The organism is Kitasatospora sp. NPDC094019 (assembly GCF_044764505.1).
In the GTDB taxonomy this organism is placed as follows: Bacteria; Actinomycetota; Actinomycetes; order Streptomycetales; family Streptomycetaceae; genus Kitasatospora.
Genome location: NZ_JBIWIF010000011.1, coordinates 57,672 through 172,055 on the forward strand (window position 1 = coordinate 57,672; position 114,384 = coordinate 172,055).

Sequence of the window (114,384 nt, forward strand, 5' to 3'; positions counted from 1 at the left end):
TCTCTACTCCTGCCGCCCCGACGGCACCGGCCTGCGCCGGCACACCGACCACGCCTCCTACTACGCCCGCGAGGCCGCCACCGACGGCACCCGGATCGTCTACCAGCACGCCGGCGACCTGTGGCTGCTGGACGGCCTCGACGCGCCCGCCCCGCGCCGGCTGCGGGTCCCGCTCGGGGGTGCCCGGGCCGGCCGCCGCCCCTACCGGGTCACCGCCGCCTCCCACGTCAAGGACCTCGCCTGCGACCGCACCGGCCGCGCCGGGGTGATCACCGTCCGCGGCAGCCAGTACTGGCTCACCCACCGCGACGGCCCGGCCCGGGCGCTCGCCGACACCCCCGGCGTCCGCACCCGCTTGCCGGTCGTGCTCGCCGGCACCGGCGAGGCCGCCTGGATCACCGACGCCGAGGGCGAGGACGCCGTCGAGATCGTGCCGCTGCCCGGCCACGAACACGCCCCCTCGCAGCACGGCCACCGGGTGCTCGCCGCCGGGCGGCTCGGCCGCGTCCTCGAACTCACCGCCGCCCCCGACGGCGCCCTGCTCGCCGCCACCTCCTCCGACGGGCGGCTGCTGCTGCTCACCGCCGCCGACGGCACCGTCCGGGAACTCGCCGCCTCCGGCCACGGCCCGGTCACCAGCGCCCGGTTCTCCCCCGACTCGCGCTGGATCGCCTGGTCCCAGCCCGCCGCCGGCCGCTCGCTGCGCCGGATCCGGCTCACCCGCACCGACACCCCCGCGCCGGTCGTCGACATCACCGACGGCCGGTTCGAGGACGAGCAGCCGGCCTTCACCCGCGACGGCCGCTACCTCGCCTTCCTCTCCTGGCGCGGCTTCGACCCCGTGCACGACGTGCACACCGGCGACCTCTCCTTCCCGCTCGGCTGCCGCCCCTACCTCGTCCCGCTCGCCGCCGACACCCCGTCCCCGTTCGCCGCCCCCGACGAGGACCCGGCCCCGCACGGCGACGGCGGCGGCGACGGCACCGTCCGGGTCGACCCCGAGGGCATCGGCGAGCGGCTGATCCAGTTCCCCGTCCTGGCCGGCAAGTACTCGGCCACCGACGCCGTCCGGGGCGGCCTGGTCTGGCTGCGCTGGCCGATCTCCGGCACCCTCGGCCAGACCTTCACCAACCCCGACGACACCTCCGGCCGCCCCTCGCTGGAGTACTACGACCTGGCCCGGGGCAGCCGTTCCACCCTCGCCGAACGGCTCGACGGCTACGCGGTCTCCGGCGACGGCGGCTCGGTCGCCGTCTACTCGGCCGGCACCCTGCGCATCGTCCCGGTCGCCGCGCCCTCCGGCGCCACCAGCGTCGACCTGCGGCGGATCACCCACACCGTGCACCCCGCCGCCGAGTGGCGCCAGTCCTACGCGGAGGCCGCCCGGATCGTCCGGGACCAGTTCTGGGACGAGGGCATGTGCGGACTCGACTGGCCCGCCCTGGTCGCCCAGTACGAACCGCTGCTGGAACGGATCGCCGGCCCCGACGACTTCGCCGACCTGCTGCGCGAACTCCTCGGCGAACTCGGCACCTCGCACGCCTACGTCACCCCGTCCCGGCGCGGCGAGGGCCCCTCCCTCGCCCAGCAGCCGGTCGGCCTGCTCGGCGCCAACGCCCACCGCTCCCCCGACGGGCACTGGCTGCTCGACCGCATCCTGCCCGGCGAGTCCTCCGACCCGCGCGCCCGCGCCCCGCTCGCCACCCACGGCGTGCACGACGGCGACGAACTGCTCGCCGTCGCCGGCCGACCCGTCGACCCGGTGCGCGGCCCGCTGCCGCTGCTCGCCGGCACCGGCGGGACCAGCGTCGAACTCACCCTGCGCCGGGGCGGCCCCGACGGCACCGCTCGCCGGATCACCGTCACTCCGCTCACCGACGAACGGCCCGTCCGATACCAGGACTGGGTGGCCAAACGGCGCGCCCTGGTCCGGGAGTTCAGCGACGGCCGGTGCGGCTACCTGCACATCCCGGACCTCGGCGGCTCCGGCTGGGCCCAGTTCAACCGGGACGTGCGGCGCGAGATGGACAAGCCCGCGCTCGTCCTCGACGTGCGCGGCAACGCCGGCGGAAACGTCTCCGAACTCGTCCTGGAGAAGCTCACCCGCCGCGTGCTCGCCTGGGACTTCAGCCGCGGCCGGGAACCCGTCCGGTGGCCGCGCGACGCGCCGCGCGGGCCCGTGGTGGCACTCGCCGACGAGGCCACCAGCTCGGACGGGGACGTCGTCATCGCCGCGATCCGGCTGCTCGGCCTCGGCCCGGTGGTCGGCAACCGCACCTGGGGCGGCGTCGTCGGCATGACCGGACGGCACCTGCTCGGCGACGGCACGCAGATCTCGGTGCCGAAGAACGCCTCCTGGTTCACCGGCGGCCTCGGCTGGTCGATCGAGAACCGGGGCGTCGAACCGGACGTGCACGTGCTCCGGACCCCCGGGGACTGGGCCGCCGGACGCTACCCGGAACTGGTCACGGCCGTCCGGCTGGCGCTGGAACTGCTGGAGGACGCGCCCGCCGCGGTCCCGCCGCCGGCGGACACCCCGCGTCCGGACCTGCGGCGGCCGCCGCTACCGCCCCGGGAGGCGTGAGCGGCGGCCCGCGCGGTCCTGGATCTCAGCCCCAGGGGTCGCCCTCGGCGGTCATGTCCTGGCGGGCCCGCTCCTCCGCCTCCCGCTCGCCGATCGCGGCCGACTCCCGGGCCTCCCGGGCCTTCTCCGCCTCACTGCCGAAAGCGTCGGCGGCCTCGTCGTGCGCGAGCGCGGCCCGCTGGGCGGCGTCGTTCATCGAGATGCCACCCTGCTCGGGGGCCCCGCCGAGCGAGGACCTGGCCTCCTCGGCGGAGTGCTGCGCCTTGTGGCGGAACCTGTCGAAGATGCCCATGACTCCTCCTCCGGGCGAATTCCGGTTTGCCCCCACTCTCACACCGCCGTGCCGCCTCCGCACCCGCTGCGGGAGGGCGCTCCGGCGGGGGCGCTCGCGGGCGGCCCACCGCACCGCCTCCGGGCCGTTGAGCCTTTGAGCCGTTTGAGTCGTTGGTCCCTGGTCGCGGGCGCCGAAAGGCCGTAGCCGGGGCAACGGGCCGGGGAGAGGGTGGAAGGCGTCAGCCGGTCCCGTCCACCCCAGGAGCCCGCCGTGACCGTCGCCGCCCGCCCCCGCCTCCCCCGTCCGGGTGAAGAGCTGCACGGCGGACCCCGCCGGCTGGTCGGACCGCTGGCCGCGCTGGACGGTCGGCTCCCCGGGGCCCACGACCTGCTGCTGATGCAGTGCACCGGCTCGCTGCGGCCCGTCGGCGGCGGCGAACTCCCCGGCTGGGCCCGGCAGGTACTGCGCGCGCACCCCTGGGTGACGGTCGCGCGGGCCCCCTCGGTGGCGGGCTCGCCCGTGGACACCCCGCGCCCCGTGCGCTGCACCAGGGAGACCTCGGCCGCCGCGGAGACCTGGATCCCGGTCACGGTGCGCGGCCCCGAACGCGGCCAGCGGCTGGACGCCCTGGCACCCCGGGCGGCGGTCGCCCGCACCCTGCGCCCCGAGCAGTTGTCGGACCGGCTCGGTCTGCTGCCTCCCGAGCGGATCCGCGCGGTCCCGGCCCTGGCCGTACTGCCCGCCGCCGGGGAACTGGTCGCGGACCACCGGCTGGTCTGGGGTCCGATCGGCGCGATCGCCTACGAGCTGGCCACCGGCGAACCGGTCGCCGGACCGCTCAGCCCACTGCGCCTGGTGCTGCGCGCCCCGCAACCGGTCAGCCGCCGCGACGCCCTGCAGTTGCGGCGGGCGCTGAGCCGCCTGCGGGTCCCGCTCCAGGCCGAACTGGAGACGCGTCATGGAGCGGTGCTCCTGGCCGAGTACGCGGCCTCGCCGCTCACCCTGACCCTGCTCACTCCGACCGGCCCCCGGGAGGTTCACGACCCTTGGTTCCCAAGGGAGTTGTGACGCCGGGGCCGACCCGCCGGGGCCGGCGGCCGAGGACGACCAAGGCTTCCTCGAACGGCTGCCGGGCCAGGTAGGCCGCCGACCAGGCGACGCCCCACCGGGCACACCGCGGGCAGTTCCACGTCCGCCCGGAGGTGTTGGCGTCGTCGAGCAGATCGACCGCCGTGCGGCAGTCCGGTGCCGGGCAGGTCGCGGAGCCGGTCAGGAGCACGGCGGGGTCGAGCCCTCGCTCGACCCCGCCGCCCAGTGGTCCGACGTGGGCGCGCCCACCCTGGGTGCCCGCGAAGGCGGCATTTTGGTGGGACGACGAATCCTTCAACAGGGCACCGACTCAGGGTGAAGGAGGTACGGGTGGATTCTCTCTGAAGGCCGCAGCGAGCACCCCGGTCTCACTCCAGCGGGGGCACCGACCTCCGCACGACCGTTCGCGGATCATCGAGCCAGAACCCGTGCGACCCGTCAGCGGCCACGGTCAGCCCGTAACGTCCTGGCCCAGGCTCGCCGCTGGCGATCCACCAGGCATGCGCCTCGGCCACCTCGTCCCACAGTCGCCGGGGGCCGTACTGCCACACCGTGAACCCCTTCGTTCCGGCGCCCGCCCAGTCCACGGCCGCCCACGACTGCGCGTCGGTGGTGGCAAGCCAAAGCCTGCGGGCAACACCGTCCACACTCGGATCGTGGTCCCAGGCATGCCAGACGTTCCCCAGGCGAATGCCCATGCTGAAGGACAGATCCCCCCGATCCTCCGCGATCTCGAAGGCGTGCAGGTCGGTGTGGGATTCTTCGGGCACGTGCTCGTCGTCGACCACGTCCCGGTAGAGCCTCACGCCGGACCGGTGCTTCCGGTTCAGCATGAACGCACTGTGCGGGCTGAACCGCCCCGAAGCGCTGCCGTCCGCGGCAACTGCCAGCAGCAGCAAGCCCCACCCGGACCACGGGCTGTCCCACGGCAGCAGAACCAGCCCGCCGGGCACGGTCTGTTCGATCAGATCCGGTGGTACGAACCGGAACGCGCAGGTGGCGATCACGCGATCGTACGGGGCTCCCCGGGCCCATCCACGGCTACCGTCACCGCATACCACCACCGGGGACAACCCGAGGCCGTGCAGGGCGTTGCGGGCGCTCGCCGTCACGTCCGGATCGATTTCCACACTGGTCACCAGGCCCGGGCCGAGGCGGTACGACATGAGCGCCGCGTTCCACCCCGGACCGGTACCGATCTCCAGCACCCGCATGCCATTCCGCAGGTCGAGCATGTCGAGCATGCGGAAGACGATCCCCGGATCGGACAGGGAGGATGTCGGAACCGGGTCGTCATCGGTCTCCCGACCGTCGTTGATCTGCGTGACCACGGGGGCTTCCGCGTAGGCGGAAGCCCACCAGTCGGTGGGGTCACCGGTCCTGCTGATCGGCTCAAGCGTGTCCGCGTCCCGGATCAGGTCCGGCATGAATCGATGGCGGGGCACCGCGTAGGCGGCGGCCTCCCACTCGGGGGCCACATCGTGGCCGAGGTACTCCGCGACAGCCCGGAGCAGGCCGCGCACAGCAGCCCGCTCCGTCTCGTGCTCGCCGGTCAACTACTTCTCGTCCTTCTTGTGCTTGTTGTCGACCTTGCCGCTCTGGTGATCGGCAGTCGTCTTGGAGTCACCAGGGTCCTTCTTGCCCCCGTGCCTCCCCTGGCCACCGTCGTTGGCGCCCGATCCGCCTCCGCTGCTACCGCCTTTGCCGGTTCCCCAAGCCATGGTCGGTCCCTCCTGCCTATGTGATCGGTCAGCCGGCGTTCTCGGTGTACCGCTTGGTCTCCGGAGCCGTCGGGCCGGGGGGACGTTCGGTCGGGGTGCTCATGATCGCTACTCCTCACTTCGGAGAGAGCCGGGCGTCGAGCGACGCTTCCGGTTGTGCATCGGCGGGACGCATCCGTTCCGGTCGCCCCGTGAAGGGGCGACCGGCCCTGACGTCTCTGATCCCACTGCGCATGGGGACAGCCACCTGCCAGCACCTCCATTCAACGGCGCAGAGCCCTCACCGTGGACTCCGATCCGGTGACTCCAAGTTGGAGTCCGCACACACGCTGTGGGCCTACGATCGGAGCGCGCACCGTCAGGGGGAGCCGAACAATGGACCTGGGCCAGCCGCCATCACCGCGCGATGTCGTCGCGGGGCTCCTCGGAGATGAGCGGATGCTCGCCATCCTCCGAGCACGCGACATCGGCGCCCTCTTCAAACTCCTGAACGGCCGAGGCGTCAGCACACGCCGTCTCGCCGCAGCAGCGGAGATCACACAGGGGCGCCTGTACGACTACATGAACGGTCGGACCCGGGTCGAGAAGTTGTCGATGTTCGAGCAGTTGGCCGACGCATTCCACATTCCGGGTACTCTCCTCGGCCTCGCGGCACGACCGTGGGAACCAATGGCGCCGGTGCAGACGGCATCCTTGGCGGACGTACTTGCCGAGTCCGACGACCTTGCGGCATTGGACGCGTTTCGTGAGGCAGACCGACAGACCGGCGGCGGACGACTGTACGGCGCTGTTGTGCAACACCTGCGGATGAGTGTGGCTCCGAGATTGATGGACGGCACGACGGGCCCGAACGTCTTCGGCGCCGCCGCCGCACTCACCGAGATGGCTGGATGGATGGCGCACGACTCGGGCCAGGACGCCCTGGCGGCCGCGCATTTCGCCAAGGCATTGCCACTCGCGCGGATCTCGGGCGATCATCTGCTCGCGGCGCACATCGCCGCGAGCAGAAGTCACTTGTCGCTACAGTCCGGCGACAGCAAGCAGGCTGCACATTGGGCACTGGCGGGAATCGAGTTCGCCCGTGGTGGACCCCACGTGCCGAGTCTGGCCGCACGCCTTCATACGATGCACGCCCGCGCTCTGGCGGCACTGGCACAGCCGGCGTCGGCGCGGTACGCGCTCGGGCATGCTCGCACCCTCCTCGATCTCACTTCGGATGAGACCCATCCTTGGCTCAGCCCGTTCGACCGGGCGGCGCTCGCCAGTGAATCCGCTCTGGTGCTCCAGGACTTGGGGCAGTACGGCGGTGCTCTGGAGCATGCGCAGGAGGCGGTACGTCTCCGGGGTCGCGGACGGGCAAGGTCCCTGACTCTGAGCCGCATCACGCTCGCCGCCGTGTACGTGCAACGCAGGGACCTCGATGCCGCTGTCGGCGTCGGGACCGAACTCCTCCTCACCAGCCCCGCTCTCGGGTCGGTGAGGGTCGTGCACCAACTGGACGGCCTTCGGGATCTGCTCGCCAGGCATGCCGACCACTCTCCCGTCCGTGAGTATCTGGCACGATTCGACGAAGCACGCAGAACCCGGGCGTTGCTACTGGCCGACATCATGCCGCCGAGGGGAGGGAACGGCAGTGGGGACACCGACACCGGATGACCCAGTGGCATGGCACGCCTATCTTGCCGAGGGCAACGCCAGGCAGGCACGGAAACGCGTTGCCGCCGACGTGATCATCAGGGACTCGGCGGGCCGGATCCTGGTCGTGAACCCCGGCTACAAGCCTGGCTGGGACCTCCCTGGCGGGATGGCAGAGGCAAACGAAGCCCCTGAAATGGCCGCACGCCGCGAGCTCCGCGAAGAACTCGGCCTGGAGATCCGCACCTGTGGGCTTCTCGTCGTCGATTGGGTGCCCCCGCACGGACCGTGGGACGACCAACTCGCGTTCATCTTTGACGGGGGGCTGATCACCGCCGACCAGGCGGATGCCCTACTCCCCCACGACGCGGAGCTGATAGAAGCCGCGATGCTTGCGCCTGCCGACGCGCGTCAACTGCTGCGTACTCGACTTCTGCTTCGTTATGACGCCGCTCTGGCAGCCCTTCAGGACCGGCAGCCCCGCTACCTCAATGACGGACACCCGACTTCCTGAACGACGCTCGGCCGCACCAGGCGGTCTGATTCAAATGCCGGGGCCCGCCACCCGAAGCATCGGGTGGCGGGCCCTCTCCTGCACTCAGCCGGTGACGCTGTTGGTGCCGGTCTCCAGGTGGCCGGTGAAGCGCTGGGACCAGGTGGTGTCCACACTCACCGTCACGGTGAAGTCGTACCAACCGCCGTTGTAGGCGACGGCGTTGAAGTAGTCCGTCACGCTGCCGCCGGCCGGGACCTGGTACGTCCAGGGGCCGTCGGTGCGGTAGTTGGTGGACGTGATGGTGAAAGTCATCGCCGTGGTGCCGGTGTTGGTGAGCTTGAAGTACACGGCCGGCTTGCCGGTGCCGGGCTCGACCGCGTACGAGCACGTCACGGCCGCGTTCTTGCCCGCCTTGTTGGCGTCGCCCTTGAAGCGGCGCAGGAAGCGGTTGGGGCCGACCACGCTCAGGTCGTAGGGGCCGCCGCCGAAGCCGGTGCCGCAGTTGAAGAAGTCGCTCTGGTTGCCGCCGGGGTCGACGGTGTACTGCCAGGGGCCACCGCTGCGGTAGGCGTTGGCGTACGCGGAGAAGTGGGCGGACTTCGTCGCCGCCGCGCCCTCGTTGACCATCTTCAGCCAGACCTTGACGGCACCCGCCGAGCCGTACTCCAGGTGGTCCAGGTTGGCGTTCGGCTGGACCGGCACCGCGCGGGCCGGGCGGGTGCCGGACTCCTGGGTGGGCAGCTTGTTGTCGACCGGGGCCGGGTTGGGCAGCGGGCCGCAGCTGGACATGCCGACGACGGCGCCGGCCGTGTCGGGCAGCCCGGGCAGGCCGTAGACCGGGTTGGCGAAGTCGAACAGGCCGGTCAGGTCGCCGCAGACCCGGCGGCGCCAGTCGCTGATGTTGACGCAGGTGGCGGGCTTGCCGAGGGCGGCGGTCCACTTCTCCAGGAAGCGCAGCACCGAGGTGTGGTCGAACACCTCGGAGGACACCCAGCCGCCTCGGGTCCACGGGGAGATCGCGATCATCGGGACCCGGAAGCCGAGGCCGATGTTGGTGCCGCCGTAGAACTCGCCCGGCGTGCCGGCCGGGGCGGCGGGCGGCGGGACGTGGTCGAAGAAGCCGTCGTTCTCGTCGTAGTTGAGGAAGAGGACGCTGGAGTTGAAGACGTCCGCGTCGGCGTTGAGCGCGTCGATCACCCGGTGGACGAAGTGCGCGCCGTCGGCCGGGGTGGCGTAGGGGTGCTCGGAGACCTCCTGGTTGGGGACGATCCAGGAGACCTGCGGGAGGGTGCCGGCCTGCACGTCGGCCTTGATCGCGGCGACGATGTCGTCCGGGGTCTTCCCGGTGACCTTGGGCACGGAGCCCATGCCCTTGACCGCGAGCGGGCTGCCGGCGGGGGCGTTGGCGAACTGGGTGAAGTAGGCGAGGGCGTTGTCGCCGTAGTTGTCGGCGGCGTTCTGGTAGACCTTCCAGCTGACGCCCGCGTTCTCCAGCGCCTCGGCGTAGGTCTGCCAGCGCAGGCCCTTCTCGTCGCCGCCGTCGTAGGCCGGGCCGCCGGCCGCGCCGGTCGGGTCGATCTGGCCGGACCAGTGGTAGGTGCGGTTGGGGCCGGTGGCGCTCAGCGTCGAGCAGAAGTAGGCGTCGCAGACGGTCCAGTTCTCGGCCAGCGCGTAGTGGAACGGGATGTCCTGCCGGGTGAGGAAGCCGAGCGGGCGGACGTTGCCCTTGGCCGCCACCCAGGAGTCCATCCTGCCGCCGTTCCACGCCTTGTGCTGATCGCCCCAGCCGTGGCCGAGGTCGCCGTTGCACTGGGCCAGGCGCTCCGGGTCGGCGCCGCCGGCCGGCTTGGTGAGGCTGAACTGCCACGGGTACTGGCGGGCGAGCAGGCCGTTCGGCTGGTTGAAGACGGAGTAGCCGCCGGCGATCTGGATGGCGGAGCGGTCGGCGAAGCCGCGGACGCCGCGCAGCATGCCGAAGTAGTGGTCGAAGCTGCGGTTCTCCTGCATGAGGATCACGATGTGCTTCGCGTCGGCGAGGGTGCCGGTCTGCGACAGCGCCGCCGACGGGGCGGCGGCGGGCACCTCCCCCGGCGTCCCGGCGGCGGGGGAGGTACCCGCTCCGGCGCTGCCGGCCCCGGTCGCGGCGAGGCCCGCGGCGGCGGCACCGGACAGGGTCACGAACTTCCTACGACTCAACTCGGCCATCAGCCCAGTCCGTCCCTTCACTGGCGATGTTGTGCACACAACTCGGGCCACTCGATCGCGCAGCATCTTCCACCCGCCCGGAACGGCCCGACCAGAGGGCGGAAGCAGGTTTGTCGGACTGTTCTCCCGGCCGTCACCGAACGACCGGGAGCTGAACTCCGGTGCGGACCGATCCGCACTCCACCGTCATTTGAACACGTTCAAATTACATGCCACACTGGCCCGACCATCAACTGTGGGGGACTCCATGCAGATGACACGCCTGGCGGCCGGGGCCGCATCCCTCGTGCTGGCCGTCGCCGCGCTGACCGCCTGCGTCGCCCGGCCGGGCGACGGTTCGGCCCCGGCCACCGCGCCGGAACCGGCCGCCACCGGCGCGGCCGGAGAACTCGCGGCCACCGCCGAGGTGATGGGCAGGGCCGGCAACAGCCGGATCCGGTTCCACGTGGCGGCCGCGGGCCTGTCGACCACCGGGACCGGGTACGCGCGGTGGAACGGGCGCCCCGCCCTCCAGTACGTCGACGGCAAGCAGGGCGCCACCCGCATCGTCGGCGGCGACCTCTACTACGCCCCCGCCGCCGACGGGAGCGACGGGACCGAGGATTGGAGCGTCATGCGCCGGGACGAGCACAACTCGACCCCGGTGCACCTCTCCACCCTCGCACTCGAACGGGTCGCCGACCCGGTGGCGGAACTGCGCCGCGCCGCCGACCGGAGAGACGTCACCGACCAGGGCACGGAGAGCGTGGCCGGCGCCCCCGCGCGGCACTTCCGCAGCTCCTCGCCGCTCCTCCGGCGGATCGGCGGGACCGGACACGGCCTCTTCGACGGGCTCGCCGACTACCGGCCACCGCTCGGCGCGACCTGCACGGCGGACTTCTGGATCAACGAGCGGCACGAACTCGTCCGGCTCACCCTCACCCTCTCCGCCGACGCGAAGAGGCAGGACGTGGAGGCCGACTACAGCGAGCCGGGCAGCGCCCCGGAGATTGCCGCCCCGGCCTCGGCGAGCCCGATGCTCTGAACGGATCCCGGTCCGGCGCCGCTCCCGGCTCAGCCGTCCTTCACCGTGATGCCCAGGGCCTGGGCGAACCGGGGTGCCAGTTCGAGAAGCTGGGTGGAGCTGATCAGGGCGCCGCGCAGGCCCAGGTGGCCGTCGGGGAGGTCGAGCGAGACGGCCCCGCGCAGGTCGACGTCGCTCAGGGTGGCGCCGCGCAGCCGGACCTCCTCCAGGGTGGAGCCGGGGAAGGACACCCCGGTGAGGCGGGCGTCGCCGAAGTCGACGTCGCGCAGCAGGCAGTCCTCGAAGACGACGTCGCGCAGGACGGCGGCCCGCAGGTTGACCGCCTCCAGCTTGCAGCCGCGCAGGACCACCCGGCGCAGCGCGGCCCCGTGGGCGGCGATGCCGGCCAGAACGCCGCCGGTGACGGCGCTGTCCTGCCACTCGCTGTCGACGAGGTCGCACGCCACCCAGCGGCCGGCCTGCGACCAGACCTCGTTGAACCGGGCCTGGCGGAGCTTGACGCCGCTGAGCGAGACGCCGGTCAGGGCGCACTCCAGGAAGGTGGCGCCGGCGGCCGACTGGTCGGTGTACTCGCCGCCGTCGAAGTGGACGGTGTCGTAGCGGTCGTCGCCGCGCAGCGGTCCGCGGTGCGGGACCAGGTGGTCCGCGTACGGCAGGTCCTCCAGGCGGTCGGGGACGTGCTGGGGCTTGGACGGCGGCATGGCGGTGGCACCTCGTGGTCGACGGCGGACGGCTCCTGGTCCGCATGCTCGCACGGGCCACCGACAGGACCGGGGCGCACGACCGACAACAGGTCCGGGGCGCACGGCCGACACCGGGAAGTACGGCCGATCCCCGGGGTGCGGCGCGAGCGGGCGCGGCGGTGGCACGGTGGGGCGCCCACCGCCGGCCCTGCTCAGGTGCGCCTCAAGGGGCGGGAACGCACGCGGGGCGGCCCGGTCGCCGGGGTTCCGGCGACCGGGCCGTCCACTGCGGTGCGGGGGAGGATCAGCCGGCCAGGCCGTTCCGCCAGAGGGAGTTGACCCGGCTGCGCTCGGCGCTGTTCGGGTTCGGGTTGGTGCAGGAGGTGCCGGGGCCGCCGCCGGACATCAGCTCGCTGCAGGGGCCCGAGTAGTGGTCCGGCAGGCCGAGCACGTGCCCGGTCTCGTGCGCGACCACCCGCAGGGAGCTGTACTGGCGGTTCTGCGCGTAGTCGAGGAAGACGTAGCCGCTGCCGTGGCCGTCGGTGCTCGCGTACGAGCCGCGCGAGTCGTTGCCCTCGTAGTAGCGGAAGTCGGCGCCCGAGCCGGAGCGCAGCTGGACGTTGGCGACCGAGCTGTTCCAGATCTGCGCGCTCTGGGCTATCTGGTTGCGGAAGGTGGGCGCGCTGCTGGCGTCGTAGGTCACGGTGACCGCGAGCAGGTACGGGTTGGCGGCCTGCTTGGCCCGTGCGGACTTCATGACGGCCTCGTAGAACGCCTTGTTGTTGGCGTCCTCGGTGGGCGAGCCGGCGTAGGCGGAACCCGAGGCGGTGTAGCCCTGGGTCGGCGCCGCGGCGGCGGTGGTGGTCGGCAGGACGGCCAGACCGGCGGCGAGCGCCAGCCCGACGGCGGCGGAAAACGTGCGCGAGACACGGTTCATGTGGGGGCTCCCGTTCAAGGGTCGAGGGGTGGGAGGTACTTCGGGTGGGGGTACCGCGGTGGTGCGGGCGCGCCGGACCGGCCGGAGGGGCGTCCGGGCGACGCGCGTCGAGGGGCCGGCGGACCGGCGGGGTACGAGCGGCGGCTCAGCGGCTCAGCGACTCGGGGGGATCAGCGGGTCGGAGGATCGGCGGCTCGGCGGGTCAGCCGGCCAGCCCGTTGCGCCAGAGGGAGTTGACCCGGCTGCGCTCGGCGCTGTTCGGGTTGGGGTTGGTGCAGGACGGACCGGGGCCGCCGCCGGACATCAGCTCGCTGCACGGGCCCGAGTAGTGGTCCGGCAGGCCGAGCACGTGCCCGGTCTCGTGCGCGACCACCCGCACCGAGGAGTACTCCTGGTTCTGGGTGTAGTCGAGGAAGATGTAGCCCCGGCCGTGGCCGTCGGTGCTCGCGTACGAGCCGTTGTCCGGGTCGTCGCCCTCGTAGTAGGCGAAGTCGCCGCCGGATCCCGCCTGCAGCCGCACGTTGGCGACCGAGCCGTTCCAGATCTGCGCGCTCCGGGCTATCTCCGCCGCGAAGGAGGGCGCGTTGCCCGCGTCGTAGGTGACCACGACGGCCTTCAGGTACGGGGTGGCGGCCTGCTTGGCCCGCGCGGACTTCATGACGGCCTCGTAGAACGCCCGGTCGTCCGCCTTGCCGGCGCTCTTCGCGGCGGCGCCCGGGGTGTACCCGTGGGCGGCGGCCGGACCGGGAGCGGTCACCGGGGCGGCGGTGGCGGCGGCGGGCAGGGCGGCCGTACCGAGGGCGAGGGCGATTCCGAGCGCGAGGGAGAGCGTTCGCGGCACGCGGTTCATGTGGGGGCTCCGATTCGGGTGTGCGCCGCGGACGGTGGGGGCCGGACCGCGGGCATCGGATGAATGCTTGCTGCCCACAGAGCTTCGGCCAGGCCGGCGGCCCGGCGGATGATGTCAACCGGCGATAGCCCGAACCAATCACCGGCACCCGCCGAGGGGCTCCGACGGAGATCGGTCCGGGGGTCGCCCCGGGGTCGTCCGGGTATCGCCCAGGGGTCGTCCAGGGGTTGCGCGCGAGCCGCGCCCGGGCCGCTCGGGGTTTGCGCGGGGACTGTCCGGGAAGCCGTCCGAACGGTCCGACGCCCTCGCCCCTGCCGACCCGGCAGTCTGTCATGTCCCTGGCGTCATCCCGTTTTGGCCGTTACGCTCCCCCTTGTGGAGCTCGACGTGAGACACCTGAGGGTGCTGTGCGCGATCGCCGACACCGGAAGCCTCCGCAAGGCCGCGCTGCAGCTAGGGATGACCCAGCCGTCGCTCACCACCCAGCTGCACCGCATCGAACGGGCTGTCGGCGGAACGCTGTTCACCCGGGAGCAGACCGGCAGTCGGCCGACCGCGCTCGGCCACTCGGTGCTGTCCAGGGCCAGACCGGTGATCACCGAGATGGCCGCGCTGGTCGCCGCCGCGCGCCAGGAGGCCAGGGAGGCCGCCGGCGGCGAGCGGGCCCGCCGGCTGCGCATCGGCAGCGTCGGCAGCCGGGCGGTGGCCGCGTGGCTGCGCCGGGTGCACGACCGGCTGCCGGAGACCGACACCACCATCCAGATCGACATCTCGGCCAACGCCCTGCTCCGGATGATCGCCGCCGACCAGTTGGACGTCGCCTTCGTGCACGAGAGCGAGGGCTTCCCGGTGCGGCTGCCCCCGGACGCCGAGCACCGGGTGCTGCTGGCCCGCGAGCCGCAGTTCGTCGCGCTCACCGCGGGCCATCCGGCGGCCGCGCGGCAGGTGGTCCGGCTGGACGAACTCGCCGATGACACCTGGATGGTGGACCCGACCGCCGACCACGAGTACGCCGCGATGCGCCGGGTGTTCCGCGCCGCCGGGCTCAATCCGCGCGTGGTCCAGGTCCGGGACAACGCCACCGCCGCCGAGCTGGTCGCCTCCGGCGAGGCGGTCCGCCCCTGCCAGCCGACCTCGCTGCCCGGACCGGGCACCGTCGTCCGGCGGCTGCACGGCGACCCCCTGACCGTGCGGCTGCTCCTGGTCTGGCGGCCGCGCGGCCTCGGCCGACCGGCCCGCGAGGCGCTGTACGAGGAACTGTGCGCGGCCTATCTCGACCTCGCCCAGGCCAGCCCCGCGTACCGGGCCTGGCTGTCGGGGCACGGCGAGGTGCTGAACGGCCTGCTCGGGCCGTCGCCGACCGACCCGGCCCGCGCGGACGGGCCGTCCCCGGCGGCCTTCGTGGCGGGTTTCGGCGGGTCCAACGGCGCGCACGGGACCAACGGCGCGCACCAGCCCAACGGCACGCACCAGCCCAACGGCACGCACCAGCCCAACGGATCGAACGGACAGCACGGGCAGAACGGGTCCGGCGGAACGAACGGACAGCACGGGCAGCGGACCGCGACCGCCCCGGCCGGGCCGGTCGCGCTCGCTCAGCGCTCCCTGGCGTGCAGCGCCACCCCGACCGTCACCGTCAGCGCCGTCACCAGGCCCGCCGCCAGGACCCCGGAGCCACCCGCCGCCGTACAGGCCAGCACCGCCACCGACGCGGCCGGCAACAGCACCTGAGCCGCGCCGGTCTTGACGTGCCGGGCGTGCAGCACCCACACCGTGACGAGGTAGAGCGCGGTCGGCACGGTCACCGTCGCGGTGGCGGCCGTCTCGGACACGTGCGCCTTGTGCACGGCCGATTCGACCGCCACCTCCAGCCCGGAGCCGATCGCCGCCGCCGCGCCGAAGACCAGGTAGTGGCCGTACCCCCAGAGGAACGCCTGCCGGTTGGACCGCAGATGGTCGTGCACCGGCCGGGCGAAGTAGATCCACCAGGCCGAGAAGCAGATCAGCAGACCGCCGGCCGCGACCGGCAGCAGCCGTCCCAGCCCCTCGTGCTCGTCGACCGCGGACTGCACCGCGACGGTCGCCGCCGCCACCGTCTCACCGAGCACGATCAGCGTGAACAGGCCGTACCGCTCGGCGATGTGGTGCGGGTGCCAGGTGGTCTGCATCCGCAGCTCGGCGACGACCGGCACGGACAGCTCGGCCAGGATGCCGATCGGGATCACCGCCGTCCGGACGTCGTGCGGGAGCACCAGCACCACGCCCCAGCCGATCTGACAGAGGGTGATCCCGGCGGCGTAGCGCAGCGCCACCCCGCGGGCCGGTCCCTCCTCGGAGGCCGCCGCGCGCAGCCACTGGGTGACCATGGCCAGCCGCATCACCACGTAGCCGACCACCGACAGCACGATGTCCTGGTCCGCGAAGAGCCGCGGCACCCCGGCCGCGAGGATCAGCACGCCGGCGATCTGGACCAGGGTGGTGACCCGGTACGGCACGTCGTCGCAGTCGTAGGCGGAGGCGAACCAGGTGAAATTCATCCAGGCCCACCAAATTGCGAAGAATGCGAAGAAATAGCCGCTCAGGCCGTCTCCCCAGTGACCCTCGGCGAGGTCGTGGGCCAGCTCCCGGCCGGCCTGGCCGACGGCGACCACGAAGCAGAGGTCGAAGAAGAGTTCCAGCGGGGTGGCCACCCGGTGCGGCTCGTCCCGGCTGCGCGGGACCATCCGGCGCACCGGGCGCGGGTCGGCGTGGTGCGGGCCGTGGTGCGGTGGGGGGACTGCGGCGGATTCGCTGCTCATCGACGGTTCTCCGGGCTCCGGACGGGCGGGCTGTACCCGCCGCATCCTGGCAGCGCACCGGTCCCCGCGCACGCACCGCCGCCCGCTCCGGCGCGGTCGGCGGCACGGGCGGCGGCACGGGGGAGGCGCGGCCGGGGGGCGCCGGAGGGAGTGCCGGAGAGCTACGTCGATTGCACCGTAACCGCCCGATTTGCCCTGTCGTCAGCGAGAGTTGACGCCTCGGTGCGCGAACCGGGTGACAGCACGGCGGGTTTCCGGGCGCGCCCCGCGCGGTAGGGCGCGGCAGCCCGGAGCACACCGCTAGATTCGTCCCGGTTCGAAGGGAACGGGGTCCGGGGACGGACCCCACGACACGGGCGGCCTGCGGGCATCGCGGAAGGTCAAGGCGGGTGGCAGGACAGCGGGGGCGGCAGCGCCGGTACCCCCGTGTCCGTACCACCGGCCTCGTGATCACCGCGCTGCTCGCCAGCGCCTGCCGTGGACCAGCCACCGCGCTGCTCGCCAGCGCCTGCCGTCGACCCGCCGCCGCGTCGCCGCGCGCTCCGGCCGCCGACGCGCCGCGGGCCGCCCCACCCCCGGGCGCGGCCCCGCCGGCTACTTCTCCCAGCCGACCTTGGTGTAGTCCGTGCTCGCCAGGCCGAAGGCGCCGTAGTTGGCGAGCCCCTTGCGGGCCGCTACCACGGTCGGCCGCTGGTACAGCTCGACGGTGTGGCCGAGCTCCCAGATCTTCGCGTCCGCCTGGTTGTAGAGCTTCGCCGCCTCCACCGGGTCGATCGTGCCGGCCGCCTTCTTCAGCAGCCCGTCGATCTCCTCGGTGCCCAGCTTGGAGTAGTTGCCGAACACGTTGTCGCCCTGCGGCAGCCGGAAGTTGGTCAGGCTGCTGGAGAGCGGGAACGAGTCGGTGTTGCGCCAGCTGGCGATGTCCCACTTGCCGACGTTGACGTACTTGGTGAAGAAGTCGTTGGCGGCGACCTTGTCGACCTCCACCTTGACCCCGGCCGCCAGCCACATCGCCTGGGCTGCGGTGGCGAGGTCGACCTGGGCCTGCGGGGTGGACTCGTTGAGCACCCAGTGCAGGGTCAGCGACTGGCCGTCCTTGGTGCGCGGCTGGCCGCTGCCGGCCTCCTTCCAGCCCGCCTCGTCCAACAGCTTCTTCGCCGCCGGGACGTCGAACTTCGCCCACTCGCCGGAGTTGTCCTGGTAGCCGGCCTGGTTGGGCATGAAGATGTGGTTGCCCAGCGGCTTGAACTCGACCGGCACGCCATTGTTGGCGATCTTGATGAGCGCGTTGCGGTCCAGCGCCTTGCCGAGCGCCTGACGCACCTTCTGGTCCGCCAGCGCGCCACCGCCGCCGAAGGAGATGTGCACCTCGTCCCAGGGGCTGGCGGAGCGGATCACCGCGTCCTTGGCGTCCTTCAGCTGCCCGTACGCGGTGGCGGTGCCGGCCGTGGCGTAGTCGATCTCGTTGTTGAGGAACGCCTGGGTGGTCGCGGACTGCGACATCACCCGGAAGACGATCCGCTCCGCCTTGGGCTTGGCGCCCCACCAGTTCGGGTCCGGGACGAGGGTGAGGGTCTGCGCGGTCTTGTCGGCCGTGCCGATCTTCAGCGCGCCCGCGGTGATCGGGACCTTCTCCACCCAGCCCTTGTTGAAGTCGTCGGCGCCGGCGATCCCGGCGGCCGGGATCAGCGGGCGGAAGAGGTTCTGCCAGTCCGCGTACGTCTCGGAGAAGGTCACCTTGACCTCGGACGGGTCGGCGCCCTGCTCGACGCCGGAGATCAGCTCGTAGCCGGCCGAGTCGGCGATGTTGTAGCCGTCCTTCTTGCCGTTGCTGGCTTCCCAGTCGGCCTTGAAGTCGAGGTGGCTCAGCGGTTTGCCGTCCGACCACTTGGCCTTCGGGTTCAGCTTGTAGGTGACCACCTGCGGCGAGGTCGAGGTGACCTTGGCGTCCACCAGGTAGTCGGCGTTCGCCTTGAAGGTGCCGGTCTCGTCGGTACTGAAGAGGTCCGGCTCGATGGTTCGCATGATCTCGACCGCGTCGCCGTACCGGCCGTCCACCTGGAACGGGTTCCACTGGGTGATCCACTGGTAGAGCGGGAAGCGGACCTCGCCACCGTCGCGGATCTGGTCCACCGACTTGGCGTTGATGTCGATGGATCCCTGCCCCGGCGCCTCGCTCTTCACCGCCGTGTCCGCCGAGCCACCGCCACCGGAGCTGCACGCGGTGGCCGCGAGGGCGACGGCGAGAGCGAGTACGGCGGTGCGGCCGAGTCGGCGCGCGGGTGTGGCGGAAGCGTGCATGAGGGTCCCCCCGTGATGTCCGGCGAGTGGCGAGAGATGAGCGTCGCGAGGTGTGGCGAGGCTTGAGCGTGGGCAGCCAAGTCGGTGCCGGGGACCGAACGTAACAGCCGATCAGGACGAGTACCAGGGGGCGTGGTGGACACCTGATCCAAACGAAACGGGGCGCAACACGACCGCAATACCGCGGCCGCGCACCGGTGCCAGACTCTGACCTGCGCTTTCCTGACCACGGTCAAGAGACCGGCCGGGGCGCCCCTCGGTCCACCCACCCACCCTCCGCCCCGCGGCACCCCCGCTCCCCCACCCCCGACCCGAAGGCCACCCTCCGATGCCCACCAGACGCGTCGGCCCCGCCTCCACCCTTGGCGGCCGTTGATGCTCCGTTACCTGACCAAGCGGTTCGCCTACTACGCCGTCCTGCTGGTCGCCGCCGTCTTCCTGGCCTACGCGCTGGCCGGCGCCGCCCTGCAGCCGCGCGTCTACTTCGAGGCGAAGGTGCCGCGCCCGGCCGCCGCCTCGGTCGAGCGCCAGCTCACCGACCTCAACCTGAACGACCACACCCCGGTCGTCGAACGGTTCGGGCACTGGGCGGGCGACCTGCTGCTGCACGGCGACCTCGGCCGCACCATCCACGACACCCCGGTGATGGACGACTTCCGCCGCCGGGTCTGGGTCTCGCTGCGACTGCTGCTGATCGGAAGCCTGCTCGGCATGGCCCTCGGCGTCGCCGCCGGGGCGTGGAGCGCGGTGCGCCAGTACCGGATCTCCGACCGGCTGCTGACCGTGCTCTCCTTCGTCCTGCTCTCCACCCCGGTCTTCCTGGTCGCGCTCTTCCTCAAGAACGGGGCCATCGCCGCCAAGGACGCCGTCGGCCACGAGGTGGTCCCCTTCACCGGGTACGAGACCCCCGGTCTCAGCGGCGGGCTCGGCGCCCACCTCGCCGACTGGGCACTGCACCTGCTGCTGCCCACCCTGTCGCTGGCGCTCGGCGGCCTCGCCACCTACAGCCGCTACCAGCGCGGCACCATGCTCGACGTGCTCGGCTCCGACTACCTGCGCACCGCCGAGGCCAAGGGCCTCACCCGGGGCCGCGCCCTGGTCAAGCACGGGCTGCGGACGGCCGTCATCCCGATGTCGACGATGTTCGCCTACAGCTTCCTCGGCATCTTCACCGGCGCCGCGTTCACCGAGACCATCTTCGGCTGGCACGGCATGGGCGAGTGGTTCATCCAGTCCGTCAACGAACAGGACGTCAACGCGGTCGTCGCGGTCAACCTGTTCGCGGCGGTCGTGGTGCTCGCCTCCGGCTTCCTCGCCGACACCCTGCACGCCGCCCTCGATCCGCGCGTGCGGTCCTGAACCGAGGAGAGCCCTCTTGACCGCCGTCATCGCGGAAGCCGCCGGCCCCGCCGAACCCGCCGGACCCACCCCGTCCACGAGCCCCGCCGCTCCCGGACCGACCGGCCGGGGGCGGATCGTCCTCGCCCGGCTGCTCGCGGCCCGCTGGGCGGTGGCCGGACTGGTCGTCGTCCTGCTGCTGTTCCTGCTCGCCTTCGGCGGCGAGCTCCTCACGCCCTGGGACTACGCCACCCCCGACTACGGCGCGCTGCGCCAACCCCCCTCGGGCACCCACTGGTTCGGCACCAACGGGGTCGGTCAGGACGTCTTCGCGCAGACGATCCGCGGACTGCAGAAGTCGCTGGTCATCGGCCTGCTGGTGGCGCTCTTCTCGACCGTGCTGGCCTCCCTGGTCGGTGCCTGCGCCGGCTACTTCGGCGGCTGGACCGACCGGGTGCTGATGTTCCTGGTCGACCTCATGCTGGTCTTCCCGAGCTTCCTGGTGATCACGATCGTCTCGCCCCGGCTGAAGGGCGCCGGCTGGCTCGCCTTCGTCCTGCTGCTCGCCCTGTTCAACTGGATGATCACCGCCCGGGTGGTCCGCTCGATGACCATCTCGCTACGGGAACGCGAGTTCGTCCGCGCCGCGCAGTTCATGGGCGTCCGACCGCTGCGGATCATCGCCCGGCACATCCTGCCGAACGTCGCCTCCTTCCTCATCATCGACGCCACGATCGCGGTCGGCGGCGCCGTGATGAGCGAGACCGCGCTCTCCTACTTCGGCTTCGGCGTCAAGGCACCCGACGTCTCGCTCGGGACCCTGCTCGCCGCCGGCACCAGCGAGGCCCCCGTCTTCCCCTGGCTGTTCTACTTCGCCGCCGGGCTGCTGGTGCTCTTCGTGCTGGCGGTCAACCTGATCGGCGACGGGCTGCGGGACGCCCTCGACCCCACCTCGGACGCCGCCCGACGGCCCCGCCGCTCCCGGGCCGACGCCCGCGCCCGTGCCCGCGCAGAGAAGAAGAAGAGGACCAGCGCGTGACCGCCCCCACCGCGACCCCCACCGCGACCACCGCCACCGGGGCCCCGCTGCTGCGCGTCCGCGACCTGCGGGTCGACTTCACCGGCCCGCGCGGCTCCGACCCCGTCCCCGCCGTGCGCGGCGTCGACCTCACCCTGCACCGGGGCGAGACCCTCGGCATCGTCGGCGAGTCCGGCTCCGGGAAGTCCGTCACCGCGCTGGCCGTGCTCGGCCTGCTGCCCGGCACCGCCCGGGTCCGGGGCTCGGTCCGGCTGGACGACCGCGAGCTGATCGGCCTGCCCGGCCGCGAACTGGCAGCCGTCCGCGGCCGACGGATCGCCATGGTGTTCCAGGACCCGTTGTCCGCCTTCACCCCCGTGTACCGGATCGGCGACCAGCTCGTCGAGGCACTGCGGATCCACCGGCCCGGCCTCGGCCGGGCCGCCGCCCGCGCCCGGGCCGCCGAACTGCTCGACCTCGTCGGCATCCCGGCCCCCGACCGCGCCCTCGACAGCTTCCCGCACGAGTTCTCCGGCGGCATGCGCCAGCGCGCCATGATCGCCATGGCCGTCGCCAACGACCCCGACGTACTGCTCGCCGACGAGCCCACCACCGCCCTGGACGTCACCATCCAGGCGCAGGTGCTCGACGTGCTGCGCACCGCCCGCCGGGAGACCGGCGCCGCCCTCGTCCTGGTCAGCCACGACCTCGGGGTGATCGCCGGGATGGCCGACCGGGTCGCGGTGATGTACGCGGGCCGGGTGGTCGAGACGGCGGGCGTGGACGAGTTGTTCGCCGCCCCGCGCCACCCGTACACGCTGGGCCTGGTCGGGGCCGTCCCCCGGCTGGACGGGCGGCGCGGACCGCTGGTGCCGATACCCGGCACGCCCGCCCCGATGGCCGAACTGCCGCCGGGCTGCCCGTTCGCCCCCCGCTGCCCGCTGGCCGAGGACCGCTGCCGAACCACCGAACCACCGCTGACCGGCGACGGGGCCGCGGGGACCGACGCGGACATCGACACGGACAGCGGTACCGACAGCGCTACGGACACCGGGGCCGACGGCCCGACCGACCCGACCCGCCACCTGGCGGCCTGCGTCCGGTCCGGCGAGCTGGCCGAGCGGCGGCCCGCGCCCACCGAGGTCTACCCCGTGCCCGAGCTCCCGCCCGCCCCGGCCACCGCACCGGTTCCCCGGGAGCTGCGCCCGCCGGTCCTGGAGGTCGAGGGGCTCACCAAGACCTTCCCGCTGCTCAAGGGCACCGTCTTCAAGCGCCGGATCGGTTCGGTCCACGCGGTGGACGGCGTCGAACTGTCGATCCGGGAGGGGGAGACCCTCGGCCTGGTCGGCGAGTCCGGCTCCGGCAAGTCCACCACCCTGTTCGAGCTGCTGCGCCTGGCCGGCCCCGAGTCCGGACGGATCGAGCTGCTCGGCCGGGACACCGCCGAGCTCTCCCGCGCCGAGGCCCACCGGATGCGGTCCGATCTGCAGATCGTCTTCCAGGACCCGATGGCCAGCCTCGACCCCCGGATGCCGGTCGGCGACATCGTCGCCGAACCCCTGCGGGCCCAACGGGCCGGCAAGGACGAGATCGCCCGCCGGGTGCCCGAGCTGCTCCGCCAGGTCGGCCTCGATCCGGCCCACGCCGTCCGCTACCCGCACCAGTTCTCCGGCGGCCAGCGGCAGCGGATCTCGATCGCCCGCGCGCTGGCCGTCCGGCCCCGGCTGCTGGTCCTGGACGAGCCGGTCTCGGCGCTGGACGTCTCGATCCAGGCCGGGGTGCTCAACCTGCTCCAGTCCCTCAAGGCGGAGCTGGGCCTCTCCTACCTCTTCGTCTCGCACGACCTCTCGGTGATCCGGCACCTCGCCGACCGGGTGAGCGTGATGTACCTGGGGCGGACGGTGGAACAGGGCGAGGTGTCCGCCGTCTTCGACCGCCCCCGGCACCCCTACACCCGGGCCCTGCTCTCGGCCGTCCCGCTGCCGGACCCGGACGCCGAGCGGACCAGGACCCGGATCCTGCTGGCCGGGGACCCGCCCTCCCCCACCGTCCGGCACACCGGCTGCCCGTTCCGCGCCCGCTGCCCGGTGTACGCGGGACTCGACGCGGGGGCGCGCGGCCGGTGCGAGACGGAGGCGCCGCCGCTCACCGGTGCCGGCCCGCTGCCGGCGGCCGCGGGCGGACCGGCCCCCGACCACCGGGCCGCCTGCCACTTCCCGGAGGGGTGACGGGGCGTCCACCCCTTCCCGGAGGCCCGGCGCACGGGTGTCCGCCGCTCGCACCCGAACGGCGGAGGCCCGCCTGGCGGGCCTCCGGGAGCCGTGCGACAACTGCTGCTATGACCTGGTCCAATCTGACGATCATGTTCGGCACCCTCGCCGTCGTCGCCCTGGGCCTCCACCTGCTCCCCCGTCACCCCCTGCACAAGGCCCGGCCGCCCAGCAACGAGGTGGCCGCCGCGATCTTCGCCATGGTCGGCGTGCTCTACGCCGTCCTGCTGGCCTTCGTGGTGATCGTGGTCTGGGAGGCCGCCGACGAGGCCCGCGCCACCACCTTCCGCGAGGCCGACCACCTGGCCGGCCTGTACTGGAACGCCCGCCAGTTCCCCAGCGCCCAGGGCGCCGAACTGACCACCCTGACCCTCCAGTACGCGCACAGCGTGATCGACGACGAGTGGCCGATCATGCAGGACGGCCACACGAGCGCCCCCCGGACCACCGAACTCGTCTACCGGATCCGCGACACCACCAACGCCCTCGCCCCGGTGGGCCCGGGCCAGCAGGTCCAGTACGAACACGCCGTCGGCCATGTCGAGGGGCTGGCCACCGAGCGGCGGGCCCGGCTCAGCCGGATCCAGGACGCCGTCCCGCCCCTGCTCTGGGCCCCGCTGGTCCTCGGCGCGGTGCTGTCGATCGCCTTCGTCTTCCTGTTCAGCGTCTCCAGCCTGCGGCTGCACACCACGATGGCGCTGATCATGACCTCGATGATCTGTGTGGCCCTCATCGTGGTGAAGGAGATGAACTACCCGTTCGACGGTCTGAGCGCCGTCCATCCCGACGCGTTCGAGGTCTTCCTCGCCCGGCTGCCCACCACCCACTGACCGCGGCCGCTCCCTGCTCACGGACCCACCGCCACGGTGAGTGACCACGCTGTCGCGATTCGGCGGATCGGCCCGAATGCGTGTAATGTCTTCCAGGTCAGCAGGCGCCGCTAGCTCAGTTGGTTAGAGCAGCTGACTCTTAATCAGCGGGTCCGGGGTTCGAGTCCCTGGCGGCGCACCGACGGTCGAAGGCCCCCTCGCAGCAGCGAGGGGGCCTTCGGCGTTCCCGCGGTCCCGGATCGTTCCTCCCCGTTCTCCCCAGGACCCGGAAACGGCGGCGGTTCGGCGGGTAGCGTGGGCTTCCGTCCTCGCACCGGAGGTGCCGCCGCCGTGGATTCCCCCGGACCGCCCGCCCAGCCCGGCCCGTCGGACCCGTACGCCCCGTACGCCCCGTCCGACCGCCTCCCGCTCGCGCTCGCGGAGGAGTTGCTCCTGCTCTGCACCGACCCGGACAGCGGCACCCTGCGGGTCTCCCGGGCCGCCTTCCAGCGGGCGGTCGCGGCCGCGGTGCTCGCCGAACTGCTGCTGGCCGGCGCCATCACCGCCGAGGACCGGCGGATCACCGCGTTCCGCCCCGTCGAGGCGCGCGACGAGGTCACCGCCGAGGTGCTCGCCCTGCTGGGGCGGACCGTCTGGGGGCGCGGGCCCGGGCTGGACCGGATCATGCGCCGGGTGCCGCGGGCGCCGGCGGTGCGGTCCTTCCGGGAACGGCTGGTCGCCAGCGGGCACCTGACCCTCGAACGCCGCCGGATCCTCCTGCTGGTGCCGTACCGCGCCTGGATCCCGGTGCGCGCCACCGTCGGCGCCGAGATCGCCGAGCGGATCACCGCCACCCTGTCCACCACGAAGTCGGCGCCCGGGTACGGCCCCGGCGTCCCCGGGTGGGGCGCCTTCCCGGCGGCCGAGCGGGACCGGCACCTGGCCGGGCTGCTCTGGGCCGCGATGCTGGACCGCCGGCTCTTCCCGGGCCGGGCCCACGCCGAGCTGCGGAAGTCCTTCCGGGTGGTGGCCCGGGAGCAACCGGTCGCCCAGGCCCTGCGCCGGGTGGTCGGGGCGGACAACGCCAGCGGCGGCTGAGCGGCGGGAGCGGACGGGTGGCCCGCCGGGTTCAGCCCGGCCCCCGGGACGTGTCCAGGACCGCCGAGGCCACCGCGTCCGGCCGGTCGAACATCAGCAGGTGCCCCGCCGGGGCGGTGCGCCGGTACTCCGCGCCGAGGAGTTCGGCGAGCCCCCGCTGGGCGGCCAGCCACTCCTCGGTCCGGGGGCCGCCGAGCCCGTCGTCGGCGGCGAGCACGGTCACCGGCAGAGCGGCCGGCAGCGGCGCGGCGCGGCGCAGCGCGGCCAGTTCGGCGGCCATGTCCAGGTAGTGGGTGTTCTCCCGGAGCAGCGCCCGCAGCGACCGTCCGGTGCGGTAGCAGCGCCGGACCAGCGGCGCGGGGGCGAGGTCCTCGTGCCGCACCGTGGTGGCCCGGGCGACCGTCCGGCGGGCGGTGGGCCCGAGCAGGTAGGGCACGGCGACGGCGGTGGCGGCGGCCGCGGTGGCGCGCGCCGCGAGGTCCCGCAGGCCGGGGGCCGGGCGCGGCCGGGGGTCCGGTTCGACGCTGCCGTCCAGCAGTACCAGCCCGGCCGTCCGCTCGGGGTGGAGCCGTGCGAACGCCTCGGCGTGGAAGCCGGCCAGCGAGTGCCCGGCCACCGTGCAGGGCCCGGGCAGGTCGAGCGCGTCGAGGACGGCCCGGATCCGGCGGGCCTCCCCGGCGGCGGTCGGGACGGGCCGGTCGGCCGGTTCGGGCGCGCTCAGGCCGTAGCCGGGGCGGTCGAAGCGGACGACGGTGCGGTACGGGGCGAGGAAGGGGACCACGAGGTCCCAGTCGAACCAGCTGCTGCCGAGCCCGCCGGTGAGCACGCACACCGGACCCAGGCCCTCGACCCGGACGTGCAGCGGGGTGCCGTCGATCCGGACGAAGGCGGGCCCGCCCCCGCGGTCGTCGGCACCCCCGTGACCGTCGGTGCCTCCGGGTCCGTCGGCGCCCTCGCGATCGTCCGGGCCGCCTGGGCCGTTCGGGTGCTCGGGGCCTCCGGCGCCCTCGGCGGTCGGGCCCCGGGCGGCGCTCATGCCGGGTCCCGCCGTTCGGTCCGGGACGGCGCGGCGGTGGTCGGGACGTGGTGACCGGCGCCCCCGGCGTCCGCCGCGAGCGGTCCGGCGGCGCCCCCGGCGGCGGGACCGGTCCGGTCCGGCAGGCCGAGGGCCGCCGCGAGCAGCCCGAGCCAGAGGGCGACGAGCAGTACCTGGAGCCGCTGACCGGCGCCCAGCGCCCAGGTGCCGTGGCCCGCCTCGAAGGCGGCGATCGCGCCCAGGCTCCAGCCGGTGGCGAGCACCTCGGCGCCCAGGAGCCACGGGCCGTACCGGTGCACCGGCGCCCACCGGCCGTAGCGCCGGGCCGCGACGGTGAGCGCGGTCAGCCCGCCGAGCGCGCCGAGCATGGCCAGACTGCTGGTCACCGCGTGCGCGGTGTGGGTGGCGGGGACGAGGCCGGCGGTCTCACGGGCGGCGCACATCTCGTCACTGGTGGGCGCGCAGCTCAGCGGGAGCCGGGAGTCGGCCGCGGTGGCTGCGCCGAACAGCGCGAGCGCGGCCCAGCCGCCCACTTCCCAGCGGCGCCGGCCCGGGTTCTCCCCGGCCGCCGGGCGGCGGAGGTGGAAGGCGGACAGCGCGAGCAGGGCGGCGGCCAGCACCGCGAGTCCGGCGACCAGGTCGGTGGCCCGGAAGAGGCCGCCCAGCGGCTGGTCCTCGGCGGCGAGCTCGCTGATGTACGCCTGGACCGGGTCGAGCCCGGTGCTGAGCACCACCTCCAGGACCCACGCGGTGTACGCCACCGCGCTGAGCAGCAGCAGCGCGGCGACGGCCCTGGCGGCGGTCACCGGTCGGGCCGGGACCGGGCGCGGGGCGGCGTCACCGGTCGGGCCGCGGGCCGGGGCGGAGCTCGTGGGGAGGGTGCGCCGAGCGTTCCGGCGACCGGGGTGGGAGCTGGGCACGAATCCACCCTAGCCGTCGACAAACTCCACCCCAACCGGGCGGAAACGGACAGGACGATCCCGGTGACGTCCGGGTGGTTCGAGGCACCCTTCGGAAGCGTGTATTGTTTTCCTCGTCAGCAGGCGCCGCTAGCTCAGTTGGTTAGAGCAGCTGACTCTTAATCAGCGGGTCCGGGGTTCGAGTCCCTGGCGGCGCACAGACACCGGGGAGCCTCTCGTTCACACGAGGGGCTCTCCGGCTTTTCGCTGCCCATTGACGCCCGATTTGTGTGTGATGTCGGTCTCGCTTCCCGTCACGGTGGAGCCAACCGGTACCTTCGGCGCGTTCTGGGCTGTACACCGGAAAAGGGACAAAGGTCCCCGACCGCCGACGGTCCCGTCCGCGCGGGCCGGCACGGCCGTACGTGCCGCCGCCCCGCCCCGGGAATCCCTCCCCGTCGTCCGCCCGCAGGAAAGGCCGCCGCTTTGTCCCGTAACGCCCTGAGCGGCGCGCAGCGCACCCGGAAGACCAAGGTCCGACGGCCCCGGCGCACCGGCTGGCGCCGGCTGATACCGACCTGGCGGACGACCCTGGTGGGCCTGGTGGCCTCGGTCCTGCTCGGGGTCGGCCTGTTCGCCCTCGGCATCGCCCTGGTGAAGGTGCCGGACGCGCACGCGGCCGCGACCACCCAGAGCAACACCTGGCTCTACCAGGACGGCTCGGTGCTCGCCCGGACCGGCCAGACCAACCGCCAGAACGTGGCGCTGGACAAGGTCTCCCCCGCCGCGCAGCACGCGACCCTGGCCGCCGAGGACCGCAACTTCTACCACGAGGGCGCCGTCAACGTGTCCGGGATGATCCGGGCCGCCCTCAACACCGCCAAGGGCGGGGCCACCCAGGGCGGCTCCACCATCACCCAGCAGTACGTGAAGAACACCTACCTGAGCCAGGAGCAGTCGGTCAGCCGCAAGGTGAAGGAACTCTTCATAGCGATCAAGGTGGACGCCACCGAGACCAAGGACGAGATCCTCTCCAGCTACCTGAACACCTCCTACTACGGGCGCGGCGCGTACGGCGTCCAGGCCGCCGCCCAGCAGTACTTCGGCGTCGACGCCGACAAGCTCGACGCCGCCCAGGGCGCCTACCTGGCCACCCTGCTGAACGCCCCCAGCGCGTACGACGTGGCCACCGCCACCCCGGCGGGCAAGCAGAACGCGGTCAACCGCTGGAACTACGTGCTCGACGGCATGGTGAAGGAGGGCTGGCTGCCCGCCGAGGAGCGGACCGCCACCGCCTTCCCCGAGGTCAAGGACCCGCAGGCGCAGCTCGGACTGTCCGGCCAGGCCGGCTACCTGGTCAACGCCGCGACCGAGTACCTCACCACCAACCAGATCATCGGCGAGTCCGAGCTGGCCAAGGGCGGCTACACGATCAGGCTGACCGTCGACCCGGCGCGCCAGCAGGCCCTCCAGGACTCCGTCCAGGCCCAGCTGCACGACACCCTCAACCCGGACAAGCGCAAGAAGGACGCCGCCGTCCAGGCCGGCGCCGCCTCCGTGGACCCGAGGACCGGGGCCGTGGTCGCCCTCTACGGCGGGGTCGACTACACCAAGCACTACATCGACAACGCGACCCGGCGGGACTACCAGTCGGGCTCGACCTTCAAGGCGATCGCCCTGGCGGCGGCGCTGGAGAACAACGCCAGGACCCAGTCCGGCCAGACCGTCACGCCGCGCACCGTCTACGACGGCACCAGCGAGCGCAAGGTCCGCGGCGGGAAGGGCACCCCGTACGCGCCGCCGAACGAGGGCGACAAGAGCTACGGCCAGATCACCCTCCAGCAGGCCACCGACTGGTCGGTGAACTCGGCCTTCGCCCAGCTCGCCCAGGACACCGGGCTGGCGAAGGTGCGGGACACCGCGATCGCGCTCGGCCTGCCCAGCAACACCCCGTCCCTGGAAACGGTGCCGTCGATCCCGCTGGGCACCTCGACCCCCAGCGTGCTCGACATGGCCGGGGTGTACGCCACCCTGGACAACGGCGGCAAGCAGATCACCCCGTGGCTGGTGCAGTCGGTGGACCGCGAGGGCGAGCCGGTCGCGCTGCCCGCCCACAAGACCACCCAGGCGGTCGGCGAGCAGACCGCGCGCCAGGTCACCTCGATGCTCCAGGGTGTGGTGGCCGACCAGGGCGGCACCGGCTGGCGGGCCAAGGCGCTGGGCCGGCCGGCGGCGGGCAAGACCGGCACCACCGACGAGCACAAGTCGGTCTGGTTCGTCGGCTACACCCCGGAGCTGGTCACCTCGGTCGCGCTGTTCGGCCAGGACCCGGGCACCGGCGCGCAGGTCAGCCTGAGCGGCACCGGCGGACTCGACGGCGCGGCGGGCGGGCAGTACCCGGCGCAGATCTGGACCGCGTACATGAAGGCGGCGCTCAAGGGCCAGCCGGTCTCCGACTTCCCCGCGCCCTCGGGCGCCGAGGACTCGGGGCGCGGCGGCTGGGGCTCCTCCGGGGCCGGTGCCTCGCCCAGCCCCTCGGGCGGCGCGAGCTCCGCACCGGCCGCACCGGACGGGTCGGCGACGCCGTCCGGCGGACCGTCGCCGCAGGCCGGCCAGGGCGGATCGGGCGGTTCCGGTGGATCGGGTGCCGGTTCCGAGCCCACCACCGCACCGAGCACCGGGGCGACCACGGCACCGCAGCCGACCGGGGGCACCGGCGGCTCCGGCACCGGCGGGGCGACCAGCACCCCGACCCAGCCGGTGACGCCGCAGCCGACCGGCAGACCGACCAGGACCCCGGCGCCGACCACCACGCCGACCACGGCACCGCAGCCGACCGGGGGCACCGGCGGCTCGGGGACCGGCTCGGGCACGGGGTCCGGCACCGGGTCCGGCGGCGGCACCGGAACGGATACGGGCACCGGGACCGGCTCCGGCCAGTAGCGGGACCTCACTCCGAGTGACGTGCAGGACCGAATAACGAAATGACCCCTTACCGGAATTGCGGTCCTACTGTCACAATTCGTCGGTGCACAGCTCGAAGTCCCCGCTCGGCCGCTCCGACCGCTCCTCCGGCCGGACCCTCGGTCTCACCCTCGCCCTCGTCTCCGCGGTCGCCTTCGGCGGTTCCGGCACCGCGGCCAAACCGCTGATCGAAGCCGGGCTGTCGCCCCTGCACGTGGTCTGGCTACGGGTGACCGGCGCCGCCGTCGTCCTGCTGCCGCTGGCCTACCGCCACCGCGCGGCCGTGCTGCGGCGGCCCGGCCTGCTGATCGGCTTCGGCCTGCTCGCCGTCGCCGGTGTCCAGGCGTGCTACTTCGCCGCCATCTCACGGATTCCGGTCGGCGTCGCCCTCCTGATCGAGTACCTCGGCCCGCCGCTGCTCATCGGCTACGTCCGGTTCGTGCAGCGGCGGCCGATCAGCCGGGGCGCCGCGATCGGCGCCGGCGTCGCGGTCGCCGGACTCGCCTGCGTGGTCGAGGTGTGGAACGGACTGAGCTTCGACCTGCTCGGGGTGCTGTTCGCGCTCGGCGCCGCCTGCTGCCAGGTCGGTTACTTCGTGCTCGCCGACGCCGGGAGCCGGGGCGAGCGCCCCGTCGACCCGATCGCCGTCAGCGCGTTCGGTCTGCTGATCGGCTCGGTCGTGCTCACCGCCCTCACCCGCCCCTGGCAGGCGGACTGGGGCCGGCTCGGCGGGGACGTGGTGATGAACGGGCACACCCTGCCGGCGCTGATCCCGGCCGCGTGGATGGTCCTGGTCGCGACCGTGCTCGCCTATCTGACCGGCGTCGTCGCCGTCCGCCACCTGTCGCCGCCGGTCGCCGGCGTGGTGGCCAATCTGGAGGCGGTCGTGGCGACCGTGCTGGCCTGGGTCCTGCTCGGCGAGCACCTCGGCCTGCCGCAGGTGACCGGCGGTCTGCTGGTGCTGGCCGGCGCCTTCGCGGCCCAGGCGAGCAAGCCCGCCGCCCCGGAGACGGTGGGAGCCGCGGGCCCCCCGGGAGCCGCGGACGGGTCCGGGACCGGCGGGAAGAACGTACGGACCGGGCCGGACGCGGGCCTCGCGGCGGTTCCGGCGGGCGCGACCGCACTCGGTGAACGGCTCGCGCGGGCCGCCGGGGCCGGCGAGCAGCTGGAGAAGGAGCGCGGCCGGGAGCGGTGACCGGAACACCGGGGACCGGAGCCGGTCCCCGGCCGGATCAGCGGCCGACCCAGCCGAACCAGTCGAGGTGGCCGAGCGGCCACACCACCGCCGACACCGGACCGACCACGTTGTCCACCGGCACGGCGCCCCCGCCCGGACCGCGCTGGTGGTACCGGGAGTCGGCGGAGTCGCTGCGGTGGTCGCCCTCGACCCAGACATGGCCCTGCGGCACCGTCACCGGGCCGAAGTCCAGGCCGGCGCAGGAGTCGTCCCCGGGGTGGAGGTACGGCTCGTCGACCTTGGCGCCGTCGACCGTCAGCGTGCTGCCCGAGCACTGCACGGTCTGCCCGCCTGTCGCGATCACCCGCTTGACCAGGTAGTTGTCGTCCTTCGGCGGCACCAGGCCGACGAAGGAGAGCGCCGAGCCCAGCGCGTCGGTGAGCGGATTCCCGTCGGTCGTCTGCGGCGGCAGCCAGCCCCCCGGGTCCTTGAACACCACCGGCTGACCCGGCTCGGGCTTCCAGCCGGTCAGCGGGGCGAGCTTGTTGACGCCGACCCGGTCGCCGATCCGCAGGGTGTTCTCCATCGAACCGGAGGGGATGGTGAACACCTGGAACAGACAGGTCTTGATCAGCAGCGCGACCACCAGGCCCACCGCCGCCATGGCCGGGATCTCGATCCACCACGGCCGCGGCCGGCGCCCCGACCGGCCCTTCTTCGGCGACCTGCTCCGGCGCCCCTCGGCGGCCCGGCGCGCCCGTCGGGCGTCGGCCCGGCCCCCGACCGGGGCACCCGGGGCCGCGGCCCCGGCCCCGGCATCGCCGCCGTGCGTATCAGGCAGGTTCACCGCCATCGTCGCTGCTCCACTCTCCGGCTGCGGGGGAACCTGCACGCTACGCCAACCGGGGATCCTGGCGAAATCGGGCGTTTACCCGCGCCCGACATCCCTCCGGGCCCGACCTCTCCCCGGGGCCCGGCCCTTCCCCGGCCCGCGGCTCCGGCCCCCGGTCGGGGCCGCGGGCCGCGCGGGCCGTCAGACGGCGTCGTTCCCGCCGGTCACGGTGTCGCTCGCGATGGCCTCGTGGTGGCGGATGACCTCGGCGATGATGAAGTTGAGGAACTTCTCCGCGAACACCGGGTCCAGGTGCGCGCCGGCGGCCAACTCGCGCAGCCGCTTGATCTGGGCCCGCTCGCGGGCCGGATCGGCCGGGGGGAGCTTGTGCTCGGCCTTGAGCCGGCCGACCCGCTGGGTCGCCTTGAAGCGCTCGGCCAGCATGTGGACCACCGCGGCGTCGATGTTGTCGATGCTCTCGCGCAGGCTGGTCAGCTCGGCCCGCACGGCGTCGTCGACCCCCTCGGGCAGTCCGGCGTCGGGGGTCGTGGGGTGGTCCGTCATCGGGGCGGCTCCGCGGCTCTCTCGGTCTTGCGCCCGGCCGTCCGGCGGCCGGGCCCGGGCCCGGGCAAATCTAACAGGGCGCCCGACGCGGGCCCGCACCATTTGGCCGATCGGTCCAGGATATGGACGGCACACGGACCGACCGCCGGACAGCGCTCCGAGCTGCCGGGGCCCGCCCGCAGGAGGCCGGGCCGGCGCGGGCGGCCGAGGGATTTTCGGACTCGGCGGGCCGAGGCGCTACTTGTGGCGGGCCCCCGACCTGCACGTAGGCTGGGCGCGGCATGACCGGACGTGACGAACCAGCAGTTCCTCATTCTATGGAGGTACCGATCGTGGCAACCACCCGCACCGCCCACACGGCTTGGGAAGGCAACCTGGTCGACGGCAAGGGCCAGGTGACGTTCGCGTCGTCCGGCATCGGCGAGTTCCCGGTGTCCTGGCCGGCCCGGGCCGAGGCGCCGAACGGGCTGACCAGCCCGGAGGAGCTCATCGCGGCCGCGCACTCCGCCTGCTTCTCGATGGCTCTCTCGCACGGCCTGACGGGCGCGGGCACCCCGCCCACCAAGCTCGACACCAAGGCCGACGTGACCTTCCAGCCGGGCACCGGCATCACCGGCATCCACCTCACCGTCACCGGTGAGGTGCCCGGGCTGGACGAGGCCGGCTTCGTGGCCGCCGCCGAGGACGCCAAGGCGAACTGCCCGGTGAGCCAGGCCCTGACCGGCACCACCATCACCCTCACGGCCGAGCTCGCCTGACCGTCCGGTCCACCCGCTCCTCCTGTTCCTCGGCCCCGATGGGGCGCGCGTTCGGCGCTCCGCCGGGGCCCGAGGGCGCACTTCCGGAGCACACGCCCTCGGCGCACATCATGTGATGTGTACCGGGGGCGTCCGCATGTATCGCCGCACTTGCCCCCAAAGCCGACGAATCACCCTGGCGGCGGTCACCGCGCGTTGCCATCGCGTCCTATGATCGGCCGCAGCACCCTGTTCTCACGGTTCCTCAGGCGGGCTTCGGCCCGGCCCGCTCCGTCCCGAGCGTTCCGCCGCGCCGCCCGTCCCCAGGAGCCCCGGCAGGGTGCGGAGCCGGCCGCCGCAGTCGGGTGACCGGCCGGACCAGCGTCAAGCGTCAGCAGCGGACGGGAGCATGCCGTGCCGGGCCAGAACGAGGGGGCCGACGCTCATCACCCCGGCGTACGGCGCGAGGAGCCACGGGCGCACCACCGCCTCCCACCACCGGCCCTCCATCCCGTCGGCGGCGCGAACGGCGGCGCGAACAGCGGCGCGACCGGCACCGGCTCCACTGCCCAGGCCGTTCTGGAGGGCCTGGCCGGCCTGGCCGACCTTGCCCACGCGACCGGCGGCGGCCCGCTCTGCCCGACCTGCGCGCGGCCGCTCTCCGACGACGCCCACCGGACGGCCGACGACGGCCCCGACGGCGCGGCCCCGGACCGGGGACCGGCCGCCCCCCAGGGCGGCGACCGGCAGCTGGCCGCCCTGCGGGTGAGCGAGGCCCGGCTCCGGGCCGCCTTCTGGGACGCCGGTATCGGCATGGCCCTGATCGACCCCGAGGACCGGATCATCGAGGTCAACCCCGCCTTCGCCACGCTCACCGGACGCACCGTCGGCGAACTGGCGCGGATCCACATCCACGAGATCGTCGATCCCGAGGGCATGCCGCACCGGCTCTTCCCGGCCCTCGTCAACGGCGAGCACGACCGGCTCCGGGTCGAGAAGCAGCTCAAGCACCGCGAGGGCCGAACGGTCTGGAGCAAGGTGACCGTCTCGCTGATCCGGGACGCCGAGGGCGGTCCGCTCTACACGCTCGCGCTGGTCGAGGACATCACCGAGCAGCGCCGGCTCGGCGACCGGCTGGAGTACCAGGCCCTGCACGACCCGCTGACCCGGCTGCCCAACCGGACGTACTTCTTCGAACGCCTCGACGCCGCCTGCCTCACCGCCGACCGGTCGACGACGCCCCCGCCGTCGGCCGGGGACGGGCCCGGGGACACGGCGGACGGCCCCCGGGTCGGCGTCTGCTACCTGGACCTCGACGGGTTCGCCGCGATCAACGAGACCCTCGGCCACCACATCGGCGACCAGTTGCTGATCGCCGTGGCCACCCGGCTGCGCCGCGGCTTCTCCGCGCACGGCACCCGGCTGGTGGCGCGGATGGGCGGGGACGAGTTCGCCGTCCTGGTGACCGACAGCCGGGGCAGCGACCAGCTGACCGAGCTGGCCGCCCGGATCCTCGAAGCCCTGGAACGCCCGTTCGACGTGGCCGGCCACCGCCTGGTGGTCACCGCCAGCGTCGGCGTGGTCGAGCGCTCCGTGCACGAGACCACCCCCACCGACCTGGTCAAGGACGCCGACGCCACGCTGTACTGGTCCAAGGCCGACGGCCGGGCCCGGTGGACCCTCTACGACCCCGACCGGGGCGCCCACCAGCTCACCCGCCAGTTGCTCGCCACCGCCCTGCGGCCGGCCCTGGAGCGCGGGGAGTTCACCATCGAGTACCAGCCGCTGGTCGGCCTCGCCGACGGCGCCGTGCACGGCGCCGAAGCCCTGGTCCGCTGGCGCCACCCCCGCTACGGGACCCTCTCGCCGGACCGCTTCATCCCGCTCGCCGAGGAGTCCGGGGCGATCGTGCCGCTCGGCAAGTGGGTGCTGGAGGAGTCCTGCCGCCAGGCCCGGCGCTGGCTCACCGAGTTCCCCGAGACCGAGACCTTCGTGAGCGTCAATCTGGCCGCCCGCCAGATCTGGGACTCCGACGTGGTCGCCGATGTCGCCCAGGCCCTCGAACGCACCGGACTGCCGGCCCGGCTGCTGCAGCTGGAGATCACCGAGAGCGCGCTGCTCGGCCCCGGCGGGCGCCCGCTCCAGGCGCTCCAGGCGCTCGCCGACATGGGCGTCCGGATCGCGATCGACGACTTCGGGACGGGCTACTCGAACCTCGCCTACCTCTCCCGGCTCCCGGTGCACGTCCTGAAACTGGACGGCACCTTCATCGAGGGCTTCCGCGACCCCTCCCCGACCGGCTCCCGGGCGGAACTCCCCGAGTCCGGCGCCCGGCGCAGCGACGCCGACGAGCAGATCGTCGGCGCGATGGTGCAGCTGGCCCACACCCTCGGCCTGACCGTGACCGCCGAGGGCATCGAGAGCGCCGCGCAGGCCGAACGACTGCGGCTCACCGGCTGCGACACCGCCCAGGGCTGGTACTTCGCCCGCCCGGGCGAGGCCGAGCTGGTCGCGGCGATACTCCGCGACAGCCGGGACGGCCGGGAGGGCGGGGAGGACCAGGGCGGGGAAGGCTAGGGACTGCCTCCGGCCCCCGCCCCGGGAAGGGGCCGAGGGCCGGAGACCGGGACCAGGACCGGGACAGGGACAGGGACAGGGACCGGGACCGGGGGTCAGTCGGCCTCGGGCCGGGCCCCGGTCAGGCCGTACGCCTCGGCGATCAGCCCGTAGGACCGCAGCCGCGCCTCGTGGCCGTGGATGTGCGAGGTCACCATCAGCTCGTCCACCCCCGTCCGCTTGCGCAGCGCCTCCAGCCCGTCGGCCACCTCGCCCGGCGAGCCCAGCACGACATTGCCGAGCCACTCGTCGATGAAGTCGGCCTCCGCCGGGCTGTACGGGTAGGACTCGGCCTCCTCCGGCGTGGGGATCGGGCCCGGGTTGCCACGGCGCAGCCGGAGCATGCCGAGGGCCGCGGAACGGGCGAGACGGCGGGCGGCGGCCCGGTCGTCGGCGGCGACCGCGCCCACCCCGATCAGCGCGTACGGCTCGTCGAGGACGGCCGACGGTCGGAACTCCGAGCGGTAGAGGTCGAGCGCCGGGAGGGTGTTGACGCTGCTGAAGTGGTGCGCGAAGGCGAACGGCAACCCGAGCCGGCCGGCCAGCTGGGCGCTGAAGCCGGAGGAGCCGAGCAGCCAGACCGGCGGCCGCCCCTCGCCCTTCGGGACGGCGGTCAGCCGGGAGTAGGCGTGCTCGGCCGGGAAGCTGCCGTCGAGGAAGTGGGTCAGCTCCGCGAGCTGGCGGGGGAAGTCGTCGGCGCCCTCGCCGAGACCCCGGCGCAGTGCCCGGGCGGTGGCGGCGTCGGTGCCGGGGGCCCGGCCGAGGCCGAGGTCGATCCGGCCGGGGTGGAGCGCTTCGAGCAGGCCGAACTGCTCGGCGATCGCCAGCGGGGCGTGGTTGGGCAGCATCACGCCGCCCGAGCCGAGCCGCAGGCTGGTGGTGTGGGCCCCGAGGTGGGCCAGCAGGACGGCCGGGGTGGAGCTGGCGACACCGGGCATGCCGTGGTGCTCCGCCACCCAGAAGCGGTGGTAGCCCCACTCCTCGGCGCTGCGGGCGAGGGCCGTGGTCGCGGCGAGCGCCTCCGCGGGCGTGTGGCCGACCCCGACGGTGGCCAGGTCGAGAATCGACAGCGGGGCCGGCGCCGTTCCCCGGGCCGTGCCCCGGACCGCGTCCGCGGCGGGTGCCGCGCTCCCGTCGGCCCGCTGCTCCGCCCGCCTGTCCTCGGTCGTCATGCCGTCCGTCCTCCTGGCCGTGGAAATTCCGTCCGCCGGTGGGTGCACCGGTGCCGGCCACTGGGGCGGTCGGTGCCGCCGCCGGTGCCGACAGTGGTCAACCCCGGCCGCGGTCCCCCTTGTTCCCCGCCGTGACCCCCGCCCCCTGTTCCCCGCCCCGTGCCGTCCGGCCGCGTCCCGCCCCCGCACCGGCCGTGTCCCGTCCGACCCGTTCGCGAACGCCCGTCCCGTCCGTCGTCCGGGGCCCCGGGGGAACGGGCGGAGGTTGACGCAGAGGTAGCGGACGAACACCCGTGGCGACTTCACGCCAGCGCGGGAATTCGCCAGCCGCAGGGCTCGCGGCCGGTGTCCGGCTTCCGGCAGGCTGGGATCCAGGCGGGTCACCCAACCGGATCCTCCTCACCAGCAAGGTCGTCGGGCTGGACCAGCGCCGACCGATCCCCGCGAGCCCCCGGAGCGGCACCCCGCCCCGGGGGCTCGTGCCATTCCGGGGCCGGACGGTACGCGCGGTCGTACCTCCGGCCGGGCCGGGTGGTACGGCCCCGGCTGTGAGCCGCCGCACAGCCGGGGTGCTTCATGGCATGAAAAGTCGAGGCGCTAGCGTTGTCCCTTGCAACCACTGCTCCTCCGGGCAGCCTGGAGGGAGGAAGCACATGGACATCGCGACACTGGCCGGATCCTCGTGGATCTGCGCCCTGGCACTCTGCGCCGTCCTCGGTGACGCCTTCCTCCCCTTCATCCCGAGCGGGACGCTCGTCATCCTCGCCGTGCTCAAGACGGCGCAGATAGACGGCGCGCCGCTGATGCTCGGGCTGGGCGTGGCGACCGCCTCCTTCCTCGGCGATCTGCTGCTGCTCCAGCTGGCCCGTCGCGGCGCCCCCATGGTCAACCGGCGGCTGGAACACCGCCCGAAGCTCGCGGCCAGCGTGGCCCGGGTCCAGCAGGCCCTGGACGGACGGACCACCCGGGCGGCGGCCGCCATGGTCGTGGTCGCCCGCTTCGTGCCCGCCGGGCGGACCATCCTCGATCTGGCCATCGGCCACTCCCCCGAGCACCCCCACCGCTTCCTGCGCTGGTCGGCGCTGGCCGCGATGATCTGGGCGGCCTACATCGTGACCCTGGGCTGGCTGAACAGCCACTGGTTCGACACCGCCTGGCTGAGCCTCGCGGTCTCCTGCACGGCCGCCACCGCGGTGAGCACCGCCATCGCGCGGATCGTGCGCCGCAACCGCCGGCTCTCGCTCGGCTGACGCCGCGACGGCACGCCCCTCGAATCGGGCGAAGCGTCACAGGACGGCAACAGAAGACATTTCTTCGCATCCCGTACAGGCGTACCGAGCGTGTTCATGGTCGGCGGCCCCGGTTCCCGGCTCCTTGGTGACCCGTGCGTCCGCGTGCAATCCTAACGACGGATAATCAATCAATTGTCCGATATGACTGATGCGGGCACGGCCACGGCCACCACCCGGTCCGGACGACCCCAGGGGAGACGATGGGCAGCATCTCGCGCAGGACCGTGCTCACAGCCACCGCCGCGACCGCGGCCCTCGGAGCGGTGACGGCCTGCTCCGGGGGCGGCTCGGGCCCGACCGCCGCCTCCGGTTCCAGCTCCGGCCCCGCTCCCGTCCCCACCACCGGCGGGGTGAGCACCGGAACCGGCACCCCGAGCGGCACCCCGACCAAGGGCAAGCCGATCGGCGACGGCTCCACCTCCGACACCGGCCCGCAGCCGAACCAGCCCAAGCCGGAGAAGCTCAAGCCCGGTGAGCGCCCCCCGCAGTTCGTGGTGTTCTCCTGGGACGGCGCCGGCGCGACCGAGGACGCCCAGTTCCCCCGGTTCCTCAAGCTCGCCGAGGAACACAAGGCTTCGATGACCTTCTTCCTCTCCGGCATCTACGCCCTGCCCAAGGGCAGGTCCGAGCTGTACCAGCCGCCGAAGCACTCGGTCGGCGCCTCCGACATCCCCTACCTTTCGGACGGCGCGGTCAAGAACACGATCAAGCTCGTCAGCCAGGCATGGCTGGCCGGCCACGAGATAGGCACCCACTTCAACGGCCACTTCTGCTCGACCCGCCCGGACGGCAACGGCGTCAACAAGTGGACCCCCGAGGACTGGCAGAGCGAGATAGACCAGGCCGTCGGCTTCGTCACCCAGTGGCGGACCAACACCGGCTTCACCGACGTCGACCCGCTCCCCTTCGACTACAAGAAGGAACTGATCGGCGGCCGCACCCCCTGCCTGGAAGGGCAGAAGGCCCTGCTGCCGACGGCCGCCGCCCTCGGCTGGAAGTACGACGCCAGCTCCTCGGGCGGCCAGCAGATCTGGCCCCAGAAGGTGCAGGACGGCAAGGTCTGGGACCTCCCGCTGCAGAGCATCCCGTTCCCCGGGCACACCTTCCAGGTGCTCTCCATGGACTACAACATCCTGGCCAACCAGTCGAAGGTCACCAACGGCGACCCGGCCAAGTTCAACGACTGGCGCACCCAGGCCAGGGACTCCTACCTGGCCGGCTTCGACCGCGCCTACAACGGCAACCGGGCGCCGTTCTTCATCGGCAACCACTTCGAGCAGTGGAACGGCGGCATCTACATGGACGCCGTCGAGGAGACCCTCAAGACCGTCGCGGGCAAGCCCGAGGTCCGGCTGGTCTCGTTCAAGCAGCTCGTCGAGTGGCTTGAGGTCCAGGACCAGTCCACCCTCCGCAAGCTGCGCACCCTCAACGTGGGGCAGGCGCCGGCCGGCGGCTGGGAGTCCTTCCTCGGCACCGCCGGCTAGGAGCCGCCGCCAGGGCCCCAGCGGGGCTACCCGGTGGCGGCCGTGGCCAGGCCCAGCGCGTACGGGAGCCAGAACTCGCCCGCCCGGGGCTCGCCCCGGCCGCACTCGCCGTCCGACTCCCCCGGGTTCTTGATCCACAGGAAGGCGTCCACCCCGGGCTGCCCGGTCTCCGCCGTGGGCGGAGTGCCGAGCGCCCGGCCGGGCGGGTTGCACCACGCCTCCGCGCTCAGCGGGCCGTTGCCGTTGCGGCTGGTGTCGACGACGAAGCCCTTGCCGTCCAGCAGGGCGGACAGCTGGGCCCCGTAGCCGGTGGTGCGGTCGGTGGGGTAGAAGTTGGAGACGTTCAGCGCGAAGCCGTCGGCCGCCCCGACCCCCGACCTGCGCAGGGCCTCGGCCAACCCGGCCCGGTCCTGCACCCAGCCGGGGTTGCCCGCGTCCAGGTAGACCCGCACCCGCGGACGCTTCTTCAACTCCTGCACGGCGAAGGCCAGCAGACCGTAACGCTCGGCGGCGGCGTCGCCCTTGACCCCGCAGGCGTCCAGGGTGTGCGCGACCGCGTCGGGCTCCAGCACCACCCAGGCCCGGCGGTCACCGAGCGCCTCCGCGAGCCCGGTGACCCAGGCCCGGTACGCGGCCGCGTCGGTGGCGCCGCCGGCCGAGTAGAGGCCGCAGTCCCGGTGCGGGATGTTGTAGGCGACGAAGACCGGCGTCCGGTCGGCCTCGGCCGCGCGGCGGCTCACCTGCTCGGCGGTGCCGCGGGCGGCCTGGTCGGTCAGCCACTGCGAGGACGGCCGGGCGGCGATCCGCAGCAGGGTGTCCGCCTCCGCCGTCCGGCCCTGGCCGCGCAGCGCGGTCACCTGGCGGGCGGCGGCGGTCTGGTCGGAGACGTAGAAGGTCTGGCCGGGGAGCTGCGGCAGCCCTCCGGGCACCGGCCCCCCGGACCCGCTCGCTCCCCCCGGAACGGCGCCGGGCGCGACCGGCGCGGGTGCCGCAGGCGTCCGCGCGACCGATGCTCCCGCTCCCGCCGGACTCCCCCCGGCGCAGCCCGCGGCCCCCGCCACGAGCCCCAGCAGAGCCGCCCCCACGGCCGCCCGGAATCCAGCCCCTCGCCCAACTCGGCGCACGTACCGCCCCTCCCAGCCCCGGTCCGGTGACCAGGTCCGGCCCCAGCTTCGCACACCGGGCACCACCCGCCGCCCACCGGAAGGTGAACGGCGGGCGGCCCGCGGCGAGGAGACGGCCCATCAGGAGAGTGCCGGTACCGGGCGCCTCCGCGGGGCTCGGCTCAGGCCTGCTTGAGGTCCGGGATCCGCCAGTCGATCGGGTCGACCCCGAAGCCCTCCAGCGCGGTGTTGATCTGCGAGAACGGGCGGCTGCCGAAGAACAGCTTGGCGGACAGCGGCGACGGGTGCGCCCCCTGCACCACCACGTGCTTCTCGGTGTCGATCAGCGGGAGCTTCTTCTTCGCGTAGTTGCCCCAGAGCACGAAGACCACCGGCTCCTCGCGCGCGCTCACCGCCTTGATCACCGCGTCGGTGAACTTCTCCCAGCCCTTGGCCTTGTGCGAATTGGCCTCGTGCGCCCGGACCGTGAGCACCGCGTTGAGCAGCAGCACGCCCTGCTCGGCCCAGGGCATCAGGTAGCCGTTGTCCGGCGCCGGAACGCCGAGGTCGGCGTCCAGCTCCTTGAAGATGTTGCGCAGCGAGGGCGGCGTCCTGGTGCCGGGAAGCACCGAGAAGCTCATCCCGTGGGCCTGACCGTCGTCGTGGTACGGGTCCTGGCCGAGTACGAGCACCCGGACCTTCTCGTACGGCGTGGCCTCCAGCGCGGAGAACTCCTGCCCGCTCGGCGGGAAGACCTGCTGCTCCGCGCGCTCGGCCGCCACGAAGGCCGCCAACTCGGCGAAGTACGGCTTCTCCGTCTCGGTGCCCAACACCTCCCGCCAGGACTCCGGCAGCTCCAGACCGGCTCCCGATTCCGCCCCGCCCACGTTCGCCTCGACCGTGTCCGTCACGACGACATCTACCTCCCACCGGACGGCCGCTCACCGCGGCACCGCCCCGACCTGCGGGCATATCGCGCCCCTCGCGCCGTACGCCCTCTTTCACCCCGAACGCTACACAGGCCCACCGACAACCGGGGCCCCGACGGCTTCTCCGGCCGGTTCCCGGGCCACCTCCTCGGCCGCCGCGGCCGCGGCCCGGGCCACCCACACGTGCTCGAACGCGTTCAGCACCACCAGCACCACCGCGAGCGTCACCAGCGCGGCGAGCGCGGGCCAGCGCACCATCGCCGGGGCGAGCGCCAGCACCACCGCCGCCGCCACGACCCGGGTGGTCGCCACCGAGCGGAACATCATCCACCGCGTGTAGCCGAAGGTCAGCAGATACAGTCCGCACCCGCCGTACAGCAACCCCACCGAGGCCGCCCCCAGCGACCGGCGGGGATCGGCCACCGTCTCGCCGAAGCCCACCGCCACCGCGATCACCGAGGCGGCCAGCGCCAGGTGCCCGTACTGGAAGACCCGGCGGACCATGTCCCGGCGCGAGTCGGCGACGGTGACGGCGTGCCGCATGGCATCGGCCGCGAACACGAAGTACTGCCACCAGAGCCCGGCCGAGATGGTGAACGCGGCCGAGACGGCGACGAGTTCGGCCGCGTCCAGGCGAACCGCCGCCGCGCTCGCGCCGATCCCGACGATCGACTCCCCGAGCGCCACCAGCAGGAACAGGGCGAACCGCTCCGGCATGTGCGAGGGGTGGTAGGCGACCTTCGCCAGCTTGTTGCGGAACACCACCGGCCCGGCCAGGTCGCAGAGGGCCGCCAGCGCCCAGAGCAGCACCCGCGGCCCCTCCGGCAGCAACCCGCCCGCCACCAGCAGCGGCCCGCTGACCAGCACCCCCACCCCGTACGGCCCGCGCCAGACCCCCGGGATCCGCACCAGCAGGAGCAGCAGCACCACCCGCGCCGCCCAGTACCCGGCCCCGAGCAGCACCCCCCGGCTCCCGTACGCGCCGGGTACGGCCAGCGCCATCACCAACCCGGTGAACCCGACGGCCAGAATGCCCAACCGGTCCCGCGCGGTGTCCACATCGCGGATGTTCGCCTGCACGGTGGTACCGACCCAGCACCAGTACACCGGCACGAACACCACCAGCGCCTGCGCGATCCCGACCGGATCGTGGCGATGGTGCAACAGCCCCGACACCTGCGTGATGGCGAACACGAAGATCAGGTCGAAGTACAGCTCCGCCCAGGTCACCCGCTTCTCCGGCAACTCCCGCACCGCTTCCCCCGTGTCCCCCATGACGTCCTCCCCGACGCACACAACGAACGGGCCCCGCCCCGGCCATCAGCCGGGGCGGGGCCCGCAACAGCAGTCGGAGGTCAAATCAACACGATGAGGTCCGCGATGCGCAATCGACATACTCAACCCGAGCCTCATCTGACACGTCGGGCCGTCGCACGGGCTACCACATCCGCCGCATTCCAAGAGCGACTGGAGAACTAGCCTCCGAGCACCTCTCGAATTCCGAACTGGACGAAATCTGAATAACCTTCAAGATCGGCCGGTTCCATCAGCCCGGATCGGGCTAGGATTCCGAGCGATCGGCCGATTTCATCGCCGGCCGAGTCCGCCAGGATCTCATCCAGCCCCGCAGCCTTCACGGCAGAAACAACCCTGGAGTCCCGCCACTTCGGAAGATCGATGACAGCTTCGCAGCGGAAGTCGAAATCAGCCGATTCATCCAGCAGAAGATCTGCAAGACGTTCGGCCCGCCAGTCCCACCGAAGAGGGGTTGAACGTCGCAAGCAATCGACAAACGGTCGCGGCGGAGAGTATCCATGATCCTCCACATAATGCAGGATCATCACCGGGGCAGAGTAGACATTTCCGTCGTCAAAATAGTATCTGTATTCGCCATTCCCTTCGAACTCCTCCCCTTCTGGGCAGAGCTCACATTCATGCACTCCAAGCGTCACGCTTCCAGGCCGCACCGAGAGACGCTTCAGGACGTCAAATTCGGCAGCCGCCAACGGCTCCGAACCTTCGCTCTGCAGCCCCTGCGCGCGCCCGAGCCATCCAATGGAAATCATCGGAAGCGGGAAACTCCTGTACTCGTACGGCGATCCGTCGAGATATTCCATGACAGCCTCCAGGCACTCCGAACGACCTCGACTCTACAACCACATCCTCGCCGGCCCGGTGATCGGGCCGGCGAGGATTCGATCAGCGAGGATTCTTCCTGCCGCGACAGGCTGCCCAGTGACACGTTCCCATGTCCGGCTTCAGCAGGTCGCTCAGCATCGTAGGCTCGTCCACCACCCTGGAAGAGTCGCGGAACGTGAACCCCGGACCAAGAGCATTAAGCCTGTAGTTGGGGATCTCTTCACCGGCCTTGGCCACGTAGACCGGATCCATTCGAGGGCCACCCGGCCCGGTAATCCGCATTCCCTCCTGCCGGCTGATCGTGAAGCCGTGTTCACCGTAGAAGGCGAGCTCTGTACCCTTCGGAACAACGACCGTACCGAACTCGGGCACCCACGTCCCGTGGCCGTGGAAGACCAACTCACCGTCCCCGCGGCCCGGCGCGTACGTACGCGTCGCGCCACCGGACGTCCCCTTTGCAGGCGTGGCAGCCGGCGCGGTACGGCCGCCACCGTTGCTGCTGGTGCCCTTCGACTTGGAGGACTTGCCGAGAGTTCCACCGCCTCCGCTCAGAGTCTGCCCGCCACCCGACGCCTTGCCGCCGCCGGCCTTGCCGGCGCCCGGGGTGGGGCCGGCCTTGCCGCCGGCGGTGGCGCGGGGGGCGGAGGGGACGGACTTGGAGGCGCCCCGCACGCCCTTCGCCGCCTCGCTGCCGCGTTCGACGGCCTTGGCCACGTCGGTGGCGGCGTCGACGACGTTGGCGGCCTTGGAGGCGATGCGGGCCGCGGTGGCCGCGCTGCCGATGACGGGGACGACGGCGACCAGGGACATGGCCGCGTTCTTCCAGTCGCCCTCGGCCGCGTACCAGACGCCGTTGACGATGTCGCAGGCGTCGCCGATCACCGGGATCATGCCGGCCACGTCCAGGACGGTGTGGCCGATGTTGGAAATGGTGCTGTAGTTCTCCTTGACCACGTCGACGGCCTTGCTGACCGCCTGCGTCGCCTTCTTGACGATGCTGGAGCCCCACCACAGGCCGCTCGGGTCCGAGAACGTCAGCGGGCTGTTGTTCGCGTACAGGTAGCCCTGGAGCTGCTGCGGGTCGCTGGCGTCGATGACCGGGTCGACCGACAGGAAGCGGCCGAGCTTGGGGTCGTACTCGCGGGCGCCCAGGTGGGTCAGACCGGTGGCCTTGTCCTGGGTGCCGCCGACGAAGCCCTTCTCGCCGAGCCACTCGCCGGGCGCGGGCTGTGCGCCGCGCTCCTCGCCGAAGGGCTTGAACGCCCGCCGGACGACGCCGAGTGTGGAGGTGTCGATCGACGTGGTGCCCGTGCCGTTGAGGTCGGAGGCGATGTAGCTGAGCCGTCCGTCCGAGGTGCGGGCGATGGTCGGGCCGCCGGCGGTCGGGTAGTACCGGGTCCCGGTGACCTCTCCGGTCGCGGCGTTGAGGGTCAGCTCGGTGCCGCCGAGGTAGAGCGTGGTGCCGCCGGGGTCACGGCGCAGCAGGCGGTTGCCGTCGGCGTCGTAGACGTAGGCGGAGGTGCCGCCGCTGGTGGCCGCGGTGGCCAGGTGGCCGTCCGGGTCCCAGGTCATGGTCTGGGTGTTGCCGCCCTCGTCGGGGCGGGTGAGGGTGTTGCCGGTCTGGTCGTAGGTGTAGCCGGTGGTGACGGTCGGGCCGGCGCCGGTGGTGGTCCGGGTGGTGGTCGGGGCGTGCGGCCGGGGCTGGCCGGGGGCGGGGTAGGTGTGGCTGGTGGTGACGTCGTTGGCGGTGTTGCCGGTGGGGTCGTGGTCGACCGTGCCGGTGCGGTTGCCGGTGGCGTCGTAGCCGAAGGACTGCCAGTAGGGGTTCGGTCCCCCGATGGCGGCGGGATCGGGAGTGCTGTTGGCGCAGCCGCCGATGCCGGGCACGGACGGACCGGGGCGGGTGCTGGTGCCGCCGGTGTCGGTCCATGCCTGGGTGAGGCGCTTCAGGTGGTCGTACGTGAAGCACTGGGTGTCGGTGGCGCCGTCGTTGCGCCAGCTGGAGACGGAGGTGACGTCACCGGCCGGGCTGTAGGTGTAGTCGGTGATGTCCACCGACGTCCGGCCGTCCTCCTTGTCGAGGAACGAGCGCAGCAGCCGGCCGGTGCCGGGCTGGTAGGTGTGGGTGAGCGCGACCTGCTTCGGCACGTCGCCGTAGGTGATCCGCTCCAGCTGGCCCAGCTCGTCGTAGCTGGTGAAGTTGACGTAGTCGTCCAGGCCGCCCATCGAGACGGCCAGGCCGTTCGGGTTCCGGCCGATCATGACCATCTCGGCCGGGAGGCCGCCGGCCTCGGGCAGGTCGGTCTGGAAGGGCAGGCCGGAGATGGCGTCGTAGTAGGTGTTGGTGGTGTAGGAGCCGGAGAGGGCGCCCTCGCCGTCCGGGACGGTGAGCTTGGCGCCGAGCGGACGGTAACCGGTGTCGTACTCGGTGACCTCCTGGCGGTAGCCCTTGCCGTCGGACCAGCTGGTCGCGGCGGTGGGCAGGCCGGGCAGCAGGGTGTCGTACTCGTAGGTGGCCAGCGGGGTACCGGTGGTGCTGCCGAGGTTGCGCGACAGCGGCCGGCCGAGGATGTCGTAGCTGACGGCGACGGTGGTGCCGCGGGCGTCGGTCGTGGAGACCGGGCGGTCGGCGACGTCGTAGACCGTGGTGGTGGTGCCCTTGTCCGGGTCCTCCGCGCGGGTCTGCCGGCCGTGGATGTCGTAGCCGTACTTCCAGGCGTTGCCGACCTGGTCGGTGACCTGGCTCAGCTTGCCCTCGACGTCGTACGTGTAGCGGGTGGCGTCGTAGCCGCCCTGGGCCGTGCCGCCCTGGTACTGGCGCAGCTCGGTCGTACGGCCGCGGGCGTCCACGAAGGTGGTCGTGGGGGTGCCGCCCTGGGGCGGGGTGGCGTCGGTGCGGTCCACGCCGGGGTAGGAGACGGTGGAGCGCCACTGCTCGATCGCCTTGGACGAGAAGGTCCGGACGACCGGACGGCCGAGGCCGTCGTAGAACGCGGCGTTCTGGCCGGGGACCTCGTTGTCGTTGGCGACGAAGCGGGTGGTGCCGGGATCGCCGGTGCGGTTGATGTACGGCTGGTTGGTCTTCACCACCTGGCCGTGGCTGTCGTAGAAGGTGTCGCTGATGACCCGCGACTGCGCCGCGGCGTTCGCCGGCGAGGACTGGTTCTGGACCGGCTCGCCGAAGGCGTTCAGGATGGTGACGCCGACGGTGTAGCTCTTGCCGCTCTCCCGCAGCTGCTTGGTGGTGACGGAGCTGGTGCCGGTGTTGGTCAGCCGGTACTCGACGACGGTGTCGGCGAGGTCCTTGCCGGGGGTGCGGCCGGGCTGCCAGGCGGCCGTGGTGCGGCCGAGGGCGTCGACGGTCTGCTGCGAGGTGCGGCCGTTGTGGTCGGTCGAGCTGACCGGGACCTCACGGGTCGGATGGTAGGTGGTGGTACTGCTCCAGCCCTTGGCGTTGGTCACCTTGACGCTGGTCGGCAGCACCTCGGCGGCCGGCTGGTACTCCGTGCCGGTGGTCGCGCCGGCGGCGTCGGTACTGGTGGTGACCCGGCCGTAGGTGTCGTAGCCGACGGTGGAGACCAGGGAGAACACCGGCTGGCCGCCGGAGAATCCGTCCAGCTCCTCGGTGCGGGTCACCTGCCCGGGGCCGTTGAGGGTGTTGAACGCCTGGCCGTCGAAGTAGGCGCGGTTGCGGCCGAGCGTGTTGGCCTCGGTCGGGTCGGTGGCGCAGTCGCCCTGGCCCTGGATCGTCTCGGCGACCCGGTCGACCATCCACGCCGCCGTGTTGCGGGCGTACTTGGTGACCACGCACAGGTCGGGCAGGCCGTCCGCGCGGTCGACGACCCGCTTGGGCATGCCGTACTCGTCGAAGACCGCGGTCTTCGAGGTCGACTGCCAGGTTCCGTCCGAACGCAGCGCGCTGTCCTTGCCCGTGCCGTTGCGCAGCATCTGCGCGGTCAGCGGGGGCAGTCCGGTGCCGCGGTTGTGGGTGGCGGCGGGCGCCGACAGCCACATGTCGGACTTGGTGATCGCCACGACCGTGCCGCCGTCGGCGGTGTAGGTGTGGCGCTCGCGCAGCGAGCCGGCCAGCGGGTTGGCGTCCTTGACGGTGGCGCCGTTGATGTCGGTGTAGGTGGCGGCGCGCCTGCTGCCGTCGGCCTTGTAGTCGCCGTCCATGCCGCGCAGGTAGAACGCGACGGCCTTGCCGATCGGGTCGGGGGCCGCGCCGCTGCGGGTGACGACCTGCTCGTAGCCCCGGAACTGGTTCCAGGTCCGGCGCTTGGGGTCGGTGTACTCGTCGTCGTCGCGGTGCCAGGCCGCGTCACCGAGGTACTGGTAGGTGGTGGTGCGGGCGGGCGAGCCGCCGAACGGGTCGCGCTCGTTGACCTGGGCGACGACGTACTTGTGGAACCAGTCGAGGGTGGGGTCGAGCGGGCTCTTCTCGTCGGCGTTCCAGTAGACCGGGTAGCAGCGCTTGCCGTTGCCGTCCTGGCTGCCCGGGAGCGCGCCGGGGGCGCAGTCGGTCCCGGCGTAGACGGCCTCGGTCACCTTGCCGGTCTCGGCGGTGACACCGATGATGCGGCGCCGGTTGAGCGCGGGGCGGCCGTCGGTGCTGGAGTCGACGCGGTTGTTGTAGAACTGCCCGGTGAAGGTGATGGCGGGCTGTTGGATCCGGTTCGCGCCGTCGTACCCGGTGTGGGTGAACGACTTCAGCCACAGCGCCGGGGCGGTGCGGTCGCCCGGGTCCGGGTACTCCTGGTCGAGCGCGTAGGAGTCGACGTCGGCGTAGCCGCCGCCGTTGAGGACCTGGGTGGTGATCTTCGCCAGGCGCTTGGTGGACCAGAAGGTGGCGGAGTAGTTGGTGCAGGTGCCGCTCGCGCCGCAGTTCTGGTCGAACGGCACGTCGGGCCACTTGGCCGCGTTGGCGGCGTTCAGCTTGCCGGGCGCGCAGTCGAAGGAGTCGCTGGGCAGGCAGCGCTCGACGGTGTCGAACAGCACCTGGCCGGTCGGCTTGACGCTGTCCGCGTCGGTGAGCCTGGACCCGTAGGCGATCCGGGTCAGGTAGCCACCGCGCACGTACGGGGTGCGGGAACCGGCCGGGTTCTGGGCGGAGGCGCCCCGCATGTACTGGTTGGTCTCCTTCTCGTACCAGTGGGAGATCACACCACCGCGCGGGTCGACGACGAAGTCGAGGTTCCAGCGCCATGCCTGGTCGCACCAGGAGGCGTCGAAGGTCGGCTTGTTGCACTCCTCGCCGGCGTTGTTGCCGTACACCGGGGTGGTCCAGGCCGAGTTGGTGGCCGGGGCGCCCGCGCCCGCGCCGGGCTTGCGGCCGGCGCCGAACCAGTACTGGGTACCGTCGGTCGTGGTGACCCGCCAGTGCTCGCCGTTGTTGTCGCCGTTGACGGCGCCGGTCAGCAACTCGACGCGCGAGGCGTCGTCGCCCTCCAGCCGCCAGGCGCCGGTGCCGTCGTCGCGGACCAGCGTCGAGGAGCGGCCGTTCAGCGAGATCGTCGCGTTCCAGCCGGAGAGGCACTGTTCGCCGGAGCCGGCCTGGCCGTCCTTGGCGCACGGCTTGAAGCGGCGCTCGACGAAGCCGGGGGTGTAGTCCCAGCCCTCACCGATCCAGGAGGACTGGTTGTTGGTCGCGGCCGTCCGGCCGTCCACCGCCTGCGAGCTGTACGACAGGCTGACGTTCGGCTTGGAGCCGCCGAGGCCGTCCGGGACGGCGATCGGGTACGACCAGTTGAAGCCACCGGTGCTGCCACCGACGGTCCAGGTGCCGGACGGCGCCAGGCCGGTGGCCGCGAAGGTGCCCGCGGCACCGCCGGGGGCCGCCGACGCCGCCAGCACCATGGCGCCCGACGGCGCGGCCGCCAGCGAGCGGGCGCCGGGGTCGGCGGCCGCGGGCGCGCCCTGCGCCGCTCCCGACCGCAGCTCGACGTCGGTGCTCAGCAGACCGGGACGGGACGGCGTGCGCCGCGTCTCCACCGGCGTCTGAGTGCGGCACTCGGGCCGCTCGGGGGTGGTCAGCGCGCACTCGGGCAGCGCGACCAGACGCGCCCGGGAGAGCCAGTCACCGCCGAACGCTCCCTCGACCGAGGACACGTCCACGTCGACCTTGACCGGAGCGCCCGCCCCGCCGCCGGAGACGGCCGGACGGACCGACAGCAGCAGGCCGTTGACGCCCGCCTTCTCGGCGGCCGGACGGTCCGCGACCGTCACCCGGACCTTGTTCCCGACCGGTGCGGACCGCTCGGCCCGGAGGGATTCGGGTGCTTCGGGTGCTCCGGCCCCGGAGGGGGCCGCGGCGGCCACCGCGGTGGGCGAGCTCACCCAGACCGGCGCGCCGCCCGCCCGGCCCTCGGCCGGAGTGTCCTGGGCGACGGCGGCGAAGGCGGACCCCTTGAGACTCCTCGGAGCCGCCGCCATCGGTGCGAGGTCGACCTCGGTGTCCACCGCGGTCGGCCAACTGACCGCCTTGGACTTCCAGGCCGGTGCGCCGTCCCCCTTGGGCGGTACCGCCTTGACGGGCGCGACGTTGTGGCCGCCGACCGCCGCCGCCTTCTCCAGGCTGCGGGGCGACCAGACCTTGGGATTGCGCGGCTTCCACTCCGCCGCCTGCGCGGGCGCGGCTCCGGCCAGCAACGACAGCACGAGGACCGCGACGGTGCTCAGCCGTCGCCTTCCCCGTGGCCGCCCGCCGGCGCGGAAACCCCCTGATGATGCCAACACGACTTGCCTCCTGGCATGCCGAAGCAGACCTCCTGTCGGGAGGTCTGCGGGACAGAGATTTTCGGGCGGATCCTAACGTTCGCCGGATTACGTGATCCATCGGTAACCGGAACAACTCCGACAGTCAGCGAACTGACGCCGCCCGAAGCATCGACAGCGACATTACGGAGAGTCAGAAAAGGTGGGCGCTTTACCCGCCTTTGGCCTTTCCTGTGCCGATCCGAGCGCTACCGATCGCATGCATCCCAGCCCCATGACCTGACCTTTTGTCACCGGAGGAGGTCGAATGTGATGTCCGACACGCCCCGTGCGACCTCCCGTCAGGATCGACGTCGGTCACGGGTGTTAGGTTCCCGTTCGCCGATATCCGCACGGCAATCCACCATCCGATGAGAGGTTTTCTTCCATGGGGTCCATATCCCCGCGCCGAATTCGTCGACACAGATCGGTGCTGGCCGCCTCGATCGGCCTCGCGCTGACCGTCGGCGCGCTCGGTGCCACCGCGCCCGCGTTCGCGGCGGACGCTCCCTCCCCGGCCGCCCCGCCGGCCGCCGTACCCGCCGGGGCCGACCCGGCCGCGGCCGCCCGGGCCGCCGAGGCGGCGGCCGCCGACGCCGCGCACCGGACCGCCGAGGCGGCCGCGGCGGCCGAGGCCAAGCGCACCGGCAAGCCGGTCGAGGTGCCCTCGCTGACCACCGAGACCGACACGGTGGTCGCCAACCCGAACGGCACGCTCGGCCTGCGACGCACCGTCGCCCCGGCCCGCGCCAAGCAGGACGGGGTCTGGAAGGACCTCGACCCGACCCTCTCCAGGGCCTCCGACGGCACTGTCCGGCCCAAGGTGACCAGCAATCATCTGACCCTCTCCGGCGGTGGAACCGGACCGCTCGCCACCCTCGACCAGGACGGCAGGAAGCTCGCCCTCAGCTGGCCCGAGAAGCTCCCGGCGCCCGTCCTGGACGGGCAGAGCGCGACCTACCCCGAGGTCGCCCCCGGGGTCGACCTGAAGGTCACCGCGAACCAGGCGGGCGGCTTCTCCCAGGTCCTGGTGGTCAAGACCCCGGCGGCGGCCAAGGACCCCAAGGTCAAGGCCCTCACCCTCGGGATGAGGACCGAGGGCGTCTCGGTGAGCGCCGACACCGACGGCAGCCTCAACGCCACCGACCCCGCCGGCCGCGTGGTCTTCCACGCGCCCGCCCCGACCATGTGGGACTCCAGTTCCTCGGCGCCGACGGCTCCCGCCGCGCCGACGGCTCCCCCGGCGGCGAAGTCCGGCGCCCGTTCGGCCCTCGCGGCGCCGGCGGCCGCCCCCGTCCCCGCGCCCGCCGACCCGGACGCCCCCAAGGCGCTCTCCGACGCCGGCGGCCCCGGCCTCGGCGCCAGGATCTCGACGCTCGCCGCCACCCCCGCCGGCGGCTCGCTGACCGTCACCCCCGACACCGGCTTCCTCGACGCGCCGACCACCGCCTACCCGGTCTACATCGACCCCACCTGGACGCCGACCAACCGGGGCACCCAGGCGTGGACCTGGGTCCAGGAGGCGTACCCGGGCCGGACGCACTACAACGACTACAACTTCCGCTACGACCCCGGCGTGGGCTACCAGCAGTGGGAGGAGGACCGGGGTCTGGAGCGCTACTACTTCCAGATCGACTCCGGCGACCTCGGTGACAAGGTCATCCAGAAGGCGACGCTGGTGGCCACCCAGTCGTACGGCGCGGCCAACAACTGCGCCTCCGTCTTCAACGTCACCCTGCACGCCACCGATTCCATCAACGACAGGACCAACTGGAACACCAAGCCCTGGGACTGGGGCGCGCTCGGCACCGACGACCTCAACAGTGCCGGGGGCAAGGGCTGCCAGGGTGCCACCACCACCGGCGAGTGGGACGTCCGCCAGCACCTGACCGACAACAACTGGCGCGGCTCGCTGACGTTCGCGCTGTTCGCCGCGGACGAGTCCAAGCAGGCCGGCAACATCGGCTTCAAGCGGTTCACCCGCACCCCGAGCAAGCTGCCGTACATCTACATCGAGTACAACCGGCCCCCGTACAACCCGTGGAGCCAGTGGATGAGCCCGGCCCCGCAGAACCCCAACGGGAACGGCTGCGGCTGGATCGGCGCGACCAACGCCGCGACCGGGATCCGGCTGGCGGCCTGGGTCGGCGACCCGGACGGCAACCAGATCGACGCCCAGTTCGAGGTGCGCGACGTCGCCACCGCCGACGAACCGCTGGCCTGGGACAGCGGCTGGGGCAACCTCGGCAACAGCAACCACGAGGCATACGCGAGCCCCGGCAACCTGCAGGACGGCCACACCTACTACTGGCGCGTGAGGACCGGTGACGGCGCGATCCCGTCGGGCTGGACCAACGGCTGCATGTTCAGTCTGGACCTCACCCCGCCGGAGGTGCCGACCGTCACCTCCGCCGACTACCCGCCGTCCGGCACCCTGCCCGGCTCGGCCAAGCACATCGGCGAGTCCGGCGCGTTCACCGTGCGCGCGAACGACAACGCCAGCGGCACCATGTACTACGAGTACGCGTTCAACTCGGCCATCCCGGTGGGCGGCGCCAACCGGGTCGACGCCGGTGGCGACGGCTCCGCGGTCATCAACCTGACGCCCACCATGTGGGGCACCAACATCCTCCGGGTGCAGGCGGTGGACCGCGCGGGCAACCGCTCCCAGGAGAACTCCTACGCCTTCTACGCGCCCTCCGACCCGAACGCGAAGACCGTCCTCGGTGACATCACCGGCGACGCCGTCGTCGACCTCGTCCTCCCGGACACCAACGGCAACCTGATGCTGTACCCGGCCGGCGTCGAGCCGAGCTTCGGCGGGCCCATGGCCTCCAACAAGGCCAACAGCCCCGACGGGGTGGGCTGGGACAACGTCCTGGTCACCCACCGCGGCGGCAACGGCATCCGGATCGACGACCTCGTCGTCTACGCCGACTCGAACCTGTGGGCGTACCGGAACTCGGTCTGGGAGGGCGGTCTGGCAGCCGCGGGCAACCTCTACTTCACCAGCAAGAACTCGGCCCTCTCGCGGCGGCCGGTGGCCTGCACCACGACCGGCGTCCCCGGTGCCAGCTGCGCCGGCTACAACAAGACCGACTGGCACGGCGTCAAGGGTGTCCTGGCGATCGGGGACATCGACACCGTGGGCATCCCCGACCCCGCCGCCGACAAGCGCCGCTACGACATCCTGACCCAGGAGGACGACGGCACCGGCAAGGTCGGCCTCTGGCTCTTCCGCGGCTACACCGGGACCGGCACCTACTCCTCCGGCACCCCGCTGAGCCGGGCCGACTGGTCGAACCGCACCCTGATCGCCCCCGGCGACGCCACCGGCGACGGTCTGATCGACCTCTGGGTGCGGGAGAACAGCACCGGGAACGTCTACCAGTACGCGAGCCGCAAGCTGGCCGACGGCAAGCCCGACATCACCGCCCTCGTCGACGACAGCACCCGCACACTGATCGGTCACGCCTCCGCGGCGGACTTCCCGAAGCTGACCTCCTCGGGTGACGTCAGTGGCGACGGCATCCCGGACCTGTGGGCCCGCGACACCGGCGGGGTCCTCAGCGTCTGGAGCGGCGTCACCGGCACCGGCAAGGCCGACGCCCCCGTGACCGCCTTCCTCTCCGCCGCCGCGCTCGGCTACCCCGGAGGCACCATCAGCCTCCACTCCGGCGCCAACGGGAACAAGTGCATGGACGCCAACGGCGGCACCGACGGCAGCCGGCTCCAGCTCTACAACTGCTGGAACGGCGACAACCAGCACTTCACCTTCCGCACCGACGGCACCCTGCGCACCCTCGACATGTGCGTGACGGCCGACGGCGTCGACAACGGCAGCGCGGTCAACCTGCGCACCTGCGTCCCGGACGCTCCCGGCCAGCGGTGGACGCTGCGCCCGGACGGCACGCTGTACAACCCCGGATCCGAGCGCTGCCTCGACGACCCGGGGGCCGGCGGCACCGACGGCCTCCAGCTGTGGCTGTGGGACTGCCACGGCTTCGGCAACCAGAAGTGGACCAGCACCGCCAACCGGCCGGTCAACCTCCACTCCGGGGCCAACAACGCCAAGTGCATGGACGCCAACGGCCCGGACGAGGGCTCGCAGATCCAGCTGTACGACTGCTGGAACGGTCTCAACCAGCGGTACGACCTGCGCACCGACAGGACCGTCCGGGTCTACGAGAAGTGCGTGACGGCCGACGGCAACGTGGACGGCAGCCCGGTGACGGTACGCAGCTGCACCGGCGCCGACACCCAGAAGTGGGAGCTCCGGGGTGACGGCACCCTGTACAACGCCGCCGTCGACCGCTGCGTCGACGACCCCGCGGCCGGCTCCACCAACATGACCGCACTCTGGATGTGGACCTGCAACACCCACGCGAACCAGCGGTGGACCACCGCCTGACCACGGTCTGACCAGCACTGACGACGACCCCACGAGGTCATCGACCGGCCCCCGGCCCGGACCCTCCGCCTCGGCGGAGGCCGGACCGGGGGCCGGTCCGCTCGGCGATCGGGCCTGTGAGCGACGGGGGTGGACGACTAGGCTGATCGTCGTTGGGGCAGCCATTGGCGCCCGGCCGGCCGCTGGTGTCCGGTCCGGTGCGATTTTCGAACCATCGCAAGACCTAGGAGACACCACCGTGGCAGACCGCAAGCCCATCGACACCTGGCTGACCGACATGGACGGGGTCCTCATCCACGAGGGCGTCCCGATCCCCGGGGCCGATGCCTTCATCAAGCGGCTGCGTGAGTCCGGCAAGCCGTTCCTGGTGCTCACCAACAACTCCATCTACACCCAGCGCGACCTGCACGCCCGGCTGTCCCGGATGGGCCTCGACGTCCCCGCCGAGCACATCTGGACCTCCGCGCTGGCCACCGCCAAGTTCCTCTCCGACCAGCGCCCGAACGGCACCGCGTACGTGATCGGCGAGGCCGGTCTGACCACCGCGCTGCACGACGTCGGCTACGTGCTCACCGACACCGACCCCGATTTCGTCGTCCTCGGCGAGACCCGGACCTACTCGTTCGAGGCCATGACCAAGGCCGTCCGCCTGATCAACGACGGCGCCCGGTTCATCGCCACCAACCCGGACGAGACCGGCCCCTCGGCCGAGGGCGCGCTCCCCGCCACCGGCTCGGTCGCCGCCCTCATCACCAAGGCCACCGGCGTGGAGCCCTACTTCGTCGGCAAGCCCAACCCGCTCATGATGCGCGCCGGCCTGAACGCCATCGGCGCCCACTCCGAGCGGAGCGCGATGATCGGCGACCGGATGGACACCGACATCGTCTCCGGCATGGAGGCCGGCATGTCGACCTTCCTGGTCCTCACCGGCCTGACCCTGGCCAGCGAGGTGGAGCGGTTCCCGTACCGCCCGACCCAGGTGGTCGACTCGATCGCGGACCTGGTCGACCTGATCTGAGCGGCGGTCACCACCCCGGGTCCCCACGGCGCCCCGAAGGCCCTCCCGCGTGCGGCGCGGGAGGGCCTTCGCCGTGGCGTCCGCCGTCCGGGGTCGGTCCGGCCCGCCCCTCAAGGACTCCTTAAGCCGCCCCTAACCGCACCGATGACCCCTCAGCGGCGCGGCCCGGCCCGGTTAACGTGAGCGCCACGCCGGGTCACCCCACACCGGCCCCGGCGGTCACCACCCCCGGATCTGCCGCCGCCGCGCCCCCCACCGCGGCGGCGGCAACACCCCGCCTCGTCCGTCGGCCCCCGCGCCGGACGGCAGGACCGCACGGCAGGGCCGGGCACGGCACAGCAGGGCAGGGCAGGGCACAGCAGGGCAGGGCAGGGCAGGGCAGGGCAGGGCAGGGCAGGGACCGAACGCCCCGGGTGCGACGCCGGAACCGGGGCCCACCGGGCCCACCGTGGTTGAGTAGGGCACATGACCACCTCCGCGCGCCCCGCCGCCCCCGGAGCTCCCGGCTCCCGCCCGCCCTTCCGCGTCGGTCTGATCGGCTACGGCCTGGCCGGCTCCGCCTTCCACGCGCCCCTGATCGCCACCACCCCCGGACTCCGGCTGGCCGCGGTGGTCACCGCCAACCCCGACCGCCGGGCCCAGCTGCGGCGGGAACACCCCGACGCCCGCGCCGTCGACACCCCCGAGCAGCTGCTCGCCGACCCCGACGCGCTCGACCTGGTCGTCATCGCCTCCCCCAACCGCACCCACGCCCCGCTCGCCCGCGCCGCCCTGCGGGCCGGACTGGCCACCGTGGTCGACAAGCCGCTCGCCGGCACCGCCGCCGAGGCGCGCGGGCTCTGCGCGCTCGCCGGATCGAACGGCACCCTGCTCACCGTCTTCCAGAACCGCCGCTGGGACGGGGACTTCCTCACCGCCGCCCGCCTGGTCCGCGAGGGCGCGCTCGGCCGGGTGCACCGCTTCGAGTCCCGCTTCGAGCGGTTCCGGCCCAAGCCCAAGCCCGGCTGGCGCGAGCTCGCCGACCCGGCCGAGGTCGGCGGCACCCTGTACGACCTCGGCAGCCACCTCGTCGACCAGGCGCTCACCCTGTTCGGGCCGGTCGACACGGTGTACGCGGAGATCGACGTGCGGCGCGACGGCGCGGTGGTCGACGACGACGCCTTCCTGGCCCTCACCCACGCCAACGGCACCCGTTCCCACCTGTGGACCAGCGCGATCGCCCCGCTCGTCGGCCCCCGGCTGCGGGTCCTCGGCGACGCCGCCGGATACGTCAAGCCCGGCATGGACCCCCAGGAGGCGGCCCTCCGGACCGGCCTGCGCCCCGACGGCACCCTGCCCTGGGGCGCCGACGACCCCACCCAGTACGGCACCCTCGGCACCGACGGGGACACCACCGCGCTGCCCACCGACCCCGGCGACTACCCCGCCTTCTACGCGGGCGTCGCCGCCGCCCTGGCCACCCCCGGCACCCCGCCCCCGGTCGACCCGCGCGACGCCGTCGCCACCCTGACCGTCCTGGAGGCCGCCCGCGCCTCGGCCGCCACCGGCACCACCGTCCGGCTCGACGGCCTTTCCGGCTGACAGCGTCCGCGCCCCGCCGCGCCGCCCGCCCCGCCCGCGCCGCTGTGAGCGCGGGCGGCGCAGCGGGGCGCGGGACAGCGGGACAGCGGGACAGCGGGGCGCGTCAGATCCCGATCACCTCGACCGCCGAACCCAGCCCCTTGAAGTCCGAGATGTTGCGCGTGTAGAGCGGCAGCCCGTGCGCGGAGGCGATCGCCGCGATCATCAGATCGATCCGGCGCGGACGCGGCTGCCGGCCGGCCGCGATCGTCAGCGTCACCAGGGTCCCGTAGCGGGCGGCGGCCGCCCCGTCGAAGGGCAGCGGATCGAAGTCCGCCACCGCCGCGCCCAGCACCTCCATCCGCGCCGCCCGGCTGACCGGGTCGCGCGCCATCGACACCCCCTGCTGCAGCTCCGCGAAGGTGATCGCGGTCAGCTCGGGCACCGCCGGCAGGTCAGCCGGGCTCAACAGCGCCAGGTCGATGTAGACGCACGTGTCCAGCACCCCGGCCGGACGCCGCCGGGACGCCCGCCGCCGCTCAGCCACGCGGCCGCTCGAACGGATCGCCGTCCTCGTCCCCGACCAGTTCCTCCGGCCCGAAGTACTCCTCGGACTCCTTGCGCATCTGCTGGTAGTCCACCCGCGGCAGCTTCACGTGCCGCGCCACCAGTTCCTCGGCCGTGAGCCGTCGGCGCCCCGCCACCGGCCGCAGCTCGGCGACCTCGACCCCGTTCCTGGTGATGTGGAAGACCTCGCCCGCCTCCACCGCGTCCATCACCGCGGCGGAGTTGTTCCGGAACTCCCGCTGGGTAATCGTCTTCATGCTCTCCAAGGTAGCCCCGTGTAGCACCCGCGGCTACGGCTCTCGCGCACCGGTCCGCCGGAAATCCGCCACCCTCCGCCCCGCCCTCGGTTACCGTACGGAGACGACCAATCACGCCGGGGGGCAACGATCATGGCCGACTCCACCGAGGCCCAGCGGAATCCTTGGCTCCACGGCCAGGACGGCCCGCCGCCCGGCCTCCCCCGGCCCGCCGCCGGGCCGGGCCCCTGGGCCGCCGGTCCCTCCGCCGGGGCCCCCGTCCACGTCGAACCCGCCGCCCTCCGCCGGGCCGCCGAGGTCTCCCGCCGCCTCCAGGGCGAACTCCGGCAGGCCGTGGGCCACGCCGCCCCGGACACCGGCGCCGCCGCCCAGGCCCTCACCGCGCGCGGCTTCGGCTCCGGCGCCGCCCTAGACCAGGTCCTCACCTGGTGGACGGCCCGCTGGAACAGCCTCGACACCCGGCTCGGCCTGACCGCCGACCGACTGGAGGCCACCGGCGCCGCCTACCGGTCCACGGACGCCTCCGCCGCCACCGCGTTCAAGGCCCCGTGAGCCGGCCGTGGTGACCTTCGCGCAGCTGCGGGACGCTGCCTTCGACCCCCTGTCCAAGGCCGGGGACACCTGGAACGGCATCGCCGGACAGGCCGAACACCTCGCCGGCCAGGTGCGGTCCGGCGTCCTGCGACCGCTCACCGGCGCCGGCCCCGGCCCCCTCTCCCCCGGCGGCGCCCGCGCCTGGACCGGCGTCGCCGCCGACGAGGCCACCCGGGAGATCGGCCTGCTCGCCGACGAGCTGACCGCCTTCCACTACGAGGCCCTCGCCGTCACCGCCGCCCTGCGCCGGGCCGGAACCGCGTTCGCCCGGGCCCAGCAGGACCTGCTCCGCGCCGTCGGCGACGCCGAGGCCCTCGGCGCCACCGTCACCGCCGACGGCGCCGTCACCCTGCCCCCGCTCCCGCCCGAGGACCGCAACGACCCGGACGCGATCGCCTACCAACGGCGCAGGTGGGACGAAGTGCAGCAGCACGTCGAGGCGATGCGGAAGGCCGTCACCGCCGCCACCGAGGCCGACACCACGACCGCGGCCGCCCTCCGCGCCCTCGACCCCGCCGACGTCGACCCGGCCACCCGCCCGGGGGCGGTGGACAACGCCAAGGCGGACGTGATGGGCGCGGTCGGCCTGCCGAAGGACCGCAAGGACATCCCGGCCTGGTGGGCCACGGTGGACCCCGCCGTCCGGGCGCAGCTGCTGGAACTGGCACCGGGCCGCCTCCTCGAAGCCGGGGTCCTCGACCCGACCTATGTGTGGACTGCGCCGGACAGCGGGGCGGGTCCGTTCTACTCCCGCGAGCCGGGGCCCGGCGAACACGCGTTCCGTGCGTTCGCCGGGCTGCTCCTCGCCGGGGGCCACGTCGCGGGCCGCACGGACGCGGCCCGCAACCTGCAGCATTTCCTCGACGGGACCGGGGAGCCGTTGACCGTGGACGTTGACCGGATGCTTCGCGACGACCCGAGGTTCCGCGATCATGTGGCGGGCCTGCTCACCGCGAACGACGCCCAGTGGCGGGAGACGGCACTGGCCGCGTACCGGAAGTCGGGCGGTGCTCCGGTCGCGGTCCCGGTGGAGACTCCGCGCACCAAGCGCAACGACTACTCGTTCCCGGCAGACAGCCAAGCGAACTGGTTCACGGCCGTGGGCAGTGAGGCGTGCGTGCTGTCGGGCGTGGTCACGGTACGGCCCGGACCCGACGGCAATCCCTCGATGTCCATGAAGTACCAGGTCAACGTGTGGGACCGGTACAACTGGGACGCGGGCAAAACCACGAATATCGCCGGCGTGACCGTCTCGGACTCGGACATGCAGGGTCTCCATCGGACCGGCTTGGCACAGGAGTACGACCTGAGCGGCCGGAGTGCCCCCTATGACCGGGTGGTCGGCGACGGTGTCCCGCTCGTACCGGCGGGCACGGGTGAGCGGTACAACGACCGCGAGGCCGGGCGCGCCGACCCCGGAAGGGAGACCCGGTGAGTTCCACGACGCGCACGGCACCGGCGACCGCCCGATCCCGGCGGAGGCTGCTGCTCGCTGTGCTCGCGGCGTTCCTCCTGCTCCTGGCCGCCGGGGTGGGCGGGCTCTACTGGGTGGACGACGACCTCCGCCATCCGAAGCCGGACAGCGGGCGGCCCGGTGCCTGGATGACCGTCGACCGGGACGAGGTGTCCCGCTTCGCCCACGTGACGGTCCCGGTGTCCGCGGAGGACATCCGGTGGGGTTACCAGAACGGGTTCCAGGACGACTTCGTCGTTCTCGCGTTCCGGATCCCGCAGGGCGAACTGGAGCAGTACAAGAGCGCTCTCCCCGCTTCCGGGTGGACCGACACCAGCTACGTCCCGCAGATCGACCTCGACGGTTTCCAACACATCGGAGCCCCCGATCCGTCCACCACTCCTCCGCTGACCTGCGGAGACTTCTACACTCCTGGCCCCGCCAAGAACATCGGCACCCAGGTCTGCGTCGCCTCCCGGTCCGACGGGACGAGCCAGGTGTGGGTCAGCGCCGTCCACACCCCCTGAACGGGATGCCCGCCCGGCCCCGCCGTCTGGCATCATCGTCGACAAGTACTGGTCCGGAGCGCAGAGGAGGCAGGGACGTGGCCGTGATCACGATGCTGCTCGGGCTGCTCCGGATGCTGAGTGGGGAGTGGCTCGCCGAGGGTGGCGGGTCGCTGACGCAGGTGGCGGCCGCGGCTGCCGTGGTGCTGGTGACCGGGGCGGTCGCGGGGGCGCTGGTCGTCGCGCGGCTACTGGGGGCGCGGGCGCCGGCGAGTGTGCGGGCCGGGGTGCTGCGCAGGCGCGCGGCCCGGACGGCGTTCCTCCCGCAGCGTGATCCGGATGCCCGGGGCCGACAGCGCCCGAGGGCCCCGGGAGCGGTCCCGGCGGCCGCGTAAGCACCGGGGAACCTTTCACCACCGGCCCGTCGCGGCCGTCCTCCGTCGATCACTCGTACCCCGAGACCCCCGGAGGGCTCGCTCCACCATGTCCGTTTTCGCAATCCTCGACCCGGCCGTGCGCCTGGCCCACGATGTCGTCGCCGCGCTCGCGCAGGTCGTCCCGACGGCGCTCGCGATCGTCCTGTTCACCGTCTGTGTCCGGCTGGCGCTGCATCCGCTGGCGCGGGCGGCGGCGCGCGGGGAGAAGTCCCGGGCGCGGCTGGCGCCGCGGATCGCCGAGTTGAACCGCAAGCACAAGGGCCGCCCGGAGAAGCTCCAGGCCGCGCTGTCCGAGCTGTACCGGGAGGAGAAGGCGTCGCCGTTCTCGGGCTGCCTGCCGATGCTGGTGCAGATCCCGTTCTTCTCGGTGATGTACCGGCTGTTCACGACCCCGAACGATCTGCTCGGCCACACGCTGTTCGGCGCCCCGCTGGGGCTGCACATCCGGTCGGCGCACGGTGCGGGCGAGTGGGCGGTGTTCGGGGTGCTGTACGCGGGGCTGGCGGCGCTGGGGTACGTCAACTTCCGGCGGGCCCGGCGGGCCCAGGCCAAGCAGGCGGCCCAGGCACCGCGGTCGACGCAGGGCGCGCCGGCGCAGCCCGCGCTCGCGTTCCTGCCCTACCTGTCCTTCGGCACCGTGCTGTTCGCCGCCCTGGTCCCGCTGGCGGCCGCGGTCTACCTGCTGACCACCAGCACCTGGACGGCGGCCGAGCGGGCCTGGCTGTACCGGGACGGGGCGCCGGAGCCGGCGGTTCCGGCACTGGCCTGAGGCCGGATCCGCCCGGCCTGCTCCAGCCTGTGTGATCGTTTGGGCCGGTCGGCCGGACGATCACGCAGGTGGTCGGGTGAAGGGACGGAAGGCGTCATGGCGGTCGCCGCGCCGGCGGTGGCGGACGTCGCGGTCGGCGGCCTCGGCCCGACCCGGGCGGTGGTGGCCGGTATCGCGGTGATCACCTGGGGGACGGTGGTGGCGCACCTGGCCTCGATCCTGTCCTCCTCCCGGCTGCGGTAGAGCCGTCCTACGGGGGTGTCCCGCCCCCTCCCATGCCGGTGCGAGGGTGTCCGGCCCACCCCACCGGGACGGGTCCGGGCAGGTCCCCGGGGGTGGGGCGATGCCCTCGGGAGGGCGACGCGGGACCGGTGGGCCTGGTGCGAACGTGGCTTCCGGGGCCCGAGGTCCGGGCCCGGGGAGGAGCACCATGAGGGTCGTCCGGAACGCCCGCGGGACCGGCCGGAACCACCGGAACCATCGTGACCACCGGGACCGCCGGTTCGTGCCGGGCCCGGTCGCCGTCGCACTGGCCGGCGCGGTTCTCGCCACGCTCGCACCGTCGGCGCCGCGCGCCACCGCTTCGGCGGCGACGTCATCGGCCCAGACCCAGACCCAGAATCAGGCCCAGGCGGCGGGGCCGAGCCGGGAGCTGCGGGCCCTGGTCGAGCGCGGTTCCTCGACGGCCGCGCTGGGCGAGACGCGCGAGGACGGCCGCCGGGTCTGGCGCGACGCCGCGGGCGTCACCGACCTGGAGTCGCGGCGCCCGGCGCGGGCCGACGGCCGGTTCCGGATCGGCAGCGTGACGAAGACCTTCGTGTCGACGGTCGTCCTCCAGCTCGTCGAGGAGGGCAGGCTGCGGCTGGACGACCCGGTCGAGCGCCATCTGCCGGGCGTCGTCCCCAACGGCGGCGCGATCACCCTGCGCCAACTGCTCAACCACACCAGCGGCCTGTACGACTACCTGGACGATCCGCGCTACTTCTTCCACGACGACGCGTCGCTGCGGACCTTCCTCGCCGAGGGCCGCTGGGCGGACCACCCGCCGGCCGAGCTGATCGGGGTGGGCGTGCGCGGGACGCCGTACTTCCCGCCCGGGCAGGGCTGGCACTACTCGAACACCAACTACGTCCTGGTCGGCGAGGTCATCCGCCGGGTCACCGGGCGCAGTTGGCAGAGCGAGGTGGAGCGGCGGATCGTCCGGCCGCTGCACCTGGACGACACGACGTTCCCCGGCTCCCGGCCGGACATCCCCGGGCCGCACGCCCACGGGTACGCCCGGCTGCCGGAGGGGCCGGCGGACATCACCCTGATCAACCCGACCCTCGGCGACGCGGCCGGCAACGGCATCTCCACCACCACCGACCTCGGCCGCTTCCACGCCGCCCTGTTCGGCGGCAGGCTGCTGTCGGCAGCGCGGCTGCGGGAGATGACGACGGCCGTCCCGGCGCCGATGATCGGCGCGCACTACGGGCTGGGCCTGATCCGCTACGACCTGCCGTGCGGCGCGGTCTGGGGGCACACCGGCGGGGTCCCCGGGTACAGCACGGTGCTGCTCGGACCGATCGACGGGACCCGGCAGTTCGCGCTCTCCTTCAACGTTCTCGCAGGCGCCGAGAACGACGCCACCGACGCCGCGGTGCACGCCTTCGTCGAGCGCGCGGCGTGCGGGCCGCAGTCGTCGACGCCGATCGGTGCCACGAACAACTCACTACTCTCCGGCCTGCGTTGACGCACAGCGGGGCAGGGCGTTGTCAACCCCGGTGATACCGAGGGGCGGAGCCCGGACCCCCGCCGTTCGACCGGGGTGGTCGCTACCTCCGTCGGACGGCCGGGGACGGTCGAGGCCGGTCCGCAGGATGACGCGGGCCGATGGGGGCGACTGCCAGCCTGGACACGGAGGGCCCGAGGTCCGGGCCGGAGGGTGATAGAACATGATGTCCAGTCAAAACTTTTTCAAGACAAGCAACTTGAGCAGTGACAGCCACGGGCGCGGCCGACTGGCGCGGCGACTGGCCGCCGTCGCCCTGGCGGCCGCCACCGTCGGCGCGCTCGCCCCCGCCGCCGTGGCGGCGCCCGCCCCCGCCGGGGCCGATGCCCGCCGGGGCGGGGTCGACGCGCGGGCGGAGCTGCGGGCGTTCGTCGCGGACGGCGCCTCGACGGCCGCGTTCGCCGAGGTCCGGGAGGACGGCCGGCGGATCTGGCGCGACGCGGTGGGCACGTCCGACCTGGCCACCGGGCAGCCGGTCAGGGCGGACGGCCGGTTCCGGATCGGCAGTGTCACCAAGGCGTTCGTGTCGACGGTGGTGCTGCAACTGGTCGGGGAGGGAAAGCTGCGGCTGGACGACCCGGTCGAGCGCCACCTGCCGGGCGTCGTCCCCAACGGCGGCGCGATCACCGTCCGCCAGCTGCTCAACCACTCCAGCGGCCTGTACGACTACCTGGAGGACCCGCAGTTCTTCTTCCAGGACGAGGCGAGCCTGCGCGACTACGCCCTCGGGAACCGCCGTTGGCAGGACTACCGGCCGGAGCAGCTGGTCGCGATCGGTGTCGCGCACGCGCCGTACTTCGCCCCGGGCCAGGGCTGGAAGTACTCGAACACCAACTACATCCTGGCCGGCATGCTGATCAACAAGCTCACCGGGCACAGCTGGCAGAGCGAGGTGACGCGGCGGATCGTCCGGCCGCTGCACCTGGACGACACCGTGTTCCCCGGTTCCGAGACCGGCATCCCCGGCCCGAACGCCCGTGCCTACGCCAAGCTCGCGGAGGGGCCGGCGGACATCACCCGGCTCAACCCCACCGTCGGCGACGCGGCCGGCAACGGCATCTCCACCACCACCGACCTCGACCGCTTCCACGCCGCCCTGTTCGGCGGCAAGCTGCTGCGGCCCGCCGAGCAGGCCGCGCTCACCACGACCGTTCCGACCGGCTCGGGCCACAGCTTCTACGGGCTCGGCGTGGCGCAGGCGGACTTCGGCTGCGGCCCGTTGTGGGGCCACGACGGGGGCCTGCCGGGCTGGGGGACGCTGCTGTTCGGCACGGCGGACGGGAAGCGGCAGGTCGCGCTGTCGTACAACCCGTACGAGGGCACCGACCAGTCCGGGCTGGACGCGGCGGTCGTCGGGCTCGCGGTGAAGACGCTGTGCGGCGCGACGGCCCCGGCGGGCGCGGCCGCCGCGGCGGCGGAGGCCCTGTCGTCCCTGCGGGGCGCCACCCGCTGAGACCCGGCCGTCGGGCGGTCCGGTGGGTGAAAAGGAGTTGCCCGCCGGGCCGGACGGCGGTCGGATGGTGCCCCATGAACAGCGACACCGCGGACCTGCACCCCGGCCAGCACCCCATCGACGAGGACCTCGTCCGGCGCCTGGTCGCCGGCCGGTTCCCGCACTGGGCCGGGCTGCCGGTGACCCGCTTCCCCTCCGGCGGCACCGTCAACGCCATGTACCGGCTGGGCGAGGCGATGGTGGTCCGGCTGCCGCTGGTGGACTGGGGGGCGCCCGACGTGGCACTGGAGCAGGAGTGGCTGCCGCGCCTGGCGCCGCTCCTGCCCGTCGCCGTCCCCGAGGTGCTCGGCGCGGGCGGGCCCGCCGAGGGGTACCCGTGGCCGTGGTCGGTGTACCGCTGGCAGAGGGGCGACCATCCCCGGCCGGGCGGGCTGCGCCGACCGGTGCGACTGGCCGAGGACCTCGCCGGGTTCGTCACGGCGATGCGGGCGCTCACCCTGCCGGACGCCCCGCCCGCCTACCGGGGCGGGCCGATCGAGCTGCTCGACGAGGAGACCAGGACGGCGATCGAGGAACTGCGGGCCCTGCCCGAGGAGGGCGTCGACTGCGGGGCCGTGACCGCCCTCTGGGAGGACGCGCTGGCGGCACCGGCCTGGGACGGGCGGACGGTGTGGCTGCACTCCGACCTGATGCCGGGCAACCTGCTGGTCGACGAGGACGGCCGGCTGGCGGCGGTGATCGACTTCGGCTGCGCGGGAGCGGGCGATCCGTCCTGCGACCTGATGCCGGCCTGGAACCTGCTGCCGGCCGAGGCACGGGCGGTCTACCGCGCGGCGCTCGACGTGGACGACGCCACCTGGCGGCGCGGCCGGGGGCGGGCACTGGCGCTGGCGCTGAACGCCCTGCCGTACTACCGGGAGACCAACCCGTCGATGGCGGACAACGCCCGGCATGTGATCCGCGAGGTACTGGCGGAGGCGTGAACGGCTGTCATCCCCGGACCAGGGTCCACCGCGCCCTGCTCGTGCCAGTCGAAAGAGTCCGCTTCCTTCCATCGATCTCGTTCGACAACCTGAGGACACAGGTGCTGGGCTGCTCGAACCGGACGGTGACCTGGTACTTGGCGTCCGGGTCGCGGCTCTCGCTCCAGGTACCGGCCGCCACCTCCCACAGTTCGTCCGCCCTCGTGGCCGCCGCAGCGTCGGGGCAAGCGGCGGCCGGTATGACGGAAGGGCCGAGCCGCCCGTCCTCTGCCAGCTCCAACCGAGTCCCGTCCGCGCTCCACCGGCCGACCGCGCTCGGCGGTGGGCCGGTGGGGAAGAGCTGTGGAAGTACGAGGAACGCCGCGAGCACCAGGAAGAACGCCAACGCGACGGCAGGAACGGCGTACTTCGCGGCTCTCGACATGCCGGGACGCTAACAGCACGGGGTGAACGGGTCGGCCTGCGCTCCGGGGAGGAGTCCGCTCCCGCCGATCGGCAGATGGACGGGGGCGGTGCGCCCTGGGGACGATGAGATGCGCCCGACCTGGCCGACCGGGCAGCCGGCCAGGCCGGGCGCGCGGGCTCGCGAACACCCGACCGGCTACTCGGGTATGCGCCGGTCGCCCTCACGGTGGCGGTCGTGGAGAAGGTCCGACCTGACCCGGCAGACGGCGCCGACGACGGCCGCGGCGATGACGAGGATCAGCAGTCCGATCATGGTCACGCGGCGTGGTCGAGCTCGAACCAGACCAGCTTGCCGCGCTTCTGGGGTTCGGCACCCCAACGGTGGGTCAGGCCCTGGACGAGCTGGAGGCCCCGGCCGGATTCGGCGAGGTCGGCGAGCGTGCGGCGCTCGGGGAGGTCGGAGGAGTCGTCGCCGACGGAGACGCGGAGCGTCCGGCCGAGAATGAGGACGAGCACGACGGGTGCGGCCGTGCCGCCGTGGCGCCAGGCGTTGACGATCAGTTCGGCGAGGGCGAGTTCGGCGTCGGCGATGACCTCGGGGTGGAACCCCGCGCGGGCCATGGCGGACCGGAGGGCCTCGCGGGCGACGGTGAGGGAGGGGGTATTGCGGTTACACATGGGGACTCCCAGCGGTGCAGGTGGAGGCGCACCAAACGGAGGCATGAGGGTGCCAACTACCGTGTTCCGGGGAGTTGATGACACTCCGTCCAGTGAGCGGTGCATCACAGACTGTAGGGCATTTGAGCTCACATGTGCCACGCAACCAGAAAAACACGTGCCACCAGAACACCGCTGGACTGATCGGCCACCCATGGACATGCTTGACGCATGCCACCACGCGCCACCCCAACGGTCAGGCAGGAGCGGCTGGGTATCGAGCTGCGCAAGATGCGAGACTGCGCCGGCCGCACCACGACTCAAGCCGCCGCCCTCTTCGGCCTCGACAGAACAAAGATCACGCAGATCGAGAAGGGCTACTACCCGGTCACACCTGATCGCGTCAGAGCCCTCGCCGCCGAGTACGAAGAGGGAGACACCGAGTACATCGATGCGCTCGCCCGGATGGCGGGCGAGCGCCACAAGGGGTGGTGGGAGGAGTACCGAGGATCCGTCCCTACCGGGTTCCTCGACACATCGGAGCTCGAATACTTCGCCCAGGGCATGATGACCTACCAGATCTGCCATCCGCCCGGGGCGATGCAGACAGAGGAGTACAGCAGGGCCATCTTCCAAGAGGCATTTCCGCCGCTGAGGCCACGGCTCTTGGAATCGCGAGTGGAGAACCGCCTGCGCCGCTCGGAGATCCTCATGGAGCAGGGCTCTCATCCCTACGTCGCCGTGGTCCACGAGGCGGCTCTCCGGATGCGATTCGGCGGGGCGGAAGTCGCCAGAAGGCAGTTGGACAGAGTTCTGGAGCTCGCTCAGCTGTCGCACGTGACCATCCACGTCGTCCCGTTCGAGGCGGACGGCTTCAAAGGCGCAGGGCAAGCGATCGTCCACGCCAAGGGACCGGTCCCACGACTCGACACCGTCCAACTCGATGCAGTCGGCGGCCCGGTGTTCCTCCACGAGCGCAACCAGGTGGACAACTATCAGCGGATCATAGACCGAATGATTGAGCGGTCACTCGCCCCGCAACAGTCGCTCGACCTGATCAACCGCATCAAGAAGGGAATCTGAGCCATGGAACCGTTGACCTGGACTCGGCCATCGGCATGCGCCGACGCCACGAACTGCCCGGAGGTCGCCATCACCGACGACGCTGTCTACGTCCGGAGCAGCCTCCTGCCCTCCTCCACAGCGCAACTGACCCTCCCCGAGTGGCGCGACCTCCTCGCCGGGATCCGCAACGGCGAGTTCGACGCCTGACCCGCTCCCTCCCGGGCCGGCGCCCCGCCCCGGGGCGCCGGCCTTCGCGACTTCCCTGGAACTCTCCCCACCCTGCGGACACTGGATCTGCGTCGTGTGATTTCATCTCCGGCATCCAGAAGGACCAGTGAGGAACCCATGGAAGAACTCCTGTGGCAGCGGCCGAGCCGTTGTGCCGACTGCAGCAACTGCCCGGAGGTCGCCATCACCGCCGACGCCGTCCACCTCCGGAGCAGCCTCCGCCCCGCCGAGGTGACCCGGCTGACCCTCGCCGAGTGGCGCGACCTTCTCACCGGGATCCGCGACGGCGAGTTCGACGTCTGACCCTCCCCGAAGTACCGGTCTCCTCAATTTCCCCGAAATTCCCTGGAACCCCCTCCGCCCTGCGGACACCAGATCTGCGTGGAGTCCTCCTTGTCCAGTAAGCAGACGCAGGCCGGCGAGCGCCAAGTGTTCGCCGAGCTCTACGATCAGCACGCTCGCACGGTCTTCGCGCACGCGTACAGATCGACCGGGGACCGCGACCTCGCGGACGACGTCGTCTCGCTGACCTTCCTCGAAGCCTGGCGACTGCGGAAGAAGCTCCGCGACGAGGTGCTCCACCCCCGCGCCTGGCTGCTGGCCATCGCCACCAATGTGCTCCGCAACACCGCCCGCACCGCGCGCCGGCACCGCGACGCGATGTCCCGCCTGCCCCGCCGCGACCCGATCCCCGACTTCGCCGACGAGGTGGTCGGCCGGATCACCGACGCCGGCACGGCCGCGGCCGCCGTCCGCGCGCTCGACCAGCTCGCCGTTCCCGAGCGTGAGGTCTTCACACTCGTCGTCTGGTCGGGGCTCGGCTACGCGGAGGCCGCCCAAGCCCTGGGCATACCCGTCGGCACCGTCCGCTCCCGGCTCTCCCGGGTCCGGGACAAGCTCCGCCGGATCGTCGACGCCGAGGATCCCCCCGCGCCACGGGTCCCCTCCGCCTCGTCGACGCCCGCCGGTCTCACCATCAGTCATCAGTCCGTGGGCCACCACCAGGAAAGGCGGCCATGACCAACCCACGCACCGACCACACCGAGTGGGACGAGCACTACGAGCGCCGTGAACTCGCCCGGCTGCTCCCCCCGCCGCCCCACTTGGAACCCTCGCTCTCCCAACTGGCCGACCGCCGCGACTTCCTGCTCACCGAGTTCTCCCGGCCCCGGCCGTTCTCCGGTCTCACCACCCGGTGGCGGGGCCTGGTCCTGGTGACGGCCGTCGCCACCGCCGCGGCGATCACGGCGATGACCCTCGCCCCCGACTCCTCCGCCGAGGATCCGGCGCCGCCCGCGACCGCCGCCTCCGTGGAACTCCTCGACCGGATCGCCAGGGTCGCCTACACCCAGCCGCAGCCCTCGGCCCAGGACAGCCAGTACACCTACATCAGGACCGTCGGCCACAGCACGGCGCTGGCGGAGTCCGCCGACGGTTCGATGCGGCGCAGCACCACCACGACGAACACCGAGCGGTGGACGGCGGTGAACGGCGCCCGTCCGGGGCTCCAGCGCCGGGACGGCGGTGACCAGCAGCTTCCGGCACCGGACCCGGTCTCCCTCAACTCGCCCAGCTACCGGATGCTGGCCGGTCTGCCGAGCGACCCGGAGGCCCTGACCAAGGTCATCTACGCCGATGCCGGGTACAACCACGGGGGCGGCTCCGGTTCGAGCACCGGTCCCGACCAGGAGGCGTTCGTCACCATCGGCGACCTGCTGTGCAACGCGGTCGCGCCGCCGGCCGTCTCCGCCGCGCTGTACCGGGTGGCGGGCCGGATCCCGGGGGTCACGACCGTCGACGACGCGGTGGACGCGGTCGGACGCCACGGGGTGGCCGTCGCCCGGGTGCACGACGGCACCCGGTTCGAGTGGATCTTCGACCAGCGGACGATGCAGCTGTTGGGCAAGCGCACCGTGCTCGTGAAGGACGGTCCGTGGGGCCGGGCCGGGGACGAGGTGGACTCCGTCGCGCTGGTCGCGCAGGGCATCGTGGGTACTCCGGGTGAAGGTGTCGTGATCGGCACCACAGAATCAAGCCACTGACCGAAATCGGTCAGCCATTGTCCGGTCCTCGTCGGAACTATTGTGCGAACGGCGGATCCGGCGTTGGGTCGTGGCAGCACTGTCCTGCCACGACTCACCAAGGGAGAAGTTGACCGTGCGTTCCTTCCGCACGCTCGCCGTCGTCACCGCTGCCGCCGGCGCGCTCGCGCTCGCGGCCCCGGCGGCCATGGCGACGCCCGCGCCGTCCGTTCCGACGGCCCCGTCCGCCGACGCTCCGCAGTCCGCCGGCCCGGCGAAGGCAACGCCGTCCACGCCGGTGATCGCCACCTACCGGGGCAAGAAGATCGACCTGGCCAAGGGCTGGGCCGGCGCCAGCGTCTGCACCGAGGTGAAGGGCGGTGCGGTGTACTGCCACGACAGCGTCGCCGAGGCCGACCGGGCGCTCACCACCCTCGCCCCGGCGGCGGCCGCCGCCGTCAAGGCCGCCAAGGCCGCCGGAGCCCCGGCCCCCGCCACCGGCGGCCAGGTGGCGCAGTCCACCTCGGACTGCCCGTCCGGCTGGGCCTGCCTCTGGGAGGACGTCAACTTCTCCGGTCTGCTGCTGCGCTGGTCGGAGCCCGGCACCAAGTACCTCTCCGACTGGTCCTTCCGCGACCGGGCCAGCTCCGCCTGCGTGTTCCGCAACGGCGGGGACCTCACGCTCTACGACGACCGCACCCTGCAGCCGGACCCGTCGGTCTACCTGTGGAACGGCAACTGCTACAACCTCACCGGTCTCAGCTACCCCTACGGCGGCAGCTGGAACGACAAGGCCGACTACATCGTTCTCTGAGCCGGCCCGGGCTCGGAGCGTACCGAGGCAGGCCGGAGGCCGGCCCCCCGTGAAGGGGTGCCGGCCTCCGGCCTGCCTCGTCCTGCTCAGACCGCCGGCTCGGCCACCGGCTCCTTGGCCGCCCCGGGAGCCTCGACCGGCGCGCCCGGCTTCCGGTTGCGCAGCACCAGCGCCGCCACCACGGCCGCCGCCACGACACCCACCGCGCTCACGGTGAGGGTGGTCGACATCGCCGAGGTGAACGCCTCCCGGGCGGTGTGCATCGCGGCGGGGTCGCCGTTGGCCTCGGTCAGCGCGCCCAGGATCGACTGCTTGGCCTGCTCGGAGGCGCCGGCCGGCATCCTGTCGGCGTAACCGCTGGCCAGCAGGGAGCCGAGGATGGCGATGCCGAGCGCGGTGCCCGCCTGCTGGATGGTGTCGTTGAGCGCGGAGCCGACGCCGGCCTTCTCGGCCGGGATCTCGCTCATCAGCGCGCCGACCGCGGCCGGCATCGCGAGGCCGGCCCCCAGGCCGAGCAGGCCCAGTGCCACGGCCGGGACGGTGAAGCCGGTGTCCGCGTCGACCGTGCTGAGCAGGACGAAGGAACCGGCCATCAGGGCCATGCCGACCAGGACCAGCGGCCGATGGCCGGTCTTCGCGCTCAGTCCGGCGCCGGCGCCGTTGCCGATCAGCGCCGCGACCGCCATCGGCACGAAGGCCAGGCCCGCCTTGATCGGCGAGTAGTCCAGCACGAACTGCAGGTACTGGGTGAGGACCAGCAGCAGGCCGCCGTTGCCGATCTGCACCAGGGTCAGCGAGAGCGAACCGCCGCTGAAGTTGCGCTTCTTGAACAGCGCCAGCGGCACCATCGGCTCCGCGACCGTGTTCTCCCAGATCATGAAGCCGGCGAGGGAGAGGACCGCGACCACCAGGGCGACCAGCGAGCCGCCGCCGAACGCGCCGTGCTTCGGGATCTCGATGATCCACCAGATCAGCGCCGTCATGCCGACCGCCGAGAGGACGGCGCCCAGCGGGTCCGGCTTCTGCCAGGGCCCCTTGGACTCGGGCATCAGGAGCAGCGCGGCCGTGATCGCCACGACCACCACCGGCACGTTGATGAAGAAGATCGAGTGCCAGGAGAAGTGGTCGATCAGCACACCGCCCAGGACGGGGCTGCCGACCAGGCCGAGCATCGAGACCGAGCCCCAGGCCGCCATGGCCTTGCCCCGCTCGTCCTCCTCGAAGACGGTGATGAGGATCGACAGCGTCGAGGGCATGATCAGCGCGCCGCCGATGCCCATCGCCACCCGGCTCGCGATGACCTCACCGGGATTGCTGCAGAGCGTCGCCGCCAGCGAGGCCGCGCCGAAGAGCACCAGGCCGATGATCATCACCTTGCGGCGGCCGAACCGGTCGCCGAGGCTGCCCGAGGTCAGCAGCAGGCCGGCGAAGACCAGGATGTACGAGTCGAGGATCCACTGCGTGTCCTGCGCGGTGGCCTTGAGGTCCTCGGTCATCGACGGCACCGCCACGGTGAGCGCCATGCTGTCGACCACCAGGACGAGCGTGCTGAGGCACAGCACGAGCAGGATCCACCAGCGCCGTGGGTTACGGCCTTCCATGTCTTTTCCCCTCCGAAGTACGCCCGATGCGTACGATGTACCGTCGATGCGAACACTGTACGCAGTGCGGAACAGTGTGCGCAACCATGTTTCCTGTACGCTTGGTGCGAACGGTGTACGCAGGGATTTCCGTGACCGATTCCGAGGAGGACAGCCGGTGGCCGCCAAGGCGACGAACCCGATCCCGTCCGTGTGGGCCCGGCGGCAGCGCGAGCCCGAACAGCCCGTGCTGAGCCGGGACACGATCGTCCGCGAGGCGATCGCGATGCTCGACGCCGACGGGGTCGAGGCCCTCTCCATGCGCAAGCTCGGCGCGCGCCTCAACGCCGGAGCGACTTCGCTCTACCGGCACGTGGCGACCAAGGACGAGCTGATCGAACTCGCGGTGGACGAGATCTTCGGCGAGATCCCCGTCCCCGACCCCGGCAGCGCCGACTGGCGCGCCGACGTCGTCGCGACCTGCGAGTCCTTCCGGGCCACCACGCTGCGCCACTACTGGCTGGGCTCCGTCATCGGCCAGGCCGGCCTGGTCTACCTGGGTCCCAACCTGGTCAACGTCTCCGAGCGAATGGCCGGACTGTTCTCGGCCGCCGGCTTCCCGGAACCCTCCCGGGCGATCGACACCGTGCTCTCCTTCGTCCTCGGGATGAGCACCACGGAGGCCGCCTTCCTCACCACCGTGGCCCGGAGCGGGCGGACCGAGTCCGAGTTCATCGCCGGGCTGATGCCCACCGCCCAGGAGGCGGTGGCCGGGCACGACTTCCTCGCCGACGCCTTCGCCCAGGCCGCGGTCGGCGCCGTCGAGAACCCCGTCCTCGTGCGCGACCAGAAATTCAACTACGGCCTGGAGGTCATCCTCGACGGCCTGGCGCTGCGCCTGCCGCGCTGACTCCCCGTCGGGCACGCCGTCGGGCACCCGGCGGGCGGACCGCCTCCGGCCCACCGGGACCCCCGCTCCCCCGGCCCCGCCCCCTACCCCCCGGACCCGCGGCCGCCCCCCGTCCGGGCGGCCGCGGGGGTCAGGCGCGCCGGATCACGATGTCCCCGAGCTGGGTGCGGGCGGTGATCTCGACGGTCTCCCCGCCCCCGGCGGGCGCGCCCGAGGAGTCCAGCGCGTTCCGGACCGAGCCGACCTGGGTCTGCACGTCCAGCCAGGCGGCGGTGCCCTCGGCGATGCCGACCTCGACGGTGCCGACCGCGGTCTCCAGCGCGGCGCGGCCCCGGACCAGCTCGCCGATCCGCAGGCTGCCGTTGGCGGACCGGAGGTCCACCCCGGCCAGCGCGGTGCCGACCGTGACGGCGCCGTTGGCCGCGTTGGCCCGCAGCTCGCCGCCGACCTCCCCGACGACGGTCTCGCCGTTGAGGTTCTCGACCTTGAGCGCGCCCCCGACGGTGCCGATCTCTATCCGGCCGGAGGACGCCACCTCGGCGTCCCCGTCCGCCCGCCCCAGCCGGACGTCCCCGAGCTCGTTCCTCAGCTCGGCGGTCGCCGCCTCGTCGACCCGGATCCGGCCGACCGAGGTCCTGATCCGGCAGTCACCGAACACGCCCTCCAGCAGGAAGTCGCCCATCGGCGCGTCGGCGTCCACCGAGGACCCGACCGGGACCTCGACGGTGATGTCGACCGATCCCGTCCGGCCGAAGATCCCGCGCTTCTTCGGGACCTTCACGATCAGGGCGCCGTCGGCGAAGGAGACCTGGGCCTGCTCGGCGCGCTGGACGTCCAGCGCGGCGCCGGGGTCGGTCGGGCGGACCTCGACCAGGGTGTCGGCGCGCTTGGCGGCCGCGATCCGGACCGAGCCGATGTCGAACCGGAGGGTGGCGCGGATCGGGCTCGGAGTGTCGAACGAAGGCATGGCTGTTCCGTCCTCATGGCTCTGTGCTGCGTTTCCGCAGGTGAAAGGGGTGACTCGGCGAATGAGCGGGGTGGGGCGGGCGGGCCGGACCGGGTGCTAGCGGACCCAGCCCGTAAAGCCCTGACCGACCCCCCGGCCGATCCTCGGCCCGGGCCTGGCGGGTGCGGCCGGCTCCAGCGACGCGGCGACCGCCCGGACCAGCCAGGCGTTCACGGAGAGGCCCTCCTGCCCGGCGGCCTCCTCGACCCGGGCCTTGAGGTGGCCGGGAAGCCGGAAGTTGATCCGCGCGGTGGCGCCGTCCTCGCCCTCCCCGGCCGCACCGGCCGGTGCCACCGGTGGCGCCATCGGCGGTGCCACCGCCCCCGGCCCCACAGGGCCCTCGTCGTGGAACGGCACCGCCCCGTGGAACGAATCGGCCCCCGGCGGCACGGTGACCACGAACTCCGGTTCGAGCCCGCGCAGCCGGACGTCCACCGAGCCCGGGGCCAGCTCCCTGGTCACTTCCCCCATCGCGGCGGAGAGGGCGTTCAGCAGGGTGAGCCGGACGGCCGACTCCAACGGCAGGGTCAGGCGCTCGGCCAGAGCGCGGGCTTCGTCCCCGCCCGCACCCGCGGCCACCGCGAGCTCGTGCCGGAGATTGTCGACGTACGGCGTGAGGTCCATGCCCAGAAGAATGGCACATCCATGGCGCCATGTCGAGCATTTTTGGCACCATGCCTTGGCGCCACTCGAACGAGTGAATGGCGCCATCCCGGGCGCACCGCCCCGCCCCAAGGCCGGAGCGCGCCCGGCGGGGAAACGCCGAGGGCCCCGCCGGCGACTGCCGACGGGGCCCGGAACCGCGCGGGGCCGCGGCTCAGACCTGGCGCCACCGGGCCAGGTGGGCGTCGATCTCCCCGGCCAGCCGGACCTTGCCCGGGGCGTCGAGGAAGGACGCCTCCACCGCGTTCTTCGCCAGCCCGGCCACCCCGGCCTCGTCCAGGCCGAGCAGCCGCGCCGCCACCGCGTACTCGGTGTTGAGGTCGGTGCCGAACATCGGCGGATCGTCGCTGTTGACGGTCACCAGCAGCCCGGCCTCGACCATCCGCTTGATCGGGTGGTCCTCGATCCGCTCCACCGCCCGGGTGGCGATGTTGGAGGTCGGGCAGACCTCCAGCGGGATCCGGTGCTCGCCCAGGTGGTCGAGCAGCGCCCGGTCCTTCACCGCCTGGGTGCCGTGGCCGATCCGCTCGGCACCGAGCACCCGCAGCGCGTCCCAGACCGTCTCCGGCCCGGTGGTCTCCCCGGCGTGCGGGACGCTGCGCAGGCCGGCCGCCCGCGCCCGGTCGAAGTAGGGCTTGAACTGCGGCCGCGGAACGCCGATCTCCGGGCCGCCGAGGCCGAAGCTGACCAGGCCCTCGGGCGCCAGGTCGACGGCGAGCCGGGCGGTCTCCTCGGCGGCGGCGAGGCCGGCCTCGCCGGGGATGTCGAAGCACCAGCGGAGCACCACCCCGAGCTCCTTCTCGGCGCGGTGGCGGGCGTCCTCGATGGCCTCCATGAAGGCGACGTCGGGGATGCCCCGGCTGACCGAGGAGTACGGGGTGACGGTCAGCTCGGCGTAGCGGATGTTCTGCCGGGCCATGTCCTCGGCCACGCCGAAGGTCAGGGCGCGGACGTCCTCGGCGTCCCGGACCAGGTCCACCACACTCAGGTAGACCTCGATGAAGTGCCCGAAGTCGGTGAAGGTGAAGTACTCGGCGAGGGCCGCCGGATCGAGCGGTACCTTGGTCCGGCCCTCGTGCCGGGCGGCCAGTTCGGCGACCACCCGGGGCGAGGCCGATCCGACGTGGTGGACGTGCAGTTCCGCCTTCGGCATCGCGGCGATGAACGCCTCGATGGAGCGGTCCGCGGAGTCCGCGGGGGTGCTGCTGGGGGTTCCGATCCGACTTCCGTCCGGCTGGACCACGGTGGTGCCCTTCTTTCCTCTGCCTCGACGAGCCGCCTCGCCGCGCGCGCTTCTACGCGCGTACGGGGTGGTGCTGGCAAGGATAGAGGCGGGCGGTGCGGTGGGGACGGCGGGCACACCCCCGTGCCGCCCGCTGTCCCCGCCGTACCGCCCGCCACCGCGTCGTCGACCTGCGGCGGGTCCGCGGTCCGGTCGATCACCGTGCCGCGGAACCTGCTGGAACCACTCTGGCGCACACCGCCGGGGCGGTCGGACCGTTTTCGCCCGTCCCACCGCGTCTCCGGTCGGCACCGCGAGTATTTCCGCAGGTCAGAACCCTTGTGAGGGCGGTGTCTCAAGCTTCGGTTGGAGACACCCGCCGCTGTCTCAGCCGCCGAACGCGACCGCCACCGAGTGGATCAGCAGGCCCGCCAGGGCGCCGACGACCGTGCCGTTGATCCGGATGAACTGGAGGTCCCGGCCGACGTTGGCCTCGATCTTGCGCGAGGCGTCGTCGGCGTCCCAGCCCGCCACCGTCTCGGAGATCAGCGAGGTGATCTCGGTCCGGTAGGTGCCGACCAGGTACTGGGCGGCGTCCTGCAGCCAGCCGTCCGCCTTGGCCTGGAGCTTGGGATCGGTGGCCAGGCGCGCACCGAAGGTCCGCACGCCCTCACGGATGCGCCGGCGCAGTTCGCTGTCCTCGTCCTCGGCGGCGTTCAGCACCAGTGAGCGGACGGCCGCCCAGGTGGAGGCGATCAGCTCCTGCACCTCGGGCCGGGCGAGCAGCTCTCCCTTGGCCCGCTCGACCCGGGCGATGGTCTCCGGATCGGTCTGCAGCTCGGTGGCGAAGTCGGCGAGGAAGTTGTCGATCGCGCCGCGGGCCGGGTGCTCCTGGTCGTCCCTGATGTCGGTGACGAACCGCATCAGCTCCTTGTAGACCCGTTCGCCGACCTGGTGGTCGAGGAACTTCGGGGTCCAGCCGGGGGTCTTCTGGGTGACCCGCTGGACCACCTCGGCGTGGTTCTCGGCCAGCCAGTCGTGCGCCCGGACGGCGACCAGGTCGACCACCCCGTGGTGGCCGCCGTCCGCCACCACCTTGCCGAGCATCCGGCCGGCCGGCTCGGCGACCGAGGTGGCGGCGGCCCGCCGGGTCACCGCCTCGGCGACGACCGCCTGCACGTCGTCGTCGCGGAGCACCGCCAGTACGCCGCGCAGCGCCGCCGACGCCTCCTTGGTGACCCGCTCCGCGCTGCCGGGCGCGGCCAGCCACTCGCCCAGCCGGCGGGCGATGCCGAGCGCGGCGAGCCGCTCGCGCACCACCTGGCCGGAGAGGAAGTTCTCCCCGACGAAGTCGCCCAGCGACCGGCCGAAGGAGTCCTTCTTGGTCGGGATGATCGCGGTGTGCGGGATGGGCAGGCCGAAGGGGCGCCGGAACAGCGCGGTCACCGCGAACCAGTCGGCCAGCGCGCCGACCATGCCGGCCTCGGCGGCCGCCGCCAGGTACCCGGCCCAGGCGCCGGCGCCGGCCGCCTTCGCCCAGGTGGCCAGGGCGAACACCAGGGTCGCGAGGGCCAGCAGGCCGGTCGCGATGGTCTTCATCCGGCGGACGCCGCGTCTCTTCTCCTCGTCGGCCGCGGTGAACCGCATCCCGGGGCCGGTCCCGCTGAAGGCTTCGTCGCTCACCCCGCCAGTCTGCCCGTTGCCCGGCGCGAACGGACGGCGCGTCCGCCCATCGCGCGCCGGTCGGCCATCACGACCGCCCGGCGCCCGCGCCTCGCCCGCGCCGGTCGACCGAACCAACCGCCCCGCCGCCGCGCCTCGCCCGCCCCGCGCGGCCCCGCCGGGCGGGCGTGGCCCCGGCCTCAGGCGCCCCCGAGCACGATCCGGCGCACCCCCGCCACACCGGCCCAGCGGTCCGGGTCGGTGCACCGCCGGCCGTCCAGCAGCACCCTGACCCCCGGCAGGTCCGCCGGGGTCAGCTCCCGGTACTCGGGGTGGTCCGCCTGCAGCACCGCCGCCACCACCGGCTCGCCCGCGTGCGCGGGCAGGCCCAGCGCCGTCAGTTCCCCCGCCGGGTACAGCGGATCGGCCACGTACGGCCGGGCACCCGCCGCCCGCAACGCCTCCACCAGCGGGAACACCCCCGAGTAGGCGGTCTCCTTGACCCCGCCCCGGTAGGCGGCGCCGAGCACCAGCACACCCTGCCCGGCGATCCCGCCCGCCAGCGCGCCGTCCAGCACCCCGACCGCGTAGGCCGGCATCTCCAGGTTGGCCGCCCGCGCCGCGCGGACCACCGTCGCCGAGGGGTCGTTCCACAGGTAGAGCCGCGGGTAGACCGGGATGCAGTGCCCGCCGACCGCCACGCCCGGCCGGTGCAGATGGCTGAACGGCTGCGAGTTGCAGGCGTCGGCGACGGCGGCGAAATCCACTCCGATCCGGTCCGCGTACCGGGCGAACTGATTGGCCAACGCGATGTTGACGTCCCGGTAGGTGGTCTCGGCGAGCTTGGCGAACTCCGCCGCCTCGGCCGACTCCAGCTCCCACACCCCGTTCGGCCGACCCCCCGCCGCCAGGTCGGGGCGCGGGTCGAAGTCCAGCACCGCCCGGTAGAACTCGGCGCCGCGCCGGGTCGCGGCCGGGTCGGTCCCGCCCACCAGCTTGGGGTAGCGGCGCAGGTCGGCGAAGACCCGGCCGGTGCGGACCCGCTCCGGGCTGAAGACCAGCGCGAAGTCCCGGCCCGGGGTCAGCCCGGAACCGGCCGCCAGCCGCGGCGCCCACCGGCCCCGGGTGACGCCCACCGGCAGGGTGGTCTCGTAGCTGACCAGCGTGCCCCGGCGCAGCCCGGCCGCGACCGCGTCGGTGGCGGCGTCGAGCAGGGTGAAGTCGGGCGTGCCGTCGGCGGCGGTGACCAGCGGGACGACCAGCACGACCGCCTCGGCGCCGGCCACGGCGGCCGCGGTGTCGGTGGTGGCGCGCAGTCGGCCCTCGGCGACGACCCGTTTGAGCGCCGCGTCCAGTCCGGCCTCCCGGGGGAACGGCGGCCGCCCCTGGTTGACCGCCTCGACCACCGCCGGGGCGACGTCGGCGCCGGTCACCCGGTGGCCCTTCGCGGCGAACTGGACGGCGAGCGGAAGTCCGAGCTTGCCCAGGCCGACCACACAGATGTCGAGCGGGATCATCGCCGCCCCCCGTTCCGGCCGTCGGCGGCCACCGCGTCGGCGAGCCGGCGCCAGACCGGGTGGCCGCGCAGTCGACGGCGCACCCGGACGGGCACCGCGCCGCGCCAGAGCCGCTGCACCCGGTTCGGCGGGGGCGGCCCGGCCTCCCCGCCCGGACGGAGTCCCGCCGGCCCCGGCGCCTCCGGTTCCGCCGGCGTCTCCGCCCGTTCCTCGCCGAGCAGGAACAGCTCGTCCGCCAGCCCCGACGCGCCGTCCCGGAACACCTGGTAGGCCGCGTACCGCCGCCGGACGCCGTCCGCCCCGTCCTCCGTGACCACCGGCGGCGGGCCGTGCTCCGCCTCGTACGCGATCAGCTCGCGCAGTTCCTCGTACCGCCCGGTGGCGGCGAGCTCCAGCCGGACCCGGTCGGGCACGGCGAGCCGGTGGTACACCTCGCGGGCGCCGAACTGCCGGACGAGTTCGCCGACCCCGTCGCAGACCTGCTCCCGCAGCCCGGCGTCGAGGGCGAGCAGGCCCTCCTGGAGCAGCTGCGGCACCTCCCAGCCGAAGTGCCGGGCCCGGATGGCGTCCAGCTGGCCGCCGGGCGCGGCCAGTTCGGCGGCCACCCACTGGACGGCGGCGACCCCGCGGACCCGGTCCAGCGCGCCGGCCCGCTGGGTGACGTTGCCCCGGTCCTCGCGCAGCACCAGGAAGTAGTGGTCGTAGTCGGCGAGCACGGAGATCCGGCGGGCCCGCAGACAGGCGGCGAGGGTGAAGGGCTGGTCGGAGTAGACCTTCAGCTCCTCCTTGCGGGCCAGGTTGTGCCGCCGGACCAGGTCGAGCCGGAACAGCTTGGTGTCGGCGAGCGCCCAGGCCAGCGCGGAGTCCTCGAAGCCGACCGAGGCGGCGGTGACGTCGAAGATGCCCTGCGGCACCAGCCGCCCGTTCACCCCGACCTGCTTGGGGATCAGGATGTCCGACCCCCAGTCGTCGGCGGCGGCGACCATCCGCGCCAGGGCCTCGTCACCGAGCCAGTCGTCGGCGCCGAGGAAGAGCACGTAGCGGCCGCGGGCGAGTGCCAGCCCCCGGTTGGTCGGCGCGGCCGGGCCGCCGGAGTTGGCCTGGTGGACGACCTGGAACAGCCCGGGGTGCCGGGCCGCGTAGGCGTCGAGCAGTTCGCCGCCGCCGTCCGTGGAGCCGTCGTCGACCGCGACCACCTCCATGCGCGCGGGCCCGATGGTCTGCCGGACCAGCGAGTCCAGACAGGCGGTCAGGTACGGCATGGTGTTGTAGACCGCGATCACCACGGTCACGTCGGGTACGGTCATCGGGCGCTGCCCTCCGGTGCGCGGGTCGCCGAGCTGTCGCCGCCCGGCGGCGCGCCGTCCGCGGAACGGAGCGGGCGGCGCGCCGCCGGGCGATGCAGGGTCAACTCGGCGGCACGCCGCGGGGTCACGTCCGCCACCCGCACGAGCGAGGCGGAAGCGAACGCCCGGCCGGGCGGCGAAAGCCCGACCGACGACGGCCGCGCGCTCCCGCCGGTCGGCCCGGCCTCAGCCGATCGCGACCTCGGCGTACATCCGGGCGATCACGTCCTCGATCGCGGGCTCCCGCACCGACAGGTCGACCAGCGGGTAGCGGGCCGCGACGGCGGCCACCACCGGGGCCGCGCTCGCCTGCGCCGGGAAGGCCAGCCACTGGCGCGGTCCCTCCACCCGGACCACCCGGGCGCCGGGCACCTCGATCGGCGGGTGCGTCCCGGCCAGGTCGACCACCAGGGTCCGTTCGCTGTCGCCGGCCGCGTGCAGGGCCTCCAGTCCGCCGTCGTGAACCACCCGGCCGTGGTCGATCACCATCACCCGGTCGCACAGCTGCTCGATGTCGGTGAGGTCGTGGGTGGTGAGCAGCACCGTGGTGCCGAGGTCGCGGTTGACCTCGCGCAGGAAGTCCCGCACCTTGGCCTTGCTGACCACGTCCAGGCCGATGGTCGGCTCGTCGAGGTACAGCACCCGCGGGTCGTGCAGCAGCGCGGCGGCGAGGTCGCCGCGCATCCGCTGGCCCAGCGAGAGCTGGCGGACGGGCGTGTCGAGCAGCGCGCCGAGGTCGAGCAGTTCGACGCAGCGGTCCAGGTTCGCGCGATACCGGTGGTCGGGGATCCGGTAGAGCCGGCGGGCGAGTTCGTAGGAGTCGCGCAGCGGGAGGTCCCACCAGAGCGTGGTGCGCTGCCCGAAGACGACGCCGATCCGGCGGGCCAGGGCGACCCGTTCGCGGGCCGGGTCGACGCCGGCGACGCGCAGCCGACCGGCGGTGGGGACGAGGATGCCGGTCAGCATCTTGATGGTGGTGGATTTGCCGGCGCCGTTCGGGCCGATGTAGCCGACGCACTCGCCGGCCTCGACGGTGAAGGTCAGCCCGTCGACGGCGCGCACCTCGCGCTTCTCCCGCCGCAGTCTGCCGGACTTGGCGCGGACGGTGAAGGTGCGGCGGACGTCGTCGAGTTCGATCAGTGCCATGGTGCTTCCTCGCATGTCGGGGAGAGGGGTGGGAGGTCAGCCGCCGGCGCCGCGGTAGGCGCGCAGCCCGGCCCGCCAGGCCAGGCCGGCGGCGGTCAGGGCCAACGCGGCCGCGACGGGCGAGGCGTACTGGAAGGCGGTGGGCAGGCCCAGCGGGTCGGGCCGGTCCAGGATCCGCAGCGCGGGCAGCCAGTTGACGAAGGCCAGCGGCACGCCGAAGACGGTTCCGGCGACGAGCTCCTTGGCGAAGACCGTCGGCGGGTACTGGAGCACGGTGGCACCGCCGTAGGTGAAGGAGTTCTGCAGTTCCTTGGCCTCGCCCCACCAGAACTGGAGGCTGGCGAAGCCGATGAAGACCGCGGCGAAGATCAGCGTGCCGCAGACCACCAGGACCGGCAGCAGCAGCACCCGGTCCCAGGTCCAGTGCACGTCCAGCACCGTCAGCGACCAGACCAGCACGGCCACCGCCTGGACCGGTCGGCCGAGCCGGCGCAGTGAGAAGCGCTCGGCGCACAGCTGGGCGAGCGCCGGCGCCGGCCGCACCAGCATGATGTCCAGGGTGCCGGTGCGGATCCGCTCGCCCAGGGCGTCGATCGAGCCGACGAAGAGGTTGGCCAGGCCGAGGGCCAGCGCCGAGGTGCCGTAGAGGAAGCCGAGTTCGGGCAGGGTCCAGCCGCCGAGCGTGTCGGTGTGGCGGAACATCAGGACGACCACGACGAAATCGAGGAAGGTCACCACGGTGTTGGCGCAGAGCATCATCACGAACGACGCCCGGTAGGACATGATCGCCCTGGTCCACATGGCGGCGGCGAGCCACCAGGAGCGCACCGCCCACGCCGCCCGGGCGGCCGGGGACTCGCGGGTGACGGCGGGCAGGGCCGCCCGGGTCACCACGGCCTGGTCAGCCACCCTGGACCACCACCTTGCGGGTCGCCAGCAGCTGGACCAGCCGGCCGGCCCCGAGCAGGACCACGGCCCAGCCGAGCTGGAAGCCGAGCGCGCCGAGCAGGCCGGGGCCGGTGACGCGCTCCAGGAAGACGTCGGTGGGCACCTTCACCAGGGCCGCCCAGGGCAGCAGCGGAGCGATGTCGCCGAGCCGGCCGGGGAAGAGCGCGAGCGGCAGCAGCATCCCGGAGAAGAACATCGACACCACCAGGGTGACCGAGCGCACGCCCTCCGAGTCCTGCAGCCAGAAGCCGGTGAGCGAGACGAGGAAGCGCACCCCGAAGCTGACCACCACCGCGAGCAGGACGGCGAGCAGGAAGTACCCCCAGGTCAGCGGGTTCTCGGGGAGCCGGACGCGGAAGACCAGGGAGCCGACCAGCATCGGCGGCACGCCCCTGGCGAGCAGGTGGAAGGCGGCCCGGCCGAGGTCGGTGGCCAGCCACCAGCCCTGGAAGTCCACCGGGCGGTAGAGGTCGACGGCGATGTCCCCGCTGCGGAACCGTTCCTGGACGTCGTCCTGGAAGCCGCCGCCCATGACGGCGACGGTGACCAGCAGCCCCTGGCTGACCCAGATGTAGGTGACCGCGGTGACCTCGTCGTAGTCGCCGAGCCCGGGACGGGCGTGCCAGAGGGCGAGGAAGGTGGAGGCGAGGATGAAACCGAAGACGGTGTTGGTGAAGGCCCCGGCGAGGCTGGCGGCCCGGTAGGTGGAGAAGCGCCGGAACGCGCCCCGGACGACGGCCGCGTAGAGGCTCAGGGCGGCGCGGAGGTCCGCCGCGGCACCGCGCGGGGCGGCGGCCGGACGCGACGGGCGCGGGGGCGCGGGGGTGTCGCCGACGGGATCAGGAGGATGGAGCCCTGCGTTCTGCATATTGTCTCCTTGTCGACAAAGAGCGGCGCAGGGAGACCCCTGGCCGCGGGAGCGCATGGCGGACCGGCCCCGACCACCGCGCCCGGGGGGGGTCCCGGACCTGGCGGGCGGAGCTGCACCGGGCCGGAGCCCGAAGTGACCGCGCTATGTCGTTAGCACCTTTCACCGTACCGACGGACAGCCCGCCGCGCACCCGGTTTTCCCCCGACCGCCCGGCGCCGCCCCACCGCCTGATCCGCAGTCAAATAGCACATAATCTCGGCATGACCTTGAGCACCGGCCGCCGCGCCAGACGGGCCGCCCGCCGCGAGGCGCGCCGCGCCCTGCCGCTCCTCCGCCGGCTGCTGCCCACCTGGCGGGTCTGCCTCGGCGCCGCCCTCGGCGTCCTGCTGATTGCCGTCGGCGCCTTCGCCGTGCTCTACGTCATCGTTCCGCTGCCCGACCCCAACGCCCAGGCCGTCGCCCAGAGCAACATCTACCTCTACGCCGACGGCGTCACCGAGATCGCCCGCACCGGGACCGTCAACCGCACCGACGTCGGCATCGAACGGATCCCCGTCAGCACCCGGCAGGCCGTCGTCTCCGCCGAGGACCGCACCTTCTACCAGAACCGCGGCATCGACCTGAAGGGCATGGTCCGGGCCGGCTGGAACACCCTGACCGGCCAGGGCATGCAGGGCGGCTCCACCATCACCCAGCAGTACGTCAAGAACTACTACCTCACCCAGAGCCGGACCATCGAACGCAAGGGCCGCGAACTCCTGATCGCCCTCAAGGTCGACCAGCAGCGCGGCAAGGACGAGATCCTCGCCGGCTACCTCAACACCAGCTACTTCGGCCGCGGCGCCTACGGCATCCAGAGCGCCGCCCGCGCCTACTACGGCGTCGACGTCTCCGAACTCACCCTCCCCCAGAGCGCCTACCTCGCCGCCCTGCTCCAGGCCCCCAGCGCCTACGACGTGAAGACCGCCACCCCCGCCAACCGCGAACGCGCCCTCGCCCGCTGGCAGTACACCCTCGACGGCATGGTCCAGCTCGGCTTCCTCAGCGCCACCGAACGCGCCGACACCGCCTTCCCCGACCCGATCGACCCCCAGCCCGCCACCGGCCTGGCCGGCCAGGCCGGCTACCTGGTCGGCGTCGCCGACGACTACCTCGTCACCAACCGCGTCCTCGACTCCGCCACCCTCAAGGCCGGCGGCTGGCGCATCACCACCACCTTCGAGCAGGACAAGCAGGACGCCTTCGCCCGCGCCGTCCACGACGAACTCACCACCGAGCTCGACCCCGCCGCCCGGCCCGCCACCGACACCGACGTCCGCGTCGCCGGCGCCTCCGTCGAACCCGGGACCGGCCGCGTCGTCGCCGTCTACGGCGGCCCGGACTACGCCAAGCAGCCCTACAACGACGCCCTCCGCCAGGACAACCAGATCGGCTCCACCTTCAAACCGATCGACCTCGCCGCCGGCCTCACCTCCCGCGGCACCAGCGCCGACGGCCTCGCGATCACCACCGAGACCCGCTACGACGGCACCAGCGAACGCCCCGTCACCAACGGCCCCACCCCGTACGCGCCGCCCAACGAGGACGACATCGACTACGGGTCCATCACCCTGCGCCAGGCCATGGTCAGGTCCGTCAACTCGGTGTACGCGCAGGAAGGCGTCGACGCCGGACTCGCCCACGTCCGCGACACCGCCCTCCGCCTCGGCATCCCCGCCGACGTCCCCGGCCTGGACCCGGCCAACACCTCGATGACCCTCGGCACCGCCACCCCCAGCGCCCTCGACCTCGCCGGCGTCTACGCCACCCTCGCCAACCACGGCGAGGCGCACCGGCCCTGGTCCGTCGCCAAACTGGAACGGGTCAACCCCGGTCCCGCCCCCGTCGACGTACCGGACCTGCCCGAGCAGTCCGGCTCCACCGCCCTCGACCGGGGCACCGCCGACGCCGTCACCGACGTCCTGCGCGACGTCGTCGGCCCGCGCGGCACCGGCGCCGCCGCCCTCGGCCTCGGCCGCCCCGCCGCCGGCAAGACCGGGACCACCGACGCCAACCTCTCCGCCTGGTTCGCCGGCTACACCCCCGACCTCGCCACCACCGTCGGACTCTTCCGGGAGAACCCGAGGACCCACGCCAAGGAACCACTGGCCGGCACCGCCGGCTACGCCCGGATCAACGGCGGCGCCTTCCCCACCCGGATCTGGACCAGCTACATGGACGACGTCCTGGACGGCAGCGTCATCCGCTCCTTCGACCTCCAACCCACCGAGGGCAACACCCGGCCCGCGACCACCGGCCCCAGCACCACCCCGACCACCACCGCCCCCGCCACGGCCTCCCCCTCCACCGCCCCCGCCCCGGCACCCACCACCGGCGGCACCGGCGGCACCGGCGGCGCGCCGATCCCCGCCGCCCCGGCACCCACCGCCCCCCGCCGGCCCACCGCGACCACCGGCCCCGGCACCACCGCGCCCGACCCCGTGCTCACCGTCATCACCCCCGACCCGCCCACCCCGGTGCCGCCCAGCCAGCCCGAACCCACCCCCTCCCAGCCCACCCCCACCGCCCGGCCCACCACCACCCGGCCCAGCACCGAACCGGGCACCACCTCCCCCACCAGGACCCCGGACCCGACCCGCTCACCCGCGCCGCCGCCCACCGGTGCCACCAAGCCCCCGAGCACCGGAAAACCCCCGGCCACGGCCGACCCGGCCACCCCGCCGCCGGCCTGACCGGCCCGGGGGCCCGCCCCGCCGAACTCGCGGGAGCCCGGCCTCAGGCCGCCAACTCGCGCTCCAACGGCGTCCGGAACCTCGGCGTCACCCGCACCTCACCCAGCCAACCCCTCAGCCGCTCCACCTCCACCCCGACGGCCGCCACCGCCTCCGCCCCCACGTCCTCGAACAGCCGCCACACCACCTCGCCGTCCGCCCGCTGCGCCCAACCGCCGACCACCCGGCCGCACCACCACACCGTCGGCCCGGCGTTCCCCGCCCGGTCGAACAGCGCCGGCACGTCCTCCGGCCGCAGGTACCAGTCCCGCCCGCGCCAGCCCATCACCGCCGGATCCAGCCCCGGCAGCAGCGCAGCCCACGGCTCCGGCTCGACCACCGGCGCCTCGTCCCCCGGCAGCACCAGCCCCACCGCGCCGCCGTCCAGCGCCACCTCCACCGCGCCCACCGCACCCAGGGCCCGCCGGACGTCCCCCAGCGTCCAGCCCGTCCACCACTTCACGTCCTCGACCGTCCCCGGCCCGTACCGCGCCAGCCAGCGCCGCACCACCTCCGCCTTCGCCTCCGGCACCGGCACCTCCGGCCACTGCTCCACCGGCGCCCACGGATAGCTGCTGCTCAGCCACGACCCGCGCGGCCGCGACCGCCGCACATGCCCGTCCGAGGCCAGCAACCGCAACAACCGGCTCCCCACGCTCTGCTTCGCCTCGTACGGCTTCCCCGCCGCCATCAGCATGGTCTCGCGCAACGCCGGCACCTCCGCGCCCAGCTCGGACGTCGTCGCCTCCCCGCGCTCGGCCAGCACCGCCAGCACCGCCCGCTCGGTCTCCGCCAACCGCGCCTCGCTCCACCCCTCGGCGAACTCGCCGAGGTGCTTCAGCAGCGTCGCCCGTTCCTTCACCGCGATCGGCCGCGCCGCCGCCGCGCTCACGAACGGCGCGAACTCCTCCGTCACCGCGAACAGCGTCCGCCGCATCGACAGCAGCTTCACCAGCGAGACGTCCTCGTACAGCGCGCGTTCCACCTCCGCCGCCGACGGCTCCCGCAACCGCGCGCACGCCGACAGGTACACCGTCGCCGGATCGGAGGCGTGCAGCCCCACCACCGCGTCCGCGGTCTCCTCCACCCGCGCCGCCCGGACGGACGGCTCCAGCAGCTGCCGCCGCCCCAGCCGCGCCCGCCGCTGCCCGGCACCGATCCGAACCGCCCCGTCACTCGCCATGGGGCGGATCCTACGACCCGTCACCGACACTCGCCGGGAACGGATCCGACCGGCGTGAAGTGGTCTTGACCGCACACCGCGCGGCCGCGCGACACTGGGAGCCGCCCTGAGCGTCCGCCGTCGCCACCGGCCACGAGGCCACCACCTGGGAGTACCCCGTGAACCGTTCCTCCGCGCTACGGTTGCGCGCCGCCGCAGCCCTCCTCGCCCCCGCCCTGCTGCTCGGCGGGACCGGCGCGGCCCTGGCCGCCCCGGCCACGACCGCCCCCGCCGGGACCACCTCCACCGGGACCACCGCCGCGTTCGAGACGGCGGTCTTCGTCGGCACCGCCTGGAGCTCCAACCCCGACGACGCGGTCTACCTCGCCTCCGAGGCGGCCTACCGGAAGGCCATCGCGGCCTTCTGGTGGCGCAACGAATGCGTCGTCGGCGGCACCAGCTTCACTCGGGACCTCGGCTGGTTCCAGGGCACGGCCAACCTCTACTGCCGGCGCTGACCGGCCGCCGTCCCGCCGGTGCGTCCCGGAGCCCCCGGAGCGCACCGGCGGGACGGCAACCCGGAGGGACGGCGCCCCGGCCCGGCTCAGGTGTTCGGCGACAGGACGAACAGCGGGAACACCCGGCGCCGCGGCACCTCGCCGATCTCCTCCAGCGCCGCCCGGATCTCCCGCAGATGGCCGACCGTCAGCTGCAACGGGACCTCGTCCGGCTGGTAGCCGTACCGGATCGGGTAGTCCACCCCCGGCTCCGTACTCATCTCGATGTGGCAGCCCAGCACATGGCCGACCGTCCGCTCCTCGCAGAACTCCACCAGCCGGCCGATCGACCGTCCGAACGCCGCCCAGTCCTGGATGTAGAGCCGCCCCGGGTAGACCGTGTCACCCGTGAGCAGGAACCCGCTCCACGGGTCGAAGAACGTCACCGCCGCCTCGTGGTGCCCCGGCGTCGCCAGGCACTCCAGCACCCGGCCCCCGAGGTCGACCCGCGCCACCGCGTCCGGATCCGCGTCGAAGCCGAAGAACGCCCACGCGCTCCCCCGGTCCGCCCGCACCAGCCGGGTGGCCGGACGCCCCTCGAACTGCCCGTCCCCCGCGACGTGGTCCCCGTGCCCGTGGGTGTGCAGCACCAGCAGCTCGTACCCGTCCCGCGGGTTGCGCTCCAGCCACTCGTCGAGCAGCCCGTCGACGGTCTCCCGCAGCGGGAAGAACTCCGCCGACGCGGTGGCCCCGGTGTCGATCAGCACCGCCCGCTCATTGCCGAACAGCAGGAACAGGAACGGCGCCTCGTAGTTCACCGCCATGTTCTGCCGCAGGATCACGGTGTGCTCGTCGTACCGGTGGACCTGGATCTCCGGATCGGTGTTGTGCTTCGCCGACTCGGAGCCGTGGATCCACCGCACCCCGTCCAGCCCCCGCACCCGCACGGCCGCCCCACCGAAGTCGACCGAAGCCCCGTCCCCGCCCATACCCGTCCCCCTCGCTCCGTGCCCGCCACCGCGCGGGCCCTGTCCGCCCGGCGACGCTACCAGCGCGCCCGGGCGGGCCGGGGCCCGTGAACGACGGCGGGCCGCCGTGCCCGCGGCACGGCGGCCCGCCCGGGGACCGGGATCAGCGGCTCACAGGTAGAGGCCGGTCGAGCCCTCGGTGTCGCCGAAGCGCATGGCGGCCACCGCGTGGAGGTCGCGCTCGCGCAGGAGAACGTAGGTGGCGCCGCGGACCTCGACCTCCAGCTTGTCCTCGGGGTCGTAGAGCACCCGGTCGCCGGGCTCCACGGAGCGCACGCTCTGGCCGACGGCGACCGCCGCGGCCCAGGCGCAGCGCTTGGAGATCTCGGCCGTGGCCGGGATGAGGATGCCGCCGGTCGAGCGGCGCTCGCCCTCGCCGCCCTCGGTCCTCACCAGCACGCGGTCGTGCAGCATCTTGATCGGCAGCTTCTCGCCCAACCGGTCGTGGCGCCGCTCGTCGGCCTCGGCGGGGAGGGACTGCTGGGTGGGTTCGTCGTTCGTGCTCACGACCCCGAAGGTACCGCCCCCGGCCCCGGCGCGTGACGCCAGCCCGGTTCCGGGGCGCCGGACGGCGCGACGGCGCGGCTGCGGGCCGGACACGGGGTGTCCGGCCCGCAGCCGCGCCGTCGGGAATCAGCCCTTGCGGCGCTTGCGCGCGGAGGCGACCAGCAGCACCAGACCGACGCCGACCAGGGCGGCCGGAACGATCCGCTCCTTGCGCGGCTGCCCCTTCTCGTCCACGAACTGCGCCCGGGCCTGCTCGACCAGACCGCTCGCGGCCACGTACGCCCGACCGGCCTTCTCCTCGACCGCGGCCACGGCCTTCGCCTTGACCTGGGCCGAGACGGTGGTCGGATGCACCCGCACGGCGAGCTCGTCCAGGGTCGCCGCCAGCTGGGTGCGGGTACGGGTGATGTCCGCCTCGATCTGGGCGGTCGTCCGCGCCGACTTGTCCGTAGTGCTCGCCTCGCCCACTCGGGCCACCCCATTCACTGATGTTGTCCTGTGCGACTGACCCAGTGTGTCAGCTGCCACCCGGGCCCGCGCGGCCCCACCCACCATCAGGGGTAAGTTGGCCGTGGTACGACTGCCCGTCCAGCACCAGGAGAAACCCCGTGAGTGAGCGTCTCCAGCCCGGCGACACCGCGCCCGCCTTCACCCTGCCCGACGCCGACGGCAACGAGGTGTCCCTGGCCGGCCACCTCGGCCGCAAGGTGATCGTCTACTTCTACCCGGCCGCGCTCACCCCCGGCTGCACCAAGCAGGCGTGCGACTTCACCGACAACCTGGAGGTCTTCGCCGGCGCCGGCTACGACGTCATCGGCATCTCGCCGGACAAGCCGGAGAAGCTCGGCAGGTTCCGCGAGGCCGAGGACCTCAAGGTCACCCTGCTCTCCGACCCGGAGAAGAAGGTGCTGGAGGCGTACGGCGCGTTCGGCGAGAAGAAGCTCTACGGCAAGACCGTCACCGGCGTGATCCGCTCCACCGTGATCGTGGACGAGCGGGGCAAGGTCGAGCACGCGTTGTACAACGTCAAGGCGACCGGCCACGTGGCCAAGCTGCTGCGCGACCTCGAGGTCGAGGCGGCCTGACCCGGGGCTTCCCCACGACGACGCAGCGGTGGCGGCGCACCCCCCGACCGGGTGCACCGCCACCGCCGTCTCTCACCTCAGGCGTCCGCTGTCATCAGCAGGCGCCGAGGTCGCTCCAGACACCCCAGGCGCCACTGGCGCTCGGGTCGTCGCCCTTGGTCCACCACTTGTTCTGGTAGTAGTGGCCCTTCCAGGAGACCTTGGTGGTGGTGGCGTAGGTGGTGCCCGCGTCCCAGCTCGGCGCACCCGCGCAGCCGGTCGGCGGCGTCGTGGGCGGGGTCGTCGGCGGCGTCGTGGGAGGCGTCGTCGGCGGAGTGGTCGGCGGGGTCGTGGGCGGAGTGGTCGGCGGCGTCGTGGGAGGCGTCGTCGGCGGGGTCGTGGGCGGAGTGGTCGGCGGCGTGGTCGGCGGGGTCGTACCGCCGTCCACCGCGCCACGGGTCAGGTCGCCCTTGAGCCCGTACAGCGTGCCGGCCACGTTGACCGTCCAGTTGGACGGCGTCGACACCGGCAGGTAGTAGACGAAGTCCAGGTCGACCGAGGCACCCGGGGCGAGCGACTGCCAGCCCGGCAGCTTGACCGACACCCGGTTGTAGGTGCCCTTCAGGCCGCCCACGTTCGGACCCGTGTGGTCCTGCTTGATCACCGTCAGCCCGAAGCCGGACTGGTCCTTGGCGTTGCCCGGGGCCGAGTTGCCGTAGTCGAACTGGAACTCGGTGCCGCCCGGCAGGGTCAGCGTCGAGTTGTTGACGATGTGGATCTTCGGGTTGATCGGGTAGTTCGAGTCACCGAGCGCGAAGTTGGTGAACGACACGTCGACCGGCAGCGTCTGCTGCGGCAGCGCCGTCGTCGAACGGATCGCCCCGTACGGCGAGGCCGCCTTGAACTTGTCGTACATCAGCGAGGTCAGGGTGCTGCCGGGCACGTACTGACCCTTGCCGCCGTTCGCGGCCGCGTCCCACTTGTAGTCGCCCGCGAGCTCCCAGATCATCGCGCCACCGGCGCCCTGGTTGACGATGTAGTCGGCCTTGGCACCGACCGACTGCTCGTCCTCGGTCGACAGGAAGACCTTCTTGGTGTCGTTCCACAGCCACGGCGCCACCAGGGTGGAGCTGTAGTTGCGCACGTAACTGCCCTGCAGCGCGGTGTCCTTGACCCCGTACTTGGACAGGTAGTCGGGCAGGATGCCCTTCTCCAGGTTCTTCGCGTGCCACATCGGGTTCGACCCGGCCGGGGACTCCTTGCCCGCGTCGTCCTTGTCGTTCCAGATGTTGTCGATGCCGACCGCGCCGTCACCGCAGGAGGTCAGACCGGCGCCGACCGGGCAGGTCGTCGCCGCGGCGGTCCCCCAGAGGCCGTTGGTGCCGCCCTGGACGTTCTTGAAGCCGCGGGTGTAGTACGGCAGGCCGACATTGACCCGGCCGCCCGGCATCGAACCGCGGAAGTAGTGGTACGACCAGTCCGCGTTGAGATACCCGATCCCGCCGTACTGGCCGGTGCCGTAGACGTTGGCCGCCGCCAGCTCGCCGTCCTTGCCGTCGTCGAACAGCGAGGCGTTCGGGCCGACGTACTTGTTCCAGGCGCCGTGCAGGTCGTACGACATGATGTTGACGTAGTCCAGGTACTGCGCCACCTGGAAGGTCTCCATGCCGCGCAGCAGGTAGCCGGACGACGGGGCCGCGACCGAGAGCAGGTAGTGCTTGCCGTCGGCGGCACCCGCCCGGTCCAGCTTCTCCCGCAGGGTCTTCATCAGGGCGGCGTAACCCTTGGCCAGCGAAGCGCGCTTGCTGTTGGCGAGCTGCCAGTCGAGCGGGTTGCCCGCGTCCTTCATCGAGGTCGGGTACTCGTAGTCGATGTCGACGCCGTTGAACCCGTACTTCTTGATGAAGTCCACGGACGAGGCGGCGAAGGTGTCGATGCCCGCCTGGTTGACGCTGCCGTCGGGGTTGACGGTCATCGAGTAGAAGCCGCCGGTGTTGACGCGCTTGCCGTCGTCACCGAAGTAGCCGCCCGTCTCGGTCCAACCGCCCACCGAGATGAGGGTCTTGACGTTCGGGTACTGCTTCTTGTACTTGGTCAGCAGGTTGAAGTGCCCCTTGTAGGGCAGCGACGGGTCGAGCTCCGCGCCGGGCACGCCGGGGAACGAGATGCCGGTGGCCTCGTTCTTGTCGTTGTCGGTGCCGACGGACAGCTTGTTGTCACCGCCGACGTGGCCGAAGGCGTAGTTGAGGTGGGTGACCTTGTCCCACGGGATGTCGCTGACCAGGTACGGCGGCGTGCCGTCCTTGCCGGTGCGCCAGCCGGTGAAGTAGCCGATGATGCGGCGCTGGTGGTCCGCGCCCATCTTCTCGCGGCCGTTGGTGTCGTAGACGCTGCAGTACGGGACGTCGACACCGGGTGTGGCGTAGAGGCCGTCGGGACGACAGGCGGCGTTGTCGACGGTGGCGGACGCCTGGGAGGGCGCCGCGCCCAGCGTGGCCATCAACAGGCCGGCCATCGTGGCCGCGGCCAACGAGGCCAGGCCGGCGCGGGCCGCCGGGCTCTTGGACCGACGGGCAGCGGTGGGACGCCGCTCCGCCGTGGATCGGATCAACACTCGGTCCTCCGGGCAGAGTGTCGGCGCGTGCCTGTGGGGGAGCACGCACGTGGGGGAAAGCAGATTGGCGCCGAAGCTATGTGGTCTGAACCACATAGGTCAATAGGTCTGTACCAATTGGTAATCAATTCCCCAACCCCGCCGCTCCGCAGACCCCCCTCCACCCGTCACCCCGACCTCACCACCACCACCCGCCCCACCACCCCTGCAGCCCCCGAAGCACCTCCCCGGAGACCCCCGTAACCGATCGCCCCCGCACTCGTTCGCACACACGGGGGACGGGCGCACACGAGCCCTAAGGGGGAGCACCATGCCTGCCGAGTACACCCGTGACCTGCTCACAGCGAAGGCCGCAGCCGCCACGTCGCTCGACGAGATGCTCGTCGCGCTGGGCAAGGAGCCGAACAAGGACCGCCGCAAGTACCTGCGACGCAAGCTGACCGAGTTCGCCGTCGACACCTCGCACTTCCGCCCCGGGGGAAGCGTCTACACCCGGGACCTCCTGCAGGAGGCGGTCGACGCCTCCCACAGCATCGCCGGGGCCGTGCGCCACCTCCAGCTCCGGCAGGCCGGCGGCACCCAGGCGCACATCGGGCGCCGGATCAAGGCCCTCGGCATCGACATCTCACACTTCACCGGACAGGCTCACAACCGCGGCAAGCACTCGACCAAGTGGCTCTCCCCCGAGCAGATCCTGGTCCGGCGACCGCCGGAGGCCAAGCGACTGCCCGGTGCCCGCATCCGCGCCGCACTGGCCGAACTCGGCCGACCGGAGCTCTGCGAGGGGTGCGGCACCGGCCCCGAGTGGCTGGGGCGTCCGATGACCTTGGAGGTCGACCACATCAGCGGGGACTGGTCCGACAACCGGCCGGACAACCTGCGCCTGCTGTGCCCCAACTGCCATGCCGTCACCGACACTTACTGCGGCCGCAACAGGAAGCGCCGACCCGGGCCCGCCCGGTGCGGCGCCCAGGGCGGGCCGCGGCCCGGAATGACGGTGTCCCCGCACCGCACGACCCCCTAGACTGAAGGCCGTGCGGCCTTGGCGTAACTGGCAGCCGCGTGGGTTTTAGGTGCCCATGGGAGAAATCTCGTGAGGGTTCGAGTCCCTCAGGCCGCACTGGGCTTCGAAACGAAGGCCCGCCCGGAGTGATCTCCGGGCGGGCCTTCGTCGTTCCCGGAGTTCCGGATCAGCCGATCAGCTCGCGGACCACCGGGGCGAGGGCGCGGAACGCCTGGCCGCGGTGGCTGATGGCGTTCTTCTCCGCCGGGGTGAGTTCGGCGCAGGTGCGGGTCTCGCCGAGGGGCTGGAGGATCGGGTCGTAGCCGAAGCCGCCGTCGCCGGCCGGGGTGGTGCGCAGGGTGCCGAGCAGGCGGCCCTCGACGACGCGCTCGGTGCCGTCCGGGAGGGCGAGGGCGGCGGCGCAGAAGAAGTGGGCGCCGCGGTGCTCGGGGGCGATGTCGGAGAGCTGGGCGAGCAGCAGGTCGAGGTTGGCGCGGTCGTCGCCGTGCTTGCCGGACCAGCGGGCGGAGAGGATGCCGGGGGCGCCGCCCAGGACGTCGACACAGAGGCCGGAGTCGTCGGCGACGGCGGGCAGTCCGGTGGCGCGGGCGAGGGCGTGGGCCTTGAGCAGGGCGTTCTCGGCGAAGGTGATGCCGGTCTCGGGGACGTCGGGGATCTCCGGGTAGGCGTCGGCGCCGACCAGTTCGACGTCCAGGCCGGCGTCGCCGAGGATGTCGCGGAGTTCGGCGACCTTGTGCTGGTTGCGGGTGGCGAGGATGAGTCGGGTGGTCATGGATCCACCCTAAACGGACAGCGGCCGTGAGTCCTCGTCAGCCGGTGCAGACCTTGGTGAGGTTGGAGGCGGCGTTGCCGAGCGGCTTGAAGTCCGGGACCTGCTTGTTGTTGACGGCCTGCTGGACCCTGTCGACCTGGGTGTTGAGGTCGTTGATGGCCTGGACGACGTCGGTGTCCTTGGAGTTCTTGCCGAGCTGGTCGAGGTCGTTCTTGAGCTTCTGCAGCGCCTGCCCGGCGGCGGCCGAGTCGTTGCTCGCGTTGCTGTAGGCGTTGCTGACCTCGTTGATGTCCCCGGTGATCCTGACGGCGGTGTTGCCGCAGTCGAGTGCCTTCTGGGCGGCGGAGCAACTCACGGCGCTGAGGGGGAGGATGGCGATCAGGCCGGCCACGGCGAGCATGGTGGGGCGGGCAATGCTCTGGGGCATCCGGTCCTCCTGGGTGCGCGGGTCTCCGGAAGGGAAGGACGCGCGCTGAGGGGTGCGCGGTTCCCGGAACGGGGTGCTGCCGGAACCGTACGGGCTCCGGACCCGGCGTGTACAGCGACCTGGTCCGGAGCCCGGGGGATTTCGCGGAACCGAGACGGAACCGGTATCCGGGGCGTGCCGGCGTCAGCCCTCCAGCTCGCCGAGGACCTTGCGCTGGACCTCGTCGAGCTCGGCGCAGCCGAGGGTGCCGAGGTCCAGCAGCTGGTCGAGCAGGGCGCGGTCGAAGGGGGCGCCCTCGGCGGTGCCCTGGACCTCGACGAAGCGGCCGTCGGAGGTGCAGACGATGTTCATGTCGGTCTCGGCGCGGACGTCCTCCTCGTAGCGGAGGTCGAGCATGGGGGTGCCGTCGATGATGCCGACGCTGACGGCGCTCACCCCGCCGGTGAGCGGCTTGCCCTTGGCGCGGAGCAGCTTGCGCTCGCGGGCCCAGGCGACGGCGTCGGCGAGGGCGATGTAGGCGCCGGTGATGGCGGCGGTGCGGGTGCCGCCGTCGGCCTGGAGGACGTCGCAGTCGAGGACGATGGTGTTCTCGGCGAGGGCGCGGTGGTCGACGACGGCGCGCAGCGAGCGGCCGATGAGGCGGCTGATCTCATGGGTGCGGCCGCCGAGGCGGCCCTTGACGGACTCGCGGTCGCCGCGGGTGTTGGTGGCGCGGGGGAGCATGGAGTACTCGGCGGTGACCCAGCCTTCGCCGCTGCCCTTGCGCCAGCGGGGGACGCCCTCGGTGACGCTGGCGGTGCACAGCACCTTGGTGTCGCCGTAGGAGATGAGGACGGAGCCTTCGGCGTGCTTGCTCCAGCCCCGTTCGATGGTGACGGGGCGGAGCTGGTCGGGGGTGCGGCCGTCGATGCGTGACATAGGCACCGAGCGTAGTCGGTTGCGGGGGGTGTCCCGGGCGTGCCGCGGCCCGCCGACCGGAGGGGTCGGCGGGCCGGGGTGGCGCGGGCGCGGGGCCGGGGTCGGGGTGACGCGGCCGGGCCGGCGCGGGCGCCGGACGGAGCGAGCCGGTGGGCTCAGCTCACATCATGTCCTCGATGTCGGCGGCGATCGGGTCGGCGTCGGTGCCGATGACGACCTGGATCGCGGTGCCCATCTTGACGACGCCGTGGGCGCCGGCGGCCTTCAGCGCGGCCTCGTCGACGAGGGAGGCGTCCTTGACCTCGGTGCGAAGGCGGGTGATGCAGCCCTCGACCTCTTCGATGTTGTCGATGCCGCCGAGACCGGCGACGATCTTCTCAGCCTTGCTGGCCATTGCTTTCTCCCTCTGTCTCGGCTCGTCGGCTGCTCTGCCGGGTGCCGTGCTGCGCGGTGACCTCGGTCGCGGGTGACGCGTGGTCAGTGGTCGGTCGTGCCGTGGCGTGCTGTCGGAGCAGCGCGACCAGCATGACGTGATCCGGACCGATATGTCACGTTAGTCCACTTTTGGCCCACTCCGACGCGCATACCCCTGGTCGGCACCCGAGGATGACGAGCAGCGGGGCCGGTCTCCCGGTGCGCGGACTGCGTCCCAAAGTGGTCTACACCAATATAGGTGTACTCCGATGAACGCAGGAAGGGCCCCGGGTGTTCCCGGTCCCCGCCCGAGGTCCCGCCGGGGACCACCGGACGGCAACCGCACTCGGAGGGCGAAGGATGAGTTCGGCAGGCGCCGCGGCGTCGCAGACCACGTGGTGGCACACCTTCTACGGCGGACTCCAGAAGATGGGCCGCTCGCTCCAGCTGCCGGTGGCGGTGCTCCCGGCCGCCGGCATCCTCAACCGGCTCGGGCAGCCCGACGTCTTCGGCAAGGACGGCCTGGGCTGGGACAATGTCGCCAAGGTCTTCGCCGCGGCGGGCGGCGCGCTGCTGGACTCCTCGCTCGGCCTGCCGATGCTGTTCTGCATCGGGGTCGCGATCGGCATGGCCAAGAAGGCCGACGGTTCGACCGCGCTCGCCGCGGTGGTCGGCTTCCTCGTCTTCTACCGGGTGCTGCACGCCTTCCCCGAGCACTGCCAGCCTCCCACGGTGCTGGTCAGCGACCAGTGCGTGGACTACACCTCGGCGAAGGCGGCCGCCGCGACCTACCAGAACCCCGGGGTGCTGGGCGGCATCCTGATCGGTCTGATGTCGGCCTGGCTCTGGGTGCGGTTCCACCGGACCCGGCTGGTCGACTGGCTGGGCTTCTTCAACGGCCGTCGCCTGGTGCCGATGATCACCGCCCTGGTCGGGATGGTCATGGCCTGTCTGGCACTGTGGGTCTGGCCGCCGATCGGGCGGGGCCTGAACGACTTCAGCCAGACCCTGGCCGACCTGGGGTCGGTCGGCGCGGGCATCTTCGGCGTGGCCAACCGGGCCCTGCTGCTGATCGGCATGCACCAGCTGCTGAACACCTTCGTCTGGTTCCAGTTCGGCGAGTTCACCAAGCCGGACGGCACGGTCGTGCACGGCGACATCCCGCGCTTCCTGGGCGGGGACCCGACGGCCGGGCAGTTCCAGTCCGGCTTCTTCCCGATCATGATGTTCGCGCTGCCGGCCTGCGCGCTGGCCATCGCGCACGCGGCCAAGCCGCACCGGCGCAAGGAGATCTACGGCCTGATGGTCTCGCTGGGCCTGACCTCCTTCGTGACCGGCGTCACCGAGCCGATCGAGTACTCCTTCGCCTACATCGCCCCGGCGCTGTACGCGGTGCACGCCCTGCTGACCGGTGCCTCGATGGCGATCACCTGGGCGCTGGGGGTGCACGACGGCTTCAGCTTCTCGGCCGGCCTGATCGACTACGCGATCAACTGGAGCCTGGCCACCAAGCCCTGGCTGATCATCGTCATCGGCCTCTGCTTCGCCGCCGTGTACTACGCGCTGTTCCGCTTCATCATCGTGAAATTCGACCTGAAAACTCCGGGGCGGGAGGACGAGAGCGAGGTCGAGGACGTGACCAAGGCATAAACCGAGCGTCACCGCCGCCAATCCGAAAAGGCCCCCGGACCCTAGGACCGGGGGCCTTCGGCATATCCGGCCCGGGCCGATGGTCCCGGTGCGGAACGCCGGTCCGTCACCGGTGACGAGCCATCGGTGACCTGCCGGGGAGTCGCCGGGCCCTCCGGCTTTTTGTTGCGCAATTAGCCAAAATCCCAATCACGGCGGGTAATCAAGATCGTTGATCCGCAAGTAGGTTTCGATTTCATAGCGCTTCCCACCAGTACCGCTTTCGAGGGTTCCGCGCCCCCTCCACCCGTGCTACAAAACTGGTCTACACCACGTGTGGTGTAGACCAGTTCGCGGTTCGGCCCCTGTGCACCCTCCCCCCGACCGACCCGCCCTTGCCGTTAGGAACCCACCCCCATGAGTCAGTCTGCGCAGGCACCGGCGCCCGCCACGGCTCCGGCCACGCCAAGTGCCGCCAAGAAGTTCGGCCAGAACACGCTGCAGGGTCTCCAGAAGATCGGCCGCAGCCTCCAGCTGCCGGTCGCCGTCCTCCCCGCCGCCGGCATCCTGCTGCGCCTCGGCCAGGACGACGTCTTCGGCAAGGACGGCCTGGGCTGGGGGAAGGTCGCCACGGTGTTCGCCACCGCCGGTGACGCCGTCTTCAGCAACCTCGCGCTGCTCTTCTGCGTCGGCGTGGCGATCGGCTTCGCGAAGAAGGCCGACGGCTCGACCGCGCTGGCCGCCCTGGTCGGCTTCCTGGTCTACAAGAACGTGCTCACCGCGTTCCCGGTGGACGGATCGGTCACCGCCGCCCTGCCGAAGGGCAAGCCGCAGGACCCGGGCGTCTTCGGCGGCATCATCGTCGGCCTGCTCAGCGCCATCATCTGGCAGAAGTACCACCGCACCAAGCTGGTCGACTGGCTCGGCTTCTTCAACGGCCGCCGCCTGGTCCCGATCCTGATGGCCTTCGTCGGCACCCTGCTCGGTGTCGTGTTCGGCCTGGTCTGGGGCCCGATCGGCACCGGCCTGACCAACGCCAGCGACTGGCTGACCGGCCTCGGCGCCGGTGGCGCGGGCATCTACGGTGTCGCCAACCGCATGCTGATCCCGGTCGGCATGCACCAGTTCCTGAACACCTTCTTCCAGCAGCAGGTCGGCAGCTTCACCGACGCCTCCGGCGCCACCTGGACCGGCGACATCCCGCGCTTCTTCCACGGTGACCCGACCGCCGGCCAGTTCATGTCCGGCTTCTTCCCGATCATGATGTTCGGCCTCCCGGCCGCCGCCCTCGCGATCGCCTACTGCGCCCGGCCCGAGCGCCGCAAGGCCGTCCTCGGCATGATGATCTCGGTCGGCCTGACCAGCTTCGTGACCGGTGTCACCGAGCCGATCGAGTTCTCCTTCATGTTCATCGCCCCGGTGCTGTACGTGATCCACGCCCTCCTCACCGGCCTGTCGATGGCGGTCACCTGGGGCCTCGGCGTGCACGACGGCTTCGGCTTCTCGGCGGGTCTGATCGACTACCTGCTCAACTGGAACCTGGCCACCGACCCGTGGCTGATCATCCCGATCGGCCTCGCGTTCTCCGCCCTGTACTTCTTCCTCTTCCGGTTCGCGATCGTCAAGTTCGACATCAAGACCCCCGGCCGCGAGGACGACGACGAGATCGAGGACGTCACCAAGGCGTAACGTCCGGAACCACCCGCACGCCGCTCACGGCCCCGCCCCGCCACCCGCTCCCCCGGGTGGCGGGGCGGGGCCGTTCGCGTGTCCTCCCCGCCGCCCGCCCGTCGGGACGGCGGTTGACGAACCGGCGGGAGCGCTGGTCAACTGGGACCGTGAACGCCTCCCGCCCGCTGGTGACCCGCAGCCACATCGACTTCGGTCGCGTGTGGTCCGCGGCGTGTCGCGGCTGACCCGAGCGTTCCCCCCGCCGCCGCCCGGCTGACGTCCCGCCGCGGCCCGGCCGTTCCTCCCGCCTCCCGCGCCCGCCCGTGACCCGGGTCGGCCGCCCCGTGCCCGCCCGCGTCCCGCCCGTCCCCGCAGCCGGGGCGCGGGCCGGTCCGCGACCGCCGCACGCACCTCTCCCGCACGAGGAAAGTCAAGGCCACCCATGCCCCGCCAGCTGCACCTTTCCGCCGCCCTCGACAGCCCCGGCCGGTTCGACGCCGACCACTTCACCGCCCTCGCCCGGCTCGCCGAGCGGGCCACCCTCGACTTCGTCACCCTCGACGACTCCTACACCCCCGAACCCCGCCGGCTCGACGCGCTGGCGACCTTCGCCCGGCTCGCCCCGGTCACCCGCGGCCTCGGGCTGGTCCCGACCGTCACCACCACCCACACCGAGCCCTTCCACACCTCGATCGCGGTCAACACCCTGGACTGGGTCAGCGAGGGCCGGGCCGGCTGGCTGGTCGGGGTCTCCGACACCGGGGCCGAGGCCAGGGCCTTCGGCCGCCGGGGCACCGCCCCCGCCGAGGAGCTCTGGGCCGAGGCGGCCGACGCCGCCGAGGCCGCCTCCCGGCTCTGGGACAGCTGGGAGGACGACGCGGAGATCCGCGACACCGCCACCGGCCGCTTCGTCGACCGCGCCAAGCTGCACCACATCGACTTCGAGGGTCCGTACTTCTCGGTCCGAGGGCCGTCCATCACGCCGCGCCCGCCGCAGGGCCGCCCGGTGATCGCGGTCACCGTCGCCGCCGCCGACCTCGCCCCGGACGCCGGCCCCGGCGGCCGCGCCCGGGTCGCCACCGCCGCCCGGTACGCGGACGTCGTCCTGCTCGACGCCCCCGACCGGGCCGGCCGGCTGACCGCCGCCACCGAGCTGCGGCTGCGCGGCGGCGAGGCGCTGCGGATCCTGGCCCGGATCCCGGTCGCGCTCACCACCGCCGCCGCGACCGCCGCCCTGCTCGCCGAGGCCACCGACGGCGGGGGCGGGGTGGACGGCTTCCACCTGGTCCCCACCGACCCGGCCCGCGACCTCGCGGTGCTCGCCGACCACGTGGTGCCGGCCCTGCGCGAGCGCGGCCTCTTCCGCGCCGGCTACACCGGCCGCACCCTGCGCGACCGGCTCGGCCTGGCCCGGCCCGCCAGCCGCTACGCACCGGCCGCCGCCGGAACCGCGCCCACCACCGCCGCGTCCGCCGCCGGTACGCCCACCCGCCCCGCCGCGACCACCGAGGTGACCCGATGACGGACCGTCCGCTCAAGCAGATCCACCTCGCCGCGCACTTCCCCGGCGTCAACAACACCACGGTGTGGACCGATCCGGCCGCCGGCAGCCAGATCGCCTTCGAGTCCTTCCGCCACCTCGCCGCCACCGCCGAGCGCGGGCGGTTCGACTTCCTCTTCCTCGCCGAGGGCCTGCGGCTGCGCGAGGTCAAGGGCCGGATCCACGACCTGGACGTGCTGGGCCGCCCCGAGTCGATCACCGTGCTGAACGCGCTCGCCGCCGTCACCACCCACCTGGGGCTGGCGGCGACCGTCAACGCCACCTTCAACGAGCCGTACGAACTGGCCCGCCGCTTCGCCTCGCTGGACCACCTCTCCGGTGGCCGCGCAGCCTGGAACGTGGTCACCTCCTCGGACGCCTTCACCGGCGAGAACTTCCGCCGCGGCGGCTACCTCGACCGTGCCGACCGCTATACCCGGGCCGCCGAATTCGTGCAGCTGGCCCGGGAGTTCTGGGACGCCGCGGGCACCGGCACGGTCAGGCACCGGGGCCCGCAGTTCGACGTCGAGGGCACCCTCTCGGTGCCCCGTCCGCCGCAGGGCCACCCGGTGGTGATCCAGGCCGGGGACTCCGACGAGGGCCGCGAGTTCGCCGCCGCCACCGCCGACGTGGTCTTCAGCCGGCACTCCACCCTGGCCGCCGGGCAGGCGTTCCACACCGACGTCAAACGGCGACTGGCCGCGTACGGGCGCAAGCCGGACGAGCTGAAGATCATGCCCGGGGTGACCTGGGTGCTGGGCGACACCGAGGAGGAGGCCGTCGAACGGGCCGCCGCGATCCGCCGCGCCCAGGTGAGCCCGGCCACCACCGTCGCCTACCTGGAACAGGTCTGGGGTGTCGACCTCTCCGGCCACGACGTGGACGGCCCGCTGCCGGCGGCCGACCCGGTGCGCGGCTCCGGGCTGGTCCAGGGGCGGACCTCGCTCGGCGATCCGCTGGAGATCGCCGCCGAGTGGCGGGCGGTGGCCGCCGCGAAGGGGCTCAGCAGCCGCGAGCTGGTGATCGAGGTGACCGGCCGGCAGTCCTTCGTCGGCACCCCGCAGAGCGTGGCCGAGCAGATCGACCGCCATGTGCAGGGCGACGCCGCGGACGGCTTCGTCCTCGTCCCCCACCTCACCCCGGGCGGGCTGGACGAGTTCGTGGACCGGGTGGTGCCGCTGCTCCAGGAGCGCGGGGTGTTCCGCACCGAGTACACCGGGACGACCCTGCGCGACCACCTCGGCCTGCCGGTCCCCGGCCGCCGCTGAGACACCGCCACCGAGACGTCGTCACCGGACCCGCCGCCACCGGAGGCACTGCCACTGCGCGCGCCACCGCCGGAGCCGCCCGTCCGGGCCGGCCGGGGTCCGGTCCCCGGCCGGCCCGGACGGGCTCAGATCTCGTAGACCGCCCCGGCCCGGGCGATCTCGACCGGCCCTGGATAGGCCGCGGCCGCGTCCCGCCGGTTGAGCTCCGCGTCCGTCCACGGCGGGATGTGGGTGAGCACGAGCCGACGGGCGCCGGCAGCGGTGGCGTGCTCGCCCGCCTCGCGGCCGTTGAGGTGGACCGCCCGGTAGGTGTCCCGGCCGTCCAGGTAGGCGGCCTCGCACAGGAAGAGATCGGTGTCCCGGGCGAGCTCGACGAGGTCGGCGCTCTCCCCGGTGTCACCGGAGTAGACCAGGCTGCGGCCGCCGTGCCCGAGCCGGAAGGCGAAGGCGTCGACGGGGTGGTTGACCTGGGCGACGTCGATCCGGAAGGGGCCGAGGTCGAAGCGGCCCGGGGTGAGGGTGCGGAACTCGAACACCTCCTTCATCCCCGGGTTCTCCGGCATGTCGTAGGCGCGGGCCATCCGTTCGGCGGTGCCCGCCGGGCCGTAGACGGGCATCGGCGCGGGGCAGCCCTCGGCCCGGTAGTTGCGGGCGACCCAGTAGGCGCACAGGTCGATGCAGTGGTCGGCGTGCAGGTGGCTCAGCAGGATCGCGTCGACCTCGTAGATCGAGGCGTACTTCTGGAGGGCGCCGAGCGCGCCGTTGCCGAGGTCGAGCACGACCCGGTAGCCGTCGGCCTCCACCAGGTAGCTGGAGCACGGCGAGTCGGCCGACGGGAAGCTCCCCGAGCACCCCACCACGGTCAGTTTCATCCGAGCCCCTCCGCCCCGACACGTCCTGGCTGCCGCTGGTCATGACAGCGGGCCGGGAGTACCGGCCGGAGGCGCTGCCCTGCGCGTGTTGTCGAGAGTAAGGGCGGAGCGGCACTTTGCCCCCGTCTCCGTGCCGTGCTGTGGCTGGAATCACCAGAACGCCGGGGGGACGGGGGACGGACGGTGCGCCGGTGGCGGGCCGCCGCCGGCACCGGGCGGCTCAGCGGCGGCCGGGGCGTCGGCGGGCCCAGGCCCGGACGGTCTCGGGGTACCACCGCGGGTGACCGCCGCCGTCGACCAGGTCGGGTTCGGGGAGCAGTCCGTGCCGCCGGTAGTTGCGCACGGTCTCCGGCTGGACGTTGATGTGACGGGCGATCTCGGCGTACGACCACAGCTCGGTGCTACGACTCACGGGCCACCTCCGCTGGTGCGTGGGAGACGTTCGTGAGCAGCCTTTCCACGCCGGGCGGCGGCCTCGCACCGGAACGGCCGCCGTGGTCGTACCGTGACGAACCGGAAGCACGGTACGGACAAATCCCCGATCGTCACGACCGGGGCGGCACGGGTTTCAGGCCCAGAGCTGGCCCTGCAGCGCCTCGACGGCGGCCTCGGTGGACTCCGCGGTGTAGATGCCGGTGGAGAGGTACTTCCAGCCACCGTCCGCGACCACGAAGACGATGTCGGCGCGCTCGCCGGCCTGGGCGGCCTTGCGGCCGACGCCGATCGCCGCGTGCAGGATCGCGCCGGTGGACACGCCGGCGAAGATGCCCTCCTCCTGGAGGAGTTCGCGGGTGCGGCGGACGGCGTCGGCGGAGCCGACCGAGAAGCGGGTGGTCAGCACCTCGGCGTCGTACAGCTCCGGGACGAAGCCCTCGTCGAGGTTGCGCAGCCCGTAGACGAGGTCGTCGTAGCGGGGTTCGGCGGCGACGATCCGCACGCCCGGGACCTTCTCGCGCAGGTACCGGCCGACGCCCATGAGGGTGCCGGTGGTGCCGAGCCCGGCCACGAAGTGGGTGACGGTGGGCAGGTCGGCGAGGATCTCGGGGCCGGTGCCGGCGTAGTGGGCGCCGGCGTTGTCGGGGTTGCCGTACTGGTAGAGCATGACCCAGTCGGGGTGCTCGGCGGCGATCTCCTTGGCGATCCGGACGGCGGTGTTGGAGCCGCCGGCGGCGGGCGAGGGGATGATCTCGGCGCCCCACATGCGGAGCAGTTCGCGCCGTTCCTCGCTGGTGTTCTCGGGCATGACGCAGACCATCCGGTAGCCCTTGAGCCTGGCCGCCATGGCGAGCGAGATGCCGGTGTTGCCGCTGGTGGGTTCGAGGACCGTGCAGCCGGGGGTGAGCCGGCCGTCGGCCTCGGCGCGCTCGATCATGTGCAGGGCCGGACGGTCCTTGATGGAGCCGGTGGGGTTGCGGTCCTCCAGCTTCGCCCACAGGGTGACCGCGCCGTCGGTGTTGCCGGGCACCGCGGCGGACAGCCGGGGCAGGCGGACCAGCGGGGTGTTGCCGACGGCTTCGAGCGGGCTGTCGTATCGCAAGGGGTCCTCCGGCGGCGGCGGTGTGGTCGGATCCGGTCGGGCGGGGGCCCGCCCCGGCCCGGGCGGTGCGCGGGCCGGGGCGGGCGGGGTGTCAGCGGGCGCCGCCGGCGACGGCGGGCAGGATGGTGACGCTGTCGCCGTCGGCGAGGGCGGTGGAGATGCCCTCCAGGAAGCGGACGTCCTCGTCGTTCAGGTAGACGTTGACGAAGCGGCGCAGTTCGCCGCCGTCCAGCAGACGGGCGGCGATGCCCGGGTGGCGGGCGTCGAGGTCCTGGAAGAGTTCCCCGAGGTTGCTGCCGGAGCCCTCGACGGCCTTGGCGCCGTCGGTGTAGGTGCGGAGGATGGTCGGGATGCGGACCTCGATGGCCATGGCTGCGCTCCTGTGCGAGTCGTGAGGTGGGTGGGCCGCAGCGGGCGCGGCAGGGCGTGACGGCCCGGGGCGGCGGGAGCCGCGGGCGGGCCGGGACGGGCGGCTCAGCGCGAGCGCGCCGGCGTACCGGGACAGATCGCGCCGGCGTGCCGGCACAGGTCGATGTGCAGGCGCGCCACGAGGCGGGTGCCCGGGGCCTGGTTGCTCACATCGACGGAACGCATGGGCTCATCGTATAGATTCCCGGGCCCGCTCCTCCATGCCCGTCCCGGCATCCGGATGGTTCCGTCCCCCATGTCGAGACGCCCCGGGGAAAGCAGTGGCCCGCCGACCACTCGCGGACGGTCGGCGGGCCTCGCCCAGGTGGGTGCGGGTCAGGCCCCGTGGGCCTCGACGACCTGGACGTCTTCCTCCGTGATCACACCGTCCACGATGCGGAACGAGCGGAACTCGTACGGGTCCTCGTCGCCGTTGCCCTCGGCGGTGGAGACCAGGACGTAGTGGGCGTTCGGCTCGGAGGCGTAGCTCACGTCGGTGCGCGAGGGGTACGCCTCGGTGGCGGTGTGGGAGTGGTAGACGATCACGGGCTCCTCGTCCCGGTCGTCCATCTCACGGTAGAGCTTCAGCAGGTCGCCCGAGTCGAACTCGTAGAACGTGGGTGAGCGGGCGGCGTTGAGCATCGGGACGAACCGCTCGGGGCGGCCGCTGCCTTCCGGACCGGCGACCACGCCGCACGCCTCGTCCGGGTGATCGGCGCGGGCGTGGGCGACGATCGCGTCGCGCAGTTCTCGGGTGATGGTCAGCATGGCGTCAGGATGCCACGCCCCGGCGGCTCGCCGCCGGGGCGTCCACGAGGGGCGGGGGTGCCGTCTCAGTGGGTGTCCGGGCCGTCGCCGCCGGTCGCGTGGAGGTGGTCGTGGGCGACCGCGTGGATCGCCTCGGGGCGGCGGCGCTTGAGCACCTGGTAACCGGCGACGAGCAGCACCGCCCACACCGGGAAGACGTACAGCGAGATCCGGTTGTCCGGGTCCAGCGCGATCAGCACGACCACGAGGACGAGGAAGGCGAGCGAGGCCCAGCTGCTCCAGACGCCACCGGGCGCCTTGAAGGTGGGCGGCGGCAGGTGACCGTTCTGCCACGCCTTCCGGTAGCGGATCTGGCAGATCAGGATCATCGCCCAGGTCCACAGGCCGCAGACGGTGGCGACCGAGGTGATGTACTCGAAGGCCCGGGCCGGGACGACGGCGTTCAGCACCACGCCGGCGCCCATCAGCAGGCAGGAGAGGGTGATCGCGACCGACGGCGTGCGGTGGGAGTTGAGCTTGGTCAGCCGTCCGGGGGCCTGGCCGCGCATGGCGAGGTCGCGCAGCATCCGGCCGGTGGAGTACATGCCGGAGTTGCAGGAGGAGAGCGCGGCGGTGAGCACCACGAAGTTGATGATGCCGGCCGCCGCGGGGATGCCGATCTTGCCGAAGGCGGCGACGAACGGGCTGACGCCGGGCTGGAACTCGGTCCACGGCACCAGCGAGAGGATGATCACCAGGGCGCCGATGTAGAACAGCGCGATGCGCCAGGGCAGGGTGTTGATGGCGCGCGGGAGGGTCTTCTGCGGATTCTCGCTCTCCCCCGCGGTGACGCCGACGAGCTCGACGCCGAGGTAGGCGAACATGACGATCTGCAGGGTCATCACGGTGGCGCCGATGCCCTTGGGGAAGAAGCCGCCGTTCTCCCACAGGTGGGTGATCGAGGCGGTGTCGCCGGCGTCGCTGAAGCCCAGGGTGAGGACGCCGATCCCGATCAGGATCATGCCGATGATCGCGGTGACCTTGACCATGGAGAACCAGAACTCGATCTCGCCGAAGAGCTTCACCGAGATCAGGTTGGCGCCGTAGAGGATCACCAGGAAGACCAGCGCGCTGAGCCACTGCGGGATGTCGGGGGCCCAGAACCGGACGTAGACGGCCGCGGCGGTGGTCTCGGCCATGCCGGTGACCACCCAGAACAGCCAGTACGTCCAGCCGGTCACGTAGCCGGCGAAGGGGCCGAGGAACTCCCGGGCGTACTCGGCGAAGCTGCCGGAGACGGGGCGGTAGGTGAGGAGCTCGCCGAGCGCCCGCATGATCGCGAAGATCACCACGCCGGCGACCGCGTAGGACAGGATCAGACTGGGGCCGGACTTGGAGATCGCGGTGCCGGCGCCGAGGAAGAGTCCGGTGCCGATCGCGCCGCCGATGGCGATCATCTGGATCTGGCGGCTGCCGAGCCCCCGCTCGTAGCCCTCCTCGTCCGGTTTCGCGTCGACGACCTCGTCGTAGAGCCGTTCGGCCATGGTGCACCGTCCTGGATGGGATCTCGTGGTGGGACTCGTGGGGGTGGGGAGCAGTCGTACCACGCCCGATCCGGGTAGCGGTGTCCATCTGAGCGATATTTGAGCATGTCCCGATAGGGTTTCGCCCGTTCTGACCGGAAAAGCCCCGGCCGCCCGTCCAGTATGCGGACGGGCGGCCGGGGCCTGCTCCGTACTTCGACGGCCGCTTCCGGGCGGCCCGGCGGCTCAGCCGGCCATCGCCTCCAGCAGCGACTCCTGCAGCGCCCCGAGCCACAGGTAGGCCATCACCAGCGGCTTGCGGTCGTCGCTGTCCGGCAGCTCGTAGAGACCCTGCTCGTCGTCGTCGGCGACCTCCAGACGCACCCCGAGGGTCAGCCGCAGGTCGTTGAGCGCGCCGAGCCAGTGCCGGCAGCCGACGGCGTCGAGCTCGACCGTCCCGTCCTCCCCGCCCAGGCCGTCCAGGGTGCGGACGGCGTACAACGCGTCCTCCCGCTTGCGGGTCCGCAGGTCGGGCTCGGTGAAGCGGCGGAACTCCGCGGCCGCCTCCCGGGACTCCCGGTCGCCCGGTCCGGCGGGGTCACCGTAGGCGTCGGGGAAGAGGCGCGCCAGCGCCGGGTCCGCGGGCGCCTCGGTCGGCCCCTCCGCGAACAGCGCCGCCAGCGGGTCGCCGCCGTCCCCGCCCGGGCCGGGCCCGATCAGCTCCAGCATCTGCACTTCCAGCGAGCGCAGGATCGAGGCTTCCAGCTCCTCCAGCGCGAGCACCGCGCCCCCGCCACCGGCACTCTCGAACAACCCAGCCATCGGTATCGGTCAGCCCGTCTTCGTCTTCGTCGTTTGCGCTGGCCCGCGGCGGTGGTGCCGCGGCCTCAGTCGTGCTGCAGGGTGGCCCAGAGCCCGTAGCCGTGCATCGCCTGGACGTCGCGCTCCATCTCCTCGCGCGAGCCGCTGGAGACCACCGTCCGGCCCTTGGTGTGCACCTCCATCATGAGCTTCCTGGCCTTGTCCTTCGGATAGCCGAAGTAGCTCTGGAAGACGTACTGGACGTAGCTCATCAGGTTGACCGGGTCGTTGTGCACGATGGTGACCCAGGGGGTGTCCGGTTCCGCCACCGGTACGCCCTCGACCTCCGGGCGCTCGATCTCCACGGGCGCGACACTCACCGCGGGGTCCCTCCTGTCGCCTGGCTCTCCAGGTGGCTCCCACCTGGCCGTCACGTGGTTGCCACGTGCCCCTTCAGCCCCATGCTGCCATCCGGGGGACCTCGGGGCGATTCCGCCCCCCGGGGCCGCGAGACGCTCCCGACCCGCTCCCGACCCGCCCGCGAGGGGGGCGCGCGCCGTCCGCGAGGAGCCCCGCGACGCGCCCGCCGACGATCCGCCACGAGAAATCGTCACTTTGACGCTAAGGGGTAGTAGCATCATCCTCATGGACGCCACTTCCGTGCCCGCGGCCGGCTCGACCGCGCTGCTCACCGACCGCTACGAGCTCACCATGCTCCAGGCCGCCCTGCGCAGCGGGGCGGCGCACCGCCGCTCCGTCTTCGAGGTGTTCACCCGCAGGCTGCCCGCGGGCCGGCGCTACGGCGTGGTCGCCGGCACCGGCCGGGTCCTGGACGCCGTGGAGAGCTTCCGCTTCACCTCCGCCCAGCTCGACTGGCTCGCCGGCCAACGGATCGTCGACGAGGAGACCCTGCGCTTCCTCGCCGACTACCGGTTCACCGGCGACATCCACGGCTACCCCGAGGGCGAGGTCTACTTCCCCGGCTCCCCGCTGCTCACCGTCGAGGGCAGCTTCGCCGAGGGGGTGATCCTGGAGACGGTGATCCTCTCGATCCTCAACCACGATTCGGCGATCGCCGCCGCCGCCTCCCGGATGACCTCCGCCGCCGGCGGACGCCCGGTGATCGAGATGGGCGCCCGGCGCGCGCACGAACAGGCCGCCGTCGCCGCCGCCCGCGCCGCCTACGTGGCCGGCTTCACCGCGACCTCCGACCTGGAGGCCGGCTTCACCTACGGCATTCCCACCACCGGGACCGCGGCGCACGCCTTCACCCTCGTCCACGACAGCGAGCGGGACGCCTTCCGGGCGCAGATCGACTCGATGGGCCGGGGCACCACGCTGCTGGTCGACACCTACGACCTGCGGGAGGCCGTGCGCACCGCCGTCGAGGTGGCCGGCCCCGAACTGGGCGCCGTGCGGATCGACTCCGGCGACCTCACCCTGCTCGCCCACCGGGTCCGCCGCCAGCTGGACGAGCTCGGTGCCACGGACACCCGGATCATCGTCACCTCCGACCTCGACGAGTACGCGATCGCCGCGCTCGCCGCCGCCCCGGTGGACGGCTACGGCGTCGGCACCAGCCTGGTCACCGGCAGCGGGCACCCGACCTGCTCGATGGTCTACAAGCTGGTCGCCCGGGCGTCCGGCCCGGACGGCCCGATGGTCCCGGTCGCCAAGCGCTCGGCCGGCGGCAAGACCAGCGTCGGCGGGCGCAAGTGGGCGGCCCGGCGCCCGGACGCGGACGGTGTCGCGGACGCCGAGGTCGTCGGCACCGGAACGGTCCCGGCCGAGCTGGCCGCGCACGTGGTGCAGGTGCCCCTGGTCAAGGCCGGCGAGGTGGTCGGCCGGGAGCCGCTGGAGGCCGCGCGGGAGCGGCACGTCCGGGCCCGGGCGGCGCTGCCGCTGTCGGCGACCCAGCTGTCCAAGGGCGATCCGGTGCTGGCGACCGAGCTGCACGTGTGACACCGGGGCCGTCGGGTCGGCGCGGGTCGGCGGGTCGGCGCGGGTCGGCGGGTCGGAGCAGGTCGGCGGAGCGGGTCGTCGCGTCGGCGCGGGTCGGCCGGTCGAGTCGGCGGGCCCGCACTCCGGTTCCCCGCGACCGTGGCGTGGGCCGGATCCGCACGACGGTTCGTGGACGGGCCGAAGCGCCGGGCCCTCCCCGGGCCTTCCGCCCCCGGATGCCACTCCCTACAGTCGACCGTAGAGTTCCCCTCACACGGGGTCTGAGGTCCCCTCACGCCCCCTCCCCCACGTCCTCCGCAGGACCCCACCGGACCGAGGAATACCAGCCATGCACCGGGCACTGATCGTCGTCGACGTGCAGAACGACTTCTGCGAGGGCGGCAGCCTGGCCGTCGCGGGCGGGGCCGAGGTGGCCGCCGCGATCACCGACCTCATCGCCGAGTCCGCCCCCGGCTACCGGCACATCCTCGCCACCCGGGACAACCACATCGACCCGGGGGACCACTTCTCCGACGACCCCGACTACGTGCACAGCTGGCCGGTGCACTGCGTCGCGGGCACCGAAGGGGTCGGCTTCCACCCGAACTTCGCGCCCTCGGTCACCTCCGGCGCGATCGAGGCGGTCTTCGACAAGGGCGCCTACGCCGCGGCCTACAGCGGCTTCGAGGGCGTGGACGAGAACGACCGGGGGCCCGCCGAGTGGCTGCGCGAGCGGCAGGTCACCGAGGTGGACGTGGTCGGCATCGCCACCGACCACTGCGTCAAGGCCACCGCGCTGGACGCGGCGCGGGCCGGGTTCACCACCCGGGTGCTGCTCGACCTCACCGCCGGGGTGGCCGCGCCGACCACCGCCGCGGCGCTGGACGAGCTGCGGGCCGCCGGGGTGGAACTGGTCGGCACTCCGATCGTCGGGGGCTGAGCCGGGCCCCGTCCCGCCTTCGGGAGCGACGCCCGGGACCGTCCGGCGGCAGCGACGGCTCCGGATTCCCGGGCGCTCACCGCTCGGTGACCAGCAGCTCCACCACGTCGGTGCCGCCCAGCCGGAACGCCTCCCGCAGTTCGGCGCCGACGGCGTCCGCGTCCTCGACCAGCCGCGCGCCGGACACGTACACCACCCGGACCCCGAGGTACTCCATCCGGTGCTGCCCGCCGCGCACCCAGGCCGCCTCGCCCTCGCTGACGCAGCGCAGTTCCGAGTCGACCTCGACCGCGACACCCGCCTGCGGCCAGTAGAGGTCCGGTACGGCGATGTAGGTGCCGCCGCGCATCCGCAGCTCCGGGGAGGTCAGCGGCACCGGCAGCAGCCACTCGTCCACCAGCTCGCCGACCCGGTCCAGCACCCGGTCCCGCTCGGCGGCCAGCAGACCGTCCAGCACGGCCCGCACCCGGGGGTCGGCGGTCAGACCCGACTCCGCCAGCTCGGCGGCCAGCTCCCCCGCCGAACAGCGGAGCTCGGGCCGGCGGACGGCCTCGGAGAGCACTTCCCGGACCGGCGCGGGGGCGAACACCCCGGCGTCCGCGCCGGCCGTCCACTCGGCGGAGGTCCACTCGCGCAGCGCGTCGGCCACCGCCCTGGCGACCGGCGCACAGGCCAGGCCGTGCACCGAGCGGGCCACCAACTCCCGCTCGGTGCGGCGGATCCGCACCTCCCCGGCGTCCTTCAGCCGGCGCTGGCGCGGCACCAGCACGTCCACCCCGGTGACCGCCGGCAGCCGGGGCACCGCCGCGAAGCCGTAGAGGGCGAGCGCGGCCGCGCCGGTGATCACCGCCCCCTCCCGGTGCCCCTCCTCCCGGCCGTTCTGCGCCGCGTACAGCAGCGCGGCCCACATCCGCTGCTCCGGCGAGGGTTCGCCGGACTGCATCAGGTAGACCCGGGGCAGCATCCGCTGCCAGGGCCCGCCGCGACGGCAGTGCTCGCTGACGACCCGGGACGGCACGCCCCTGGCGCGCAGCTGACCGGCAGTGAGGACGTTCTGCTGACGGCGCGCCAGCTCCTCCAGGGAGGGCGGCGGCGTGGGAATCCGGTAGTTCATGCCGACACCATCCCCAACGCTCAGCGGCCTCTCCCGGGCGCCTGACGCACTGTTACCCAACCGTCGCGAAACCGGGACCAGCCCGCACTAAAGTCCTCATACCCTCACCCATTCGGAGGAATGGGTGATCATCGTCTTGTCATACTCGATCACACTCGATCGACCACCAGGATGTCTGACCGTGCGTGACCAAGCACATACGGCAAAGTCACCTCCGGGCGTCACTCCAGCCCGCCGGATTGCCTACCCTTAGTACATGTCACGTGACGAGACCGCCGGCCTCCGCGCGGCCCAGCTCCGCCTCGGACGCCTGCCCGGATACGTCCGCCGGCCGGACCCGGCCCGCCGCAGCGGCGCACAGGGCCATACTTACAAGAAGGGCTGGGAGGTCCGCTTCACCGCGCGCAGCGAAGCGGAGATAGCCGAGATCCGCGACCTGGTGGTCGCCGCCGGATTCGCCCCCGCCCGCCCCTTCTTCAAAGGCCATCAACTGATCCAGCCCGTCTACGGAATGGCGGCCGTCCAGGC

98 protein-coding genes, 3 tRNA genes and 1 pseudogene (2 of these 102 running past the window's edge) are annotated in these 114,384 nt (G+C 72.8%); 50 read left to right on the forward strand and 52 right to left on the reverse strand.

Features of this window, described 5'->3' with window-relative positions; translation table 11 throughout:
* On the forward strand, window positions 1-2,584 hold the 3' portion of the coding sequence (locus ACIQ9P_RS24490; RefSeq protein ID WP_402359903.1) for a S41 family peptidase. It extends 656 nt beyond the left edge of the window; only the last 2,584 of its 3,240 coding nucleotides appear in the window; its start codon lies beyond the left edge, outside the window; its stop codon occupies window positions 2,582-2,584.
* 25 nt (window positions 2,585-2,609) lie between these two features.
* Here ACIQ9P_RS24490 and ACIQ9P_RS24495 read toward each other — a convergent pair whose 3' ends face one another.
* On the reverse strand, window positions 2,610-2,876 hold the full coding sequence (locus tag ACIQ9P_RS24495; protein WP_402359906.1) for a hypothetical protein: 267 nt from the start codon (window positions 2,874-2,876) through the stop codon (window positions 2,610-2,612).
* Between the two features lie 252 nt (window positions 2,877-3,128).
* On the opposite strand from ACIQ9P_RS24495, the gene ACIQ9P_RS24500 reads away from it, so the two are divergent.
* Complete coding sequence (locus ACIQ9P_RS24500; RefSeq protein ID WP_402359909.1) at window positions 3,129-3,926, forward strand: phosphoribosyl-dephospho-CoA transferase MdcG domain-containing protein; 798 nt, start codon at window positions 3,129-3,131, stop codon at window positions 3,924-3,926.
* Window positions 3,927-4,315: 389 nt separating this feature from the next.
* Here ACIQ9P_RS24500 and ACIQ9P_RS24505 read toward each other — a convergent pair whose 3' ends face one another.
* Window positions 4,316-5,503: a methyltransferase domain-containing protein gene (locus tag ACIQ9P_RS24505; protein WP_402359912.1), complete on the reverse strand. Its 1,188-nt coding sequence runs from the start codon at window positions 5,501-5,503 to the stop codon at window positions 4,316-4,318.
* Between the two features lie 540 nt (window positions 5,504-6,043).
* Here ACIQ9P_RS24505 and ACIQ9P_RS24510 point away from each other — a divergent pair.
* Together ACIQ9P_RS24510 and ACIQ9P_RS24515 are read left to right on the forward strand one after the other, a co-directional pair.
* Window positions 6,044-7,324 (forward strand): helix-turn-helix domain-containing protein, encoded by a 1,281-nt coding sequence (locus ACIQ9P_RS24510; protein ID WP_402359915.1) that lies wholly within the window; start codon window positions 6,044-6,046, stop codon window positions 7,322-7,324.
* 4 nt (window positions 7,325-7,328) lie between these two features.
* Window positions 7,329-7,817 carry an NUDIX domain-containing protein gene (locus ACIQ9P_RS24515; protein ID WP_402359917.1) on the forward strand — a complete coding sequence of 163 codons (489 nt, stop codon included), beginning with the start codon at window positions 7,329-7,331 and terminating at the stop codon, window positions 7,815-7,817.
* Window positions 7,818-7,901: 84 nt separating this feature from the next.
* Here the strand turns inward: ACIQ9P_RS24515 and ACIQ9P_RS24520 are convergent, their stop codons facing one another.
* On the reverse strand, window positions 7,902-10,004 hold the full coding sequence (locus ACIQ9P_RS24520) for a phosphocholine-specific phospholipase C (protein WP_402359920.1): 2,103 nt from the start codon (window positions 10,002-10,004) through the stop codon (window positions 7,902-7,904).
* Window positions 10,005-10,251: 247 nt separating this feature from the next.
* Between ACIQ9P_RS24520 and ACIQ9P_RS24525 the strand changes: the two genes are divergently transcribed.
* Window positions 10,252-11,028 (forward strand): hypothetical protein, encoded by a 777-nt coding sequence (locus tag ACIQ9P_RS24525; protein WP_402359923.1) that lies wholly within the window; start codon window positions 10,252-10,254, stop codon window positions 11,026-11,028.
* Window positions 11,029-11,057: 29 nt separating this feature from the next.
* On the opposite strand, the gene ACIQ9P_RS24530 is transcribed toward ACIQ9P_RS24525, so the two are convergent.
* From ACIQ9P_RS24530 to snpA (ACIQ9P_RS24540), 3 genes are all read right to left on the reverse strand, one after another.
* Window positions 11,058-11,729 (reverse strand): pentapeptide repeat-containing protein, encoded by a 672-nt coding sequence (locus ACIQ9P_RS24530; RefSeq protein WP_402359925.1) that lies wholly within the window; start codon window positions 11,727-11,729, stop codon window positions 11,058-11,060.
* 286 nt (window positions 11,730-12,015) lie between these two features.
* The gene (gene snpA, locus ACIQ9P_RS24535) at window positions 12,016-12,648 is read right to left on the reverse strand and encodes a snapalysin (protein ID WP_402359928.1); all 633 of its coding nucleotides are present in this window, start codon (window positions 12,646-12,648) and stop codon (window positions 12,016-12,018) included.
* A gap of 202 nt (window positions 12,649-12,850) precedes the next feature.
* The gene (gene snpA, locus ACIQ9P_RS24540; RefSeq protein ID WP_402359931.1) at window positions 12,851-13,498 is read right to left on the reverse strand and encodes a snapalysin; all 648 of its coding nucleotides are present in this window, start codon (window positions 13,496-13,498) and stop codon (window positions 12,851-12,853) included.
* Window positions 13,499-13,885: 387 nt separating this feature from the next.
* On the opposite strand from snpA (ACIQ9P_RS24540), the pseudogene ACIQ9P_RS24545 reads away from it, so the two are divergent.
* A pseudogene (locus ACIQ9P_RS24545) lies at window positions 13,886-14,824 on the forward strand (LysR family transcriptional regulator); the annotation flags it as partial.
* A 269-nt stretch (window positions 14,825-15,093) separates the two neighbouring features.
* Here ACIQ9P_RS24545 and ACIQ9P_RS24550 read toward each other — a convergent pair.
* Together ACIQ9P_RS24550 and ACIQ9P_RS24555 are read right to left on the reverse strand one after the other, a co-directional pair.
* Window positions 15,094-16,296, reverse strand: coding sequence for a low temperature requirement protein A (locus ACIQ9P_RS24550; RefSeq protein ID WP_402359934.1), 1,203 nt, complete (start codon window positions 16,294-16,296; stop codon window positions 15,094-15,096).
* A gap of 594 nt (window positions 16,297-16,890) precedes the next feature.
* Complete coding sequence (locus tag ACIQ9P_RS24555) at window positions 16,891-18,597, reverse strand: ABC transporter family substrate-binding protein (protein WP_402359937.1); 1,707 nt, start codon at window positions 18,595-18,597, stop codon at window positions 16,891-16,893.
* Window positions 18,598-18,972: 375 nt separating this feature from the next.
* Here ACIQ9P_RS24555 and ACIQ9P_RS24560 point away from each other — a divergent pair, with 375 nt between their 5' ends.
* The 6 genes from ACIQ9P_RS24560 (at window position 18,973) to ACIQ9P_RS24585 (ending at window position 25,130) form a co-directional block, all read left to right on the forward strand.
* The gene (locus tag ACIQ9P_RS24560; protein ID WP_402359940.1) at window positions 18,973-19,956 is read left to right on the forward strand and encodes an ABC transporter permease; all 984 of its coding nucleotides are present in this window, start codon (window positions 18,973-18,975) and stop codon (window positions 19,954-19,956) included.
* Between the two features lie 16 nt (window positions 19,957-19,972).
* Entirely contained in the window at window positions 19,973-20,974 is a 1,002-nt protein-coding gene (locus ACIQ9P_RS24565) for an ABC transporter permease (RefSeq protein ID WP_402359943.1), read from the forward strand.
* Window positions 20,971-23,181, forward strand: coding sequence for a dipeptide ABC transporter ATP-binding protein (locus ACIQ9P_RS24570; RefSeq protein ID WP_402359946.1), 2,211 nt, complete (start codon window positions 20,971-20,973; stop codon window positions 23,179-23,181). The genes ACIQ9P_RS24565 and ACIQ9P_RS24570 overlap by 4 nt, the downstream gene beginning before the upstream one ends.
* Window positions 23,182-23,291: 110 nt before the next feature.
* A complete protein-coding gene (locus tag ACIQ9P_RS24575) occupies window positions 23,292-24,053 on the forward strand; it encodes a DUF4239 domain-containing protein (protein WP_402359949.1) in 762 nt (253 codons plus the stop codon).
* Between the two features lie 104 nt (window positions 24,054-24,157).
* A tRNA-Lys gene (locus ACIQ9P_RS24580) sits at window positions 24,158-24,231 on the forward strand.
* Window positions 24,232-24,383: 152 nt separating this feature from the next.
* Window positions 24,384-25,130, forward strand: coding sequence for a GPP34 family phosphoprotein (locus ACIQ9P_RS24585; RefSeq protein ID WP_402359952.1), 747 nt, complete (start codon window positions 24,384-24,386; stop codon window positions 25,128-25,130).
* Between the two features lie 31 nt (window positions 25,131-25,161).
* Here ACIQ9P_RS24585 and ACIQ9P_RS24590 read toward each other — a convergent pair whose 3' ends face one another.
* Window positions 25,162-26,166 (reverse strand): alpha/beta fold hydrolase, encoded by a 1,005-nt coding sequence (locus ACIQ9P_RS24590; RefSeq protein ID WP_402359955.1) that lies wholly within the window; start codon window positions 26,164-26,166, stop codon window positions 25,162-25,164.
* Window positions 26,163-27,086, reverse strand: coding sequence for a DUF998 domain-containing protein (locus ACIQ9P_RS24595; RefSeq protein ID WP_402359958.1), 924 nt, complete (start codon window positions 27,084-27,086; stop codon window positions 26,163-26,165). The genes ACIQ9P_RS24590 and ACIQ9P_RS24595 overlap by 4 nt, the downstream gene beginning before the upstream one ends.
* Before the next feature lie 123 nt (window positions 27,087-27,209).
* Between ACIQ9P_RS24595 and ACIQ9P_RS24600 the strand changes: the two genes are divergently transcribed.
* The 3 genes from ACIQ9P_RS24600 to ACIQ9P_RS24610 all read left to right on the forward strand — a co-directional run bounded on the left by ACIQ9P_RS24600 (window position 27,210) and on the right by ACIQ9P_RS24610 (window position 31,224).
* Window positions 27,210-27,283: transfer RNA gene (locus ACIQ9P_RS24600), tRNA-Lys, on the forward strand.
* Between the two features lie 268 nt (window positions 27,284-27,551).
* A complete protein-coding gene (locus tag ACIQ9P_RS24605; RefSeq protein ID WP_402359961.1) occupies window positions 27,552-30,008 on the forward strand; it encodes a transglycosylase domain-containing protein in 2,457 nt (818 codons plus the stop codon).
* Between the two features lie 85 nt (window positions 30,009-30,093).
* The gene (locus ACIQ9P_RS24610) at window positions 30,094-31,224 is read left to right on the forward strand and encodes an EamA family transporter (RefSeq protein ID WP_402359964.1); all 1,131 of its coding nucleotides are present in this window, start codon (window positions 30,094-30,096) and stop codon (window positions 31,222-31,224) included.
* A 37-nt stretch (window positions 31,225-31,261) separates the two neighbouring features.
* Here the strand turns inward: ACIQ9P_RS24610 and lepB are convergent, their stop codons facing one another.
* A complete protein-coding gene (gene lepB / locus ACIQ9P_RS24615) occupies window positions 31,262-32,059 on the reverse strand; it encodes a signal peptidase I (protein WP_402359967.1) in 798 nt (265 codons plus the stop codon).
* A 180-nt stretch (window positions 32,060-32,239) separates the two neighbouring features.
* On the reverse strand, window positions 32,240-32,602 hold the full coding sequence (locus tag ACIQ9P_RS24620) for a chorismate mutase (RefSeq protein ID WP_030394177.1): 363 nt from the start codon (window positions 32,600-32,602) through the stop codon (window positions 32,240-32,242).
* 332 nt (window positions 32,603-32,934) lie between these two features.
* On the opposite strand from ACIQ9P_RS24620, the gene ACIQ9P_RS24625 reads away from it, so the two are divergent.
* Window positions 32,935-33,360 carry an OsmC family protein gene (locus tag ACIQ9P_RS24625; RefSeq protein WP_402359970.1) on the forward strand — a complete coding sequence of 142 codons (426 nt, stop codon included), beginning with the start codon at window positions 32,935-32,937 and terminating at the stop codon, window positions 33,358-33,360.
* Window positions 33,361-33,753: 393 nt separating this feature from the next.
* The gene (locus ACIQ9P_RS24630) at window positions 33,754-35,916 is read left to right on the forward strand and encodes a putative bifunctional diguanylate cyclase/phosphodiesterase (protein ID WP_402359973.1); all 2,163 of its coding nucleotides are present in this window, start codon (window positions 33,754-33,756) and stop codon (window positions 35,914-35,916) included.
* 95 nt (window positions 35,917-36,011) lie between these two features.
* On the opposite strand, the gene ACIQ9P_RS24635 is transcribed toward ACIQ9P_RS24630, so the two are convergent.
* Window positions 36,012-37,127, reverse strand: a complete 1,116-nt coding sequence (locus ACIQ9P_RS24635; RefSeq protein ID WP_402359976.1) for an LLM class flavin-dependent oxidoreductase — start codon at window positions 37,125-37,127, stop codon at window positions 36,012-36,014.
* A gap of 653 nt (window positions 37,128-37,780) precedes the next feature.
* On the opposite strand from ACIQ9P_RS24635, the gene ACIQ9P_RS24640 reads away from it, so the two are divergent.
* Window positions 37,781-38,377, forward strand: a complete 597-nt coding sequence (locus tag ACIQ9P_RS24640; RefSeq protein ID WP_402359979.1) for a DedA family protein — start codon at window positions 37,781-37,783, stop codon at window positions 38,375-38,377.
* 242 nt (window positions 38,378-38,619) lie between these two features.
* The gene (locus tag ACIQ9P_RS24645; protein ID WP_402359982.1) at window positions 38,620-39,903 is read left to right on the forward strand and encodes a hypothetical protein; all 1,284 of its coding nucleotides are present in this window, start codon (window positions 38,620-38,622) and stop codon (window positions 39,901-39,903) included.
* Window positions 39,904-39,929: 26 nt separating this feature from the next.
* Here the strand turns inward: ACIQ9P_RS24645 and ACIQ9P_RS24650 are convergent, their stop codons facing one another.
* The 5 genes from ACIQ9P_RS24650 to ACIQ9P_RS24670 all read right to left on the reverse strand — a co-directional run bounded on the left by ACIQ9P_RS24650 (window position 39,930) and on the right by ACIQ9P_RS24670 (window position 50,731).
* Entirely contained in the window at window positions 39,930-40,832 is a 903-nt protein-coding gene (locus ACIQ9P_RS24650) for a glycoside hydrolase family 6 protein (protein ID WP_402359985.1), read from the reverse strand.
* Window positions 40,833-41,188: 356 nt separating this feature from the next.
* On the reverse strand, window positions 41,189-41,917 hold the full coding sequence (locus ACIQ9P_RS24655; RefSeq protein WP_402359988.1) for a uracil-DNA glycosylase: 729 nt from the start codon (window positions 41,915-41,917) through the stop codon (window positions 41,189-41,191).
* A 102-nt stretch (window positions 41,918-42,019) separates the two neighbouring features.
* Entirely contained in the window at window positions 42,020-43,210 is a 1,191-nt protein-coding gene (locus tag ACIQ9P_RS24660) for a low temperature requirement protein A (protein ID WP_402359991.1), read from the reverse strand.
* A 200-nt stretch (window positions 43,211-43,410) separates the two neighbouring features.
* The gene (locus ACIQ9P_RS24665; RefSeq protein ID WP_402359994.1) at window positions 43,411-44,052 is read right to left on the reverse strand and encodes a hypothetical protein; all 642 of its coding nucleotides are present in this window, start codon (window positions 44,050-44,052) and stop codon (window positions 43,411-43,413) included.
* An 82-nt stretch (window positions 44,053-44,134) separates the two neighbouring features.
* Entirely contained in the window at window positions 44,135-50,731 is a 6,597-nt protein-coding gene (locus ACIQ9P_RS24670) for a putative adhesin (protein ID WP_402359997.1), read from the reverse strand.
* A gap of 484 nt (window positions 50,732-51,215) precedes the next feature.
* On the opposite strand from ACIQ9P_RS24670, the gene ACIQ9P_RS24675 reads away from it, so the two are divergent.
* The 3 genes from ACIQ9P_RS24675 to ACIQ9P_RS24685 all read left to right on the forward strand — a co-directional run bounded on the left by ACIQ9P_RS24675 (window position 51,216) and on the right by ACIQ9P_RS24685 (window position 57,837).
* Window positions 51,216-55,238, forward strand: a complete 4,023-nt coding sequence (locus ACIQ9P_RS24675) for a ricin-type beta-trefoil lectin domain protein (protein ID WP_402360000.1) — start codon at window positions 51,216-51,218, stop codon at window positions 55,236-55,238.
* A gap of 238 nt (window positions 55,239-55,476) precedes the next feature.
* The gene (locus tag ACIQ9P_RS24680) at window positions 55,477-56,256 is read left to right on the forward strand and encodes an HAD-IIA family hydrolase (RefSeq protein WP_030394186.1); all 780 of its coding nucleotides are present in this window, start codon (window positions 55,477-55,479) and stop codon (window positions 56,254-56,256) included.
* Window positions 56,257-56,721: 465 nt separating this feature from the next.
* Window positions 56,722-57,837: a Gfo/Idh/MocA family oxidoreductase gene (locus ACIQ9P_RS24685; RefSeq protein WP_402360004.1), complete on the forward strand. Its 1,116-nt coding sequence runs from the start codon at window positions 56,722-56,724 to the stop codon at window positions 57,835-57,837.
* 103 nt (window positions 57,838-57,940) lie between these two features.
* Here the strand turns inward: ACIQ9P_RS24685 and ACIQ9P_RS24690 are convergent, their stop codons facing one another.
* Window positions 57,941-58,363 carry a type II toxin-antitoxin system VapC family toxin gene (locus tag ACIQ9P_RS24690; protein ID WP_402360007.1) on the reverse strand — a complete coding sequence of 141 codons (423 nt, stop codon included), beginning with the start codon at window positions 58,361-58,363 and terminating at the stop codon, window positions 57,941-57,943.
* A complete protein-coding gene (locus tag ACIQ9P_RS24695) occupies window positions 58,356-58,640 on the reverse strand; it encodes a type II toxin-antitoxin system prevent-host-death family antitoxin (protein ID WP_320436336.1) in 285 nt (94 codons plus the stop codon). The genes ACIQ9P_RS24690 and ACIQ9P_RS24695 overlap by 8 nt, the downstream gene beginning before the upstream one ends.
* Before the next feature lie 132 nt (window positions 58,641-58,772).
* Between ACIQ9P_RS24695 and ACIQ9P_RS24700 the strand changes: the two genes are divergently transcribed.
* The 9 genes from ACIQ9P_RS24700 (at window position 58,773) to ACIQ9P_RS24740 (ending at window position 66,606) form a co-directional block, all read left to right on the forward strand.
* Window positions 58,773-59,192 (forward strand): type VII secretion target, encoded by a 420-nt coding sequence (locus tag ACIQ9P_RS24700; protein ID WP_402360010.1) that lies wholly within the window; start codon window positions 58,773-58,775, stop codon window positions 59,190-59,192.
* A gap of 7 nt (window positions 59,193-59,199) precedes the next feature.
* Window positions 59,200-60,669, forward strand: coding sequence for a hypothetical protein (locus ACIQ9P_RS24705; protein ID WP_402360013.1), 1,470 nt, complete (start codon window positions 59,200-59,202; stop codon window positions 60,667-60,669).
* Window positions 60,666-61,214 (forward strand): hypothetical protein, encoded by a 549-nt coding sequence (locus ACIQ9P_RS24710; protein WP_402360016.1) that lies wholly within the window; start codon window positions 60,666-60,668, stop codon window positions 61,212-61,214. Before ACIQ9P_RS24705 ends, ACIQ9P_RS24710 begins: the two co-directional genes overlap by 4 nt.
* Window positions 61,215-61,291: 77 nt before the next feature.
* Window positions 61,292-61,588 carry a DUF6412 domain-containing protein gene (locus ACIQ9P_RS24715; RefSeq protein WP_402360019.1) on the forward strand — a complete coding sequence of 99 codons (297 nt, stop codon included), beginning with the start codon at window positions 61,292-61,294 and terminating at the stop codon, window positions 61,586-61,588.
* Window positions 61,589-61,676: 88 nt separating this feature from the next.
* Window positions 61,677-62,399 (forward strand): YidC/Oxa1 family membrane protein insertase, encoded by a 723-nt coding sequence (locus ACIQ9P_RS24720; RefSeq protein WP_402360022.1) that lies wholly within the window; start codon window positions 61,677-61,679, stop codon window positions 62,397-62,399.
* Window positions 62,400-62,495: 96 nt separating this feature from the next.
* A complete protein-coding gene (locus tag ACIQ9P_RS24725) occupies window positions 62,496-62,642 on the forward strand; it encodes a hypothetical protein (protein WP_402360025.1) in 147 nt (48 codons plus the stop codon).
* Between the two features lie 187 nt (window positions 62,643-62,829).
* The gene (locus ACIQ9P_RS24730; protein ID WP_402360028.1) at window positions 62,830-64,131 is read left to right on the forward strand and encodes a serine hydrolase domain-containing protein; all 1,302 of its coding nucleotides are present in this window, start codon (window positions 62,830-62,832) and stop codon (window positions 64,129-64,131) included.
* A gap of 238 nt (window positions 64,132-64,369) precedes the next feature.
* The gene (locus tag ACIQ9P_RS24735; protein ID WP_402360030.1) at window positions 64,370-65,623 is read left to right on the forward strand and encodes a serine hydrolase domain-containing protein; all 1,254 of its coding nucleotides are present in this window, start codon (window positions 64,370-64,372) and stop codon (window positions 65,621-65,623) included.
* 74 nt (window positions 65,624-65,697) lie between these two features.
* Window positions 65,698-66,606, forward strand: coding sequence for an aminoglycoside phosphotransferase family protein (locus tag ACIQ9P_RS24740; protein WP_402360033.1), 909 nt, complete (start codon window positions 65,698-65,700; stop codon window positions 66,604-66,606).
* A 7-nt stretch (window positions 66,607-66,613) separates the two neighbouring features.
* Here ACIQ9P_RS24740 and ACIQ9P_RS24745 read toward each other — a convergent pair whose 3' ends face one another.
* From ACIQ9P_RS24745 to ACIQ9P_RS24755, 3 genes are all read right to left on the reverse strand, one after another.
* Window positions 66,614-67,030 carry a hypothetical protein gene (locus tag ACIQ9P_RS24745; protein WP_402360036.1) on the reverse strand — a complete coding sequence of 139 codons (417 nt, stop codon included), beginning with the start codon at window positions 67,028-67,030 and terminating at the stop codon, window positions 66,614-66,616.
* A gap of 177 nt (window positions 67,031-67,207) precedes the next feature.
* Entirely contained in the window at window positions 67,208-67,330 is a 123-nt protein-coding gene (locus ACIQ9P_RS24750) for a hypothetical protein (protein ID WP_286158583.1), read from the reverse strand.
* On the reverse strand, window positions 67,327-67,689 hold the full coding sequence (locus ACIQ9P_RS24755; RefSeq protein ID WP_402360039.1) for an ATP-binding protein: 363 nt from the start codon (window positions 67,687-67,689) through the stop codon (window positions 67,327-67,329). The genes ACIQ9P_RS24750 and ACIQ9P_RS24755 overlap by 4 nt, the downstream gene beginning before the upstream one ends.
* A 210-nt stretch (window positions 67,690-67,899) precedes the next feature.
* On the opposite strand from ACIQ9P_RS24755, the gene ACIQ9P_RS24760 reads away from it, so the two are divergent.
* The 6 genes from ACIQ9P_RS24760 (at window position 67,900) to ACIQ9P_RS24785 (ending at window position 71,796) form a co-directional block, all read left to right on the forward strand.
* On the forward strand, window positions 67,900-68,751 hold the full coding sequence (locus ACIQ9P_RS24760) for a helix-turn-helix domain-containing protein (RefSeq protein ID WP_402360042.1): 852 nt from the start codon (window positions 67,900-67,902) through the stop codon (window positions 68,749-68,751).
* A 3-nt stretch (window positions 68,752-68,754) separates the two neighbouring features.
* Window positions 68,755-68,940 carry a DUF397 domain-containing protein gene (locus ACIQ9P_RS24765; RefSeq protein WP_402360045.1) on the forward strand — a complete coding sequence of 62 codons (186 nt, stop codon included), beginning with the start codon at window positions 68,755-68,757 and terminating at the stop codon, window positions 68,938-68,940.
* Window positions 68,941-69,078: 138 nt separating this feature from the next.
* The gene (locus tag ACIQ9P_RS24770; protein WP_402360048.1) at window positions 69,079-69,264 is read left to right on the forward strand and encodes a DUF397 domain-containing protein; all 186 of its coding nucleotides are present in this window, start codon (window positions 69,079-69,081) and stop codon (window positions 69,262-69,264) included.
* Window positions 69,265-69,354: 90 nt separating this feature from the next.
* The gene (locus ACIQ9P_RS24775; RefSeq protein ID WP_402360051.1) at window positions 69,355-69,981 is read left to right on the forward strand and encodes an RNA polymerase sigma factor; all 627 of its coding nucleotides are present in this window, start codon (window positions 69,355-69,357) and stop codon (window positions 69,979-69,981) included.
* On the forward strand, window positions 69,978-71,003 hold the full coding sequence (locus ACIQ9P_RS24780; protein WP_402360053.1) for a CU044_5270 family protein: 1,026 nt from the start codon (window positions 69,978-69,980) through the stop codon (window positions 71,001-71,003). The genes ACIQ9P_RS24775 and ACIQ9P_RS24780 overlap by 4 nt, the downstream gene beginning before the upstream one ends.
* A 115-nt stretch (window positions 71,004-71,118) precedes the next feature.
* A complete protein-coding gene (locus tag ACIQ9P_RS24785; RefSeq protein ID WP_402360056.1) occupies window positions 71,119-71,796 on the forward strand; it encodes a peptidase inhibitor family I36 protein in 678 nt (225 codons plus the stop codon).
* An 86-nt stretch (window positions 71,797-71,882) separates the two neighbouring features.
* Here the strand turns inward: ACIQ9P_RS24785 and ACIQ9P_RS24790 are convergent, their stop codons facing one another.
* Window positions 71,883-73,397 (reverse strand): MFS transporter, encoded by a 1,515-nt coding sequence (locus ACIQ9P_RS24790; RefSeq protein ID WP_402360059.1) that lies wholly within the window; start codon window positions 73,395-73,397, stop codon window positions 71,883-71,885.
* Between the two features lie 157 nt (window positions 73,398-73,554).
* Between ACIQ9P_RS24790 and ACIQ9P_RS24795 the strand changes: the two genes are divergently transcribed.
* Window positions 73,555-74,286 (forward strand): TetR/AcrR family transcriptional regulator, encoded by a 732-nt coding sequence (locus ACIQ9P_RS24795; protein ID WP_402360061.1) that lies wholly within the window; start codon window positions 73,555-73,557, stop codon window positions 74,284-74,286.
* A gap of 130 nt (window positions 74,287-74,416) precedes the next feature.
* Here the strand turns inward: ACIQ9P_RS24795 and ACIQ9P_RS24800 are convergent, their stop codons facing one another.
* The 9 genes from ACIQ9P_RS24800 to ACIQ9P_RS24840 all read right to left on the reverse strand — a co-directional run bounded on the left by ACIQ9P_RS24800 (window position 74,417) and on the right by ACIQ9P_RS24840 (window position 84,550).
* Window positions 74,417-75,253, reverse strand: a complete 837-nt coding sequence (locus ACIQ9P_RS24800; RefSeq protein ID WP_402360064.1) for a DUF4097 family beta strand repeat-containing protein — start codon at window positions 75,251-75,253, stop codon at window positions 74,417-74,419.
* Window positions 75,254-75,349: 96 nt separating this feature from the next.
* Window positions 75,350-75,916 carry a hypothetical protein gene (locus ACIQ9P_RS24805; RefSeq protein WP_402360067.1) on the reverse strand — a complete coding sequence of 189 codons (567 nt, stop codon included), beginning with the start codon at window positions 75,914-75,916 and terminating at the stop codon, window positions 75,350-75,352.
* A gap of 193 nt (window positions 75,917-76,109) precedes the next feature.
* On the reverse strand, window positions 76,110-77,174 hold the full coding sequence (locus ACIQ9P_RS24810) for an adenosine deaminase (RefSeq protein WP_402360353.1): 1,065 nt from the start codon (window positions 77,172-77,174) through the stop codon (window positions 76,110-76,112).
* A 390-nt stretch (window positions 77,175-77,564) separates the two neighbouring features.
* Entirely contained in the window at window positions 77,565-78,824 is a 1,260-nt protein-coding gene (locus ACIQ9P_RS24815; RefSeq protein WP_402360356.1) for a DUF445 domain-containing protein, read from the reverse strand.
* 215 nt (window positions 78,825-79,039) lie between these two features.
* A complete protein-coding gene (locus ACIQ9P_RS24820) occupies window positions 79,040-80,356 on the reverse strand; it encodes a nucleotide sugar dehydrogenase (protein WP_402360070.1) in 1,317 nt (438 codons plus the stop codon).
* Window positions 80,353-81,663, reverse strand: coding sequence for a glycosyltransferase family 2 protein (locus tag ACIQ9P_RS24825; RefSeq protein WP_402360072.1), 1,311 nt, complete (start codon window positions 81,661-81,663; stop codon window positions 80,353-80,355). The genes ACIQ9P_RS24820 and ACIQ9P_RS24825 overlap by 4 nt, the downstream gene beginning before the upstream one ends.
* 225 nt (window positions 81,664-81,888) lie before the next feature.
* On the reverse strand, window positions 81,889-82,848 hold the full coding sequence (locus ACIQ9P_RS24830; RefSeq protein ID WP_402360075.1) for an ATP-binding cassette domain-containing protein: 960 nt from the start codon (window positions 82,846-82,848) through the stop codon (window positions 81,889-81,891).
* 36 nt (window positions 82,849-82,884) lie between these two features.
* Window positions 82,885-83,757 (reverse strand): ABC transporter permease, encoded by an 873-nt coding sequence (locus ACIQ9P_RS24835; RefSeq protein ID WP_402360078.1) that lies wholly within the window; start codon window positions 83,755-83,757, stop codon window positions 82,885-82,887.
* Complete coding sequence (locus ACIQ9P_RS24840) at window positions 83,750-84,550, reverse strand: ABC transporter permease (protein ID WP_402360359.1); 801 nt, start codon at window positions 84,548-84,550, stop codon at window positions 83,750-83,752. Before ACIQ9P_RS24840 ends, ACIQ9P_RS24835 begins: the two co-directional genes overlap by 8 nt.
* Before the next feature lie 377 nt (window positions 84,551-84,927).
* Here ACIQ9P_RS24840 and ACIQ9P_RS24845 point away from each other — a divergent pair, with 377 nt between their 5' ends.
* Window positions 84,928-87,399: a transglycosylase domain-containing protein gene (locus ACIQ9P_RS24845; RefSeq protein WP_402360081.1), complete on the forward strand. Its 2,472-nt coding sequence runs from the start codon at window positions 84,928-84,930 to the stop codon at window positions 87,397-87,399.
* A 43-nt stretch (window positions 87,400-87,442) separates the two neighbouring features.
* On the opposite strand, the gene ACIQ9P_RS24850 is transcribed toward ACIQ9P_RS24845, so the two are convergent.
* Window positions 87,443-88,621: a winged helix DNA-binding domain-containing protein gene (locus tag ACIQ9P_RS24850; protein WP_402360084.1), complete on the reverse strand. Its 1,179-nt coding sequence runs from the start codon at window positions 88,619-88,621 to the stop codon at window positions 87,443-87,445.
* A gap of 158 nt (window positions 88,622-88,779) precedes the next feature.
* Here ACIQ9P_RS24850 and ACIQ9P_RS24855 point away from each other — a divergent pair, with 158 nt between their 5' ends.
* Entirely contained in the window at window positions 88,780-89,118 is a 339-nt protein-coding gene (locus ACIQ9P_RS24855; protein WP_402360087.1) for a hypothetical protein, read from the forward strand.
* A gap of 86 nt (window positions 89,119-89,204) precedes the next feature.
* On the opposite strand, the gene ACIQ9P_RS24860 is transcribed toward ACIQ9P_RS24855, so the two are convergent.
* From ACIQ9P_RS24860 to ACIQ9P_RS24870, 3 genes are all read right to left on the reverse strand, one after another.
* Window positions 89,205-90,086 (reverse strand): MBL fold metallo-hydrolase, encoded by an 882-nt coding sequence (locus tag ACIQ9P_RS24860; RefSeq protein WP_402360090.1) that lies wholly within the window; start codon window positions 90,084-90,086, stop codon window positions 89,205-89,207.
* Between the two features lie 150 nt (window positions 90,087-90,236).
* Entirely contained in the window at window positions 90,237-90,539 is a 303-nt protein-coding gene (locus ACIQ9P_RS24865; RefSeq protein ID WP_266315617.1) for a co-chaperone GroES, read from the reverse strand.
* 219 nt (window positions 90,540-90,758) lie between these two features.
* Window positions 90,759-91,100, reverse strand: a complete 342-nt coding sequence (locus tag ACIQ9P_RS24870; protein WP_402360093.1) for a DUF3618 domain-containing protein — start codon at window positions 91,098-91,100, stop codon at window positions 90,759-90,761.
* Between the two features lie 140 nt (window positions 91,101-91,240).
* On the opposite strand from ACIQ9P_RS24870, the gene bcp reads away from it, so the two are divergent.
* Window positions 91,241-91,717 (forward strand): thioredoxin-dependent thiol peroxidase, encoded by a 477-nt coding sequence (gene bcp / locus ACIQ9P_RS24875; RefSeq protein WP_402360096.1) that lies wholly within the window; start codon window positions 91,241-91,243, stop codon window positions 91,715-91,717.
* A 94-nt stretch (window positions 91,718-91,811) separates the two neighbouring features.
* On the opposite strand, the gene ACIQ9P_RS24880 is transcribed toward bcp, so the two are convergent.
* Entirely contained in the window at window positions 91,812-94,211 is a 2,400-nt protein-coding gene (locus ACIQ9P_RS24880; protein WP_402360362.1) for a chitinase C-terminal domain-containing protein, read from the reverse strand.
* 409 nt (window positions 94,212-94,620) lie between these two features.
* On the opposite strand from ACIQ9P_RS24880, the gene ACIQ9P_RS24885 reads away from it, so the two are divergent.
* Window positions 94,621-95,334: an HNH endonuclease gene (locus tag ACIQ9P_RS24885; protein ID WP_402360099.1), complete on the forward strand. Its 714-nt coding sequence runs from the start codon at window positions 94,621-94,623 to the stop codon at window positions 95,332-95,334.
* A 12-nt stretch (window positions 95,335-95,346) separates the two neighbouring features.
* Window positions 95,347-95,430, forward strand: a tRNA-Leu gene (locus tag ACIQ9P_RS24890).
* A 70-nt stretch (window positions 95,431-95,500) separates the two neighbouring features.
* On the opposite strand, the gene rdgB is transcribed toward ACIQ9P_RS24890, so the two are convergent.
* From rdgB to ACIQ9P_RS24910, 4 genes are all read right to left on the reverse strand, one after another.
* Window positions 95,501-96,106, reverse strand: coding sequence for an RdgB/HAM1 family non-canonical purine NTP pyrophosphatase (gene rdgB / locus ACIQ9P_RS24895; RefSeq protein WP_402360102.1), 606 nt, complete (start codon window positions 96,104-96,106; stop codon window positions 95,501-95,503).
* Between the two features lie 37 nt (window positions 96,107-96,143).
* Window positions 96,144-96,533, reverse strand: a complete 390-nt coding sequence (locus tag ACIQ9P_RS24900; protein ID WP_402360105.1) for a hypothetical protein — start codon at window positions 96,531-96,533, stop codon at window positions 96,144-96,146.
* A gap of 183 nt (window positions 96,534-96,716) precedes the next feature.
* Window positions 96,717-97,451, reverse strand: a complete 735-nt coding sequence (rph, locus tag ACIQ9P_RS24905) for a ribonuclease PH (protein ID WP_402360108.1) — start codon at window positions 97,449-97,451, stop codon at window positions 96,717-96,719.
* Window positions 97,452-97,611: 160 nt separating this feature from the next.
* Window positions 97,612-97,845 carry a glucose PTS transporter subunit EIIB gene (locus tag ACIQ9P_RS24910; RefSeq protein WP_030060521.1) on the reverse strand — a complete coding sequence of 78 codons (234 nt, stop codon included), beginning with the start codon at window positions 97,843-97,845 and terminating at the stop codon, window positions 97,612-97,614.
* 380 nt (window positions 97,846-98,225) lie between these two features.
* On the opposite strand from ACIQ9P_RS24910, the gene ACIQ9P_RS24915 reads away from it, so the two are divergent.
* The 4 genes from ACIQ9P_RS24915 (at window position 98,226) to ACIQ9P_RS24930 (ending at window position 103,973) form a co-directional block, all read left to right on the forward strand.
* On the forward strand, window positions 98,226-99,515 hold the full coding sequence (locus ACIQ9P_RS24915; protein WP_402360111.1) for a PTS transporter subunit EIIC: 1,290 nt from the start codon (window positions 98,226-98,228) through the stop codon (window positions 99,513-99,515).
* A 396-nt stretch (window positions 99,516-99,911) separates the two neighbouring features.
* Window positions 99,912-101,183, forward strand: coding sequence for a PTS transporter subunit EIIC (locus ACIQ9P_RS24920; RefSeq protein WP_402360114.1), 1,272 nt, complete (start codon window positions 99,912-99,914; stop codon window positions 101,181-101,183).
* A gap of 424 nt (window positions 101,184-101,607) precedes the next feature.
* Window positions 101,608-102,687: an LLM class flavin-dependent oxidoreductase gene (locus ACIQ9P_RS24925; protein WP_402360117.1), complete on the forward strand. Its 1,080-nt coding sequence runs from the start codon at window positions 101,608-101,610 to the stop codon at window positions 102,685-102,687.
* Window positions 102,684-103,973, forward strand: a complete 1,290-nt coding sequence (locus ACIQ9P_RS24930; RefSeq protein ID WP_402360119.1) for an NtaA/DmoA family FMN-dependent monooxygenase — start codon at window positions 102,684-102,686, stop codon at window positions 103,971-103,973. Before ACIQ9P_RS24925 ends, ACIQ9P_RS24930 begins: the two co-directional genes overlap by 4 nt.
* A 125-nt stretch (window positions 103,974-104,098) precedes the next feature.
* Here the strand turns inward: ACIQ9P_RS24930 and ACIQ9P_RS24935 are convergent, their stop codons facing one another.
* The 9 genes from ACIQ9P_RS24935 to clpS form a co-directional block, all read right to left on the reverse strand.
* Window positions 104,099-104,845, reverse strand: a complete 747-nt coding sequence (locus tag ACIQ9P_RS24935) for an MBL fold metallo-hydrolase (protein WP_402360122.1) — start codon at window positions 104,843-104,845, stop codon at window positions 104,099-104,101.
* Window positions 104,846-105,065: 220 nt separating this feature from the next.
* Complete coding sequence (locus ACIQ9P_RS24940) at window positions 105,066-105,257, reverse strand: MerR family transcriptional regulator (protein ID WP_402360125.1); 192 nt, start codon at window positions 105,255-105,257, stop codon at window positions 105,066-105,068.
* A 156-nt stretch (window positions 105,258-105,413) separates the two neighbouring features.
* Entirely contained in the window at window positions 105,414-106,382 is a 969-nt protein-coding gene (locus ACIQ9P_RS24945) for a PLP-dependent cysteine synthase family protein (RefSeq protein WP_402360130.1), read from the reverse strand.
* A gap of 91 nt (window positions 106,383-106,473) precedes the next feature.
* Complete coding sequence (locus ACIQ9P_RS24950) at window positions 106,474-106,752, reverse strand: MoaD/ThiS family protein (RefSeq protein WP_402360133.1); 279 nt, start codon at window positions 106,750-106,752, stop codon at window positions 106,474-106,476.
* A gap of 104 nt (window positions 106,753-106,856) precedes the next feature.
* A complete protein-coding gene (locus ACIQ9P_RS24955; RefSeq protein WP_317621128.1) occupies window positions 106,857-106,976 on the reverse strand; it encodes a putative leader peptide in 120 nt (39 codons plus the stop codon).
* Window positions 106,977-107,126: 150 nt separating this feature from the next.
* Entirely contained in the window at window positions 107,127-107,558 is a 432-nt protein-coding gene (locus ACIQ9P_RS24960) for a Mov34/MPN/PAD-1 family protein (RefSeq protein WP_402360136.1), read from the reverse strand.
* A gap of 65 nt (window positions 107,559-107,623) precedes the next feature.
* The gene (locus tag ACIQ9P_RS24965; RefSeq protein WP_402360139.1) at window positions 107,624-109,081 is read right to left on the reverse strand and encodes an amino acid permease; all 1,458 of its coding nucleotides are present in this window, start codon (window positions 109,079-109,081) and stop codon (window positions 107,624-107,626) included.
* A gap of 225 nt (window positions 109,082-109,306) precedes the next feature.
* On the reverse strand, window positions 109,307-109,882 hold the full coding sequence (locus tag ACIQ9P_RS24970) for a DUF2017 domain-containing protein (RefSeq protein WP_402360141.1): 576 nt from the start codon (window positions 109,880-109,882) through the stop codon (window positions 109,307-109,309).
* A gap of 65 nt (window positions 109,883-109,947) precedes the next feature.
* Window positions 109,948-110,241: an ATP-dependent Clp protease adapter ClpS gene (gene clpS, locus ACIQ9P_RS24975; protein WP_402360144.1), complete on the reverse strand. Its 294-nt coding sequence runs from the start codon at window positions 110,239-110,241 to the stop codon at window positions 109,948-109,950.
* 265 nt (window positions 110,242-110,506) lie between these two features.
* Here clpS and ACIQ9P_RS24980 point away from each other — a divergent pair, with 265 nt between their 5' ends.
* Together ACIQ9P_RS24980 and ACIQ9P_RS24985 are read left to right on the forward strand one after the other, a co-directional pair.
* Window positions 110,507-111,823, forward strand: coding sequence for a nicotinate phosphoribosyltransferase (locus ACIQ9P_RS24980; protein WP_402360147.1), 1,317 nt, complete (start codon window positions 110,507-110,509; stop codon window positions 111,821-111,823).
* Between the two features lie 328 nt (window positions 111,824-112,151).
* Complete coding sequence (locus tag ACIQ9P_RS24985; RefSeq protein ID WP_402360150.1) at window positions 112,152-112,742, forward strand: isochorismatase family protein; 591 nt, start codon at window positions 112,152-112,154, stop codon at window positions 112,740-112,742.
* A 76-nt stretch (window positions 112,743-112,818) separates the two neighbouring features.
* Here the strand turns inward: ACIQ9P_RS24985 and ACIQ9P_RS24990 are convergent, their stop codons facing one another.
* Window positions 112,819-113,856 carry a hypothetical protein gene (locus tag ACIQ9P_RS24990; RefSeq protein WP_402360153.1) on the reverse strand — a complete coding sequence of 346 codons (1,038 nt, stop codon included), beginning with the start codon at window positions 113,854-113,856 and terminating at the stop codon, window positions 112,819-112,821.
* Window positions 113,857-114,112: 256 nt separating this feature from the next.
* On the opposite strand from ACIQ9P_RS24990, the gene ACIQ9P_RS24995 reads away from it, so the two are divergent.
* A protein-coding gene (locus ACIQ9P_RS24995) for a hypothetical protein (RefSeq protein ID WP_402360155.1) crosses the window boundary here: on the forward strand, window positions 114,113-114,384 show its start. 514 nt of this gene lie beyond the right edge of the window; the window shows 272 of its 786 coding nt (coding positions 1-272); the start codon lies at window positions 114,113-114,115; its stop codon lies beyond the right edge, outside the window.

Coding starts and splice junctions, on each gene's coding strand:
- ACIQ9P_RS24495 (WP_402359906.1), bottom strand. CDS start 2,876: ATGGGCATCTTCGACAGGTTCCGCCACAAGGCGCAGCACTCCGCCGAG.
- ACIQ9P_RS24510 (WP_402359915.1), top strand. CDS start 6,044: ATGGACCTGGGCCAGCCGCCATCACCGCGCGATGTCGTCGCGGGGCTC.
- ACIQ9P_RS24520 (WP_402359920.1), bottom strand. CDS start 10,004: ATGGCCGAGTTGAGTCGTAGGAAGTTCGTGACCCTGTCCGGTGCCGCC.
- ACIQ9P_RS24525 (WP_402359923.1), top strand. CDS start 10,252: ATGCAGATGACACGCCTGGCGGCCGGGGCCGCATCCCTCGTGCTGGCC.
- ACIQ9P_RS24530 (WP_402359925.1), bottom strand. CDS start 11,729: ATGCCGCCGTCCAAGCCCCAGCACGTCCCCGACCGCCTGGAGGACCTG.
- snpA (WP_402359928.1), bottom strand. CDS start 12,648: ATGAACCGTGTCTCGCGCACGTTTTCCGCCGCCGTCGGGCTGGCGCTC.
- snpA (WP_402359931.1), bottom strand. CDS start 13,498: ATGAACCGCGTGCCGCGAACGCTCTCCCTCGCGCTCGGAATCGCCCTC.
- ACIQ9P_RS24550 (WP_402359934.1), bottom strand. CDS start 16,296: ATGAGCAGCGAATCCGCCGCAGTCCCCCCACCGCACCACGGCCCGCAC.
- ACIQ9P_RS24555 (WP_402359937.1), bottom strand. CDS start 18,597: ATGCACGCTTCCGCCACACCCGCGCGCCGACTCGGCCGCACCGCCGTA.
- ACIQ9P_RS24560 (WP_402359940.1), top strand. CDS start 18,973: ATGCTCCGTTACCTGACCAAGCGGTTCGCCTACTACGCCGTCCTGCTG.
- ACIQ9P_RS24575 (WP_402359949.1), top strand. CDS start 23,292: ATGACCTGGTCCAATCTGACGATCATGTTCGGCACCCTCGCCGTCGTC.
- ACIQ9P_RS24590 (WP_402359955.1), bottom strand. CDS start 26,166: ATGAGCGCCGCCCGGGGCCCGACCGCCGAGGGCGCCGGAGGCCCCGAG.
- lepB (WP_402359967.1), bottom strand. CDS start 32,059: ATGGCGGTGAACCTGCCTGATACGCACGGCGGCGATGCCGGGGCCGGG.
- ACIQ9P_RS24620 (WP_030394177.1), bottom strand. CDS start 32,602: ATGACGGACCACCCCACGACCCCCGACGCCGGACTGCCCGAGGGGGTC.
- ACIQ9P_RS24635 (WP_402359976.1), bottom strand. CDS start 37,127: ATGACGACCGAGGACAGGCGGGCGGAGCAGCGGGCCGACGGGAGCGCG.
- ACIQ9P_RS24640 (WP_402359979.1), top strand. CDS start 37,781: ATGGACATCGCGACACTGGCCGGATCCTCGTGGATCTGCGCCCTGGCA.
- ACIQ9P_RS24645 (WP_402359982.1), top strand. CDS start 38,620: ATGGGCAGCATCTCGCGCAGGACCGTGCTCACAGCCACCGCCGCGACC.
- ACIQ9P_RS24660 (WP_402359991.1), bottom strand. CDS start 43,210: ATGGGGGACACGGGGGAAGCGGTGCGGGAGTTGCCGGAGAAGCGGGTG.
- ACIQ9P_RS24665 (WP_402359994.1), bottom strand. CDS start 44,052: ATGGAATATCTCGACGGATCGCCGTACGAGTACAGGAGTTTCCCGCTT.
- ACIQ9P_RS24675 (WP_402360000.1), top strand. CDS start 51,216: ATGGGGTCCATATCCCCGCGCCGAATTCGTCGACACAGATCGGTGCTG.
- ACIQ9P_RS24685 (WP_402360004.1), top strand. CDS start 56,722: ATGACCACCTCCGCGCGCCCCGCCGCCCCCGGAGCTCCCGGCTCCCGC.
- ACIQ9P_RS24695 (WP_320436336.1), bottom strand. CDS start 58,640: ATGAAGACGATTACCCAGCGGGAGTTCCGGAACAACTCCGCCGCGGTG.
- ACIQ9P_RS24700 (WP_402360010.1), top strand. CDS start 58,773: ATGGCCGACTCCACCGAGGCCCAGCGGAATCCTTGGCTCCACGGCCAG.
- ACIQ9P_RS24720 (WP_402360022.1), top strand. CDS start 61,677: ATGTCCGTTTTCGCAATCCTCGACCCGGCCGTGCGCCTGGCCCACGAT.
- ACIQ9P_RS24725 (WP_402360025.1), top strand. CDS start 62,496: ATGGCGGTCGCCGCGCCGGCGGTGGCGGACGTCGCGGTCGGCGGCCTC.
- ACIQ9P_RS24730 (WP_402360028.1), top strand. CDS start 62,830: ATGAGGGTCGTCCGGAACGCCCGCGGGACCGGCCGGAACCACCGGAAC.
- ACIQ9P_RS24740 (WP_402360033.1), top strand. CDS start 65,698: ATGAACAGCGACACCGCGGACCTGCACCCCGGCCAGCACCCCATCGAC.
- ACIQ9P_RS24745 (WP_402360036.1), bottom strand. CDS start 67,030: ATGTCGAGAGCCGCGAAGTACGCCGTTCCTGCCGTCGCGTTGGCGTTC.
- ACIQ9P_RS24755 (WP_402360039.1), bottom strand. CDS start 67,689: ATGTGTAACCGCAATACCCCCTCCCTCACCGTCGCCCGCGAGGCCCTC.
- ACIQ9P_RS24760 (WP_402360042.1), top strand. CDS start 67,900: ATGCCACCACGCGCCACCCCAACGGTCAGGCAGGAGCGGCTGGGTATC.
- ACIQ9P_RS24765 (WP_402360045.1), top strand. CDS start 68,755: ATGGAACCGTTGACCTGGACTCGGCCATCGGCATGCGCCGACGCCACG.
- ACIQ9P_RS24770 (WP_402360048.1), top strand. CDS start 69,079: ATGGAAGAACTCCTGTGGCAGCGGCCGAGCCGTTGTGCCGACTGCAGC.
- ACIQ9P_RS24780 (WP_402360053.1), top strand. CDS start 69,978: ATGACCAACCCACGCACCGACCACACCGAGTGGGACGAGCACTACGAG.
- ACIQ9P_RS24790 (WP_402360059.1), bottom strand. CDS start 73,397: ATGGAAGGCCGTAACCCACGGCGCTGGTGGATCCTGCTCGTGCTGTGC.
- ACIQ9P_RS24800 (WP_402360064.1), bottom strand. CDS start 75,253: ATGCCTTCGTTCGACACTCCGAGCCCGATCCGCGCCACCCTCCGGTTC.
- ACIQ9P_RS24805 (WP_402360067.1), bottom strand. CDS start 75,916: ATGGACCTCACGCCGTACGTCGACAATCTCCGGCACGAGCTCGCGGTG.
- ACIQ9P_RS24815 (WP_402360356.1), bottom strand. CDS start 78,824: ATGCGGTTCACCGCGGCCGACGAGGAGAAGAGACGCGGCGTCCGCCGG.
- ACIQ9P_RS24820 (WP_402360070.1), bottom strand. CDS start 80,356: ATGATCCCGCTCGACATCTGTGTGGTCGGCCTGGGCAAGCTCGGACTT.
- ACIQ9P_RS24825 (WP_402360072.1), bottom strand. CDS start 81,663: ATGACCGTACCCGACGTGACCGTGGTGATCGCGGTCTACAACACCATG.
- ACIQ9P_RS24830 (WP_402360075.1), bottom strand. CDS start 82,848: ATGGCACTGATCGAACTCGACGACGTCCGCCGCACCTTCACCGTCCGC.
- ACIQ9P_RS24845 (WP_402360081.1), top strand. CDS start 84,928: ATGACCTTGAGCACCGGCCGCCGCGCCAGACGGGCCGCCCGCCGCGAG.
- ACIQ9P_RS24850 (WP_402360084.1), bottom strand. CDS start 88,621: ATGGCGAGTGACGGGGCGGTTCGGATCGGTGCCGGGCAGCGGCGGGCG.
- ACIQ9P_RS24860 (WP_402360090.1), bottom strand. CDS start 90,086: ATGGGCGGGGACGGGGCTTCGGTCGACTTCGGTGGGGCGGCCGTGCGG.
- ACIQ9P_RS24865 (WP_266315617.1), bottom strand. CDS start 90,539: ATGCTGCACGACCGCGTGCTGGTGAGGACCGAGGGCGGCGAGGGCGAG.
- ACIQ9P_RS24880 (WP_402360362.1), bottom strand. CDS start 94,211: ATGGCCGGCCTGTTGATGGCCACGCTGGGCGCGGCGCCCTCCCAGGCG.
- ACIQ9P_RS24885 (WP_402360099.1), top strand. CDS start 94,621: ATGCCTGCCGAGTACACCCGTGACCTGCTCACAGCGAAGGCCGCAGCC.
- rdgB (WP_402360102.1), bottom strand. CDS start 96,106: ATGACCACCCGACTCATCCTCGCCACCCGCAACCAGCACAAGGTCGCC.
- ACIQ9P_RS24900 (WP_402360105.1), bottom strand. CDS start 96,533: ATGCCCCAGAGCATTGCCCGCCCCACCATGCTCGCCGTGGCCGGCCTG.
- rph (WP_402360108.1), bottom strand. CDS start 97,451: ATGTCACGCATCGACGGCCGCACCCCCGACCAGCTCCGCCCCGTCACC.
- ACIQ9P_RS24910 (WP_030060521.1), bottom strand. CDS start 97,845: ATGGCCAGCAAGGCTGAGAAGATCGTCGCCGGTCTCGGCGGCATCGAC.
- ACIQ9P_RS24915 (WP_402360111.1), top strand. CDS start 98,226: ATGAGTTCGGCAGGCGCCGCGGCGTCGCAGACCACGTGGTGGCACACC.
- ACIQ9P_RS24920 (WP_402360114.1), top strand. CDS start 99,912: ATGAGTCAGTCTGCGCAGGCACCGGCGCCCGCCACGGCTCCGGCCACG.
- ACIQ9P_RS24925 (WP_402360117.1), top strand. CDS start 101,608: ATGCCCCGCCAGCTGCACCTTTCCGCCGCCCTCGACAGCCCCGGCCGG.
- ACIQ9P_RS24930 (WP_402360119.1), top strand. CDS start 102,684: ATGACGGACCGTCCGCTCAAGCAGATCCACCTCGCCGCGCACTTCCCC.
- ACIQ9P_RS24935 (WP_402360122.1), bottom strand. CDS start 104,845: ATGAAACTGACCGTGGTGGGGTGCTCGGGGAGCTTCCCGTCGGCCGAC.
- ACIQ9P_RS24950 (WP_402360133.1), bottom strand. CDS start 106,752: ATGGCCATCGAGGTCCGCATCCCGACCATCCTCCGCACCTACACCGAC.
- ACIQ9P_RS24955 (WP_317621128.1), bottom strand. CDS start 106,976: ATGCGTTCCGTCGATGTGAGCAACCAGGCCCCGGGCACCCGCCTCGTG.
- ACIQ9P_RS24960 (WP_402360136.1), bottom strand. CDS start 107,558: ATGCTGACCATCACCCGAGAACTGCGCGACGCGATCGTCGCCCACGCC.
- ACIQ9P_RS24965 (WP_402360139.1), bottom strand. CDS start 109,081: ATGGCCGAACGGCTCTACGACGAGGTCGTCGACGCGAAACCGGACGAG.
- ACIQ9P_RS24970 (WP_402360141.1), bottom strand. CDS start 109,882: ATGGCTGGGTTGTTCGAGAGTGCCGGTGGCGGGGGCGCGGTGCTCGCG.
- ACIQ9P_RS24980 (WP_402360147.1), top strand. CDS start 110,507: ATGGACGCCACTTCCGTGCCCGCGGCCGGCTCGACCGCGCTGCTCACC.
- ACIQ9P_RS24985 (WP_402360150.1), top strand. CDS start 112,152: ATGCACCGGGCACTGATCGTCGTCGACGTGCAGAACGACTTCTGCGAG.
- ACIQ9P_RS24990 (WP_402360153.1), bottom strand. CDS start 113,856: ATGAACTACCGGATTCCCACGCCGCCGCCCTCCCTGGAGGAGCTGGCG.